General features: G+C 68.3%; 113 protein-coding genes, 4 pseudogenes and 1 riboswitch (2 of these 118 cut by a window edge). Of the genes and pseudogenes, 63 read left to right on the top strand and 54 right to left on the bottom strand.

Translation table 11 applies throughout. The features are described 5' to 3' along the window. Positions 1 to 692, top strand: the 3' portion of a protein-coding gene (locus OCU_RS47435; protein WP_225331949.1) for a hypothetical protein. The gene continues 343 nt to the left of window position 1, outside the view; only the last 692 of its 1035 coding nucleotides appear in the window; its start codon lies off the left edge, out of view; it ends in the stop codon at positions 690 to 692. Here OCU_RS47435 and OCU_RS47430 read toward each other — a convergent pair. The 5 genes from OCU_RS47430 to OCU_RS47410 form a co-directional block, all read right to left on the bottom strand. After that, complete coding sequence (locus OCU_RS47430) at positions 676 to 1896, bottom strand: peptidoglycan DD-metalloendopeptidase family protein (RefSeq protein WP_014381276.1); 1221 nt, start codon at positions 1894 to 1896, stop codon at positions 676 to 678. The genes OCU_RS47435 and OCU_RS47430 overlap by 17 nt on opposite strands. 25 nt (positions 1897 to 1921) lie before the next feature. Next, the gene (locus tag OCU_RS47425; protein WP_029384127.1) at positions 1922 to 2845 is read right to left on the bottom strand and encodes a class I SAM-dependent methyltransferase; all 924 of its coding nucleotides are present in this window, start codon (positions 2843 to 2845) and stop codon (positions 1922 to 1924) included. A 401-nt stretch (positions 2846 to 3246) separates the two neighbouring features. Beyond that, positions 3247 to 4503, bottom strand: coding sequence for an HNH endonuclease signature motif containing protein (locus OCU_RS47420; RefSeq protein ID WP_029384126.1), 1257 nt, complete (start codon positions 4501 to 4503; stop codon positions 3247 to 3249). 62 nt (positions 4504 to 4565) lie between these two features. Continuing rightward, the gene (locus OCU_RS47415; protein ID WP_009952586.1) at positions 4566 to 5465 is read right to left on the bottom strand and encodes a class I SAM-dependent methyltransferase; all 900 of its coding nucleotides are present in this window, start codon (positions 5463 to 5465) and stop codon (positions 4566 to 4568) included. A 64-nt stretch (positions 5466 to 5529) separates the two neighbouring features. Next, positions 5530 to 6960 carry a serine hydrolase domain-containing protein gene (locus OCU_RS47410; RefSeq protein WP_225331950.1) on the bottom strand — a complete coding sequence of 477 codons (1431 nt, stop codon included), beginning with the start codon at positions 6958 to 6960 and terminating at the stop codon, positions 5530 to 5532. 277 nt (positions 6961 to 7237) lie between these two features. Between OCU_RS47410 and OCU_RS47405 the strand changes: the two genes are divergently transcribed. After that, a complete protein-coding gene (locus OCU_RS47405; protein ID WP_009952582.1) occupies positions 7238 to 8686 on the top strand; it encodes a neutral zinc metallopeptidase in 1449 nt (482 codons plus the stop codon). A gap of 16 nt (positions 8687 to 8702) precedes the next feature. Here OCU_RS47405 and OCU_RS47400 read toward each other — a convergent pair whose 3' ends face one another. The 5 genes from OCU_RS47400 to thiC form a co-directional block, all read right to left on the bottom strand. Beyond that, positions 8703 to 9578 carry an LLM class F420-dependent oxidoreductase gene (locus tag OCU_RS47400; RefSeq protein ID WP_009952581.1) on the bottom strand — a complete coding sequence of 292 codons (876 nt, stop codon included), beginning with the start codon at positions 9576 to 9578 and terminating at the stop codon, positions 8703 to 8705. A gap of 18 nt (positions 9579 to 9596) precedes the next feature. Beyond that, on the bottom strand, positions 9597 to 10031 hold the full coding sequence (locus tag OCU_RS47395) for a MarR family winged helix-turn-helix transcriptional regulator (RefSeq protein WP_008261391.1): 435 nt from the start codon (positions 10029 to 10031) through the stop codon (positions 9597 to 9599). 46 nt (positions 10032 to 10077) lie between these two features. Next, positions 10078 to 10713 carry an alpha/beta hydrolase family protein gene (locus tag OCU_RS47390; RefSeq protein ID WP_009952579.1) on the bottom strand — a complete coding sequence of 212 codons (636 nt, stop codon included), beginning with the start codon at positions 10711 to 10713 and terminating at the stop codon, positions 10078 to 10080. Continuing rightward, entirely contained in the window at positions 10713 to 11540 is an 828-nt protein-coding gene (gene thiD, locus OCU_RS47385) for a bifunctional hydroxymethylpyrimidine kinase/phosphomethylpyrimidine kinase (protein ID WP_009952578.1), read from the bottom strand. Before thiD ends, OCU_RS47390 begins: the two co-directional genes overlap by 1 nt. Positions 11541 to 11652: 112 nt before the next feature. After that, positions 11653 to 13293: a phosphomethylpyrimidine synthase ThiC gene (gene thiC, locus OCU_RS47380; protein WP_008261381.1), complete on the bottom strand. Its 1641-nt coding sequence runs from the start codon at positions 13291 to 13293 to the stop codon at positions 11653 to 11655. After that, positions 13285 to 13395, bottom strand: a riboswitch (TPP riboswitch). Its footprint overlaps the gene before it by 9 nt. Before the next feature lie 104 nt (positions 13396 to 13499). On the opposite strand from thiC, the gene OCU_RS47375 reads away from it, so the two are divergent. Then, positions 13500 to 14183 (top strand): PAS and ANTAR domain-containing protein, encoded by a 684-nt coding sequence (locus OCU_RS47375; RefSeq protein ID WP_009952577.1) that lies wholly within the window; start codon positions 13500 to 13502, stop codon positions 14181 to 14183. Positions 14184 to 14237: 54 nt separating this feature from the next. Here OCU_RS47375 and OCU_RS47370 read toward each other — a convergent pair whose 3' ends face one another. Next, positions 14238 to 14513, bottom strand: a complete 276-nt coding sequence (locus OCU_RS47370; RefSeq protein WP_008261377.1) for a hypothetical protein — start codon at positions 14511 to 14513, stop codon at positions 14238 to 14240. A gap of 63 nt (positions 14514 to 14576) precedes the next feature. Between OCU_RS47370 and OCU_RS51925 the strand changes: the two are divergent. After that, positions 14577 to 14654, top strand: a pseudogene (locus OCU_RS51925) (hypothetical protein); the annotation flags it as partial. Here the strand turns inward: OCU_RS51925 and OCU_RS47365 are convergent. The 5 genes from OCU_RS47365 to OCU_RS47345 all read right to left on the bottom strand — a co-directional run bounded on the left by OCU_RS47365 (position 14635) and on the right by OCU_RS47345 (position 21991). Then, on the bottom strand, positions 14635 to 19074 hold the full coding sequence (locus tag OCU_RS47365) for a cation-translocating P-type ATPase (RefSeq protein WP_014381267.1): 4440 nt from the start codon (positions 19072 to 19074) through the stop codon (positions 14635 to 14637). The pseudogene OCU_RS51925 and the gene OCU_RS47365 overlap by 20 nt on opposite strands. 21 nt (positions 19075 to 19095) lie before the next feature. Continuing rightward, positions 19096 to 19569 (bottom strand): hypothetical protein, encoded by a 474-nt coding sequence (locus tag OCU_RS47360; RefSeq protein WP_008261371.1) that lies wholly within the window; start codon positions 19567 to 19569, stop codon positions 19096 to 19098. Positions 19570 to 19696: 127 nt separating this feature from the next. Further along, positions 19697 to 20503, bottom strand: coding sequence for an exodeoxyribonuclease III (locus OCU_RS47355; RefSeq protein WP_009952573.1), 807 nt, complete (start codon positions 20501 to 20503; stop codon positions 19697 to 19699). A 1-nt stretch (position 20504) separates the two neighbouring features. Then, positions 20505 to 21398, bottom strand: a complete 894-nt coding sequence (locus OCU_RS47350; protein ID WP_014381266.1) for an N-acetylglutamate synthase, CG3035 family — start codon at positions 21396 to 21398, stop codon at positions 20505 to 20507. After that, a complete protein-coding gene (locus OCU_RS47345) occupies positions 21398 to 21991 on the bottom strand; it encodes a peptide deformylase (protein WP_008261364.1) in 594 nt (197 codons plus the stop codon). Before OCU_RS47345 ends, OCU_RS47350 begins: the two co-directional genes overlap by 1 nt. 202 nt (positions 21992 to 22193) lie before the next feature. Between OCU_RS47345 and OCU_RS47340 the strand changes: the two genes are divergently transcribed. The 7 genes from OCU_RS47340 (at position 22194) to OCU_RS47310 (ending at position 27430) form a co-directional block, all read left to right on the top strand. Continuing rightward, complete coding sequence (locus OCU_RS47340) at positions 22194 to 22502, top strand: DUF3263 domain-containing protein (protein ID WP_008261362.1); 309 nt, start codon at positions 22194 to 22196, stop codon at positions 22500 to 22502. 19 nt (positions 22503 to 22521) lie between these two features. Then, positions 22522 to 22995, top strand: coding sequence for a LytR C-terminal domain-containing protein (locus OCU_RS47335; RefSeq protein ID WP_026071166.1), 474 nt, complete (start codon positions 22522 to 22524; stop codon positions 22993 to 22995). Between the two features lie 133 nt (positions 22996 to 23128). Next, positions 23129 to 23812, top strand: coding sequence for a superoxide dismutase[Cu-Zn] (gene sodC, locus OCU_RS47330; RefSeq protein ID WP_009952568.1), 684 nt, complete (start codon positions 23129 to 23131; stop codon positions 23810 to 23812). After that, positions 23802 to 24932 (top strand): glutamate--cysteine ligase, encoded by a 1131-nt coding sequence (locus tag OCU_RS47325; protein WP_008261359.1) that lies wholly within the window; start codon positions 23802 to 23804, stop codon positions 24930 to 24932. Before sodC ends, OCU_RS47325 begins: the two co-directional genes overlap by 11 nt. After that, entirely contained in the window at positions 24932 to 25570 is a 639-nt protein-coding gene (locus OCU_RS47320; protein WP_009952566.1) for an LON peptidase substrate-binding domain-containing protein, read from the top strand. Before OCU_RS47325 ends, OCU_RS47320 begins: the two co-directional genes overlap by 1 nt. Before the next feature lie 22 nt (positions 25571 to 25592). After that, positions 25593 to 26615 carry a TIGR03617 family F420-dependent LLM class oxidoreductase gene (locus OCU_RS47315; protein ID WP_014381265.1) on the top strand — a complete coding sequence of 341 codons (1023 nt, stop codon included), beginning with the start codon at positions 25593 to 25595 and terminating at the stop codon, positions 26613 to 26615. Next, entirely contained in the window at positions 26612 to 27430 is an 819-nt protein-coding gene (locus OCU_RS47310; RefSeq protein WP_014381264.1) for an enoyl-CoA hydratase-related protein, read from the top strand. The genes OCU_RS47315 and OCU_RS47310 overlap by 4 nt, the downstream gene beginning before the upstream one ends. Positions 27431 to 27435: 5 nt before the next feature. On the opposite strand, the gene OCU_RS47305 is transcribed toward OCU_RS47310, so the two are convergent. Then, positions 27436 to 28356: an SDR family NAD(P)-dependent oxidoreductase gene (locus OCU_RS47305; protein ID WP_014943007.1), complete on the bottom strand. Its 921-nt coding sequence runs from the start codon at positions 28354 to 28356 to the stop codon at positions 27436 to 27438. A gap of 109 nt (positions 28357 to 28465) precedes the next feature. Here OCU_RS47305 and OCU_RS47300 point away from each other — a divergent pair, with 109 nt between their 5' ends. Further along, positions 28466 to 29842 (top strand): tetratricopeptide repeat protein, encoded by a 1377-nt coding sequence (locus OCU_RS47300; protein WP_225337356.1) that lies wholly within the window; start codon positions 28466 to 28468, stop codon positions 29840 to 29842. Here OCU_RS47300 and OCU_RS47295 read toward each other — a convergent pair. Beyond that, a complete protein-coding gene (locus OCU_RS47295) occupies positions 29784 to 30347 on the bottom strand; it encodes a hypothetical protein (protein WP_036454036.1) in 564 nt (187 codons plus the stop codon). The two genes, OCU_RS47300 and OCU_RS47295, sit on opposite strands and share 59 nt — an antisense overlap. After that, the gene (locus OCU_RS47290; RefSeq protein ID WP_014381261.1) at positions 30344 to 30739 is read right to left on the bottom strand and encodes a hypothetical protein; all 396 of its coding nucleotides are present in this window, start codon (positions 30737 to 30739) and stop codon (positions 30344 to 30346) included. Before OCU_RS47290 ends, OCU_RS47295 begins: the two co-directional genes overlap by 4 nt. 21 nt (positions 30740 to 30760) lie before the next feature. On the opposite strand from OCU_RS47290, the gene OCU_RS47285 reads away from it, so the two are divergent. Then, positions 30761 to 31357, top strand: coding sequence for a TetR/AcrR family transcriptional regulator (locus OCU_RS47285; protein WP_009952557.1), 597 nt, complete (start codon positions 30761 to 30763; stop codon positions 31355 to 31357). Here OCU_RS47285 and OCU_RS47280 read toward each other — a convergent pair. From OCU_RS47280 to OCU_RS47270, 3 genes are read right to left on the bottom strand one after another with little or no spacing between them, the layout of a single operon-like run. Further along, complete coding sequence (locus OCU_RS47280; RefSeq protein ID WP_026071168.1) at positions 31331 to 33502, bottom strand: AAA family ATPase; 2172 nt, start codon at positions 33500 to 33502, stop codon at positions 31331 to 31333. The two genes, OCU_RS47285 and OCU_RS47280, sit on opposite strands and share 27 nt — an antisense overlap. Before the next feature lie 56 nt (positions 33503 to 33558). Further along, positions 33559 to 34419 carry a CDP-diacylglycerol--serine O-phosphatidyltransferase gene (gene pssA / locus OCU_RS47275; RefSeq protein WP_008261338.1) on the bottom strand — a complete coding sequence of 287 codons (861 nt, stop codon included), beginning with the start codon at positions 34417 to 34419 and terminating at the stop codon, positions 33559 to 33561. Continuing rightward, positions 34416 to 35138 carry a phosphatidylserine decarboxylase gene (locus OCU_RS47270; RefSeq protein ID WP_179293530.1) on the bottom strand — a complete coding sequence of 241 codons (723 nt, stop codon included), beginning with the start codon at positions 35136 to 35138 and terminating at the stop codon, positions 34416 to 34418. Before OCU_RS47270 ends, pssA begins: the two co-directional genes overlap by 4 nt. 65 nt (positions 35139 to 35203) lie before the next feature. Here OCU_RS47270 and OCU_RS47265 point away from each other — a divergent pair, with 65 nt between their 5' ends. Next, complete coding sequence (locus OCU_RS47265; RefSeq protein ID WP_044059249.1) at positions 35204 to 36421, top strand: MFS transporter; 1218 nt, start codon at positions 35204 to 35206, stop codon at positions 36419 to 36421. Between the two features lie 26 nt (positions 36422 to 36447). On the opposite strand, the gene moeA is transcribed toward OCU_RS47265, so the two are convergent. From moeA to OCU_RS47250, 3 genes are read right to left on the bottom strand one after another with little or no spacing between them, the layout of a single operon-like run. Then, complete coding sequence (moeA, locus tag OCU_RS47260) at positions 36448 to 37653, bottom strand: molybdopterin molybdotransferase MoeA (RefSeq protein WP_014381256.1); 1206 nt, start codon at positions 37651 to 37653, stop codon at positions 36448 to 36450. 19 nt (positions 37654 to 37672) lie between these two features. Then, entirely contained in the window at positions 37673 to 38623 is a 951-nt protein-coding gene (locus OCU_RS47255) for an SDR family NAD(P)-dependent oxidoreductase (RefSeq protein ID WP_008261325.1), read from the bottom strand. Positions 38624 to 38665: 42 nt separating this feature from the next. Continuing rightward, positions 38666 to 39724 carry an alpha/beta fold hydrolase gene (locus OCU_RS47250; RefSeq protein WP_014381254.1) on the bottom strand — a complete coding sequence of 353 codons (1059 nt, stop codon included), beginning with the start codon at positions 39722 to 39724 and terminating at the stop codon, positions 38666 to 38668. A 91-nt stretch (positions 39725 to 39815) separates the two neighbouring features. On the opposite strand from OCU_RS47250, the gene OCU_RS47245 reads away from it, so the two are divergent. Next, positions 39816 to 40436, top strand: a complete 621-nt coding sequence (locus OCU_RS47245; protein WP_044059223.1) for a TetR/AcrR family transcriptional regulator — start codon at positions 39816 to 39818, stop codon at positions 40434 to 40436. Here OCU_RS47245 and OCU_RS47240 read toward each other — a convergent pair. Further along, positions 40424 to 40915, bottom strand: a complete 492-nt coding sequence (locus OCU_RS47240) for a cupin domain-containing protein (protein ID WP_008261318.1) — start codon at positions 40913 to 40915, stop codon at positions 40424 to 40426. The genes OCU_RS47245 and OCU_RS47240 overlap by 13 nt on opposite strands. Positions 40916 to 40944: 29 nt before the next feature. On the opposite strand from OCU_RS47240, the gene OCU_RS47235 reads away from it, so the two are divergent. The 3 genes from OCU_RS47235 to OCU_RS47225 all read left to right on the top strand — a co-directional run bounded on the left by OCU_RS47235 (position 40945) and on the right by OCU_RS47225 (position 44555). Then, complete coding sequence (locus tag OCU_RS47235; protein WP_014381253.1) at positions 40945 to 41637, top strand: M24 family metallopeptidase; 693 nt, start codon at positions 40945 to 40947, stop codon at positions 41635 to 41637. Between the two features lie 175 nt (positions 41638 to 41812). Then, complete coding sequence (gene groL / locus OCU_RS47230) at positions 41813 to 43438, top strand: chaperonin GroEL (protein ID WP_008261313.1); 1626 nt, start codon at positions 41813 to 41815, stop codon at positions 43436 to 43438. 292 nt (positions 43439 to 43730) lie between these two features. Then, positions 43731 to 44555 carry an SDR family NAD(P)-dependent oxidoreductase gene (locus OCU_RS47225; protein ID WP_014381252.1) on the top strand — a complete coding sequence of 275 codons (825 nt, stop codon included), beginning with the start codon at positions 43731 to 43733 and terminating at the stop codon, positions 44553 to 44555. Here OCU_RS47225 and OCU_RS47220 read toward each other — a convergent pair. The 4 genes and pseudogenes from OCU_RS47220 to OCU_RS47205 form a co-directional block, all read right to left on the bottom strand. Next, positions 44544 to 45107, bottom strand: a complete 564-nt coding sequence (locus OCU_RS47220; protein ID WP_009953506.1) for a carboxymuconolactone decarboxylase family protein — start codon at positions 45105 to 45107, stop codon at positions 44544 to 44546. The genes OCU_RS47225 and OCU_RS47220 overlap by 12 nt on opposite strands. Positions 45108 to 45213: 106 nt before the next feature. Beyond that, positions 45214 to 45615, bottom strand: coding sequence for a hypothetical protein (locus tag OCU_RS47215; RefSeq protein WP_008261307.1), 402 nt, complete (start codon positions 45613 to 45615; stop codon positions 45214 to 45216). A 170-nt stretch (positions 45616 to 45785) separates the two neighbouring features. Beyond that, positions 45786 to 46298 (bottom strand): annotated as a pseudogene (locus OCU_RS47210) (PPE family protein); the annotation flags it as partial. Between the two features lie 39 nt (positions 46299 to 46337). Further along, positions 46338 to 48068 (bottom strand): N-acyl-D-amino-acid deacylase family protein, encoded by a 1731-nt coding sequence (locus tag OCU_RS47205; RefSeq protein WP_014381250.1) that lies wholly within the window; start codon positions 48066 to 48068, stop codon positions 46338 to 46340. A 47-nt stretch (positions 48069 to 48115) separates the two neighbouring features. Between OCU_RS47205 and OCU_RS47200 the strand changes: the two genes are divergently transcribed. From OCU_RS47200 to OCU_RS47190, 3 genes are read left to right on the top strand one after another with little or no spacing between them, the layout of a single operon-like run. Further along, complete coding sequence (locus OCU_RS47200) at positions 48116 to 48487, top strand: VOC family protein (RefSeq protein ID WP_008261301.1); 372 nt, start codon at positions 48116 to 48118, stop codon at positions 48485 to 48487. Positions 48488 to 48497: 10 nt separating this feature from the next. Then, a complete protein-coding gene (locus OCU_RS47195) occupies positions 48498 to 49016 on the top strand; it encodes a mycothiol transferase (protein ID WP_009953511.1) in 519 nt (172 codons plus the stop codon). Positions 49017 to 49026: 10 nt separating this feature from the next. Then, on the top strand, positions 49027 to 49881 hold the full coding sequence (locus OCU_RS47190; RefSeq protein WP_014381249.1) for a hypothetical protein: 855 nt from the start codon (positions 49027 to 49029) through the stop codon (positions 49879 to 49881). A 9-nt stretch (positions 49882 to 49890) separates the two neighbouring features. Here the strand turns inward: OCU_RS47190 and OCU_RS47185 are convergent, their stop codons facing one another. After that, a complete protein-coding gene (locus OCU_RS47185) occupies positions 49891 to 51633 on the bottom strand; it encodes a cytochrome c biogenesis protein DipZ (protein WP_014381248.1) in 1743 nt (580 codons plus the stop codon). Positions 51634 to 51745: 112 nt separating this feature from the next. Here OCU_RS47185 and OCU_RS47180 point away from each other — a divergent pair, with 112 nt between their 5' ends. From OCU_RS47180 to OCU_RS47170, 3 genes are all read left to right on the top strand, one after another. Continuing rightward, positions 51746 to 52432, top strand: coding sequence for a TetR family transcriptional regulator (locus OCU_RS47180; RefSeq protein WP_085976859.1), 687 nt, complete (start codon positions 51746 to 51748; stop codon positions 52430 to 52432). Positions 52433 to 52509: 77 nt separating this feature from the next. Further along, positions 52510 to 53058 (top strand): MmpS family transport accessory protein, encoded by a 549-nt coding sequence (locus tag OCU_RS47175; RefSeq protein WP_008261293.1) that lies wholly within the window; start codon positions 52510 to 52512, stop codon positions 53056 to 53058. Beyond that, positions 53055 to 55985 carry an MMPL/RND family transporter gene (locus tag OCU_RS47170; RefSeq protein ID WP_009953516.1) on the top strand — a complete coding sequence of 977 codons (2931 nt, stop codon included), beginning with the start codon at positions 53055 to 53057 and terminating at the stop codon, positions 55983 to 55985. Before OCU_RS47175 ends, OCU_RS47170 begins: the two co-directional genes overlap by 4 nt. A 33-nt stretch (positions 55986 to 56018) precedes the next feature. Here OCU_RS47170 and nrdF read toward each other — a convergent pair whose 3' ends face one another. From nrdF to OCU_RS47140, 6 genes are all read right to left on the bottom strand, one after another. Then, entirely contained in the window at positions 56019 to 56987 is a 969-nt protein-coding gene (gene nrdF, locus OCU_RS47165) for a class 1b ribonucleoside-diphosphate reductase subunit beta (RefSeq protein ID WP_009953517.1), read from the bottom strand. Beyond that, complete coding sequence (locus OCU_RS47160) at positions 56984 to 57631, bottom strand: superoxide dismutase (protein ID WP_009953519.1); 648 nt, start codon at positions 57629 to 57631, stop codon at positions 56984 to 56986. Before OCU_RS47160 ends, nrdF begins: the two co-directional genes overlap by 4 nt. Positions 57632 to 57879: 248 nt before the next feature. Then, the gene (locus tag OCU_RS47155) at positions 57880 to 58332 is read right to left on the bottom strand and encodes a DUF5078 domain-containing protein (RefSeq protein WP_008261284.1); all 453 of its coding nucleotides are present in this window, start codon (positions 58330 to 58332) and stop codon (positions 57880 to 57882) included. A 79-nt stretch (positions 58333 to 58411) separates the two neighbouring features. Then, on the bottom strand, positions 58412 to 59323 hold the full coding sequence (locus OCU_RS47150; RefSeq protein WP_008261283.1) for a crotonase/enoyl-CoA hydratase family protein: 912 nt from the start codon (positions 59321 to 59323) through the stop codon (positions 58412 to 58414). Positions 59324 to 59330: 7 nt separating this feature from the next. Further along, complete coding sequence (locus OCU_RS47145) at positions 59331 to 59642, bottom strand: hypothetical protein (RefSeq protein WP_009953520.1); 312 nt, start codon at positions 59640 to 59642, stop codon at positions 59331 to 59333. 10 nt (positions 59643 to 59652) lie between these two features. Next, on the bottom strand, positions 59653 to 61833 hold the full coding sequence (locus tag OCU_RS47140) for a prolyl oligopeptidase family serine peptidase (RefSeq protein ID WP_036459815.1): 2181 nt from the start codon (positions 61831 to 61833) through the stop codon (positions 59653 to 59655). 65 nt (positions 61834 to 61898) lie between these two features. On the opposite strand from OCU_RS47140, the gene exaC reads away from it, so the two are divergent. The 6 genes from exaC (at position 61899) to OCU_RS47110 (ending at position 66657) form a co-directional block, all read left to right on the top strand. Then, positions 61899 to 63422: an acetaldehyde dehydrogenase ExaC gene (gene exaC, locus OCU_RS47135; protein WP_008261276.1), complete on the top strand. Its 1524-nt coding sequence runs from the start codon at positions 61899 to 61901 to the stop codon at positions 63420 to 63422. 28 nt (positions 63423 to 63450) lie between these two features. Then, positions 63451 to 63957 (top strand): DUF779 domain-containing protein, encoded by a 507-nt coding sequence (locus tag OCU_RS47130; RefSeq protein WP_044059248.1) that lies wholly within the window; start codon positions 63451 to 63453, stop codon positions 63955 to 63957. A gap of 19 nt (positions 63958 to 63976) precedes the next feature. Beyond that, positions 63977 to 64255 carry a putative holin gene (locus OCU_RS47125; protein WP_026071173.1) on the top strand — a complete coding sequence of 93 codons (279 nt, stop codon included), beginning with the start codon at positions 63977 to 63979 and terminating at the stop codon, positions 64253 to 64255. Next, a complete protein-coding gene (locus OCU_RS47120) occupies positions 64248 to 64826 on the top strand; it encodes a hypothetical protein (protein ID WP_009953523.1) in 579 nt (192 codons plus the stop codon). Before OCU_RS47125 ends, OCU_RS47120 begins: the two co-directional genes overlap by 8 nt. A 144-nt stretch (positions 64827 to 64970) precedes the next feature. Beyond that, the gene (gene lpdA, locus OCU_RS47115; protein WP_009953525.1) at positions 64971 to 66368 is read left to right on the top strand and encodes a dihydrolipoyl dehydrogenase; all 1398 of its coding nucleotides are present in this window, start codon (positions 64971 to 64973) and stop codon (positions 66366 to 66368) included. Between the two features lie 7 nt (positions 66369 to 66375). Beyond that, positions 66376 to 66657 carry a hypothetical protein gene (locus OCU_RS47110; protein ID WP_014381243.1) on the top strand — a complete coding sequence of 94 codons (282 nt, stop codon included), beginning with the start codon at positions 66376 to 66378 and terminating at the stop codon, positions 66655 to 66657. On the opposite strand, the gene OCU_RS47105 is transcribed toward OCU_RS47110, so the two are convergent. Beyond that, positions 66652 to 67212: a carboxymuconolactone decarboxylase family protein gene (locus OCU_RS47105; protein ID WP_014381242.1), complete on the bottom strand. Its 561-nt coding sequence runs from the start codon at positions 67210 to 67212 to the stop codon at positions 66652 to 66654. The genes OCU_RS47110 and OCU_RS47105 overlap by 6 nt on opposite strands. Beyond that, positions 67209 to 68624, bottom strand: coding sequence for an acetate metabolism transcriptional regulator RamB (ramB, locus tag OCU_RS47100; RefSeq protein WP_014381241.1), 1416 nt, complete (start codon positions 68622 to 68624; stop codon positions 67209 to 67211). The genes OCU_RS47105 and ramB overlap by 4 nt, the downstream gene beginning before the upstream one ends. Before the next feature lie 158 nt (positions 68625 to 68782). On the opposite strand from ramB, the gene OCU_RS47095 reads away from it, so the two are divergent. From OCU_RS47095 to OCU_RS47080, 4 genes are all read left to right on the top strand, one after another. Further along, on the top strand, positions 68783 to 69580 hold the full coding sequence (locus OCU_RS47095; protein ID WP_014381240.1) for an acyl-[acyl-carrier-protein] thioesterase: 798 nt from the start codon (positions 68783 to 68785) through the stop codon (positions 69578 to 69580). 268 nt (positions 69581 to 69848) lie between these two features. Beyond that, complete coding sequence (gene aceA / locus OCU_RS47090; protein WP_014381239.1) at positions 69849 to 71135, top strand: isocitrate lyase; 1287 nt, start codon at positions 69849 to 69851, stop codon at positions 71133 to 71135. Between the two features lie 305 nt (positions 71136 to 71440). Beyond that, positions 71441 to 72304, top strand: a complete 864-nt coding sequence (locus OCU_RS47085; protein WP_014381237.1) for a 3-hydroxybutyryl-CoA dehydrogenase — start codon at positions 71441 to 71443, stop codon at positions 72302 to 72304. A gap of 99 nt (positions 72305 to 72403) precedes the next feature. Beyond that, on the top strand, positions 72404 to 73264 hold the full coding sequence (locus tag OCU_RS47080; RefSeq protein WP_009953526.1) for a cyclopropane mycolic acid synthase family methyltransferase: 861 nt from the start codon (positions 72404 to 72406) through the stop codon (positions 73262 to 73264). Between the two features lie 60 nt (positions 73265 to 73324). On the opposite strand, the gene pcaA is transcribed toward OCU_RS47080, so the two are convergent. Beyond that, positions 73325 to 74191 (bottom strand): cyclopropane mycolic acid synthase PcaA, encoded by an 867-nt coding sequence (pcaA, locus tag OCU_RS47075; RefSeq protein ID WP_036459758.1) that lies wholly within the window; start codon positions 74189 to 74191, stop codon positions 73325 to 73327. A gap of 181 nt (positions 74192 to 74372) precedes the next feature. Beyond that, on the bottom strand, positions 74373 to 75059 hold the full coding sequence (locus OCU_RS47070; protein ID WP_026071174.1) for a TetR/AcrR family transcriptional regulator: 687 nt from the start codon (positions 75057 to 75059) through the stop codon (positions 74373 to 74375). A gap of 177 nt (positions 75060 to 75236) precedes the next feature. Here OCU_RS47070 and OCU_RS47065 point away from each other — a divergent pair, with 177 nt between their 5' ends. The 6 genes and pseudogenes from OCU_RS47065 to deoC all read left to right on the top strand — a co-directional run bounded on the left by OCU_RS47065 (position 75237) and on the right by deoC (position 79416). Then, positions 75237 to 76619 (top strand): DUF445 domain-containing protein, encoded by a 1383-nt coding sequence (locus OCU_RS47065; protein ID WP_085976460.1) that lies wholly within the window; start codon positions 75237 to 75239, stop codon positions 76617 to 76619. Positions 76620 to 76701: 82 nt separating this feature from the next. Next, positions 76702 to 77140 (top strand): annotated as a pseudogene (locus OCU_RS47060) (helix-turn-helix domain-containing protein). A 189-nt stretch (positions 77141 to 77329) separates the two neighbouring features. Next, positions 77330 to 77947, top strand: a complete 618-nt coding sequence (gene hbhA / locus OCU_RS47055) for a heparin-binding hemagglutinin HbhA (RefSeq protein WP_008261246.1) — start codon at positions 77330 to 77332, stop codon at positions 77945 to 77947. A gap of 98 nt (positions 77948 to 78045) precedes the next feature. Next, positions 78046 to 78333 carry a DUF2516 family protein gene (locus OCU_RS47050; RefSeq protein WP_008261234.1) on the top strand — a complete coding sequence of 96 codons (288 nt, stop codon included), beginning with the start codon at positions 78046 to 78048 and terminating at the stop codon, positions 78331 to 78333. A 4-nt stretch (positions 78334 to 78337) separates the two neighbouring features. Further along, entirely contained in the window at positions 78338 to 78742 is a 405-nt protein-coding gene (locus OCU_RS47045) for a DUF2599 domain-containing protein (protein WP_009953534.1), read from the top strand. Beyond that, positions 78739 to 79416 carry a deoxyribose-phosphate aldolase gene (gene deoC / locus OCU_RS47040; RefSeq protein WP_009953535.1) on the top strand — a complete coding sequence of 226 codons (678 nt, stop codon included), beginning with the start codon at positions 78739 to 78741 and terminating at the stop codon, positions 79414 to 79416. Before OCU_RS47045 ends, deoC begins: the two co-directional genes overlap by 4 nt. A gap of 19 nt (positions 79417 to 79435) precedes the next feature. Here the strand turns inward: deoC and OCU_RS47035 are convergent, their stop codons facing one another. The 3 genes from OCU_RS47035 to OCU_RS47025 are packed head-to-tail and all read right to left on the bottom strand — an operon-like array spanning position 79436 to position 81874. Next, positions 79436 to 80491, bottom strand: a complete 1056-nt coding sequence (locus OCU_RS47035) for an LmeA family phospholipid-binding protein (RefSeq protein WP_026071176.1) — start codon at positions 80489 to 80491, stop codon at positions 79436 to 79438. Next, complete coding sequence (locus tag OCU_RS47030; RefSeq protein WP_009953538.1) at positions 80488 to 81315, bottom strand: carbon-nitrogen hydrolase family protein; 828 nt, start codon at positions 81313 to 81315, stop codon at positions 80488 to 80490. Before OCU_RS47030 ends, OCU_RS47035 begins: the two co-directional genes overlap by 4 nt. 34 nt (positions 81316 to 81349) lie before the next feature. After that, positions 81350 to 81874, bottom strand: a complete 525-nt coding sequence (locus OCU_RS47025) for a DUF2505 domain-containing protein (RefSeq protein WP_009953539.1) — start codon at positions 81872 to 81874, stop codon at positions 81350 to 81352. A 26-nt stretch (positions 81875 to 81900) separates the two neighbouring features. Between OCU_RS47025 and OCU_RS47020 the strand changes: the two genes are divergently transcribed. Then, positions 81901 to 83019 carry a UDP-N-acetylmuramate dehydrogenase gene (locus OCU_RS47020; RefSeq protein ID WP_009953541.1) on the top strand — a complete coding sequence of 373 codons (1119 nt, stop codon included), beginning with the start codon at positions 81901 to 81903 and terminating at the stop codon, positions 83017 to 83019. Between the two features lie 32 nt (positions 83020 to 83051). Beyond that, positions 83052 to 84425, top strand: coding sequence for a L,D-transpeptidase (locus tag OCU_RS47015; RefSeq protein ID WP_170320630.1), 1374 nt, complete (start codon positions 83052 to 83054; stop codon positions 84423 to 84425). Here OCU_RS47015 and OCU_RS47010 read toward each other — a convergent pair. Beyond that, positions 84409 to 85158 carry an SDR family oxidoreductase gene (locus OCU_RS47010; protein ID WP_014381231.1) on the bottom strand — a complete coding sequence of 250 codons (750 nt, stop codon included), beginning with the start codon at positions 85156 to 85158 and terminating at the stop codon, positions 84409 to 84411. The genes OCU_RS47015 and OCU_RS47010 overlap by 17 nt on opposite strands. Before the next feature lie 260 nt (positions 85159 to 85418). On the opposite strand from OCU_RS47010, the gene OCU_RS47005 reads away from it, so the two are divergent. The 6 genes and pseudogenes from OCU_RS47005 to regX all read left to right on the top strand — a co-directional run bounded on the left by OCU_RS47005 (position 85419) and on the right by regX (position 91487). Then, entirely contained in the window at positions 85419 to 86669 is a 1251-nt protein-coding gene (locus OCU_RS47005; RefSeq protein ID WP_196771132.1) for an ROK family transcriptional regulator, read from the top strand. 22 nt (positions 86670 to 86691) lie between these two features. Beyond that, positions 86692 to 87966, top strand: a complete 1275-nt coding sequence (mshA, locus tag OCU_RS47000) for a D-inositol-3-phosphate glycosyltransferase (RefSeq protein WP_014381229.1) — start codon at positions 86692 to 86694, stop codon at positions 87964 to 87966. Beyond that, positions 87963 to 88503: pseudogene (locus OCU_RS46995) on the top strand (YbjN domain-containing protein); the annotation flags it as partial. The gene mshA and the pseudogene OCU_RS46995, both read left to right, overlap by 4 nt. A gap of 130 nt (positions 88504 to 88633) precedes the next feature. After that, positions 88634 to 89383, top strand: coding sequence for a phosphoglyceromutase (locus OCU_RS46990; protein WP_009955051.1), 750 nt, complete (start codon positions 88634 to 88636; stop codon positions 89381 to 89383). A gap of 153 nt (positions 89384 to 89536) precedes the next feature. After that, positions 89537 to 90766 carry a sensor histidine kinase gene (locus OCU_RS46985; protein WP_008261206.1) on the top strand — a complete coding sequence of 410 codons (1230 nt, stop codon included), beginning with the start codon at positions 89537 to 89539 and terminating at the stop codon, positions 90764 to 90766. A 37-nt stretch (positions 90767 to 90803) separates the two neighbouring features. Then, a complete protein-coding gene (regX, locus tag OCU_RS46980; RefSeq protein WP_008261205.1) occupies positions 90804 to 91487 on the top strand; it encodes a two-component sensory transduction protein RegX in 684 nt (227 codons plus the stop codon). A gap of 3 nt (positions 91488 to 91490) precedes the next feature. Here regX and OCU_RS46975 read toward each other — a convergent pair whose 3' ends face one another. Then, the gene (locus OCU_RS46975; protein ID WP_008261204.1) at positions 91491 to 92294 is read right to left on the bottom strand and encodes a hypothetical protein; all 804 of its coding nucleotides are present in this window, start codon (positions 92292 to 92294) and stop codon (positions 91491 to 91493) included. A gap of 119 nt (positions 92295 to 92413) precedes the next feature. Between OCU_RS46975 and OCU_RS46970 the strand changes: the two genes are divergently transcribed. The 9 genes from OCU_RS46970 (at position 92414) to OCU_RS46935 (ending at position 100013) form a co-directional block, all read left to right on the top strand. After that, positions 92414 to 93430 carry a Ppx/GppA family phosphatase gene (locus OCU_RS46970; protein WP_008261202.1) on the top strand — a complete coding sequence of 339 codons (1017 nt, stop codon included), beginning with the start codon at positions 92414 to 92416 and terminating at the stop codon, positions 93428 to 93430. Beyond that, positions 93427 to 94383 carry a hypothetical protein gene (locus OCU_RS46965; RefSeq protein WP_014381228.1) on the top strand — a complete coding sequence of 319 codons (957 nt, stop codon included), beginning with the start codon at positions 93427 to 93429 and terminating at the stop codon, positions 94381 to 94383. Before OCU_RS46970 ends, OCU_RS46965 begins: the two co-directional genes overlap by 4 nt. A gap of 15 nt (positions 94384 to 94398) precedes the next feature. Next, the gene (locus OCU_RS46960) at positions 94399 to 95241 is read left to right on the top strand and encodes a sugar phosphate isomerase/epimerase family protein (RefSeq protein ID WP_020188428.1); all 843 of its coding nucleotides are present in this window, start codon (positions 94399 to 94401) and stop codon (positions 95239 to 95241) included. Positions 95242 to 95266: 25 nt separating this feature from the next. After that, positions 95267 to 96160, top strand: coding sequence for a thioesterase family protein (locus tag OCU_RS46955; protein WP_014381226.1), 894 nt, complete (start codon positions 95267 to 95269; stop codon positions 96158 to 96160). Positions 96161 to 96187: 27 nt separating this feature from the next. Further along, positions 96188 to 97063: a pyrroline-5-carboxylate reductase gene (gene proC, locus OCU_RS46950; RefSeq protein WP_176476855.1), complete on the top strand. Its 876-nt coding sequence runs from the start codon at positions 96188 to 96190 to the stop codon at positions 97061 to 97063. A gap of 139 nt (positions 97064 to 97202) precedes the next feature. Continuing rightward, positions 97203 to 97460, top strand: a complete 258-nt coding sequence (locus OCU_RS46945; protein ID WP_026071177.1) for a cell division/environmental response transcriptional regulator — start codon at positions 97203 to 97205, stop codon at positions 97458 to 97460. Between the two features lie 146 nt (positions 97461 to 97606). Next, entirely contained in the window at positions 97607 to 97708 is a 102-nt protein-coding gene (locus OCU_RS50740; protein ID WP_003402602.1) for a 30S ribosomal protein bS22, read from the top strand. Positions 97709 to 97815: 107 nt separating this feature from the next. Continuing rightward, positions 97816 to 98943, top strand: a complete 1128-nt coding sequence (locus tag OCU_RS46940; RefSeq protein WP_014381225.1) for an SDR family oxidoreductase — start codon at positions 97816 to 97818, stop codon at positions 98941 to 98943. Further along, the gene (locus OCU_RS46935) at positions 98925 to 100013 is read left to right on the top strand and encodes a lysophospholipid acyltransferase family protein (RefSeq protein WP_193375126.1); all 1089 of its coding nucleotides are present in this window, start codon (positions 98925 to 98927) and stop codon (positions 100011 to 100013) included. The genes OCU_RS46940 and OCU_RS46935 overlap by 19 nt, the downstream gene beginning before the upstream one ends. Before the next feature lie 79 nt (positions 100014 to 100092). Here the strand turns inward: OCU_RS46935 and OCU_RS46930 are convergent, their stop codons facing one another. The 8 genes from OCU_RS46930 to OCU_RS46900 form a co-directional block, all read right to left on the bottom strand. Further along, positions 100093 to 101019, bottom strand: coding sequence for a cyclopropane mycolic acid synthase family methyltransferase (locus tag OCU_RS46930; RefSeq protein ID WP_008261174.1), 927 nt, complete (start codon positions 101017 to 101019; stop codon positions 100093 to 100095). Then, a complete protein-coding gene (locus tag OCU_RS46925) occupies positions 101020 to 101541 on the bottom strand; it encodes an FAS1-like dehydratase domain-containing protein (protein ID WP_009955042.1) in 522 nt (173 codons plus the stop codon). A gap of 44 nt (positions 101542 to 101585) precedes the next feature. Next, positions 101586 to 102497, bottom strand: a complete 912-nt coding sequence (locus OCU_RS46920) for an HAD family hydrolase (RefSeq protein WP_008261172.1) — start codon at positions 102495 to 102497, stop codon at positions 101586 to 101588. A 323-nt stretch (positions 102498 to 102820) separates the two neighbouring features. Beyond that, the gene (locus OCU_RS50735; RefSeq protein WP_014381224.1) at positions 102821 to 103036 is read right to left on the bottom strand and encodes a hypothetical protein; all 216 of its coding nucleotides are present in this window, start codon (positions 103034 to 103036) and stop codon (positions 102821 to 102823) included. 169 nt (positions 103037 to 103205) lie between these two features. After that, positions 103206 to 103994, bottom strand: coding sequence for a hypothetical protein (locus OCU_RS51190; protein ID WP_014381223.1), 789 nt, complete (start codon positions 103992 to 103994; stop codon positions 103206 to 103208). Next, on the bottom strand, positions 103991 to 106441 hold the full coding sequence (locus OCU_RS46910; RefSeq protein WP_014381222.1) for a putative adhesin: 2451 nt from the start codon (positions 106439 to 106441) through the stop codon (positions 103991 to 103993). Before OCU_RS46910 ends, OCU_RS51190 begins: the two co-directional genes overlap by 4 nt. Positions 106442 to 106445: 4 nt before the next feature. Next, complete coding sequence (locus OCU_RS46905; protein WP_014381221.1) at positions 106446 to 106736, bottom strand: WXG100 family type VII secretion target; 291 nt, start codon at positions 106734 to 106736, stop codon at positions 106446 to 106448. Beyond that, complete coding sequence (locus OCU_RS46900; protein WP_014381220.1) at positions 106729 to 107037, bottom strand: WXG100 family type VII secretion target; 309 nt, start codon at positions 107035 to 107037, stop codon at positions 106729 to 106731. The genes OCU_RS46905 and OCU_RS46900 overlap by 8 nt, the downstream gene beginning before the upstream one ends. Positions 107038 to 107096: 59 nt before the next feature. On the opposite strand from OCU_RS46900, the gene OCU_RS46895 reads away from it, so the two are divergent. The 6 genes from OCU_RS46895 to OCU_RS46870 form a co-directional block, all read left to right on the top strand. Then, positions 107097 to 107366: a glutaredoxin family protein gene (locus OCU_RS46895; protein ID WP_008261160.1), complete on the top strand. Its 270-nt coding sequence runs from the start codon at positions 107097 to 107099 to the stop codon at positions 107364 to 107366. A 115-nt stretch (positions 107367 to 107481) separates the two neighbouring features. Beyond that, positions 107482 to 108861, top strand: a complete 1380-nt coding sequence (locus OCU_RS46890; RefSeq protein WP_008261158.1) for a glutamyl-tRNA reductase — start codon at positions 107482 to 107484, stop codon at positions 108859 to 108861. Between the two features lie 13 nt (positions 108862 to 108874). Continuing rightward, positions 108875 to 109822 carry a hydroxymethylbilane synthase gene (gene hemC, locus OCU_RS46885; protein WP_008261156.1) on the top strand — a complete coding sequence of 316 codons (948 nt, stop codon included), beginning with the start codon at positions 108875 to 108877 and terminating at the stop codon, positions 109820 to 109822. Positions 109823 to 109845: 23 nt separating this feature from the next. Next, complete coding sequence (locus tag OCU_RS46880; RefSeq protein WP_014381218.1) at positions 109846 to 111501, top strand: bifunctional uroporphyrinogen-III C-methyltransferase/uroporphyrinogen-III synthase; 1656 nt, start codon at positions 109846 to 109848, stop codon at positions 111499 to 111501. Positions 111502 to 111546: 45 nt separating this feature from the next. After that, the gene (gene hemB, locus OCU_RS46875; RefSeq protein ID WP_080587949.1) at positions 111547 to 112536 is read left to right on the top strand and encodes a porphobilinogen synthase; all 990 of its coding nucleotides are present in this window, start codon (positions 111547 to 111549) and stop codon (positions 112534 to 112536) included. A gap of 55 nt (positions 112537 to 112591) precedes the next feature. Further along, positions 112592 to 112782 carry the 5' end (the start) of a DUF3093 family protein gene (locus tag OCU_RS46870; protein ID WP_014381216.1) on the top strand. 340 nt of this gene lie beyond the right edge of the window, so only the first 191 of its 531 coding nucleotides appear in the window; the start codon lies at positions 112592 to 112594; the stop codon falls past the right edge of the window.

The following is a 112782-nucleotide window of genomic DNA, read 5'->3' as shown; positions in this document are numbered from 1 at the left end:
CTGACGCAACGTTCGACTACATGCTGGTGATCGGCACCGGACGCTACTCGAACATGCTTCGGGCCCGGTGGGCGCGGAATCTGGCCGCCGAGAATCGCGTCGGTCATATCGTGCTGGTCGCCGCTTCTCGGCAGCTATTGCCGTCCGAACACGACGCGGCCGCGTCCTGCGCGCCGGGCGCGCGTACCGAATTCGAGTTGTTGGCGGCCGCTGCGACCGACGCGTTCGGGGTGGATACCCGCGAAGCGGTACGGCATGGGCGGCAGCGAGTCGGCGACCCGCATCGGGGCCAGATGGTCTGGCGCTTCAGTGAAGACAGCAACGACGTCGGGCTACCCATCACACTGCTCGAGGCGCCGTCGCCGGACCCCAACAACCGCCGCGCCACCTCCGCGGATACCTTCACCTTTACCGCGCGGAGCCTGGATATGCAGCGATCGAGTTGCCTACTGGTGACCGGTCAGCCGTTCGTCCCCTATCAGAACTTTGACGCGCTGCGAACTCTGACCCTGCCGTTCGGAATTGGCATCGAGACGGTGGGCTTCGGCATCGACCGCTACGAAGGACTGCACGACATGGACCTGCAGCATCCCGCCAAACTGCTGCAGGAGGTCCGCTCGACGATCCGGGCCGGCCGCAGCCTGCTGGAACGCGTCGAGGCCGCCCAACTCACCGCTACCCGTCGGCGGTGATTGTGCACGGTGTGGCGGGCGGGTAGTTGCCCGATACCGCGCGCAGCCGCCCCGGCGGCGGCCAGGGCCGCAGGCCCATGTTGCCCAGAAAGCGCAGCGGATTGACGTGTGCGCCCCGAACCCGCGTCTCGAAATGCAGGTAGCCGTCGGCTGATTGACCTTCCGCGCCGATGCTGCCGATTTGGGTTCCCGCATTGATTCGATCACCGACCGCGATGTGCGTGGCGCCACCTGGCCGAAACACGTAGCGGATTTCGGAGTCGCCGTCCGAGATGGTCACCGAGCAAAGGTGATCGACTTCGCCTGTGCGGCAAACAGTTCCGGCTATGACTGCGTAGATCGGGCTGCCGGGGTCAGCGGCGAAGTCGACCCCGGGATGGAAACCGTCCGCGCGGGGTCCGTATCCGCGCCCGATCGCGCGTGGCTCCGCCTCGATCGGCAGGCGCGCCCCCGGTTCGGTCCGGTCGAAGTCGCCACGCACCCGCCGCCGGTAGTCCGCTTTGAGGAGGTCGACCTCGTCGAGTGCGTAGCCGAACAGCAGGGATCGGTCATAGGCCACACCGAAGTTGTGCCGAAAATCGGGATCCAGCCGCATGTAGTGCCTGACGCGTGCGATCCGTTCCTCCAGCGTCGACCAGCCGTTGTGCGTCAAGCGGATTCCGTCCAGCCGCCCTATCCGGCCGTGGTCGGTGATGTTGGCCGGCCAGTGCGAATTGTGCATCAACTTGGAGCCCGCATACAGGCCCGGGTACCAACGCCAAAACGGCCCGCGCAGCGCCTCGGCGGTGCCCATCACCGGCACCATGTCCGGGTAGTCGGGGTCATCCCAGCGGGAAACCATCGGACACATCAGCGCCGCCACGTCCTGCGGTGTCCGGGCAAGCACTTCACGGATGTCGACGTCGATCTGGAAAACCCAGTCGGCGTCGACCATCACCATCCAGTCCGGGCGACAGAAATCGGCCATCCGGTAGAGCAGATCCAGGCCGGTGGACTCGGGGATCAACCATGGCGTGGACGGTAGATCCGCCCGGGCGCGAACAACATTGGTGACCGCGGGATGGTTCGCGAGAATCGCGGCGGTCTCGTCGGTGCTGCGGTCGTCGATCGCGTAGATCTCGTCGCTGAAGGCGGCCAGCGAGTCCAAGGTATCGGCCAAGGTTTCCCCGGCATTGTGGGCGCGCGTTACCGCCAGAATCCGCATCCTGCTGTCCTCTACGTCGCGTCTATCACGCGAGAACCGAAATGTAGTAGCTGGGCTTGTCGGAAGGCGGGCGGTGATTGCCGGGCATCGCGGGCAGGCCGTGATCGGCCAGCAGCTGCGCGGCCGTGGTCCCCACCGAGCGCCAACCGTGGTTGTCGAGGTAGTCGGAAACGTCGCTGCGGGCCCCGGAATAGTTCAGCGACCAGATGTCGAGATGGAATCCATGGTCGCGCCAGCTGCGAGTCGCACCGCGGATGATCTCTTCGACCCGCTGGGAGTCCAGATCCGACGATCCCACGAACGTCTCCATGGCCATCTGGCTTCCCGGCGCGCTGAGATGGGTGACATTGTCCAGCAGGCGATCCTGGGCTTCCGGGGGCAGATAACCGAACAGTCCTTCGGCGATCCAGGCGGTCGGTTGCGCCGGGTCGAATCCGCTACGCAGCAGCGCGGCCGGCCAGTCGTGGCGCAGGTCGGCCTGCACCATCCGCAGATGTGCCGTCGGCTCGGCGCCCAGCTGTGCCAGGGTTTCGGCCTTGAATTGCAGCACATCCGGTTGATCGATCTCGTACACCGTCATCCCGGGCGGCCACGACAGTCGGTAGCCGCGCGCGTCCAGGCCGGACGCCAGGATCACCGCCTGTCGGATTCCGGTGGCAGTGGCGTCCGCCAGGAACTGATCGAAGTAGCGGGTGCGGGCCACCAACTCGGTTGTCATTCGCTGTAGACCCCACGCCGCCTCGGGATCGTCGACGTCGGACGCGCGGAGCTCTCCGGTGGCCCATCTGATGAGGAATTCGATACCCACCGCGCGGACCAACGGTTCGGCGAACGGGTCCTCGATCAACGGCTCGGCCGAATTGGTGGCTCTGGCACGGCCTGCGGCCACCAGCGTTGCGGTTGCGCCGACATGGCTGGTCAGATCCCAGCTATCGTCGTCTCTCCGCACCGCCAATCCTCCCTTTTCGCTCGCGCCGCCACCCCCGGGAATTCGTCGACCAATCCGAACCTTTTCCTCCGCCGTTCCGCACCACTCTGGCCAAAGAATCGCATACAAACGGGGTGTTGGGTGGCGCTATTCGCCCGAAACTCAATGAGCCGAGGGCGACTGGACCGATTGGCAAGGGGCGCCGCCCTGCTCGCGAACCTCCGGGGTATGTGGGATCCCGGATATCGGGAGTCTGCAATCGCGCCAACGCGAACCGGCGCCAACAAACGCAGGTCGACAACCACCACACGGCGCGCACGCAGACCGTGGATGCTGATGAGGTGCACGACGAGCTAGGCGGCCGAGTGGTGTGAACGAATCCGGTTATGCCCCAGCGTGTTTGATCGCCAGCACTGACCGGGCTAGTTGTTTGTCGGTGGTGGTTGGGGTTGGAAGGGGTCATACCACCACCACTGGGCGCGTTCCCCGGTAGGACCGGGGCAGGGCGGCACCGCGGGCGGGGGTCGGGTGGGTGGGTGTGCCAGTGATCCCGGGCTCAGGATTCGGCCGTCGTCGCCGGTGACCACGAGAGCGTCTGCGGGTCCGGTGATGGTGATCAGGCCGCGGTGGTGCAATCGGTGGTGATAGGGGCAGACCAGCACCAGGTTGGCCAACTCGGTGGGGCCGCCGTCTTCCCAGTGCCGGATGTGGTGGGCGTGCAAACCACGGGTGGCCCCACAACCGGGCACCGCGCACATGGTGTCACGGTGCTCGAGCGCGCGGCGCAGCCGCCGATTGATCACCCGCGTGGTCCGGCCGGCACCGATGACCTCGCCGTGGCGCTCGAACCAGACCTCACAGGTGGCATCACAGGTCAGGTAGCGGCGTTCGGCATCGGGCAGCAGCGGACCCAGATGCAGCGCGGCGACGCTCTGCTCGATGTCGAGGTGTGCCACGACGGTGGTGTGCTGGCCATGCGGGCGGCGGGTGGCCTCGGCGTCCCAGCCCGCCTCGACCAGGCGCATAAACGCGTCGGCGGTGGTAGGCAACGGCGGCACCTGAGCACCGGCGTGCTCGCCATTGTCGTGGTCGCGCTTCCACTCGGCGATCAGCGCATCACGATGAGACGCCAAAGCGGCGTCGAACTTCGCCGCGTCGTGGTGCGGAAGTTTGATCCGGTAACAGCTGCCCGCCTCGTCGGTGGTCGTGGTGATCGAACGCTCGGGCCCAGGATCGGGGCGAGGTTCGGGTTGCGGTCGCGGTTCCAGCTTGACCGCGGTACGCAGCTGATTGACCGTGGCGACCGCGGCCAGCTGCGCGTAATGCTCATCAGATCCCTCGCCTGCGTGTGCGGCGATCACCCCGACCTGATCGGCCGACAGGCGGCCCTCTCGCAGGCCGGCGGCGCAGCGGGGAAACTCCGTCAGCCGGCCCGCGATGGCGGCCAGCGTGTGCGCGTTTGCCGACGAACAGCCCAACTTCCAGGCCACCAACGCCGGCACCGAGCGCGCCCCGGTCACACCGCACAATTGGTCGCGGTCGATCTCGGCGACGATCTCCACGATGCGCCCATCGATCGCATTGCGCTGACCCGCCAACTCCGCCAACTCCCCGAACAGCACCTCAAGGCGGTCGCTCGCAGTGACCACCACGGCCTCAGCAGATGCGATCGACGACATGACCACATCATCACAGCGACCACCGACAAAACCGGGCCGCCAATCCCGATACGTGAGCCAAGTCAGGCCAGAGCGCCGCTGATGAAGAGGGTGTCGTCGTCGTCTGGAGCGGGCGCATCGAGGCCGCTGCGCCGGAACAGTTCTGCCAGCGGCACACCTTCGAGCTGCCAGCCCTTGGCGCCGAGGTAGTCGAGGGCGTGGTTGCGCTGGCCGGTGTAGACCAAGGAAGCCAGGTCGATGTCGACGCCATGGTCGCGGAACGGGTTGGAGATCGTCCGCGCTCGCTCGGCGTCGAAATCCACGATGCTGGTGACGAATTCGGTGGCTACCCTGCTTCCTGACGCGCTGAGTGCCGTGATGTTGTCGAACAGCCGGTCCTGGTCTTCTGGCCTCAGATACATCAGTAACCCCTCGGCCAGCCACGCCGTCGGTGCCGCCGAGTCAAGGCCGGCGGCGCGCACCGCCGTCGGCCAATCCGCGCGCAAGTCGACGGACACGGCGCGCAGCGTCGTCAACGATCGGGCGCCGAGGCCGGCCAAGGTCGTCGCCTTGAACTCCATCACTTGTGGTTGGTCGATCTCGTACACCACCGTCCCGGTCGGCCACGGCAGACGGTGGGCCCGGGTGTCCAACCCGGACGCGAGGATCACCACCTGTCGAATCCCGCGGCCGGTGGCGTTGAGGGCGTAGTCGTCAAAGTACTTCGTGCGGACCGCGTTTCCGTCGACCATCGCCCGGGCCACGGCCGGTGAGACGTCGGCGATCGCCGACATGTCGAGCTCGCCGTCCATCATCTTGGTGAACAGATCCAATCCCACCGCACGGACCAGAGGTTCGGCGAACGGATCGTTGATCAAACCGCGCGGATCCTTGGTGGCCATCGCGCGCCCGGCCGCGACAATCGTCGCGGTGACGCCGACGCTCGACGCCAGATCCCAGCTGTCGTCGTCGGTGCGCGGCATCAGGCCACCTTAGCCGCGGCCTCGTCGTCGGCTGTCCGCGTTGGGTGGATTCATCGGTGCGGTGCTATTGGCGTCGGAACAGGCGCCCATGCAGGGTGCAGAACCAGGCGATGTTGCCGTCCGGTCCGCGGACGAAGTTGGACCGACTGCCGGTGGGTTTGCCGTCGGGTCCGATGTCGATCCCGTAATCGGGCCGGTAAAAGGCGAGCCCCAATTCGGCGGTATCCGGGCCGTCCGGGTTGGCATCAGTCAGGGTTCCGGCGAGCTGGCCGTCCCTCGCCCGGAATTCGATGACCGTTTGCTCGAAACTGCCATTTTGCGAGACTTGCCCGGCGAGGTACCGGCCCTCGTAGGGCGCCAGGTCGGCGGGGCCGAGGCGTTGCGGTGCGGCGGGCAGGTTGCTGATTCCGGCGAATCTTCGCAACGCCCAGTCGCGGGCGAAAAGGTCGTTGATCAGATGAAATCCGCCGTCAGAGTTGGTGAGTACGGTCATGGCGAAGTCGCGATCGGGCACCATGAAAAAACCGGAACGTTGCCCCTTCCAGGTACCGCCGTGCTCGACGATGGTCACATTCTCCGCGGAAGGCCGCAGCATCCAGGTCACCCCCATCCCGGTCAGCTCGACCCAAAGCGTTCCGCCCGCGCCGGGGTTCGAGCGCATCGCCTCCAGCGACCGTCGGCTCAGAATCTGCTCGCCGTTCGGCGCCCTGCCGTCGCCGAGGTGGAACCGCGCGTAGCGCAGCTGATCTCGCGCCGTGGACATCAACCCACCGGTGGGATTGCAGCTGCGTGGAAAAGCCCAAAACTCGCTTTCGACAATGGGTCTTCCGCCGACCACGGCGTGCGGCGCCGCCACATTCAGACCGATGATCTGGTCGGAGAAGTAGTGGGTGTGGGCCAGCTGCAGCGGATCAAGTACCAACTTCTGCACGGCGGACTCGTAGGTTGTCCCCGTGACAAGCTCGATGATGCGCCCCGCCACCACGAGACCCGAATTGTTGTACGCGAACGCGGTTCCCGGAGCCGTCAGCTGCGGTAAGTGTGTCATCGCGTCGACGTAGCGCGCCACCGCGTCATCGCCACGCCCAAAGTCCTGGCCGTTGCGGCCATCCCAGCCCCCGGTGTGATTGAGCAGCTGACGGACGGTCACCGTGGCGCCGACCGACTCGTCGGCCACCGCGAAGTCGTGGATGTAGCGGCGCACGGGTGAATCCAGGCCTACCTTGCCCTGCTCGACCAGGCGCATCATCGCGGTTCCTGTGAAAGTCTTTGTGGTGGAACCGATTCGGAAGACCGTGTCGCCGTCGACAGGCAACGGATGGTCGACATTGGTGACCCCGTAGCCCTTGACGAATTCTTGGCCGTCGACCCAGATAGCAACCGCGACGCCCGGAATCGCGTAGGCGTCCATGCCGGCGTTGATCTTGGCCTCGAGTTCGTCGAACGCCACGCCAAGGTCCGCGCGCTGAGCGGTTTCAGCCACTGCAGCGGCGATTTCGCGCGGCGGTCGATCCGAATGGCTTTGTGGTGTCTTCGGCCTTCAGTGGCACCGTCCACATGACCGTCAATATAGCCGGGCTTACGTAACCATCGCGAGGCCTTCGACACGCCGAGCCGTCAGCCGAAGGCGACGGCGAGCCACCGCCTTTCTAGCGCAGCCGCGTCCGGCCGGGGTTTGCTGGGTCTCTCGATTTCGCCCGCCGCGGACGGTCGGCACCTCTAGAATGAGTCCCCTTGGTGCTGCCGTGTCGCCGGTCGGGATGAGGTTGGTCATGAATAGCCATGCGCTCAGGTCGGCACTGGTCTGGGCGGCGGCGGTGCTGGTGGTGGCCGGCTGCACGACATTCGTCGACGGGCGCGCGCTGTCGATGCTCAACGACCCGTTCCTGGTGGGCGGGCTGCCCGCGACCAACGGGCCCAGCGGGATCCGCTCGAACGCACCCAGCCCCACCGGCAAGGTGCTCAACACCGACAACGGACCCATCGACAGGTTGGCGTTGCTCTCGGTCAACGACATCGAGGACTACTGGCAGTCGGCGTACAGCCGATCGCTCAAGGGCACCTTCGCTCCCGTCAGCAAGATGGTGTCCTACGACTCCAACGACCCGGGCAGTCCGATCGTGTGCCACAACGACACCTACAAGCTCGTCAACGCCTTCTACACGTCGCGCTGCAACCTGATCGCCTGGGACCGCGGCGTGTTCATGCCCGTCGCGCAAAAGTACTTCGGCGACATGTCCGTCACCGGCGTGCTCGCCCACGAATTCGGGCACGCGTTGCAGCAGATGGCGAAGCTCGTGACCAGACGGGACCCGACCATCGTCCACGAACAGCAGGCCGACTGCTTCGCCGGCGTCTATCTGTTCTGGGTCGCCGACGGCAAGTCGCCGCGCTTCACGCTGAGCACCGCCGACGGCCTCGACCACGTGCTGGCCGGAATCATCACCACGCGTGACCCTATGATGGACAGTGAGACCGAGAACGACGACGCACACGGCTCGGCCCTGGACCGGATCAGCGCCTTCCAAATGGGTTTCCTCACCGGCGCCTCGGCGTGCGCGGCGATCGACCGCAGGGAGATCGAGCAGCGCCGCGGCGATCTGCCGAACGCCCTGCGGGTCGACTTCAGCACCGGAGCGCCGGAGACCGGCGAGGTCCCGATCAACCAGGACACCCTGTCGACCCTGATGGAACTGCTGGGCAAGATCTTCGCCCCGGCCAATCCGCCGGTGGTGTCCTACCAGCCCGCCAATTGCCCGGACGCCAAACCCACCCCGCCGGCGTCCTACTGTCCGGGCACCAACACCATCGCGGTCGACCTGCCCAAGCTCGCCGTCATGGGCAGGGTCGCCGACGAGAGCGAACAGTCCCTGCCGCAAGGCGACGACACGGCCCTGTCCCTCGTGATGTCGAGATACGCACTGGCGGTGCAGCATGAGCGCGGCCTGCCGATGCAGAGCCCGTGGACCGCTCTGCGCACCGCATGCCTGACCGGCGTGGCGCACCGCAAGATGGCCGAACCCATCGAGCTGCCCTCGCACAACCAATTGCAGCTCACCGCCGGCGATCTCGACGAAGCGGTCGCCGGGCTACTCACCAATCACCTGGTGGCCAGCGACGCGGACGGCACCAGCGTCCCCGCCGGCTTCACCCGCATCGCCGCGTTCCGTGGTGGCGTGACCGGCAACGCGGACGCGTGTTACTCCCGTTATCCGGGATAACGAAAGACCCCGCGCATCAGCCTATTTCGGCCAGCCGGGGAATCACCTCGTCACCCAGGCGGCGGACGAACCCGACCGGGTCCGGATTGCCCGGCAGCGGGCCGACATTGATCATGTCCACACCGAGTCTGGCGTAGCGTTCCACGGTCTTCAGGTACTCGTCGATGTTCTCGAACGGGTCCGTCGTCGCGAGACCGCCGGACGTCTTACGAATGTCGGCGGGGTTCCTGCCCACCGCGTCGCAGTGCCGGTGCAGCACGTCGATCTTGTGCTCGAGCTCCTCGACGTCATTCGACATGCTGTTCCAGATGTCGGCATACTGCGCGACCAGGCGCAGCGTCTTCTTCTCGCCATCCCCGCCGATCAGGATCGGGGGACGCCGAATCGGTTGCGGCACACAGATCGTCTCGGCCAGCCGATAGTGCGCGCCTTCATACGGGCCGTCGTCGTGACTCCACATCTGCCGGCAGATCTGCAACGTCTCCTCGAGCATTTCGAAGCGCGCGCTCAGCGGCGGATACGGAATGCCCAGCGCGGTGTGCTCACGCTCGTACCAGGCCGCACCCAGCCCCAGCATCGATCGGCCTTGCGACAACACGTCCAGGGTGATGACCGTTTTGGCCAACACGCCCGGGTGGCGGTAGGTCACCCCGGTGACCAGCAGGGTCAGGTCGATCGTGGCGGTCTGGGCGGCCAAGAACCCCAGCGACGTGTAGCCCTCGAGGAACGGGTCCTGGGCCGGGCCAAGCTCTTCCATTTGGAAGAAGTGATCGGCCAGGGTGAACAACGTGGCGCCGCCCTGCTCGGCGGCCTTGGCCGCGTCGGCCAGCGTCGGGCCCAGTCGCGCCGGGTCTCCGGGTAGAAAGTCGATGAAGTGCAATCCCAATTCCATTGCGATGACGCCCCTTTCTCAGTGTTCGGTCAAGCGCTCGAGTAGCGACAGCGCGTCGACGATGACGCGCCGCTCCGCCTCGGTGTAGCGCTCCTGGATGGTCCGGGCCAGCCATTCCTCCCGGGCCCGACGGTCGCTCTCGGCGCGCTTTCTCCCCGCCGGGGTCAGCGAGACCACCTGTCGCCGACCATCGTTCGGGTCCGGGGAGCGTTCGATGAGCCCCCGCTGCCCCAATCCGGCCAGGATGGTGGCCATCGACTGGGGACGCACCTGTTCCGCGCCGGCCAATGCGCTGGCCGACGACGGCCCCTCCTTCCAAAGCCGCGTGAGCACCGCCGTCTGCGACGGTGTCAAACCGTCGACCGCGATGTCCTTCAATCGGCGCCGCAGCCGGCTGAACACCACCCGGATATCGCGTGCCGCCGCTGCCGCGGAGTCGCTGATGCCATCCACGGCACCACCCTAAATTAGACAGCCAAAACTGTCCAGTTCGGACTGTCTATTCCCGTCCGAGCAGCTGTAGCGCGGCATCCACGGCCAGGGCCGGGACGTTCAGCGTCTTGGACCGCAGATCGTGTCGGGCGCTGGCGATCTCGACGACGGCGGTCGTTCCGCCGATCAGCGCGGCCGCGGTGCGCAGCTCGTCGGGCGTGCCGAAGGGATCCGAGGTTCCGTGGGTGAACACCGTCGGCACCGTGATGTCGGGCAGATGCTCGGTGCGCAGGCGCTCCGGCTTGCCCGGCGGGTGCAGCGGGTAGGAGAACAGCGTCAGCACGTCCACCGGGGCCTCGCCGGCGGCAACCACCATGGATGTCTGCCGGCCGCCGTAGGAATGCCCGCCGGCGATCAGCGGCCCGGGGGCGAGGTCGCGGCACACCGTGATCGCCTCGACGATGCCGGCGCGATCGGTGGCGGCCGACCCGGATGGCGGGCCGGTGGGGCGCCGGCGGCGGTAGGGCAGGTTATAGCGCACCGCCAGCCAGCCCCGTTGGGCCCATTCGTCGCAAACCTGTTGCAGCAGTGGAGAATCCCGGTTGCCACCGGCGCCGTGGGTCAGAACCACGACCCCTTCTGGGCGACTTGCATCGTCCGGTTCGTGCGCGATGCCCGCGATCTGATCGAGGGGGCGAGCCATCATGACAGCCTAAACAGCGGCGAGACGGGGCCGTGGCCGTGGCCCAGGGGATAGGAGGCACGCAGAGATTCGGTGACCCACCGCTTCCCGAAACCGACCGCTTCCGGCACGGTGAGGCCGTGCGCGAGTGCGCAAGCCGCCGCGCTGGCCAGGGTGTCCCCGCCGCCGTGGTCGTTGCCGGTCGCGATCCGCTCCGCGTCGAACTCGTGGTAGGAGGTGCCGTCATAGAGCAGGTCACAGCTGCGGTCCGACGAGCGCAGGTGGCCGCCCTTGACCAACACCCACCGCGGGCCGAGCGCATGCAGGGCCTTGGCCGCCGCCCGCTGCGACGCCGGGTCCACGACGTCGATGTCCACCAGCAGCCTTACCTCGTCGAGGTTCGGCGTCACCAGCGTCGCCAACGGAAACAATTGATTCCGAAGCGAATCCAGGGCGGCCGGCGCCATGAGCGCGTCGCCGTGCATGGAGGCCGCCACCGGGTCGACGACGAGCGGGACGGTCAGTCCGAGCCGGCGCCAGGTGGTGGCGACGGTGTCGATGATGCGTGGCGACGCGAGCATCCCGGTCTTGGCGGCCTGGATGCCGATGTCGCCGACCACCGCCTCGATCTGGCCGGCGACGACGTCATCGGGAATCTCGTGAAAGCTCTTGACTCCCACGGTGTTCTGCACGGTCACCGCGGTCACGGCGACGCAAGCATGCACACCCAACAACGCCATGGTGCGCATATCGGCTTGGATGCCCGCGCCGCCCCCGGAGTCCGACCCGGCGATCGACAACACCCGCAGGGGCGTCGTGCCCGGCGCGGGCAGCGGCAAGAAACTCACTGTTGTGGATGGCGGCGACCCGCTGCGCCCGGCTGTGCCGCGCTTGCGATCGCCACAGTCGCGCTTGCGATCGCCACAGCCGCGCTTGCGGTCACCGCAGCCGCGCTTGCGGTCACTGCTGTGCCAGCGGCAGATACACCCGATTGCCGTGCTCGGCGAACTCGCGAGACTTCTCCGCCATGCCCTCGGACATGACCGCCTCGATCGCTTCCTCGCTGTCCAGGCCGTGTTCCGCCGCGTACGCCCGCACATCTGCGGTGATGCGCATCGAGCAGAACTTCGGCCCGCACATCGAGCAGAAGTGCGCGGTCTTGGCGGGTTCGGCGGGCAGCGTCTCGTCGTGGTACTCCCGCGCGGTGTCGGGATCCAGCGACAGGGCGAACTGGTCGTTCCAGCGAAACTCGAAGCGCGCCTGGCTCAATGCGTTGTCGCGCTCCTGGGCGTGCGGATGCCCCTTGGCCAGGTCGCCGGCGTGCGCGGCGATCTTGTAGGCGATCACCCCGTCCTTGACGTCCTTGCGGTCCGGCAGCCCCAGGTGCTCCTTGGGCGTCACGTAGCACAACATCGCGGTGCCGGCCTGGGCGATGATCGCCGCGCCGATCGCCGAGGTGATGTGGTCATACGCCGGGGCGATATCGGTGGCCAGCGGGCCCAGCGTGTAGAACGGGGCCTCCTCGCACCACTCCTCTTCCAGCCGCACGTTCTCGACGATCTTGTGCATCGGGACGTGGCCCGGGCCCTCGATCATGACCTGCACGCCATGGGATTTCGCGATCTTGGTCAGCTCACCGAGAGTGCGCAGCTCGGCGAACTGCGCGGCGTCGTTGGCGTCGGCGATCGAGCCCGGCCGCAGCCCGTCACCGAGGGAGAAGGTGACGTCGTAGCGGGCGAAGATCTCGCACAATTCCTCGAAGTTGGTGTACAGGAACGACTCCCGGTGATGCGCCAGGCACCAGGCGGCCATGATCGAGCCGCCGCGCGACACGATGCCGGTGACGCGCTTGGCGGTCAGCGGCACGTAGCGCAGCAGCACACCGGCGTGCACCGTCATGTAGTCCACGCCCTGCTCGCACTGCTCGATCACGGTGTCGCGGTAGATCTCCCACGTCAGCTCGGTCGGATCCCCCTTGACCTTTTCCAGCGCCTGGTAGATCGGCACGGTCCCCACCGGCACCGGCGAGTTGCGCATGATCCACTCGCGGGTTTCGTGGATGTTCTTGCCGGTGGACAGGTCCATGATGGTGTCCGCACCCCACCGGGTGGCCCACACCATCTTGTCGACCTCCTCCGCGATCGAGGACGTCACCGCCGAGTTGCCGATGTTCGCGTTGACCTTGGTCGCAAACGCCTTGCCGATGATCATCGGCTCGATCTCGGGGTGGTTGTGATTGGCCGGGATCACCGCGCGCCCGCGGGCGACCTCGTCGCGCACCAGCTCGGCGGGCATGCCCTCGCGCGCGGCGATGAACGCCATCTCCGCGGTGATCTCGCCCGCGCGGGCGCGCTGCAACTGAGTGCCGCGGTCGCGAACCACACCCGGCCGCGCCGGCAGCCCGGCCGCCAGGTCGATCGTCGCGTCCGGATCGGTGTAGGGGCCCGAAGTGTCGTAAAGATCGAAGTGATCGCCATTGGACAGGTCGACCCGGCGGAACGGAACCCGTCCGCCGGCAACATCGCGATAGATCTTGTGGCTGCCCGCAATCGGGCCGGTGGTCACGGAGGGTGCAGCGGTTCCCGAGAGGGTCTCGGTCATTTTTCATCTCCCTACGCCGGCATTACCCGGTCAGGTTCGTACGGTCGACGGCCCCGAGCCGTCCTCTCAGCGCACTCGGCATGCGCTCCCGCGTTGATGGATGGGTCCGCACGCGACGTTACCCCCACGCCGGAACACATGGCAGGGCGACGGCCCATCTTCCGGGGCGGTAGCCGAGGACGTCCCCCGAGTGGAAAGATGCAAACGTGCAAGCTGGCGACCCGTCCACGAACGGCGATGGCGCGCGGTCCCGCGGGCCGTCCGAATACCTGAACATCGGCACCTTCCGCTTCTGGTTCGGGGGACAACGCTGGGAATGGTCCGACGAGGTCGCCAGGATGCACGGCTACGAACCCGACGACGTGGAGCCGACGACCCAACTGCTGTTGTCGCACAAGCATCCCGACGACCGCGCGCACGTCCAGGAGTTGCTGGACTACGCGCTGCAGTCGGAGGGATCGTTCTCGAGCCGGCACCGATTCCTCGACACCGCGGGCACGGTGCACGACGCGATCGTCGTCGCCGACCGCATGCTGGACGAGTCGGGCGCCGTGCTGGGCACCGAGGGCTATTACATCGACCTCACCGACACCCTCGACGAGACCCGCCAGGAGGTGCTCGACGAGGCGCTGCCGGATCTGGTCGAGAGCCGCGCGGCCATCGAACAGGCCAAGGGTGTGCTGATGTCCGTCTACCGGGTCAGCGCACAACAGGCCTTCCGCGTGCTGCAGTGGCGCTCGCAGGAGACCAACGTGAAACTGCGTGCGCTGGCCAAGCAGCTGCTCGACGAAATGGCCAACCTGCCGGCGCCGTCGACGGCCGTGCAAAGCCAGTTCGACCATTTGCTGCTGACCGTGCACGAACGGATTTCGTCCGAGCCCGCCGACTAGGATCTCGACGTCGGCTGCGGCGACAGGCCCGACGCTGCCGGTGGCGCTACGAGGTCAGACCTCCTCCATCGCCTCGCCGAGTTCCTCGAGAAGCTTGTTGTGGTGGTTGCTCGCCAGCAGGTGTCCGGCGGCGATCACGACGGCCACCGGCCAGTCGATGAGTTCGAACGCCGCCAGTGCGGCCAACCCCCCGAAGTAGGCCAGCTGCTCGGGCCGGGGAATCTGCACCTGGCCGATCGCCGGCAGGTTCACCACAAACGTTTCGCCCTCGCGGATCTTCTCCACCGCATCGCGCTGGGACGTCTGGCGCCGCGACTTCTTTTCCGCCATCATTTGCCTTTCGGTAACGAAGGGTTTCCCGCCTCGCTGGGTCACGCGTACAACGTCGGACCTATGTCGACGATGACAGGCACCGGGGGCGATCCGCTAGTTTCGTCGATTGCTTCGGTGCTCAGGGTGCCGTTACTGGAACTCTATGCGCTGTTGTGGCGCGCCGGGGTGGTCGAGATTCGGAACTCGGAGCGGGAGGCTCGGCGGGATCCGGCGGCGGCTCCGGGTTTGATTTGTCCCGACCCGTCAGCGCACGTGACAGCACGCCGGTCGCGACCGTCGCCGCCGCGGCGGCGCCCAGGCCCTGGGCCCAGCCGAACGGTCCGAGTGGCGTACAGCCGAGCAGCTGGCTGACGCCCGGCGTGCTGATCAGGACCCCCACCAGGCCGAGTGAACCCAGCGCGGTGAGCACCACCAGCGGGGCCTGAGACTCCACCAGCGTCTGGCCCAGTTCGGTCCCCACCAGCGCGACCAGTGCGACGGTCGAGGCGCGTTGCGGACTACTGAGCGGGCCGGACAGGCCCGCCATCGCCCACGCCGCCGTCGTCGCCGCCGCCGTGGTGACGCCGCGGATGGTGACCGCCTGCCACAGCGCGGCCTGATCCGCGCCGCGCAGCCGCGGGTCGATCGGACCGCTGGGCTTGCTGACCGCGAGCGCGGCGGCCGGCAGCGCGTCGGTCATCGTGTTGACCAGCAGCAGCTGGCGCGTGTTCAGGGGCGACGTGCCGGTGATCGCGCTGCCGATGATCGCGAAGATCACCTCGCCGGCGTTGCCGCCGAGCAGCACCGACACCGCCGACTGCACCCGCCGCCACAGCTGGTGTCCTTCCCGGATGGCCTCCATGAGCGCGTCGATCCTGCCGTCGACCAGCACCACGTCGGCCACCAGGTGCGCGGGGTCGCTGCCATGGGCGACCACGCCGATGCCGACCGTGGCGGACCGGATGGCGGCGGCGTCGTTGGCGCCATCGCCGACCATCGCCGTCCGCACGTCCGCGTTCTCCAGCGCCTGGACAACCTGGACCTTGTTCTCCGGTGTCATGCGGGCGAAGATCACCCGCTCCGCCGCGACGCGCTCCTGGTCCTTGCGCGACAAGGCCTCCCATTCGGCGCCGCTGATGACCTGATCGGCGGTCACGTTGAGCCCCAGCTCGGCGGCGATGGCCTTGGCGGTGATCGGATGGTCGCCGGTGATCAGCTTCACGCCCACCCCGAGGCCGCCGAGGTCGGCGAGCAATTTCGCGGCCTCGGCGCGCGGGGTGTCGGACAGGCCGAGGAAGCCGGTCAACGTCAGCCCGCCGGTGCAGTACTCGGCGATGTCATCGGGGTTTTCCGCGATCGCCCGGGCCTGTTGGGCGGTCAGCTCGCGGCGCGCCACCGCGATGACGCGCAGGCCGCCGGCGGCGAGTTCGGCGACCGTGCCTTCCATCGCGCCGGTGTCCCCGCTGGCGGCCAGGACCACTTCGGGCGCGCCCTTGACGGTCAGCTCGGTGCCGGTCACCGAGGCGGAGAAGGACCTGCCGGAGCGGAACGGCAGGTGCGCGGTCGGCGGTGCGGACGCCGAGCCGTCAACGGCCGAACCGGCCTCGACGATGGCGACATCGGTGGCGTGCACCTGGGTGCCGCCGTTGGTCACCGGCGCGGCGTGCACGGCGCAGCGCAGCACCTCCTCGCGCGAGTACCCGGGCGCGGGATGGACCTGCGAGACGCGCAGGCGGTTTTCGCTGAGCGTTCCGGTCTTGTCGAAGCACACCACCTCGATGCGGCCGAGCGCCTCGACCGAGCGCGGAACCCGCACCAGCGCACCGAACTTCGTGAGCCGTCGCGCCGACGACGCCTGGGCCAGCGTGGCCACCAGCGGCATTCCCTCGGGGACGGCGGCGACCGCGATGGCGATGGCGCTGCCGACCGCGTGCTGCAGGGGGAGGCGGCGCAGCAGCCCGAGCGCGCCGACCAGCGCGCCGCCGGTGATGCTCACCGGGAGCGCCTTGGTGGTCAGCTGGCCGAGCTGGTGCTGCAGACCGATGTCGGAGGACAGCTCGCCGGAGATGAGGTCGGCGGCGCGGCGCTGCTGGGTGTCGGGCCCGACCGCGGTCACCAGGGCCAGCGCGGTGCCGGCCACCACGGTGGTACCGGCGAACACCATGCAGCGACGCTCGGCGAGCGGCGCGCCGGGCGTCGCCTCGACCTGCTTCTCGACCGACAGCGATTCGCCGGTGAGCGCCGATTCGTCGACCTCGACGTCGACCTCTTCGATGACGCGGGCGTCGGCGGGCACCACCTCGTGCGTGCGTACCTCGATGACGTCGCCCGGCCGCAGTTGCGCGGCGTCGACGAGCGTGTACGTGCGCGCGCCGTCCGGGCCGACGATGACCTTCCGGGCGGGCGGAGTCTGTTGGGCCAGTAGATAACTCAACCGCTTCTCGGCGCGCAGCCGCTGCGCGGCGGCCAGGATCGAGTTGCCGGTGAGCACGGTGCCGACCAACATCGCGTCGACGGGCGAACCGAGCACGGCGCTGGCGGCCGAGCCGAGCGCCATCACCGGGGTCAGCGGGTCGGACAATTCGGCGCGCACCGCCTTGGCGAGCTGCCACACCGCCTGCGCGGGCGTCTCCGCCAGCCGCAGGGCCGCGGGGGTGCCTCGCTCCGTCGGGACGGGCGCCGCGGAATCCTGCTCGGGCAACGCCTTACGGACCTGCTCGACCGACATCGCGTGCCATTCGTGCATGGCCGCCGGGCGCGGGGTGTCCGCGCCCAGGACCCCGCGGGCGAGCAGGTACCCCGAGAGCAGACCGGCCGCCGCGCCGACGTTCACCGTTTCGGATCCGAGGTTGCCCCGCACGCCCGGGATCATGAACAGCGACCCCATCGCGGTGGCGCCGGCCGAAATCCCGATGCCGCGCTGGGTCGCCGCCGCGGCCGCGGGCAGCGCGTGCAGCACCCGCCAGGCGGCCTGAAGATCCGGCAACAGCAGATCGGCGTTCCACAGCGGGGCACCCACGCCGTCCTGCGGCAACACGCCGAGCGCCAAGTGCGCCGACGAAATGGCTTGTGCGGCAGTCGACGACAGCACGGCCACGGTGCGGCCGGCCTCCTGCAGGTCGTCCACCGCGGCGGCCAGCGCGTCGTCGATGGACTTGTCGGTCCCGCTCTTCAGCGGCCGGACCTCGTCGAACGCCGGCCGCAACTCGTCGAGCGACTCGTGGTCGACCGTCACCAGTTGCGCCCCGGCGCGGTTGGCCTCGCCGACGACGGCGGAGGCCAGCGGATCGTGGGCGGGCAGGAACAGCGCCTCGACCTGGGCACCGGACCGGCCGCTCGATATGCCGGACACCTTGCGCCAGCCGGCGCGCAGGCCGCTGTTCTCCAGCATGAGCTGGGCGCGATTCCACGCCGCGGGTAGCTCGCTGTCGTCCGCGCCGCGGATGCGGGACACCCGCAACGTGTCGGTACACAACACGCGGGGGTCGATGACGATGGTGTCGACCTTGTTCAGCCGGCGCAGGCTTTCGGGCCGCAACGGCAACACCGAATGTCGCTCGGCCAGGCCGCGGCCCAGCGTCGCGGCGAACGCCTCGGGGGTGGTCCGGTTGGCCTTGGGGGTGGTCACCTGCACCGCGGTGGCGGCCATGTTCAGGTTGCGGGTGCCGGCGCCGATCGCGCCGGCGCTGAGCGCCTGAAGGAGGGCGAAGCGACCGGGCGCGCGCTCCATGCCCCTCGACGGCTGCGGCCGCGGCGAGCGGTGGGCCAGCGGTTGGTCGGCGTGGCGCGCCAGCTCGGGCTCATGCTGCTCCCAGGCTCGTGCCTCGGCACGGCACTCGGCGACCTTCAGCGACTGCATCGTCAGCCCCAGCGACAGCGACGTCGGCGACTGCGAGAGCGTCTGGCTGGTCGCCTGCACCAGCGTCATCACCGTGTCGGTGGCGGGGCCGCCGATGCGGTCTTCGAGCCGACGGCGCAGCCAGGGCTGGTAGTCGAAGAACGTGATGCCCGCGGCGATGGTGACCGGCAGCCGGGGTAGCCGCGTGGCCCGGCCGAAGAGCGCGACGCCCAGCCCGGCCGCATTGGCGGCCACGGTGACCGCCCTGGTCGCCAGCACCAGGCCGTCGCCCGGCAGGCTCGCCGACACCGGTTGGCCGGCATCTTGCGTTGGCGGGCAACGGTTTTCGGCTTCCTCGACGACGCGGCAGAGGTCGCTCAGCGAGGTGTCCGGGTCGTCGAGGTCCACCACCACCCGGGACAGGGGACGATTCAGCTTTGCTGACGCCACGCCGGGATGGGCCAGGATCGCCTCGAGCACGGTCGGACCGAGTGGGCCGTCGGCCCCGTCCGCCAGCCCGCGCACCTCGATCCACGCGCGGCCGTTGCCACGCCAGCAATGCCGGCGCAACGTGGCGCGGGAGAGTTCGCCGGACAGCGCCTTGGCCCCCTCGCGCAGGGGGATCGTCGCGACGTCGATACCGGTTTCGATCCCGGCTCGCGCCAGCTCGGTTGTCGCCTGCAGGCCCGCAGAAATCAGTCGCGACGGCAGCGACCGTCGCAGAGACGTTGTGATACTCAAGGGTTCAGTAAGGATTCCGTGTCAGTTGGTGCTGCGCAGCGCGGCGCTGCCGGCGCGGCGGCCGGTGGCCTTCTTGGCCGGTTTACTGGCGGCCGCCCGCTTGGTGGGGGCCTTTTGCGGCGGCGATTTGCGCGTCTGGGGCTCGGGTTCGGGCTTGGTCGGCACCGTCGTCAGCTTTGCCCTGGACGGCGGGGCCGACTCCTTCTGCTGGCGGGCGATCCGCTGCAACACCAGCGCCCCGCCGCCGACCGCGAGCAGCACCGGCCACTCGATCAGGCCGATGGCGCCGAGCGCTCCCAGGCCCACCGCGGCGGCCGTCGTCGATTTGCTGCCCTTGCTGATGCCCTGCTGAATGCCGTCCGCGGCGCCCTTGATGCCGCCGACGACACCGTTCACCGCCGCTCCGCCGACCGCGCCGGCAGTGGAGGTGGTGACCGATGCCGCACGATTCAGTGTTCGCCCCACGCTGCGAACCGCTCCGTCGACGACACCCATGTTGACTCCCTGGCCCAATTTCGTATTCATGCAATTCGCGTTCGCTGTTTTCATGTATACCGTGGATCGCACAGTTGAGGGGATCTACGGAATTGCGCTGCCAGTTAGCCTACGCCGGGTCGCGGCGTCAGTCGACGCGCAGATCGACGAGCACGGGCGCGTGATCGCTGGCGGCCTTGCCTTTGCGTTCCTCGCGGTCGATCCGCGCGTCGGTCACGCGACTCGCCAATGCCGGTGAGCCCAGGATGAAGTCGATGCGCATGCCCTGCCGCTTCGGGAACCGCAGCCGGGTGTAGTCCCAGTACGTGTAGACGCCGGGCCCCGGCGCGAAAGGCCGTACCAGGTCGGTGAATTGCGCCTCGACGATCGCGTTGAACGCGCGGCGCTCCGGTGCGGAGACGTGCGTGGCGCCGGCAAAGAACTCCATGCTCCACACGTCGTCGTCCTGTGGAGCGATATTCCAGTCGCCGGCCAGCGCGATCGCGGCGCCGGGGTCGTCGCGCAACCATCCTTCCGCCGAATCACGCAGCGCGGCAAGCCAATCGAGCTTGTAGGCGTAGTGCGGGTCGCCCAGCGCACGGCCGTTGGGAACGTAGAGGCTCCACAACCGCACGCCGCCGCAGGTGGCGGCCAGCGCGCGGGCCTCCGCGACTGCGGCGACCTCCGGCTTGCCGCTCCAGGTCGGCTGGCCGTCGAATCCGATCTGCACGTCGTCGAGGCCGACGCGGGACGCGATCGCCACGCCGTTCCACTGGTTGAAACCGACATGGGCGACCTCGTAGCCGAGTTCAAAGAACGGCAGGGTCGGGAATTGGCTGTCGGAACACTTGGTCTCCTGCATGGCCAGCACGTCGACGTCCGTGCGGGCCAGCCAGTCGAGGACGCGCGGCAGCCGGGAGCGGATCGAATTGACGTTCCAGGTGGCGATCCGCATTTCAGGCGCCCTGCCGGACCGGGAAGTAGCGGCGGTGGTGGTGCAGGCGGAAGCCCAGCCACCCGGTGTCGGCCTCGGCGTCGGGGACGGCGACGTAGCCGCGCGTGGCGCCGCGACCGGCGCCCCACGCCAACAACGCTTCGCACAAGGCCATCGCGGCCCGGTCGTCGCCGCGGATCGCCGACAGCCCGATCCAGCGCGCGCCGTCGGGGGCGTCGGTCACCGCGGCACGCGCGACCGCCGCGCCGCCCAGTGTCCCGAACATGAGCTCGCCGTTGCCCACCGCGGTGAGCACGTCGACGTCGACCTCGGGCCCGAAAATCGACAGCCAGGCATCGTCGGGGCGCGCCGAGAGGCCGGCGGACGGGTCGGGTTCGCGCGCGGCCGTTTCCGACACGTCGCGCACCAGCACGCTTTCGGGCTGTTCACCCGTCGAACCGGTCGGCACCGACAACAACCGATCGGGTATCGCCAGCCGCGGTGTCAGGCCGCGGCGCTCGTACCAGTCCACGATCGCCGGTACGGTACCCAGGCGAGCCGAAAGATCCAGCGGCACCGCTGAATTCGCGGGCAGCTCGGTGCCCTTTCCGGTTGGGGAGCCGGCCCGCAGCAGCCAGCCCTCAAGCCAGGCGTGTTCGACGCCGGGCCAGGCCATGGCCGCCGCGTGCTCGAGCGCGCGGATGTCGGAGGTGCGCACCGGCGCGAAGGTCAGCACCCGCAGCATCACCACATCGGCGGGCGAACACTCGACGACCGCGCCCGTTTTCGTCTGCAGCCGCACCACCGGGTCGACCGCAAGCAGGTGCCCCACCGCGTCGGTCAACGGCGGTACCGATCCTTCGGCGAGCCGGTAACGAACCATCACCCGCGTTCCCAGGGCCGGCCACGAGATCATCAGTGACCGAACGGGTCCGGTCCCTCGCCGGGCATCCACGAGAGGCCGGGGACGCCCCAGTTGTGGGATTTGACGGCGCGTTTCGCGCTACGGGCATGCCGGCCGACGAGGCGATCCAGATACAGGAAGCCGTCGAGGTGTCCGGTCTCGTGCTGCAGCATGCGGGCGAACAGGTCGTTGCCCTCGAGGGTGACCGGGTTGCCGTCGGCGTCCAGCCCGGTGACCCGGGCCCACTTCGCCCGGCCGGTGGGGAACGACTCGCCGGGGACGGACAGGCAGCCCTCGTCGTCGTTGTCCGGGTCGGGCATGGTCTCGGGTACTTCGGAGGTCTCCAGCACCGGATTGACCACGACGCCGCGCCGGCGCTCGGTGCGCCCGCGTTCGTCGGCGCAGTCGTAGACGAAGACCCGCAAGCCGACCCCGATCTGGTTGGCCGCCAGCCCGACCCCGTGCGCGGCGTCCATGGTGTCGTACAGGTCGGCGATCAACGCCGGCAGCTCCGCGGGCAGCGAACCGTCGGCAGCGACGGGCACCGGCTTCGTCGGGGTATGCAGGACGGGATCTCCCACAATGCGGATCGGAACGACTGCCATGGTCGGCTAAGCTACCGCACGCCCGTGGGCTGCTCAGCCGCCGATCTTCGGGGTGGGCAATTAGGCCAATCGGCCGACTCGCGGGTCTGGATGACGGCTTGAGGGTTTGGGGCGTGTTTCAATATTCGCCGAAACACGCCCTTAGCTAAGTCAAGTCATTCGAGCAGTTCGGAATTCGCCGAAAGGGTCCAGGGGAAGCAATATGGACAGCGCCATGGCGCGGGCAAATCGATCGGGGGACGATTCTGAGGTCGCCGATGGCCTTACCCGCCGCGAACACGACATCCTGGCCTTCGAACGCCAGTGGTGGAAGTTCGCCGGTGTGAAGGAAGACGCAATCAAGGAGTTGTTCTCGATGTCGGCGACGCGGTACTACCAGGTGCTCAACGCGCTCGTTGACCGGCCTGAGGCGCTGGCGGCCGATCCGATGCTGGTGAAACGGTTACGCCGGCTGCGCGCCAGCAGGCAGAAGGCACGGGCGGCGCGGCGTCTCGGCTTCGAGGTGACCTGACTCGTTACAGTAGGGCTCGATGAAAGAACGAGTTCCCGACTCCACTGGGCTGCCCTTGCGGGCCATGGTGATGGTGCTGCTGTTCCTCGGCGTCATCTTCCTGCTGCTCGGCTGGCAGGCGCTGGGCACCTCCGGGAGCTCTGACGACGATTCGGCGTCGCCGGTACCGAGCGCGACCGCTACCGCGTCGGCCACGTCGACGAGCAACAAGCCGGCCGCCACCCAGGCCGAGGTGCAGGTGTACAACATCTCCACCAAAGAGGGCGTCGCCGCGCGCACCGGAGACCAGCTGACGTCCGCCGGCTTCAAGGTCACCAAGGTCGACAACATGACCGTGCCCGACGTCTCGTCCACCACGGTCTACTACACCGACGCCGACGACGAACACGCCACCGCCGATGCGATCGGCAAGAAGCTGGGCGCCCCCGTCGAACCGCGCATTCCCGCGCTGAGCGGGGAGCCGCCGGGTGTCATCGTCCTCGTCGCGGGCTAGATAAGCGCCGGGTTTGATTGCCCGGCTCCTCAGCGAGCCGTTCCGGCTCGCATCGTCACCGGGCGCGGTTCGATTGCCCGCCTCCTCAGCGAGCCGTTCCGGCTCGCATCGTCACCGGGCTAGGCTGCTGGCTATGGCTAAGCTGCCCCCCTCCCTGGTTCTGGCCGGTTGCGCCGCGCTGCTGGGCGCCTGCTCGACGCCGCAGTACGCGTCGTCCGTCCCGGGCACCACGCCCGCGATCTGGACGGGATCGCCGTCGCCGTCGGGCGCCAAGGCCGCGGAGGCGGGGCCGGCGGAGGTGCCTACCGTCACCACGCACCTGAAGGCACCGGACGGCACCCAGGTCGCGATCGCGAAGTTCGAATTCAACAACGGCTACGCGACGGTCACCATCGAGACGACCGCCAACGGCGTACTCGCGCCCGGCTTTCACGGCGTCCACATCCACAAGGTGGGCAAGTGCGAGCCCAACTCGGTCGCCCCGAATGGCGGTGCGCCCGGCGACTTCCTGTCCGCCGGTGGGCACTTCCAGGTGCCCGGACACGCCACCGAACCCGCCAGCGGGGACCTGACCTCCCTGCAGGTGCGCAAGGACGGTTCCGGGACGTTGGTGACCACCACCGACGCGTTCGCCATGGAGGACCTGCTCACCGGTCAGAAGACCGCGATCATCATTCACGCCGACGCGGACAACTTCGCCAACATCCCCGCCGAGCGCTACAACCAGACCAACGGCACGCCGGGCCCCGACGAGACGACGAAGAGCACCGGTGACGCCGGCAAGCGGGTGGCATGCGGTGTCATCGGTGCCGGCTAAAAGGCGTGACGCGCGCATCGATTTCGCCCGTTCGTCACGGCCGACCATCGGGGTGGAGTGGGAGTTCGCGCTCGTCGACGCGCAGACCCGCGACCTGAGCAACGAAGCCACCGCGGTGATCGCCGAGATCGGCGAAAACCCGCGTGTGCACAAGGAATTGCTGCGCAACACCGTCGAGGTCGTCACCGGCATCTGCCAAACCGCGGGCGAAGCGATGGAGGACCTGCGGCAGACCCTGGGCCCGGCGCGGCGCATCGTGCGGGATCGGGGCATGGAGCTCTTCTGCGCCGGCGCACATCCGTTCGCGCAGTGGACCACCCAGAAGCTCACCGCCGGAGCGCGCTACGCTGAGCTGATCAAGCGCACCCAGTGGTGGGGACGGCAAATGCTGATCTGGGGTGTGCACGTGCACGTCGGGATCTCCTCGCCGAACAAGGTGATGCCGATCATGACGTCGCTGCTGAACTACTACCCGCACCTGTTGGCGCTGTCGGCGTCCTCACCGTGGTGGACCGGCGTGGACACCGGGTACGCCAGCAACCGGGCGATGATGTTTCAGCAGCTGCCCACCGCCGGGCTGCCGTTTCAGTTCCAGACCTGGTCGGAGTTCGAGGGGTTCGTCTACGACCAGAAGAAGACCGGCATCATCGACCACGTCGACGAAGTCCGTTGGGACATCAGGCCTTCCCCGCACCTGGGCACGCTCGAGATGCGGATCTGCGACGGCGTGTCCAACCTGCGGGAGCTGGGCGCGCTGGTCGCGCTCACGCATTGCCTGGTGGTCGATTTGGACCGCAGGCTCGAAGCCGACGAGTCGTTGCCCAGCATGCCGCCGTGGCACAACCAGGAGAACAAATGGCGCGCGGCGCGCTACGGCCTGGACGCGGTGATCATCCTGGACGCCGACAGCAACGAGCGATTGGTCACCGAGGATCTCGACGACGTGCTGAACCGGCTGGAGCCGGTCGCGAAGAAGTTGAACTGCGTCGACGAGCTCGCCGCGGTGGCCGAGATACCCCGGCAGGGCGCGTCCTACCAGCGCCAGCGCCGGGTGGCCGAGGAACATGACGGCGACCTGCGCGCGGTCGTCGACGCCCTGGTGTCCGAGCTGGAAATCTGATGATGGAATCCCTTGAGCTGGCGATGTTTCCGCTCGAGTCGGCGCTGCTGCCCGACCAGGACCTGCCGCTGCGGATCTTCGAGCCCCGTTACGGGGCGCTGGTGCGGCACTGCGTGGACACGGGCGACCCATTCGGGGTGGTGCTGATCTCGCGGGGGCGCGAGGTGGGCGGCGGTGAGGAGCGTTGCGACGTCGGCGTGCTGTCGCGGATCACCGAATGCGTCGACCAGGGCGCCGGCCGCTACGCGCTGCGCTGCCGGACCGGGGAACGGATCCGGGTGCGCGAATGGCTGCCCGACGATCCCTATCCGCGCGCGCGGATCACGTTATGGCCCGACGAGCCGGGACCCGAGGTCTCGCCGGCCCAGTTGCTCGACGTCGAAGACCGCGCGGTGGCCCTGTTCGAGCGGATCGCGCAGGCGCGCGGGATCACCCTGCCCGGCCGCGAGGTGCTGTTGGGTCACGACCCCCAGGCCCCGGCGGGGGAGCGCCTGTTCGCGTTGGCCTCGCGCATCCCGATCGGCACGGCCGACCGCTACACGGTGCTGGCGGCCCCGACGGCCGCCGAGCGCCTCGCCGCGCTGAGCGAAGCCGTGAACGCGGTCGCCGAGGTAGTCGAGTTTCAGCTCTCCGAATAGAACTGCGCGACAGGAGCTTACGATGAAGGTTCACCTGCAGGTGGACGGTTCACCGGCGGGTGCGGCGGCCAGCGCCGCCGACATCGCCGCCACGGGCGCGGATGGCCTGTTCACGTTCGAAGGCCAGCACGACGTCTTCTTCCCGCTGCTCCTCGCCGCCGGCACGACCGGCCTGGACCTCATGACGAACGTGGCGATCGCGCCGCCGCGCAGCCCGTTGCACCTGGCGCACTCGGCCTACGACCTGCAGTGCTACAGCGGCGGGCGGTTCCGCCTCGGCCTCGGCTCCCAGATCAAGGTGCACATCGAAAAGCGTTATGGCAGTAAATGGGACAAGCCCGCGGCCCGCATGGCCGAGGCCATCGCCGCGATCAAGGCGATCTTCGCCGCGTGGGAGGACCAGGGCCGCTTGGACTTTCGCGGCGAGTTCTACACGCACACCGTGATGGCGCCCAACTTCAACCCCGGGCCCAACCCGTTCGGGCCGCCGCCGGTGCTACTGGGCGCGCTGGGCCCGGTGATGACCCGTACCGCCGCCGAGGTCGCCGACGGATTGTTGGTGATGCCGTTCAACAGCGCCCGCCATTTCGCCGAACGCACCGTGCCCGCGATCGCCGACGGGCTGCGCCGTTCGGGCCGGGCGTTCGGTGAGTTCACCGTCATCGCCCAGGCCATGGTTGCCGTCGGCCGCGACGAGGCGGATCTGGCGGCCGCGGTCAACGGCGTGGCGTCCCTCATCGCGTTTTACGGCTCGACGCCGGCCTACCTGCCGGTGCTGCAGGTCGAGGGCTGGGACGATGTCCAGCCCGAGCTCAACGCCCTGTCCAAGCAGGGCCGCTTCGCCGAGATGCGCCGCCTGGTCAGCGACGAGATGGTGGCCCGGATCGGGATCGTCGGAACGCCCGAGGAATGCGCGCGGCAGATCGCCGGCCGGTTCGGCGAGCACGCCGGGGAGGTGTGCTGTTACTTCCCCGGCTACACGCCGCGCGACGCCGACATCGCCGACCTGATCGGCGCCCTGCACCGGGCGCCGGCCCTGCCATGAGCGATGACCTGACGGTCGAAATCGACTCCGGCGTCGCGATACTCACGCTCAACCGCCCCGAACAGCTCAACGCCTACACCGCCGAGATGGGCGCCCTGCTGAGCCGCGCGTACCGGGAGTGCGACGAGGACGACGACGTGCGGGCCATCGTGGTGACCGGGGCGGGACGCGCCTTTTGCGCCGGCGCCGACTTCTCCTGTGGCGCAAGCCTGTTCGATGCGCCCGCCGCCGACGGCACGTTCTCGGCGTCGCCGATCACCCCGGCGGCCTTCGAATTGCGCAAACCGGTGATCGCCGCGGTCAACGGCCACGCCATCGGAATCGGCCTCACGATCGCGTTACAGGCGGACATCCGGATCCTGGCCGAGGACGCCAAATACGGTGTGGTGCAGGTACGGCGGGGCGTGATCCCCGACTGCATGGCGCACTGGACGCTGACCCAGTTGACCACCCTGGGGGTGGCCGCCGACATCCTGCTCACCGGCCGGACGTTCGGCGGGGCCGAGGCCGTGACGCTCGGGATCGCCAATCGGGCCCTGCCCGGCGAGCGGGTCCTCGACGACGCGCTGACGGCGGCCCGCGACATCGCGGTCAACGTGGCCCCGATGTCGGTCGCGCTGTGTAAACGCCTGCTGTGGGACAGCGCGATCCATCACTACACACCGCGGCAGGTCGCCGCGCTGGAGACCCGGTTGCACGAGCGGGTGATGGGCGGCGCCGACGCCGCTGAGGGCGTCGCCGCCTTCCTGGACCGCCGCCCGCCGAATTTCACCGCGCGGCTGTCGCAAGATTGGACACCGCTTCCCGAACCGTGACCGAATCAGTGCGCGGCGCAAAGCCTTTCGGAGAGCTCCCACAGTTGCGCCGCGCGCCGCTCGTCGCGAGCGTGCGGCGCTGCCTCACCGATCCCGCAGTCCTGCAGGTAGAGGCCGCCGCGGCCGGCGAGGTCGGGGCTTACCGCGGCCCATACCTGCGTTGCCGCACCGTGTTCGGGCATGACGAAATCGAGGAAGCCGTCGGAGGGCTCGCGGCTGTTTTCGGCGACGAGGCTGCGCAGCGCGGAGAAGTCCGAGCGCGACATGTACCGCGCGAGCGCGGTCGCCACGGTGCCCGGATGCACGGCGTAGGCGCGAATTCCCGCGTCGCGCAGGCGCCGGTCGGCTTCGATCGCATGCAGGACGTTCGCCGTCTTGGAGGCGCCGTAGGCGGCGAACTTGTCGTATTCGCGACGCTCCCAGTTGGGGTCGTCGACGTCGACGTCACCCATCACGTGGCCACCGGACGACAGGATCACCACCCGGGCGGCGCCGGCGGCGGTGAGCTGGGGGATCAGCAGCCGGGTGAGCTCGAAATGCCCGAAATGGTTTGTCCCGATTTGCAGTTCGAAGCCGTCCCGGGTCCGGCCAAAGGGTGTGAACATCACGCCGGCGTTGTTCATCAACACGTCGACGACCGGCGTGATGCCGGCGACCGCGCTCGCCGCCGCGCGCACGCTGGACAGGTCGGTGAGGTCGAGCGATACCGTCGACGTCCGGGCAGCCGGAACCTCGGACGCGATCCACCGGGCCGTCTCCGCCAGCGCTTCGGGGTTGCGTGCGGCCAGGATGACGTGCGCGCCCCCGGCGGCCAGCGCCCGGGCCGACTCGCGGCCCAGTCCCGACGACGCGCCGGTGATCACACATGTCTTGCCGGACAAATCGATTCCCTCGACGATCTGAAGTGCCGTTGGATGCTCGGTCATGCGGTCCAACCTATCGACGCGGCTGGTTCGCGGCTGCGAAGTCCTTACCGCCGGTGACTGGCGGCGCGGGCTCGGGAGCCGGAGACTGGCATGACGAAAAGGAGTGCACATGTCTGACGGCCCAGATCAACCCGCCGACGCGGCCGATCCGGTTGCGCGCGCCGACACGGAATGGCGCTCGGCGCTTGCCACATTCGGGCCCCATCACGAGTCAACCTTGACCGCGCTGCTCGCGCTGGCGTCCGCGCGCTGGACCGCCGGGGACAGCCTCGGTGCCGTCCACGATGCCGGCCAGGTGCTGGCCGTCAGGCGCGAAACACTCGGAGACGAACATCCCTCCACCCTTGGCGTGGCGGGGCTGGTCGCGATTTGGCGCTACCACCGCGGCGACGAGGGCAGCGTCGATGAGCTGCGCGAGCTCGTCCCGGTGATGACCCGGGTACTCGGCGCCGAGCAAGCGGACACGTTGTGGGTCACCCACACTTTGGCCGCCGCCGAGGATGCCGGCGGTGATCCCGCCGCCCGGCTGCTGCGCTGGGTGCAGTTGTGCGGCGCCGAGACTCGGGTCTTCGGCCCCCGTAACGAATTGACCTTGGCGGCCGCCTTCGGGGTGGCACAAGCACGCCACGACCTCGGAGACCCCTTCGGCGCCAGCACCGACGCGTTGATCGTCGTCGGCTACCGCCGGCGTCTGCTCGGCGAGCATCATCCCCACACGCTGGCCGCGCAACTGTCGCGGCTGACGTGGCTGGGGGAGGCCGAGGGTATCAATGATCACACCCTCAACGAGTTCGACGAGCTGATCGTGGCCCTGCAGAACACGCTCGGCCACGACCACGAGCACACGCTGATCGCGCGCTACAACCGCGCTGTCTGGACACCGGAGACTGCCGACGAGGTCGAGCGAGTTTCCGAATGGGAGGTCCTGGCCGAGGATCTCGCGCGCGTTCTCGGCGAGCAGCATCCCGTGACGGTCGAGGCTGCCCAGAGACTCGGCGCCGCCCGCGCCGAATGGGAGGACAGCGTCAACGAGACCCGCAACATTGCTTTCGATCTCTTCGTCGACGCCGAATCCGAAGACCGCGAGATCGATGTCATGCCCGGGCGGGACTGGATGGACCCGGGCAATCTCGACGACGACGCCGTGGCCAAAGTCGCCGAAGACGCCGACGAACAACGCTCCGAGCGCGTGGATCTCATGGAACACGCGGTGGAGGTGAAAAGGGCGCTCGCCCGCTGCGCCCGCACGCTGGGCAACGATCACATCGAAACGTTGCAATGGAGGTACTACCTCGCCTGGTGGCTATGGAACGGCCACGAATTCGACCCGGCCGCGGCGCGCACCCGAAAGCTCATCGATGACGGTGGTCGTGTGCTCGGTGAAGATCACCCACTCATCGATGCGACGCGGACCCTCGACCACCACATCACCAACCGGGTCTGGGGTGGGTTGAGCCCGTTCTGGGATGGGAGCGCGCTGGTGTGAGAGCTGGAATCCGACGGTGGCCGGCTTCGGTCTCGGCCAATGACTTCAGCGTGAGCAACTGCTTGCGCATCATCAGCAGGTCCCCCAGCGCCAGGGCCTGAGCGAGGAGCCGGGGCCCGGCGAACAACACGCGCGCATGCAGCCGCGAGCCCTCCCCTTCGGGGCGGATCGCATACGTGACGGCCACACCCTTGGACCGCAACGTGATCTGCCGACCGTCGAGAAACGACCGCAAGACGAAGATGGTCATGAATCGCTGCCCGACCGCAAGTCGCGTCAGCTCGGGGTCGCGCCGGCGGGGGCTGCGGCGCCCGAGGTTATCGAGGCTGTCGTAGCTGTAAGGCGCCACGCGCAACTGGCACAGCCAACCGAACACGATCGACGGGGGCGCGGCGATGCTGATCGCGCGGTCGGCCCGGACGCCGGCCGAGGGCAGGACGCCGTCGCAGGGCAGCGGTGTCGTTCGCTCCCAGGGCCTGACCCCCCACGTCAGGCCCGGCGTCACGGAACCGGCGTACTACGTGAATGAACCCTTGCCGCAACGCGTTTCAGCGTCCACCTTACGGCGACGCGGTGCGCGCCGGTGCCGATGACGAGCGCCCGATACGCCTTCCCGTGGATGCCCGGGAACGCGGCCCAGGTCGCCGCGCGCAGCCGGGTGCGGGCGGTGCCGTCGAGTTCGTCGAGCTCGAACACCCACCGGTAGATCGCGAACCAGTGGCGGCCCTTCAGCGCGAACCGCGCCGGTGCGCGCGCTTCGTCCAGGACGAAGCCGACCGGCACCGTCGTCGCGTCATGCGGGTCGCGGCACATCACCCGCAGCAGCGCCGACCACGTGTCTGCGCGGTTCGCGTCGAGGGTTATGGCATGCTCGTCGATATAGGGTAATCGTTCCATATAGAAGGACTGTACTAGATCATGGCGCCTCCGCGGAAGCATGAAACCGATGTGATCCTCGACGCCGCCCGGGCGCTGGTGCTCGACGGCGGACCGCGCGCGGCCAGCGTCGCCGCCATCGCGAAAACCAGTGGAGCGCCGGCGGGCACGCTGTATCACCGCTTCGGCAACCGCGACGGCGTCCTGACGGCGGCGTGGCTGCGGGCGCTGGAACGCTTCCAGGCGCGGGCGCTGGCCGCCGACGGGGACACGCCGGCGGACACGGCCGTGGCGATGGCGGTGGCGGCCGTCGGCTTCGCGCGCGCCCTGCCCGAGGACGCCCGGCTGTTATTGACGATCCGCCCGGGCGACCTGCTCGACGAGGAGCCCGACGCGGCATTCCGGCAGACGCTCACCGCGATGAACGCCCCGCTGACCGAGCGGATCGCGGTGTTGGCCCGGCAGCTGTACGGGAACGCCAGGCCGCGCTCCGTCGACGCCGTCGCGCGCGCGGTCGCCGACCTGCCCTACGCGGTGGTGCGCCGCCACGCCCACGACGACCCGATGCCGTCCTGGCTCGAAAAGGACGTCGCCGCCTCGGCGCTGGCCGTGCTAAACAGCTTTGGCGAACGCCCGTAGGGACTCGACCTGCGCGGGATCCAATGAGGGGCGGACGGTTTCGCGCGCCGCCGCGAGATCGGCGGCCGTCACGTCGGTGGCATCGAGGGATCGGCGCATGGCCGTGAGGGCGGCCTCCCGCAGCAGCGCCACGCAGTCGGCGGCGCTGTAGCCGTCGAGCCTGGCGGCCACCTCGTCGAGGTCGACGTCGGCACTCAGCGGAACCGATTTGCCTGCGGTGCGCAGGATGTCGCGGCGGGCGGCGGCATCGGGGGGTTCGACGAAGACCAGCCGCTCCAGCCGGCCGGGACGCAGCAGCGCCGGGTCGATGAGATCCGGGCGGTTGGTGGCGCCCAGGACGACGACGTCGCGCAGCGGATCGACGCCGTCGAGCTCGGTCAGCAGCGCGGCCACCACCCGGTCGGTGACGCCCGAGTCGAAGCTCTGCCCGCGCCGCGGCGCGAGCGCGTCGACCTCGTCGAGGAAGACCAGCGAGGGCGCCGAATCCCGGGCGCGCCGAAACAGTTCGCGCACCGCCTTTTCCGAACTGCCCACCCACTTGTCCATCAGCTCGGAGCCCTTGACCGCGTGCACGGACAGCTGCCCGGTGCTGGCCAGCGCGCGCACGACGAATGTCTTGCCGCAGCCGGGCGGGCCGTACAGCAACACGCCGCGCGGCGGGTCGACGCCCAGCCGGGCGAAGGTGTCGGGATGCTGCAGCGGCCACAACACGGCCTCGGTCAGCGCTTGGCGGGCCTCGGCCATGTCGCCGACGTCCTCGAGGGTGATGTCGCCGACGCTGACTTCTTCACTGGCCGAACGGGACAGCGGCCTGATGACGCTCAGCGCGCCGACCAGGTCCTCCTGGTTCAGCTCGGGGGGCCGGCCGTCGGCGCTGGCCCGCGACGCCGCCCGCAGCGCAGCCTCGCGCACCAGCGCGGCCAGGTCGGCGACGACGAAACCCGGTGTGCGTGAGGCGATCTCGTCGAGATCCAGCCCGCCGGCGGGGACGTTCTTGAGCAGCGACTCCAGTAGCGCTTTGCGGGTGGCGGCGTCGGGCAGCGGCAGGCCCAGCTCGCGGTCACACAGGTCGGGCGCCCGCAGGCGGGCGTCGAGCTGGTCGGGTCGCGCGGAGGTGGCGATCAGCGCGACGCCGTCGCTGGCCACCGCGGTGCGCAGCTCGCCCAGAATCAGCGAGGCCACCGGGTCGGCGGCGGCCGGCAGCAGGGCGTCGACGTCGGTGATCAGCAGCACGCCACCGCCGTCGCGCACCGTCTGCACCGCCGAGGCCACCGCCTTGAGGCGGTCTTCGGCGGCCAGCGCGCCGACCTCCGGGCCGTCCAGCGTGACCAGCCGGCGATCGCCGCAGACCGCGCGGACCAGCGTCACCTTGCCCACCCCGGCCGGGCCGGACACCAGCACCCCGAGGTTGGTGCCGGCGCCCAGGGTCTTGAGCAGGTGCGGTTCGTCGAGCGCGAGCTTGAGCCATTCGACGAGCTTGGCGGCCTGCGGCTGGGTGCCCTTGAGCTCCTCGACGACCATCTCCGGCCGGGCGACCTCGACCGAGATCCGCGACGGCGTCGCGGCGCCGGACGCGACATCGCCGGTGCCCCAGGTGACCAGCGAGTTGGGCTGCACGCTGACCGGCCCCATGGGGTCGACACCGGTGACGGTCAACAGCTCCGAGGTCCAGCTGATGCCCACCGCCGTGGCCAGCGCCCGGGTGGCGGCCGAGCTGGACGTGCCGGGTCCCAGGTCGCGGGGCAGCAGCGACACGGCGTCGCCCACCATGAGCACCTTGCCGAGCAGGGCCTGGCGCAGCGTGTCCGGCGTGATCGACTGGCTGGCCAGCGTCGAGCCGGACAGCGTCACCGACCGCGCGCCGTAGACCGTGACCGCGCCGACGACCACCGCGGACCCCTCCCGCAGCCCCGCGTTCGACAGCGTCACGTCGTCGAGCAACACGGTGCCGACCGGCGTGCCCGGGCCGGCCAGGCCCGCGACCGCCGCCGTGGTCCGCGACCCGATCAGCGACACCGCGTCCCACTCCCGAATCCCCAGGGCGGCAACGGCGCTCGGATGCAATCTGATGACGCCGCGGCGGGAGTCGACGGCCGAGGTGTTCAGCCGAGCCGTCAAGGTGAGCTGACGGGACGCGGGATTGATGGCTCCGCTCCTCAGCGGCCCGGAGCGGCCCGCATCGTCGCCGGAGCCGCCGGCCGTCACGGCACGCGCCTGCCCGGCTTTCGCAGGCCCAGCCGCGCGACCGATCGACGGTTGGGCTGCGCCCGGCGGATCGCGCGGCGGGTGGCGCGACGCTGCTTGGGTTCGTCGTCCCACGCCTCGGGGTGGGCGGCCAGCCAGCGCTGGTTGCGGATGGCGAACGGCACGTGGCACAGGTAGGCGATGATGATCACCCAGATCAAAACGTAGGGCGCCAGCACCGCCGCGGCCGCGCAGATCGCCAGGATCGCCAGCAGCGGGGCGGCCCAACTCGGCGGCACCGCGACCGCGTGCATCTTGCGCATCGGGATCTTGCTGACCATCAGGATCGAGGTCCCGGTGATCCAGATGCACAGGAACAGCGGCGAGGTCCACCAGCCGTCACCGAACTGCAGCTTGAGCCCGATCAGGCCGATCATCGAGATCGCCCCGGCCGGCGCGGGCATGCCGACGAAGAATTCGTGCGTGTAGGCGGGCTGGCTGCCGTCGTCCTGCAACGCGTTGAACCGCGCCAGCCGCAACACGACGCAGACGGCGTAGAGCAGGATCACGACCCAGCCCGCCGGCGAGTTGGTCAGCAGCGTCACGTAGAGCACGATCGCCGGGGTCACGCCGAAGTTCACCGCGTCGGCCAGCGAGTCGATCTCCTCGCCCATCCGCGACTGGGCGTCCAGGATGCGCGCCACCCGCCCGTCCAGACCGTCGAGGATGGCCGCCGCCGCGATCAACGCCATCGCGGCCTTGGGCTGGTGTTCGAGGGCGAACCGGATCGAGGTCAAGCCCGCGCACACCGAGAGCACCGTCATCGCGCTGGGCAGGATCTGCAGGTTGACCGCCCGGCCGCGCGGCTTGCTGATCATGGCAGCTCGGCCAGCACGGTCTCGCCGGCGATCGCGCGCTGGCCGACTTTCACCAGCGGTTCGCAGCCGGCCGGCAGGTAGGTATCGAGCCGGGAGCCGAACCGGATCAGCCCATAGGTGTCGCCGATCGACAGCTTGTCCCCGACGTGCGCGTCGCAGATGATCCGCCGCGCCAGCAGCCCCGCGACCTGCACCGCGACGACGTCGGCCCCGCCCGGGGTGCGGATGACCAGGCTGGTCCGTTCGTTCTCGGTGCTGGCGGCGGCCAGGTCGGCCGACCCGAAGCGGCCCGGCCGGTGCTGCACGGCGATCACCTCGCCGCTGACCGGTGCGCGCTGCACATGGGCGTCCAGCAGCGACAGGAAGATGCTGACCCGCGGCAGCGCCGCGTCGCCCATGCTCAATTCGGCGGGCGGGGTGGCGAAGTCGATCACGCAGATCTCGCCGTCGGCGGGGGCGACGACGGCCCCGGGCCGGGTGGGCGGCACGCGTGGGGGATGCCGGAAGAACCCCGCGCAGGCCCCCGCCGCCAGCAGGCCCGCCCGTCGCACCCAGCGGTGACGGCGGCCGGCCAGGGCCAGCGCCAGCCCGGCGCCGATGAACGGGCGCCCGGCCGGGTGCACCGGCGGGACGGCGGAGCGCACCAGCTCCAGCGCGTGTTGGGGGCTGAAGCCCGGGTCCGAAGCCGTGGGGCCGATAGTGCGGGGGCGTCGTGCCACGCGGCCATCTTACGGAGCCCGCGGTTGATTCGTGGACGCCCGCAGAGGGAACGTTGACCTTCGACATGCAACCGCACAGTGCTGATCGGCGGGCGACACCGGTGCGTCGGGCGAAACGCGGTGTCACGGCCGCATTCATCGCCCACGGTCTGGTGTTTTCGTCGTGGGCCGCCCACATTCCGCGGGTCAAGGACGAGCTGGGCCTCTCCGACGCGGCGTTGGGAACGGCGCTGTTCGGCGCCCCGCTGGGATCGGTGGTGGCCACGCTGGCAAGCCACTGGGCGCTGCGCCGCTGGGGCAGCCACCGCCTGATCCCGGTCATGGCCGCCGGCTATGCGGTCGCGGGGACGACGGTGGGGCTGGCCAAATCCGGGGCCGCCCTCTTCGGCGCGCTGGCGTTGTGGGGGACGTTCCAGGGCGCGCTGGACGTCGCGATGAACACCCAGGCCGCGACCGTCGAGCGGGCCGCCCGGGCGCCGATCATGGCGCGGTTCCACGGCATGTGGAGCGTCGGGACGCTGGTGGGGGCCGTCATCGGCGCGGCGTGCGTCGGCGCGGGCATCGGGCTGACCGCCCAGCTGACGGTCCTCGGGGCGGTCGTGCTGATCGTGGTGGGAATGCTCACCCGTCGCCTGATCCCCGATGCGGCAGATGACTCCGACGCGTCTTCGGGCCCCACCCCCCAAGGCCGGCGGGCCTGGATGACGCCGACGGTGGCGATCCTGGCCGCGGTCTCGTTCGCGTCGTTTCTGTGCGAGGGCGCGGCCACCGACTGGTCGGCCAACTACCTGCGCAACGTCGTGGGCGCCGGCCCGAGCGTCTCGGCGTTGAGCTACGCGGCCTACACGCTGACGATGGTGATCACCCGGTTCGGAGCGCCCCGGCTGCACGCGCGGGTTCCCAGTCGCCGGCTGCTGCCGGCCCTGGCGGTGGTGGCCGTGGCGGGCATGAGCGTGACGCTGGCGACCGCCAACGCGGCCGTCGGCGTGCTCGGTTTCGCCGCACTGGGCGTCGGCGTGGCGCTGCTGGTGCCCACCGCGTTCAGCGCGGCCTACGGCGCGAGCGAAGCGGGATCGGCGATCGCCATCGTGGCGGCGACGGGCTGGCTGGGCTACCTGCTCGGCCCGCCGCTGATCGGTCACCTGTCCGGCTGGGTGGGGCTGTCGGCGGCGCTGGCCACCATCCCGGTGATGATGTCGATCGTCGGCATCGCGATCCGCTACAACCCGGCCTTCGACAAGGCCGACGAATTCCACCGGGACGTGGCCACGCCCGCGGGCTAAGTCACCCACGTCCCCGGTCAGTACAGCTAGCGCAGATCCCAGACCTGCAGCCGCGTTCCCTCGGGCACCTCGACGACGTCTTCGGGGATGTCGAGCAGCCCGTTCGCCGACGCCAGCCAGCGCAGGTGGTGCGAGGCCGGCGGCCCGTAGCTGGTGACCGAGCTCGCGTCGTCGCTGAGCACCGCGCGCCGGAACTGCCGCTTGCCCCGCGGCGAGGTCAGCGACTCGGCGAGCACGGCGGATCGGTGCGGGCGTTCGGGGTCGGGCAGGCCCATCGCCGTGCGCAGCGCCGGCCGGATGAACACCTCGAAGGACACCAGCGCGCTGACCGGGTTGCCGGGCAGCGTGACGATCGTCGCGCCCGCCACCCGGCCCACGCCCTGCGGCATCCCGGGCTGCATCGCCACCTTGACGAATTCCACGCCCTGATCGCCCTCGCGCCCGAAGGCGTCCTTGACCACCTCGTAGGCGCCGGCGCTGACACCGCCGCTGGTGATGATCAAATCGGAGTCGGCCGCGTACCGGTCGATGATCGAACTGAATTGAGCCACATCGTCTTCCGCGGTCGCGACGGCGACCAGATCGGCGCCCGCATCCCGAACCGCCCCGGCCAGCATGATCGAGTTGGACTCGTAGATCTGCCCCGGCCGCAGCGGGACGCCCGGGGTCACCAGCTCCGATCCGGTCGAGATCACCAGCACCCGCTGGCGCGGAATCACCGGCAGCTCGGCGATCCCCAGCGCGGCGGCCAAGCCGAGCACCGCCGGCGTCACGACCTGGCCGCGGCGCAACACTGTGGTGCCGGGGGCGACGTCCTCACCCGCGCACCGGATGTGCTTGCCGGCCTCGCGGGGCTCGCGGATCGACACGACGTCCACCCCGCCGTCGGTGGCCTCGACCGGAACGATCGCCGTCGCCCCCGCCGGCAGCGGGGCGCCCGTCATGATCCGGTGCGCCGTACCGGGTTGCAGCGTCAGCTCGTCGGTGCGCCCGGCCGGAATGTCCTCGGCGACCGGCAACACCACCGGGTTTTCCGGCGTCGCGGACGCCGTGTCCTCGGCGCGCACCGCGTAGCCGTCCATCGCGGAGTTGTCGAAGACCGGCAGGGCCAGCTGGGCGATGACGTCCTCGGCCAGCACCAGGCCCTGGGCGTCGGTCAGCGCGACCGAAACCGGCGGCCGCGGACGAATCAAATCGGTGACGACGCGCTGATGTTCCGCGACTGATCGCATCGGGGCCATTATCCGCGCGTCAGACCGGGAAGCGGACGCCGGTGAGCTCTTCGGAGACGGCCCACAGCCGGCGTTGCAGTTCCGCGTCGTGGGACTGGGCGCTGGACTTGACGAGCTTCGGGTGCCCACGCTGCTCGAGGAATCCGTCCGGGCCGAAGTACTGCCCGCCCTGGACGTCCGGATCGGTGGCGGCCCGCAACGTCGGCAGCGCACCCATGGCCGCGCTCTGGAACAGCACCGGGCCCAGCGCCGCGGCGGCGGGCCGGAAGATCGCCGGCAGGTTGCGGGTCAGCTCGGTGTTGGAGCCGCCGGGGTGCGCGGCCACGGCGATGGTCTTCGCGTCGGGCGTGGCCGCCAGCCGGCGCTGCAGCTCGTAGGTGAACAGGAGGTTGGCCAGCTTGGATTGCCCGTAGGCGGCGATCCGGTCGTACCGGTGTTCCCATTGCAGGTCGTCGAAGTGGATCGCGGCGCGCAGCCGGTGGCCGAGGCTGCTGATGGTCACCACCCGCGAATCCCGCACGGGGAGCAGGTGGTCGAGCAGCAACCCGGTCAGCGCGAAGTGGCCCAGATGGTTGGTGCCGAACTGCAATTCGAATCCGTCCGCGGTGACCTGCTTGGGCGTCCACATCACCCCGGCGTTGTTGATCAGCAGGTCGATGCGCGGGTAGGCCGCGCGCAGCGCGTCGGCGGCCGACCGGACCGCGTCCAGCGAGGTCAGATCCAGCTGCTGCAGCGTGACGTCTACTTCTCGGGACCCTTGCCCCCCGGCGGCGACGATGCGCGACAGCGCCGCGTTGCCCTTCTCGAGGTTGCGCACCGCGAGGACGACGTGGGCGCCGCGGTGGGCCAGCACGGCGGCCGCCTCATACCCGATGCCGGTGTTCGCGCCGGTGATGACGACGACGCGCCCGCTCTGATCCGGGACGTCACTCTCCGACCAGGCGCGGGTTTCTTTGTCGTTGGAAGCCATGGCCCAAAACATACTCACCCCGGCCGGATGTTGCCGGGCGCGTCATCGCTCGGTTGTCATCTGCGCGCGCAGCCAGGCGATGACCCGCGGCACCACCTCGGGCGCCTTGCTCATGGCGACATGGCCGGTGCCCTCGATGAGGTGCACCTCGGTGTCGGGGCGGCCCTGGAAGACGAGCGTGTCGGACTGCGGGACGAAGTAGTCGTCGGCGCCATTGATCACCAACATTTCCGAATTGCCTTGCCGGGCAAGCAGATCCCGTCGGTTGAGTCGGCTGAGGCCGGCGCTGAGCTCCTCGAGGGTGGGGGAGTGATCCCAGTGCATGGCGTTGCCCACGATGTCGCGCATGCCGTAGGGCAGCTTTGCGATGTTCTCGACGGCGAACGCGTCGACCACCGGGCCGCCGAGTTCGATTGCGGCGTCGACGATTCCGGTGAGCCCGGACATCGCGGCGAAGTTCCCGCCGAATGACGCGCCGAAGTGGGCGACCCGGCCGTCGCCCAGCGTCCGGGCGTAGCCGATGAGGCCGCGGATCACCTCGTCGGCGTGTTCATCGAGCGGGATGTCCGTCTCGCCGGTGCCGGGATGGTCGAAGGCCAGCGTGGTCACGCCCGCGCCCTGGGTGAATCCGACCCACCACGGGTGGATGTCCATCTTCCAGGTGTCCACACCGCCGCTGGCGATCAGCACCGCCCGGTCCGCGTATCGGCCGTCGGCCGAATACAGGTGCACCGGCACCTCGACCGATCCGCCGCGGTACCCGACGGCGACGATGCGGCGCTCGAAGTGCACCGGAAAGCCGTTGGCCGCCAACTGAAATTGCTCGAGCTGGTGCTGCAACGCCTTGACCCGGGCGGCGTCCGTCAGGCAGGGGAACTTGGCGCACCCGTACACCAGGGACGCCATCCGGTGGTCCCCGCGCTCGGCGTAATCCCTTGCCACCCGCGACCATTCGTACACCCAGCCGCCCGGCGCGTCGTCCCACATGTCGTCGACGGCGGAGCGGACCCGCTCGATGTCCTCGAGCGGAACGCCGAACTTCGCGAACTGGTCGGTGCGGTCGTCGAACATGGCCGCGGCATCGATGTCGTAGGTGTACATGGGACCGCTCCTCAAGATTTTCACGGACCGTTGAGACTAGTCTCACGCTACGATGAAATTAGTTTCAACGCAAGGAGAAATTCACGCTACGATGAAACTCGTGGCGAAGACGGCGACGACGCCTGGACCCCGGGACGAACGGGGGGTGCTGGCCGCGCGGATCGCCGCGGCGGCGCGCGACGAATTCGCCGTGCACGGCTGGGCCGGCACCACGATCCGGGCGGTCGCGCGGCGGGCCGACGTCGACCCGGCGCTGGTCTACCACTACTTCGGGTCGAAGGAAGGGCTGCTCGACGCCGCGACCAACCCGCCCCAGCAGTGGCTGGACCGCGTGGCCGAGGTGTGGGCCACCCCGGTCGAGCGGCTCGGCGCCGCGCTGCTGCAGCTGCTGCTGGCCAGCTGGGCCGACGACGAGATCGGGCCGACGCTGCGGGCCATCCTGCAGACCGCGGCGCACGACCCCGCCACCCGCGACAAACTTCGTCGAGTGGTCGAGGGCAGCCTGATGGGGGTCTCGGGGCTCGGCAGCGACGACCGGGACCGCTTGATCCGCAGCGGCCTCATCTCGTCACAGATGATGGGGTTCGCGCTGATGCGCTACGTGTGGAAGATCGAGCCCGTCGCCTCGATGACCGACGACGAGGCCATCGCCGCGATCGCCCCCAACCTGCAGCGCTACGTCGACGGCGACCTGGGCGGTCAGACCCAGTAGTTGTCGTGGCGGACGAACCACTCCCGGCGTTCCTCGTCGGTCATGTCGGCCAGCGCCGCGAAGCCTTCGAAGTAGGCCTCGCGGGGGGCGCCCGGCGCGAACAGCATCAGGATCGACGCCGGCTCGTCGGCCTCGTTGCGGAAGCCGTGGACGCCGCCCGGCGGGACATAGAGGAAATCGCCCTGGTGCCCGTCGGCCCACTCGGTGCCGTCGTAGAGCTTCATCGTCCCGGAGAGCACGAAGAAGGCCTCCGACATGGCCCGGTGGAAGTGGGCCGGGGGACCGCCGCCGGCCGGGGCGATGTCGACGCGATAGAGGCCGTAGTCGCCGGCGGTGTCCTGTTGGTTGGCCAGGTAGTGGTATTTGACGCCGGAGGTCTCGTAGTCCGGGGGCTGGTCGGCCCGCTTGAGCCAGGCGCTGATCTCCGGCTCTTCTGCGGTGTAGCGGGCCGGCGGGTAGGGCGGCACGACGAGGGACATGGCTCCAGTGTGCGCATAACATCGCGTGGATGGAGGCCGCGGAGGAACTGCGCGTGGAACGGCTCCTGGACGCCGAACGCAAAGCGGCGCAACTGTTCGACGAGATCGAGCGGCGGGCCATGATTCGGTCCGGGGTCGGGGAGAAGGAGCTCTCCGATGAGATCCACGATCTGGCCGGCGAAATGTTCGGCGTGACCCGGCACTGGCATCGGCGGATCGTGCGCGCCGGGGAGAACACGCTGCAACCGTTCCACGAGCGCCCGCCGGACCGGCTGATCGTCGACGACGACATCGTCTTCCTGGATCTGGGGCCGATCTTCGAGGAGTGGGAGGCCGACTTCGGCCGGACCTTCCTGTTGGGCGACGACCCACACAAGAGGGCCGTCCGCGACGCGCTGCCCCGCGTGTGGCAGGCCGGCCGCGACTACTTCGCCGGCAATCCCGACGTCACCGGCGCCGAGCTGTTCGACTTCGTCGTCGGGGCGGCCCACGCGGAGGGCTTCGAGTGGGCCAGCCGGATCGCCGGGCACCTGGTGGGGGAGTTCCCGCACAAGAAGATCGCCGGCCCCGGCATCGAGTGGTACATCATGCCCGGCTCGGACAAGCCGATGCGCCGCACCGACCCGCGCGGGCGCATCTGCCACTGGATCCTCGAGATCCATCTGGTCGACCGCCCGCGCGGCTTCGGCGGCTTCTACGAGCAGCTGCTCGACCTGCCCTGAGTCCCACTACTTCTTGCACTCGGCATAGGCGAGTGCTAAGAATGACTTGGCACTCGCGACCAGTGAGTGCTAGGTCGGGACGGTGAGACCAGGTCCAACGACAGCCCGGTCGTCCGTCGCGGGCACTGCACCCGGCCAGAACGTGTCATCCCCAATCCGGAGGAATCACTTCGCAATGGCCAAGACAATTGCGTATGACGAAGAGGCCCGCCGTGGCCTCGAGCGGGGGCTCAACGCCCTCGCCGACGCGGTAAAGGTGACGTTGGGCCCCAAGGGTCGCAACGTCGTCCTGGAGAAGAAGTGGGGTGCCCCCACGATCACCAACGATGGTGTGTCCATCGCCAAGGAGATCGAGCTGGAGGACCCGTACGAGAAGATCGGCGCCGAGCTGGTCAAGGAAGTCGCCAAGAAGACCGACGACGTCGCCGGTGACGGCACGACGACGGCCACGGTGCTGGCTCAGGCGTTGGTCCGCGAGGGCCTGCGTAACGTCGCCGCCGGCGCCAACCCGCTGGGTCTCAAGCGCGGCATCGAGAAGGCCGTCGAGAAGGTCACCGAGACCCTGCTCAAGTCGGCCAAGGAGGTCGAGACCAAGGACCAGATCGCTGCCACCGCGGCGATTTCGGCGGGCGACCAGTCGATCGGTGACCTCATCGCCGAGGCGATGGACAAGGTCGGCAACGAGGGCGTCATCACCGTCGAGGAGTCCAACACCTTCGGCCTGCAGCTCGAGCTCACCGAGGGCATGCGGTTCGACAAGGGCTACATCTCGGGCTACTTCGTCACCGACGCCGAGCGTCAGGAAGCGGTCCTCGAGGACCCCTTCATCCTGCTGGTCAGCTCCAAGGTGTCGACGGTCAAGGACCTGCTGCCGCTGCTGGAGAAGGTCATCCAGGCCGGCAAGCCGCTGCTGATCATCGCCGAGGACGTCGAGGGTGAGGCTCTGAGCACCCTGGTCGTCAACAAGATCCGCGGCACCTTCAAGTCGGTGGCCGTCAAGGCCCCCGGCTTCGGTGACCGCCGCAAGGCGATGCTGCAGGACATGGCCATCCTCACCGGTGGTCAGGTCATCAGCGAAGAGGTCGGCCTGTCGCTCGAGAGCGCCGATGTCGCCCTGCTGGGTAAGGCCCGCAAGGTCGTCGTCACCAAGGACGAGACCACCATCGTCGAGGGCGCCGGTGACTCGGACGCCATCGCCGGCCGGGTGGCCCAGATCCGCAGCGAGATCGAGAACAGCGACTCCGACTACGACCGCGAGAAGCTGCAGGAGCGCCTGGCCAAGCTGGCCGGCGGTGTTGCGGTGATCAAGGCCGGGGCCGCGACCGAGGTCGAGCTCAAGGAGCGCAAGCACCGCATCGAGGACGCGGTGCGCAACGCCAAGGCGGCCGTGGAGGAGGGCATCGTCGCCGGTGGTGGCGTGGCCCTGCTGCACGCCACCCCGTCGCTGGACGAGCTGAAGCTCACCGGTGACGAGGCGACCGGCGCCAACATCGTCCGCGTCGCGCTCGAGGCTCCGCTGAAGCAGATCGCCTTCAACGGTGGTCTGGAGCCCGGCGTGGTGGCCGAGAAGGTCCGCAACTCGCCCGCCGGTACCGGCCTGAACGCCGCCACCGGTGAGTACGAGGACCTGCTCAAGGCCGGTGTCGCCGACCCGGTGAAGGTGACCCGTTCGGCGCTGCAGAACGCCGCGTCGATCGCGGGCCTGTTCCTGACGACCGAGGCCGTCGTCGCTGACAAGCCGGAGAAGGCCGCCGCTCCCGTCGGCGACCCGACCGGTGGCATGGGCGGCATGGACTTCTAAAAAGTCGCCAACGAAAAAACCCGGCCCTCACAAGGGGCCGGGTTTTTTCGTGGCGATGGCGCCGAGCGTGAACTCACGGCGGGCTTTTCGCGATTTTCCCGCCCTGGTTTCACCTTCGGCGGGTAGGCCGCCGCGCCGCGGCATCGAGTGTGAGCTCAGGGCTTTGGGTGTGAGCTCACGGCGAGCTTTTCGCGATTTTCCCGCCCTGGTTTCACCCGCGAAGCCCTGGCCTCACACTCGACGCCCAGAGTGCACACTCGAGGCGCCTGGCCGGCCTTGTACGTTTGAACGCGTGGCGCTTCCCGCTCCCTCACCCACCAGCACCGCCGTCGTGACGGGCGCGTCGTCGGGCATCGGCGCCGACATCGCCCGCGAGTTGGCCGACCGCGGCCACGGCTTGACGCTCGTCGCCCGCCGCGAAGACCGGCTGCGCGATCTGGCCGACGAACTCGCCGGCCGGGTGCGCGTCGAGGTGATCGCCTGCGACGTCGCCGATTCCGCCGCCCGCGCCGGCCTGTTCGACGAGGTCGAGCGCCGCGGCCTGACGGCCGACATCCTGGTCAACAACGCCGGCATCGGCACCATGGGCTCGGTGACGAAAATTCCCGTGGCCGACGAGATCGCGCAGGTGCGGGTCAACGTCGAGGCCGTCATCGACCTGAGCACCCGCGCGGTGCAGCGGATGGTGCCGCGCGGCCGCGGCGCGATCCTCAACGTCGGCTCGACCGCCGGCTACCAACCCTTCCCCGGGCAGGCCGGGTACGCGGCCACCAAGGCGTTCGTCAACAACTACACCCATGGGCTGCGCGGTGAACTCGCCGGCACCGGCGTCACCGTCGCGCTGCTGTGTCCCGGCCCGGTGCGCACCGAGTTCGTGAAGAGCGCCGGCATGGACGAGCGCGAATTCGCCGACGCGTTCCCGAAGTTCATGTGGAAGCCGTCGCGTGAGGTGGCGCGCGCCGGGGTCGACGCGCTCGAGAGCGACCGCCCAACCGTGATCCCCGGCCTGCCCAGCCAGATCAGCACCCGCCTGTTCCAGTTCATGCCGCGACGAGTGCTGCTGCCGCTGTTGAAGAACCAGCATCCGAGCCTGCGCAGGGACCGGTCAGCCGGCTGACCCCGGCCAGGGCCGCATCCAGCCCTCCACCGGAAGCGCGAGCGCGTTGCACAGCGTGCAGATCGTGCGGTACCAGCCGACGGCCGTGAGCAATTCGATCCGCTGCTCGTCGTCCAGAAAGTCGCCGAGCGCTTCCCATGTCGCCTCCGACCACGAGCCGGTGCGCTCGCACTCGTCGACCGCCGCGATCAGCGTCCGCTCGGCCGGGCCCCACCGCGGGTCGTCGGCCCCGGCCAACACCAGCGCGTCGCACTCGTCGTCGCTGACGCCGGCGATCGGACCCCAGAAGGCGGCCTGCCCGCCCCACTCGTAGGCGCAGCGCAGCAGCGCGCAGATGCGAAGGATGGCGATGGTCCGCGTCCGGGGCGGCAAAAGCGCTGCGGTGTAAAGGGATTCGCCGAGCTTGCGCAGCCGGGAGGCCAGCACCGGATGGCGCTGCAGGCAACGCACCAACAGCAGCGGCTCGTAGGTGCGGTCCGGGTGGCCCCAGCTGTTGATGCCGGCGGCATCCTCTTCGCTCCACGGCGGGGCGAGGGGCGCGATGCGGCTCACGGATGAGACTGTACGGCCCTAGGCCGATGGCGGCGACCCGCTGCGCCCGGCTAGGCCGATGGCGGCGACCCGCTGCGCCCGGCTAGGCCGATGGCGGCAATCGCCGCTAGGCCGGCAGCGAGAACACCACACAGTCGTGCAGGCAGCCCCGGGCCGCATCGGGGGAGTCGGCGTCGCGGTGCAGCAGCGCGCGGGTGGGGGTCACCGTGAGCCGCACCGCGTCACCGGCTCCGCCTTCGGGCGACACCTCGGCCGCGCCGTCGACGATCAGCGAGTAGCCGCCCGGTTCGGCCGGGGGCCACAGCAGGGTGACGTCGCGGCGCCGGGCCAGGTTCTGCTGCGTGCGGCCGCCGATGAGACCGACCTCGAGGGTCTGTCCGCGCAACTCGGGTTCGACCGTCACGGTGTGCGAGCGGTATTCGTCGTCGACGGTGATCAGGTACGCGTACGGGTAATCGACGAGCGCGTCGGCGAGCGCCGCGAAATCGACTTTCTTCTTGCTGCGCATGATGTCCCAGGATAGGCGCGAACCGATGCGGCCCCGCGCTACTGCGGCGCCGGGGGCGTGAGGAACCCGGCGATGCGCGACGTGTAGCCGCGGGCGACGGCGCCGGAACTGGCGGGCCGCGTGACCGCGGTGGTGGTGTTGGAGAACCCGAGGTTTTGCAGTACCTCGTTCCAGGGCGGCAACTTCGCCACGGCCGCCGACGCGTCGGCGTGATACCCGAACATCGCCGCCACGTCCGAGGCCCACATCTGGTCGTAGGCCGCCTCGATGTCGGCGATCGCCGGGGTGTTCTGGCCCAGATGATTGTTGGCCGCCAACGCCCGCACCAGGGCCCGGTTGGCCGCCACCACCGCGGGCTGCACCGTGGCCGCCAGCGCCACCTCGAACGCGGTGGCGATGGCCGAGGCCTGGTGGGACACCTCTTCCGCCTGCGCGGCCGCCGCGGAAAGCCAACTCACGTATTGGCTGGCGACCGTCATCATGGCCGCCGACGACGCGCCCTGCCACGACCCGCTGGCCAGATCCGACGTCACCGAAGAAAAGGACGACGCCGACGACGCCAACTCCCCGGCGAGCCCGTCCCACGCCGCCGCGGCAGCAAGCAGCGGCCCGGGACCAGGACCGGAGAAAATTAGTGCCGAGTTGACTTCCGGCGGCAACCACGCAAAATGCGGGTTCGTCACGGGACCCAACTTAGCTGGTATATGCCACTTTTGGTGGCGTTATTGCAAGGGCGCCGGAGCGGGCTGACGGCCCCGCACCAACTTGCCCGGACGGGCGGCGGTGGGGACGCCGTGTTCAGCGATGATTTCCCCGGACACGATCGTGGCGACATACCCGTCCGCCGTCTGGTCCAGGCGTCGCCCGCCGGCGGGCAGGTCGTAGGTGATGACCGGCTTGTGCAGGCGCAGGGCGGCGTGGTCGATGACGTTGAGATCGGCCTTGTAGCCCACGGCGATACGGCCGCGATCGCTCAGCCCGGCGATGCGCGCCGGCACCGAGGTGAGCTCGCGAACCGCCTCGGGCACCGTGAACCGTCCGGCCTTGCGGTCCCGCGCCCAGTGGGTCAGGAAGTACGTCGAGTAGCTGGCGTCGCAGATCATGCCGTAGTGCGCGCCGCCGTCGCCGAGGCCGAGCACCACGTCGTCGCGGTGCAACAGCTCCCCGACGGTGTCCAGCGAGTTGCCCTGCAGGTTGCTGGTCGCGACCAGCAGCATGGCTTTGCCGTCGTCGTCGAGCAGCCTGTCGTAGGCCTCCTCCATCGGCTCCACGCCCTTGGCGCGGGCGCGGGCACCGATGCTGGTCGACGGGTCGGGCTCGTAGTCGGGGTCCTCGCCCAGCGGGTAGATCCAGTCCCACATCTGGGCGACGTACAGGATCGGGTGGCCCTGCCCCGGCTTGTCGGCCAGGATGCGGGCGCGGACCTCGGGCTTGCGCATCTCGGCGACCCGCTCGGCCAGCGGCAGGTGCGCGATTTCGCGGTAGCTGGGGTAGAGCACGAAGGGGTTCGCCGACAGCTGCAGCCCGATGATCAACCCGATGGGCCGCGGCAACAGCTGCGCGGTGATGTCCCCGCCCGCGGCGTTGGCCTTCTCGATCATGGTGATGGCGTCCGGCCACGACGGGTCACCCGAATTGGCGACGACGAGGGTGAAGGTCAGCGGCAGCCCGACGTCCTCGGCAACGTCGAACACCGTCTGCAGCACGGGCTGGTAGCCGCCGGCCGGGATGTCGGGGACGAACTGCAGCAGGCCGCCGCCGCCGTCCACGACGCCGCGGGCGATCTGCTCGATCTCCTCGCGGGCGGCGTCGTAACTCGGTATGGGCGAACCACTTTCGGTCTTGTGGATGGTCAACCGCGACGAGGCGAAGCCCAGCGCGCCGGCCTCGATCGCCTCCTTGGCCAACGCCCGCATCTTCGCCAGGTCGTCCTCGGTGGCCGGCTCGCGGTCGGCGCCGCGCTGCCCCATCACGTACACGCGCAGCGGCGAGTGCGGCAGGTACGCGGCCACATCGATGTCACGCTTGCCGGCATCGAGGGCGTCCATGTATTCGGGGAAGGTTTCCCACGTCCACGGCAGGCCGTCGGTCATCACGACGCCCGGGATGTCTTCGACGCCGGCCATCACGTCGACCAGGACGTCGTGGTCGGACTGGCGGCACGGCGCGAAGCCGACCCCGCAGTTGCCCATCACCACCGTCGTCACCCCGTGCGCCGACGACGGCGTCAGGCGCTCCGACCAGATGGACTGGCCGTCGTAGTGGGTGTGCAGGTCGACGAAGCCGGGCGTGACCAACAGCCCGGTGGCGTCGATCTCGCGGTTCGCCGCGGCGCCGTTCACGTCGCCGACCGCCTTGATGACGTTGTCGGTCACCGCCACGTCACCGACGTACGGCTCACCCCCCAGCCCGTCGACGATGGTGCCGTTGCGGATGATGAGGTCGCAAGTCATCCAAACAATCTACGACCGTGGCGGCGGCTCGTGCCAGGATCTTTTCCGTGATCGACCACGTGGGCATCAACTGCGCCGACTACGCAAAGTCCCAGCGGTTCTACGACGCGGTGCTGGAGACGCTGGGCTTCTCCCGGCAGCTGGATGTGGGCCCCGCCATCGGGTATGGCCGCGGGGGCAAGCCGACCTTCTGGATCTCCGGGGCGCTGGCCGGACCCAATCGCGAGGTTCACCTGGCGTTCGAGGCGCCCGACGAGGACGCCGTGCGCGCCTTCTACCGGGTGGCCGTGGAGTTGGGCGCCGAACCGCTGCACGAGCCGAGGCTCTGGCCGGAATACCACCCCGGCTACTTTGGCGCGTTCGTGCGCGACCCCGACGGCAACAACGTCGAGGCTGTCTTCCACGGCGCGCTCCCGTAGTGTCGCGAGTATGGCCCGCACCGACGATGCCGCCGTAATCCAAGACCTCCTGCGCGACGCCTTCACCCGGTTGATCGAACACGTCGACGAGATCACCGAGGGATTGACCGAGGAGGTGTCGTCCTATCGGCCGACCCCGGACGCCAACAGCATCGCGTGGCTGCTCTGGCACAGCGCGCGGGTGCAGGACCTCCAGCTGGCCGACGTGGCCGGGGTCGAGCAGGTCTGGCTGCGCGACGGGTGGGTGGACCGGTTCGGACTGGACCTGCCACAGGGCGACATGGGCTACGGGCATTCGCCCGACGACGTCGCCAAGGTGAAGGCGCCCGCGGACCTGCTGTCCGGCTACTACCACGCGGTGCACGAGCTCACCCTCGAATACCTCGGCGGGATCACCGCCGAGGAGCTGGCCCGCGTCGTGGACACCAACTGGGATCCGCCGGTGACGGCCAGCGCCCGGTTGGTCAGCATCATCGACGACTGCGCCCAGCACCTCGGGCAGGCCGCGTACGTGCGGGGGATTGCGTAGATTCGCAGGCGTGCGATTCGCGGCGAGCGTGCTGTTGTGGCTCATCACCACGCTGGCGCTGGCGGTGGCCATCCCCGCGGCGTGGACGCAGCTGCACGTCGTCGACGCCGACGGCTACGCCGCGCTGGCGCGCGGGGCGGCGGCCGACCCGGACCTGCAGTCCGCCATGGCGGCCGAACTGACCACGCGGGCAATGGCTCTCATCGCCGAACACGGCGGGGGCCGTTATCCCGTCGACAGCTCCGACGTGCACGATGCCGCCAGCGCTTTCACCGCCGGGCCGGCCTTCCCGCCTCTGTTCGCCCAAGCCAACCGCGCGGCGCACGGCTGGCTGTTCGGTGACCCGGGGGGCGGCGAGAACGGCGATCAGTGGGCGGTCGACGTCGCCCCGATGCTGGGCGACGACTCGATCCGGCCGCTGCTCAGCCGTTACAACGTGACCGTTCCCGCGAAACTGGCTGTCCCGCTGACGGTTTCGATGCCACAAGCGATGCGTCAGGGGCGGCTGAGCCGGCTGTCCACCTGGGGGCCGTGGGTAAGCGTGGGGGCGGCGGCGTTGTGCGGGGTCTGCGCGCTGCTCACGCTGGCCGCCGCGCGCCGGCGCGGCAAGGCGCTCAGCAGCCTGGGGGTGTCCGCCCTGCTCGTCGGCGCGGCCGGGTGGGCCGGCCTCGAGGTCGCCGGCCGCTACGTCGACAAGGCGCTCAACCGCACCACCGGCGACATCCGGCGCGTCGCCGAGGCGATGGTCGGACACGCCGAAGCCGGTGTGCACCAATGGCTCAACGTCACGCTGCTGGCCGGCGCCGCCCTGGTGGGACTCGGCGTGGTCGTCGCGATGGTCGGCAGTCTGTGGAAGAAGTCGTGAGCCGCCCCGCTACCCGAACGTGAACGAGAAGACCTGCAGGCCCTTGCTGACCCGCATGTCCAGCTGGTCGCGGTGCGCGGAGTCGTCGGCGACGATCCGGTGCAACGTGGGCGCCCCGCCGATCGGTGTGGTGGTGGTCGTGCCGTCCCGGGTCACGGTGAGCGTGCCGGTGCCGCCGACCACGGCGTAGACGTCCTTCGCGGTGTAGTTCAGCCGGACGGTGGCGTCGTCGCCCTCGGCGGTGGCGCCCTGATCGTCCAGGGTCCAGCGCCCGCGCAGGGCGAACGTGTCGTCGGCCAGGGTCGGCGGAAAGCTCAGCGTGACGGTGCCCGACGTGTAATCGCCGGTGCCGCCGTAGTTTCCGGACCTTTCGACACCGAGGTAGGTTTCGGGCGTGAGCCGGGTCTGCGGGGTGGTGTCGGCCGAACTCGTCGGCGCGGGCAGCGGCGCGCCGGGGTGGGCGTCCGCGAGCAGTTGGCGGATCAGTTTTTCGGTGCCGTCGTAGTCGCCCTCCCCGAACTTCGTGTGCCGCACTTGCCCGTTCGCGTCGATCAGGTATTCGGCCGGCCAGTACACGTTGTGGAAGTTGTTCCACGTCGCGTAGTCGTTGTCCAGGGCGATGGGGTAGGGGATGTGCAGGTCGGCGGCGCCGCTGGCCACGTTCTCGGGGACCCGCTCGAACGCGTACTCCGGCGTGTGCACCCCGATGACGACGAATCCCGCGTCGTGATACCTGTTGTACCAATCGATTACGTGTGGGATCGCGCGCTGGCAGTTGATACACGAGTAGGCCCAGAAGTCGATCAACACGACCTTGCCGCGCACCTCGGCGGGGTCCAGCGGCTTGCCGTCCGGGGTGTTGAGCCACCCGGTGACGCCGGTCAGGGCGGGCGCGGGCCCGCACTGTTGCAGCTCGTCCGAACCGCTGGAGCAGTCGCTGAGCGCCCCCTCGACGGTGACGCTGGGCGGGCTCAGCGCCAGCCCGGTGCCGCGGTTCGGCTGCTGCGCGGGGGTGGGGTTCAGGCTGTGCCCGATGTCGTTGGCGCCCAGCTTGTTCTGCATCGCCGTCGTGTAGTCGGGGACGGCTCGCTGCAGCATCGCCGGCAGGTTGAACACCAGCGCCGCGGCCAGCACGATCATCGCGATCCCGCCGGCGATCTGAATCGCACGCTGCCGTCGGCGGAACGCGGCGACGCGCTCGGCGACGCGCCGCCCGGCCAGCGCGAAGGCCAACAGCGGCACGGCATTTCCGAGGGCGAAGGTCGCGGTCAACACCAGCGCGCCCGGACCGATCGACGAGGTTCCGCCGGCGACCACGATCGCCGCGAGCACCGGACCGGCGCACGGCACGTAGAGGGCGCCCAACGTCAGACCGAGGCCGAAACCGTCTGCGTTGGCGCCGATTTGGCGCTGCGGGAGGTAGGCGAACGGCCGTTCGATCAGGTGCTGCACCGGCGGGAAGATCAGCCCCAGGCCGATGAGGGTCAACACCACCAGGGCGGCCCACCGGATCGCGTCCTGCGGCAGGTGCAGCGCCGTCAACAGCGCGGAGCCGAGCAGGGTGGCCAGGCTGAAGCTGCACACCAGCCCCGCGATCACCAGATACGGGCGGGACACCGAACTCACGCGGCGGGAGTCGGCTCGGGTACCGCCCGCACCGGACAGCAGGATCACCGGGAGCACCGGCAGGATGCACGGCGAGATGCCGGTGATCAGCCCGCCGAGAAACCCGATCAGGGCGATGGTCTGCACGCGCTATTTCCAAGGACGCGACGGGAGCATGGTTCCACCTTTACCCGTTCGCGCCGCCGACGAGAGTGACCTCGCACAAATCACGCAACGTGCGTTATACAAATCACACGACGTGCGTTACGCTCTTCCGGTGGCGCAACTGACATTCCAGCGTGCCCGCACCGAGGAAAAGAAGCGCCAACGTGCGGAGGCCCTCGTGGAAGCCGCACGCTCGCTGGCGATGGAGACGGGCGTCGCGTCGGTCACCCTGACCGCGGTGGCGAGCCGCGCCGGAATTCACTACTCGGCGGTGCGCCGCTACTTCACCTCGCACAAGGAAGTGCTGCTGCGCCTGTCCGCCGAGGGGTGGGTGCGGTGGTCGAACACCGTGTCGGACAAGCTGGCCGAGCCCGGCGCCAAATCGCCGTCGCGCATCGCCGGGACGCTGGCCGAGGCGCTGGCCGACGATCCGCTGTTCTGCGACCTGCTGGCCAACCTGCACCTGCACCTGGAGCACGAGGTGGACGCGGAGCGGGTCATCGAGGTCAGGCGCATCAGCACCGCCGCCACGCGCTCGCTCGCCGATGCCATCGAGAGGGCGCTGCCCGAGCTCGGGCGGTCGGGGTCGCTCGACATCCTGCTGGCCGCGTACTCGCTGGCGGCCACCCTGTGGCAGGTCGCGAACCCGCCGGCGGATCTCACCGACGTCTACGCCGAGGAGCCGGAAGTGGCTCCGCCGGAGTGGAATCTGGACTTCGCGACCGCGCTGACGCGCCTGCTGACTGCCACGTGCATCGGGCTCATCGCGGAAGCCGCATGAACTCAGGGAGGGAGGCCGGTAACGCTGTGGCTTGGCGATCTTCAACCGGTGAACACGGGAAGGGACTTGGAGCGCCCATGACGACGACTGAGCCAAGGACCGAGCCGCTGCAGCAGCAGGGCTCCGCCGGCGGGGAGGGCGAAAAGGCCGCTCCGCAGCGCGCCAAGAAAAAGGGGGTTTTGGGGCGTTTCTGGCTGGTGCTCACGATCGCGGCTGTCGTCGCGCTGTCGGGTTTCGTCGTGTACCGGTTGCACGGCGTCTTCGGCGTTCACCGCGGTTCGTTCGGTGGTGGCACCTCGGGAGAGGTCCTCGACGAGTTCAACGCCAAGACGATCACGCTCCAGGTCTGGGGCCCGCCGGGCAGCACGGCGACCATCAACTACCTCGACGAAAACTCCCATCCGCAGCAGGCCCTCAACGTGCCCTTGCCCTGGAGCAAAGTATTGAGTTCAACGAAGCCCGGCATCCCGGCAAACCTGGTGGCGCAAGGCGACGGCAGTTGGATCGCCTGCCAGTTCGTGGTGAACAAGCACGACGGAAGCGGTGACGTCATCAAGACGCCGAATCGCTCGGATCCCAACCAAACCGTGAACGCCTTCGTCTATTGCCTGGACAAGTCCGCATGAGCGAGCCGGGCGAGGTTCCGCCGCGCGTCGATCAGCCGCTGATCCCGCCGTTCCTGCCGCGGATGATCCACAAGCTGGCCCTGCCGATCGTCCTGGTGTGGTTGGGCATCGTGTTCGTCACCAACACCGTGGCCCCGCAGCTGGAGGTCGTCGCCAAAACCCACTCGGTGTCGATGAGTCCGACCGACGCGGCGTCATTCCAGTCGATGATGAAGGTCGGGTCGACGTTCAAAGAGTTCAACTCCGACAACTCGGCCATGATCCTGCTGGAGGGCGACAAGCCACTCGGGGCCGAAGCGCACCGCTACTACGACGAGATCGTCAGGCGCGTCGAGCAAGACAAGAAACACGTCCAGCACGTCCAGGATTTCTGGAGCGATCCGCTCACGGCGGCGGGTTCCCAGAGCCACGACCAAAAGGCCGCGTACGTCCAGGTTTACCTCGCCGGCAACATGGGCGGCGGCCTGGCGAACGAGTCCGCCGCGGCCGTCCGCAAGATCGTGGACTCGGTACCCGCGCCGCCGGGAATCAAGGCATACGTCACCGGCGCGGGTCCGCTGTTCGCCGATCAATCCCACGCGGGTGAGAAGGGCGTAGCGAAGGTCACGCTCGTCACGTTCTTGGTGATCATCTTGATGCTGCTATTCGTCTATCGGTCGGCGATCACCATGCTGATCATGCTCGTCATGGTGTTCATCGAACTGGCGGCGGCCCGTGGCGTCGTCGCGGTCCTGGGAAACTACGGGATCATCGGGCTTTCCACCTTCGCCAACAACATGCTGGTGCTGATGGCGATCGCCGCCGGGACCGACTACGCGATCTTCGTGGTCGGCCGCTACCACGAGGCCCGTGGTCTGGGCGAGTCGCGCGAAAAAGCGTTCTACACCATGTTCCACAGCACCGCGCATGTCGTGCTCGGGTCGGGATTGACCATCGCCGGCGCGATGTACTGCCTGAGCTTCTGCCGGCTGCCGTACTTCCAGACGCTGGGCGTGCCGTGCGCGGTCGGCATGCTGGTGGCGGTTCTCGCGGCGTTGACGCTGGGCCCGGCGGTGTTGACGGTGGCGTCGTTCTTCAAGCTCATGGACCCGAAGCGCAAGCTGCAGACCCGGGGCTGGCGTCGCATGGGCACCGCGGTGGTCCGCTGGCCCGCACCCGTTCTCGCGGTGACCATCGCGGTCGCGTTGGTCGGTCTGCTCGCCCTGCCCGGTTACAAGACGGACTACGACAACCGCCACTTCCTGCCGGCGGACACCCCGGCCAATGTCGGTTATGCCGCCGCGGATCGGCACTTCGACCAGGCTCGGCTCAATCCCGAGCTGTTGATGATCGAGACCGATCACGACCTGCGTAACCCGGCCGACTTCCTGGTCCTGGACAAGGTCGCCAAGGCGGTCTTCCACATCCCGGGTATCGGCCGCGTGCAGACCATCACCCGGCCGTTGGGCACGCCGCTCGACCACAGCACCCTCGGGTTTCAGATGGGCGCGCAAGCCGCGGGGCGGATCCAGACCCAGCACTACCAAGAGGAGCAGGCGAACAATCTGCTCAAGCAGGCCGACGAGCTGCACAAGACGATGGCAACGCTGCACGAGCAGATGCAGGTGACCCAGGATCTGAGCAACACCACGCACGAAACCACCAGGCTCACCAAGGAAACCGTGCAGATCACCGAGAGGTTGCGCGACGACATCGCCAACTTCGACGACTTCCTCCGGCCGATCCGCAGCTACTTCTACTGGGAGAAGCACTGCTACGACATCCCGGCCTGCTGGGCACTCCGGTCGGTCTTCAACGCGCTCGACGGCATCGACCAGGTGGCCGAGAACATCGTGAACCTGAGCGCGAACCTGGACAAGCTGGATCGGATCCAGCCCAAGCTGGTGGCGCTGATCCCCCCGCAGATCGAGAGCCAGCAGCGCAACCTCGACACCATCATGTCGAATTACGCGATCACACAGGGACTTAACGAACAGGCGAAAGCGCAGGCCGACAACGCCACCGCGCAGGGCGATGCCTTCGACAAGGCGAAGAACGACGACACGTTCTACCTTCCGCCGGAGGCGTTCAAGAGCCCGGATTTCGCGCGGGGTCTCAAGCAGTTCATATCGCCGAACGGGCACGCCGTCCGGCTGATCATTTCCCACGAAGGCGACCCGGCGACCCCCGAAGGCATCAACCACATCGAGCCGATCAAGCAGGCCGTGCACGAGGCGATCAAGGGCACCCCCTGGGAGGGCGCCAAGGTCTACCTCGGCGGCACCGCGGCGACGTACAAGGACATGCACGACGGCTCCGACATCGACCTGATCATCGCCGGAATCGCCGCGGCCACTTTGATTTTCGTCATCATGCTGGTGATCACCCGAAGCGTCGTGGCGGCCGTCGTGATCGTCGGCACGGTGTTGCTGTCGCTGGGCGCCTCGTTCGGACTCTCCGTGCTCTTATGGCAGTACATCCTGGGTTTGAAGTTGCACTGGATGGTGCTGGCGATGGCGGTCATCCTGCTGCTGGCGGTCGGCTCGGACTACAACCTGCTGCTGATATCGCGGTTCAAAGAGGAAATCCACGCCGGGCTCAAGACCGGGACGATCCGCGCGATGGCCGGTTCGGGCTCGGTGGTCACCTCCGCCGGTCTGGTGTTCGCCGCGACGATGGCCACGTTCATGTTCAGCCCGCTGCTGGTGATGGCCCAGGTGGGTACGACGATCGCGCTGGGTCTGCTGTTCGACACCTTGATCGTGCGGTCGTTCATGACACCGTCGCTGGCCACCTTGCTCGGGCGTTGGTTCTGGTGGCCGCAGCACGTGCGGCCACGGCCGGCCAGCACCATGCTGCGACCGTACGGACCGCGTCCCGCGGTGCGCGAGCTGATCCTCAACGACGTCGAGGAGCACCCGCCGGGCGGATTGGTACAGCCGCGCTGATCCTACGAAGCGTGAGCAGCCCGCTGCGGGTGGTCAGAAGTCCCAGTCCGCGTCCTCGGTGGCCTGGTGGGAGCCGATGACATAGGAGCTGCCCGACCCGGAGAAGAAGTCATGGTTCTCGCCGGCGCCGGGATCGAGCGCCGAGAGCACCGCCGGATTCACCCGGCAGTCCGACGGCCCGAACATCGGTTCGTACCCGAGGTTGGCCAGGGCCCTGTTGGCGTTGAACCGCATGTAGGGCAGCACGTCATCGGTCCAGCCCAGGCCGTCGTACAGATCGTGGGCATAATCAATCTCGTTGGTGTACAACGCATTCAACAGCTCGTAGGTGTACTCGCGGTGGCCGGACCGCTCTGGTTCCGAAAGCTCGGCGAGTCCGCGCTGACACTTGTAGCCGATGTAGAAGCCGTGCACGGCTTCGTCGCGGATGATCAGCCGGATGATGTCGGCGGTGTTGGTGAGCTTGCCGCGCGAGGACCAGTACATCGGCAGGTAGAAACCGGAGTAGAACAGAAACGATTCCAGCATGACCGACGCCGCCTTGCGTTTGAGGGCGTCGTCCCCGCGGTAATAGTCGACGACGATCTGTGCCTTGCGCTGCAGGTGCGGATTGCGCTCGGACCAGTCGAAGGCGTCGTCGATCTGGCGGGTGGAGCACAGCGTCGAAAAGATCGAACTGTAGCTCTTGGCGTGGACCGATTCCATGAACGCGATGTTGGTCAGCACCGCCTCCTCGTGGGGCGTGACCGCATCGGCGATCATCGACACCGCGCCGACGGTGGCCTGCGTCGTATCGAGCAACGTGAGCCCGGTGAACACTCGCACGGTCGTCTGCTGCTCCTGCGCGGTCAGCGTCTGCCATGACGCCGAGTCGTTGGACAGCGGCACCTTCTCCGGCAGCCAGAAGTTGCCCGTCAGCCGATCCCATACCTGCGCGTCCTTGGGGTCGGGCAGGCGATTCCAGTTGACCGCCCGCATTCGATCCACCGATCGGATGCTCATCGCGCGCCGCCGATCTCGTCGCTGCTGCGTAGCCCGGACAGGTCGCCGCGGCGAGCGGCCTCGAAGCGGACGGCGACGTCGGCCCAATTCACGATGGACCACAGCCTGTCGACGTAGTCGGCCTTGACGTTGCGGTACTGCAGGTAGAACGCGTGCTCCCAGGCGTCGAACACCAGCAGCGGAGTGCTGGTGATCGCCACGCTGATGTGGTGATCGTGAATCTGGTGCACGACCAGACGACGCCCGATCGGGTCCCACGCCAGCGCGCCCCACCCCGAGCCCTGCACGCTGGAGGTGGCCCCGGTCATCTCGGCGCGGAACGCCTCGAATCCGCCGAAGAACTCGTCGATGGCGGCGGCCAGTTCCCCCTCGGGCCTTTCGGCGGCCTCCGGCGAGAGATTCGTCCAAAAGATCGAGTGCAAGGCATGGCCGGCGAGGTGAAACGCCAGCGTCCGCTCCAGGCCCGGCAAGTGGGCGAGGTTGCGCTCGGCACGCGCCTCGGCGAGCTGGTCGACGGTCGAGTTGGCGCCCTTGACGTAGGCGGCGTGATGCGCGTCGTGGTGCAGCTGCATGATCTCGCCGCTGATCGCGGGCTCGAGCGCACCGTAGTCATAGGTCAGGTCGGGCAGGACGTAGTGGGGCATGGCTCTCCCTCGTCGGTGTGGGCTGTCGTCCGAACATACCGCGAGATTTCGGGTAGCCAAATAATTTGTTCCGAGGTACCGTAATTCGTGTCGGTGGGTGTACCGACAGCCACGCGGCCCGCACCGGTTCTCCGGTGCGGGCCGTACCTTTCAGTGGTGAAAACGGCAGCAGGGCACACCAAAAGACTCAGCGCCCAGGAGGAGATTCCTGGGCGCTGGGTGGGTGAATACCGCTTATGCCGTGAGGATTACGACCAGTTCCACACCGACATGTCGCCGGGCGGGTAGGTGTTGCAGATGTCGGTGGCCTTGGCGACCACGCCCTTGTTGTTCCAGAAGATCTTCATGTGGTTGGGCCAGGCCAACCACAGCGGATCGGCCTGTGGCGCATAGAAGTTCTCGGAGTAGTTCCGGCGGTCGGCCGGCGACAACGCATAGAACCAGTGGGCCTTGTCGATGGCGGCCTGGTTCACGTTGGGGTGGTTGTTGAAGTCGATCATGTAGCGCTGGTAGTACACCGGGCTGGTGTCCCGGGTTGCCGCCAGGATCTGCTCGGCATCACATGTGGTGTTGATCATCCGGCGGGGGATCGGGAAGTCCTCCGTGGAGTCGGCTACCGCGGTCGACGGGAAGATCGCAGCGGTAACACCCAGAGCAAGGAACACAGCGCCTGCACGCAGGCCGGTACTCAGCCGAGACATAGCAGTTACGGTAGCACTTTTTGGCCGGACGCGGATATTTCCCAGCTGACTGCCAGGGGATCTCTAGCCTGTCTCAGTATCAGTCCCGATCAGGGACGATGACGTGTGACGGGTCCGGCCGCAGCTCCGGCGGGGCCTGGCTGTAGTCCCCGAACGGGCCGTCGCGACGCTCGACGGCGGCGCGCACGCCCTCGTCCTCCGCGATCTTGATGAAGCCCAGGGCGTCGGGCGTATTGCGCATCAGGCCGTCGAGGATGCCGCCCAGCGTCTGGGTGGAGGCCAGGCCCATGTTCTCGTAGGCCTGGTTGACGATCAGCTTTTGCGCCTGCAACTGCGACAAGGGGATCTGCGCCAGTTCGGCCGCGATCTCGGCCACCCGCGCTTCGAGGCGCTCGAAGGGCACCGCCTCGTTGATCAGCTCGATCTCCGCGGCCTGCACGCCGGTCAGGGGACGCCCGGTCAGCGAGTGCCACTTCACCTTGGCCAGGCTCAGCCGGTAGAGCCACATCCCGGTCAGGTACGCGCCCCACATCCTGCTGTAGGGGGTGCCGATCACGGCGTCCTCGCTGGCGATGACGAGATCGGCGCACAGCGCGTAGTCGCTGGCACCGCCCACGCACCAGCCGTGCACCTGGGCGATCACCGGTTTGGACGCCCGCCAGATGGCCATGAACTTTTGCGTCGGCCCGGTCTCGCGGGCGCTGACCATCGCGAAGTCCTTGCCGGGATCCCACTTCCCGTCGCTCATCATGGACTCGCCCCAGTGCTGGAAACCGCCGCCGAAGTCGTAGCCGCCGGAGAACGCCCGGCCCGCCCCGCGCAGCACGATGACCTTGACGGCCGGGTCGCGCTCGGCCAGGCCGACCGCGGCCTCGATCTCGTCGGGCATGGGCGGCACGATCGTGTTCAGCTGTTCGGGCCGGTTCAGCGTGATGGTGGCCACGGGGCCGGCCGTGCGGTAGAGCAGGGTCTGGAAGTCGCTGCTTGGCATGGCGTCCTTAGGGGTCGGGCTGCCGGTTTTCCGGTGACGAGGCGTAGATCCGCCCGGCGATCTTCAGATACGGCGTGGTGAGGTAGGCCGAGAAGGCGACGATGGCCGAAAAGATCGCCGCCACGACGACTCCGTTGGGCCACGGCTGGCCGGTCCCGACCGCGAAGCAGGCGATGCCGATGATCGCGGTCGCCCAGTAGAACCGCCGGCCCGCGCGACGGTCGTTGATGAAGCGGTACCGTGCCTGGGCCGCCGACGCCAGGATGAAGATCAGCCCGGTCGCCAACAGGGTGAGTTCGATGCGCTGCGCCGCTGACACGTCGTCGATCCTATGACTGCGTGCGCCCGCCCAGCATCTGCCATAGGAACGAGTAGGTCAGCGCCGACTTGAAGGCGACCTGCTCGTTGTCGGCCGCACCGGCGTGGCCGCCCTCGATGTTCTCGTAGTAGAACACCGGGTGGCCGGCGGCCTCGAGGGCCGCGGTCATCTTGCGGGCGTGCCCCGGATGCACCCGGTCGTCGCGGGTGGACGTGGTCATCAGCACCGGCGGGTACCGGCGCGTCGCCGAAATGTTTTGGTAGGGCGAGTATTCGGCGATGAATTTCCAATCGTCGGGGTTGTCCGGGTCACCGTACTCGGCCACCCACGACGCGCCGGCCAGCAGCAGGTGGTAGCGCTTCATGTCCAGCAGCGGGACGCTGCACACCAGCGCGCCGAATTTTTCCGGGTACTGGGTCAGCATGATGCCCATCAGCAGGCCGCCGTTGCTGCCGCCCTGCGCGCCGAGCTGCTCGACGCGTGTGATGCCGCGGTCCACCAAATCGGTTGCCACGGCGGCGAAGTCCTCGGCGACCTTGTGCCGGCCCTCACGTATCGCCTGGGTGTGCCACTCGGGACCGTATTCGCCGCCGCCGCGGATGTTGGCCAACACGTACGTGCCGCCGCGGGCCAGCCACAGCCGCCCCAGCACGCCGCTGTAACCGGGCGTGTTCGACGATTCGAATCCGCCGTAGCCGTAGAGCAGGGTGGGCGCCGGTCCGTCGGACGCCGGGCCGGCGGGCCGGACCACGAAGTAGGGGATCGGCGTGCCGTCCTTCGACTTCACGAAGTTCTGTGTCACGGAGATGTTTTCGGCATCGAAGAACGCCGGGGCGGACTTGAGCTGTTCGAGGGCCCCGTCGTCGGTGCCCCGCATCAGCCGGGACGGTGTGTCGAATCCACTGGAATCCAGGAAGAACTCGTCGCCGGTGTCGTCGGCGGAGACGACGACGGTGTTGGTGGCGGCCGGGATCCCGGCCACGGGTTCGCGGCGCCAGGATGCCCGTGACGATCGCAAGCGCGGCGGAGCCGGGCGCAGCGGGTCGTCACCCGATGCCCGTGACGATCGCAAGCGCGGCGGAGCCGGGCGCAGCGGGTCGTCACCCGATGGCCGTGACGGCGTGACGATCTCGACGCGACTGGCCACGTCCACCAGCGAGACGATCACCAGCCGGTCGCGGGTCCACGCGTAGTGGTTGAGCGCCGTGTGTTCGTCGGGTTCGAAGACCACCTGCAATTGCGCTGTGCCGGCGAGGAATTCCTCGTAGTCGGCGGCCAGCAGCGACCCGGCGCCATAGGTGGTGCCGCCGAAGAACCAATCGCTGCGCAGCTCGACCAGCAGCCATTCGCGGTGCAGGCTCACGCTGGCGTCGGTGGGGGTATCGATGCGGATGAGCTCCGGGCCGCGCAGCTCGTAGAGTTCTTCGTTCCAGAAGTCCAGCGCCCGCCCGATCAGGGTGCGCTCGTACCCGGGGATCCGGCTGGCGCTGGCCGCCACGTTCACGTCGGAACGGGCGCCCTCGAAGACGGTCTCGGCCTCGGCCAGGGGTGTGCCCCGGCGCCACCGCTTGACCACCCGCGGGTAGCCCGAATCGGTGAGCGTGTCGGGCCCGAAGTCGGTGCCGACCAGGACGGTGTCGGGGTCTTCCCAGCTGACCTGCGACTTGGCTTCCGGAAGTTCGAATCCGTCGGTGACGAATTCCCTTGTCAGCATGTCGAATTCGCGCACGATCGAGGCGTCCGAGCCGCCGCGGGAGAGGCTGACCAGCGCGCGGGTGTACTCGGGGTAGATGACGGCGGCGCCGGCCCACACCCATTTCTCGCCGTCGGCCCGGCCCAGTTCGTCGACGTCGATCAGCACGTCCCACTCGGGGGTATCGGTGCGGTAGCTGTCCAGCGTGGTGCGCCGCCACAGCCCGCGGGGGTTGGCCGCGTCACGCCAGAAGTTGTAGAGGTACTCGCCGCGGCGCACCACGTAGGGGATGCGGGCGTCGGTGTCGAGCACCTCGAGCGCCTCGGTGCGCATCCGCTCGAAATCGGTGTCGCGGAAGCGCGCCAGCGTCGGCTCGTTGCGCGCCCGCACCCAATCCAGCGCCTCGTCGCCGGTGACGTCCTCGAGCCAGAGGTAGGGGTCTTCGCTGTCCTGAGGGTCGGTGCGCGCGTGCGGCGTCGTGGAAGCGTTGGAAGCCATGGAAGCCATTGTGGCCACGGCGGTACTGTGAGGTGTATTACACAGCCGAACGAGGAGTGAGAGCAGTGACCGTTTTCGCACGTCCAGGTGCCGCCGGGGCGTTGATGTCGTATGAGTCTCGCTACGAGAACTTCATCGGGGGGCAGTGGGTTCCGCCGGCGCGGGGGCGCTACTTCGAGAACCCGACACCGGTCACCGGCCAGACGTTCTGCGAGGTGGCCCGTTCGGATGAGGCCGACGTCGACAAGGCGCTCGACGCCGCCCACGCGGCCGCGCCGGCGTGGGGTAAGACGGCGCCGGCCGAGCGCGCCGCGATCCTGAACAAGATCGCCGACCGCATCGACGAACACACCGCCGCGCTGGCGGTGGCCGAGGTCTGGGACAACGGCAAGCCGATCCGCGAGGCGCTGGCCGCCGACATCCCCTTGGCGGCCGACCACTTCCGGTACTTCGCCGCGGCGCTGCGCGCCCAGGAGGGCTCGCTGAGCCAGATCGACGACGACACCGTCGCCTACCACTTCCACGAGCCGCTCGGCGTGGTCGGGCAGATCATCCCGTGGAACTTCCCCATCCTGATGGGCGCCTGGAAGCTGGCGCCCGCGTTGGCCGCCGGCAACGCGGTGGTGCTCAAACCCGCTGAGCAGACGCCGGTTTCGGTGCTCTACCTGATGTCGCTGATCGGCGACCTGCTGCCGCCCGGGGTGATCAACGTCGTCAGCGGGTTCGGCGCCGAGGCCGGTAAGCCGCTGGCATCGAGCAACCGGATCGCCAAGATCGCGTTCACCGGCGAGACCACCACGGGGCGACTGATCATGCAGTACGCGTCGCAGAACCTGATCCCGGTCACCCTCGAACTCGGGGGCAAGAGCCCCAACATCTTCTTCTCCGATGTGATGGCCAAGGCCGACGACTATCAGGACAAGGCGCTGGAGGGCTTCACGATGTTCGCCCTCAACCAGGGCGAGGTGTGCACCTGCCCGTCGCGCAGCCTGGTCCAGGCCGACATCTACGACGAGTTCCTGGAGCTGGCCGCGATCCGCACCAAGGCGGTCCGGCAGGGCGACCCGCTGGACTCCGAGACCATGCTGGGGTCGCAGGCGTCCAACGACCAGCTGGAAAAGGTGTTGTCCTACATCGAAATCGGCAAGGACGAGGGCGCCAAGGTGATCACCGGAGGCGAACGCGCCGAGCTCGGCGGCGACCTGTCCGGCGGCTTCTACATGCAGCCCACCATCCTGGGCGGCGACAACTCGATGCGGGTCTTCCAGGAGGAGATCTTCGGGCCGGTGGTGGCGGTGACGTCGTTCTCCGATTACGACGACGCGATGTCGATCGCCAACGACACCCTCTACGGCCTGGGGGCGGGGGTGTGGAGCCGCGACGGCAACACCGCCTACCGGGCCGGGCGCGACATCCAGGCCGGCCGGGTGTGGGTGAACTGCTACCACGTCTATCCCGCCCACGCGGCGTTCGGCGGCTACAAGCAGTCCGGCATCGGCCGGGAGAACCACAAGATGATGCTGGACCACTATCAGCAGACCAAGAACATGCTGGTGTCCTACTCCGAGAAGGCGCAAGGGTTCTTCTGACGCGCCGGCGACGATGCAGAGCGAAGCGATGAGGGGGAGCGGCGCCAAGGGTCTCGCGCCCGCCGGAGTGGCCATCACCGCCCCGGCCGCCGAGGTGCTGACGCGGCTGCAGGCGGCGCACGGCCCGGTGATGTTCCACCAGTCCGGCGGCTGCTGCGACGGCTCGTCGCCGATGTGCTACCCGCTCGGCGACTTCCTGGTCGGCGATCGCGACGTCCTGCTCGGCGTGCTCGACGTCGGACCCGACGGGGTGCCGGTGTGGATTTCGGGCCCGCAGTACGCGGCCCACTATCGCGACAAGCACACCCAGTTGGTGATCGACGTGGTGCCCGGCCGCGGCGGCGGGTTCAGCCTGGAGGCACCCGACGGCGTCCGGTTCCTGTCCCGCGGCCGCGTCTTCACCGCCGAAGAACAGGCGTCTTTGGCCGGCGCGCCGGTCATCACGGGCGCCGGTTACGAGCGGGGTGAACGGCCCGCGACACGCGGTCCGGTGGTGGCCGGCGCGGGCGCGCAGACATGCCCTGCGCCTCGGTGACCGCAGTACAGTCGAGAAAGTGATTCCCCTGCCCCGTCCCTGGTTACTGGCCGGCGCCATGCTGATCGGAAGCGCGGTCGGGGCCCTGGCGTGCGTGGCGTACACCGTCGTGGTCCACGCCAGCGTCCGCCCGGACATCGCGATCGCGTCGGTGGTCGGCATCCCCAGCGTCGTCGGACTGACGATGATCCTGTTCTCCGGGCGCCGCTGGGTCACCGCGCTGGGCGCGTTCATCCTGGCGGCGGCGCCGGGCTGGTTCGGTGTGCTCGTCGCGTTGCGGGTGACCGCCGGTGCCTGACGACAAGGACGCCGCGAGCCCCGGGACCGAGGCCTTCGTGCCGGACTTCTCCGACGATGAACGCGAGACCGAGGACACCGGGACGCAGTCCTGGGTCCCCGATTTCGACGACGACTCCGACTCCGACTCCGAGATCGCGGACACCGGCGAGCGGCCGGCGGCCACCGAGCCCGAACCCGGCGAGCCCGAACCGGAGGTCGCCGCCGGATCCGCCGTCCCGGTGCAGTCGGTCACCGTCCCCGGTCGCTACTTCTACGTCAAGTGGTGGAAGTTGGCCCTGATGCTGCTGGGCGTGTGGGCCGCCGCGGCCGTGGTCGGGCTGGGTTTGTTCTCGTGGTGGTACGGCTCGATCGACAAGACCCCGGCGCTGTTCGCGGTGCTGGTCTACGTGGCGGTGTGCGTGGTCGGCGGCGTGATGCTCGCGATGGTGCACGGCAGGCCGCTGGTTTCCGCGCTGTCGGTGGCGCTGATGTCGGGGCCGTTCGCCGCCGTGGCCGGCGCGGCACCCCTGTACGGCTACTACTACTGCGAGCGAGTGGGCCACTGCCTGGTCGGCGTCATTCCGTATTGACATGATTCCGAGGCGCCCCGCGAGTGTGGAGGTGAGGGACGAATTTCCGGCGTTTCCGGTACGTAGCGCCCACGCTCGGCGCGTTGGAAGCGGCGCGACTCACGGCGTTGTCCGCTGCGAGCCGGCGCCCACTAGGGTGGGCACGTGACTTCTCACTATGACGTAGTCGTCCTCGGGGCCGGCCCCGGCGGATATGTCGCGGCCATTCGCGCCGCACAACTCGGCCTTTCCACCGCGGTCGTCGAGCCGAAGTACTGGGGCGGGGTTTGCCTCAACGTCGGATGCATTCCGTCCAAGGCGCTGCTGCGCAACGCCGAACTCGCGCACATCTTCACCAAAGAGGCCAAGACCTTTGGCATCAGCGGAGAGGCGACCTTCGACTACGGCGTCGCCTTCGACCGCAGCCGCAAGGTGGCAGACGGCCGCGTCGCGGGCGTGCACTTCCTGATGAAGAAGAACAAGATCACCGAGATCCACGGCTACGGCCGGTTCACCGACGCGAACACCATCTCGGTCGAACTCAACGACGGCGGGACCGAGACGGTCACGTTCGACAACGCCATCATCGCCACCGGCAGCAGCACCCGGCTGGTTCCGGGCACCTCGCTGTCGGCCAACGTGGTCACCTACGAGGAACTGATCCTGTCCCGCGAGCTGCCTGAGTCGATCATCATCGCCGGTTGCGGAGCGATCGGCATGGAGTTCGGCTACGTGCTGCGCAACTACGGGGTCGACGTGACCGTCGTGGAGTTCTTGGCGCGCGCGCTGCCCAACGAGGACGCCGAGGTGTCCAAGGAGGTTGAGAGGCAGTTCAAGAAGCTGGGCGTCAAAATCCTCACCGGCACCAAGGTCGAGTCGATCTCCGACAACGGTGCCGAGGTGACGGTGGCCGTCAGCAAGGACGGCAACACCCAGGAGCTCAAGGCCGCGAAAGTGTTGCAGGCCATCGGTTTTGCGCCCAACGTCGAGGGCTACGGCCTCGAGGCCGCCGGGGTCGCGCTGACCGACCGCAAGGCCATCGGCATCACCGACTACATGCGCACCAACATCGAGCACATCTACGCCATTGGCGATGTCACCGGGAAGCTGCAGCTCGCCCACGTCGCCGAGGCCCAGGGCGTCGTGGCGGCCGAAACTATCGCCGGCGCAGAGACTTTGGCGCTCGGTGACTACCGGATGATGCCGCGCGCGACCTTCTGCCAGCCTCAGGTGGCCAGCTTCGGCCTCACCGAGGAGCAGGCCCGCGAGGAAGGCCACGACGTGGTGGTGGCGAAGTTCCCGTTCACCGCGAACGGCAAGGCCCACGGTGTCGGCGACCCGAGCGGGTTCGTCAAGTTGATCGCCGACTCGAAATACGGTGAGCTGCTGGGCGGTCACCTGGTGGGGCACGATGTCTCGGAGCTGCTCCCGGAGCTGACGCTGGCGCAGAAGTGGGATCTGACCGCCACCGAGCTGGCCCGCAACGTGCACACCCACCCGACCATGTCGGAGGCGCTGCAGGAATGCTTCCACGGCCTGACCGGACACATGATCAATTTCTGAGCCGCGCATGATTCGCACCGTCACGCCCCAGACGATCGCGGGCTCCGTCGCCGGCCTGGCGACCGGTTATGTCGTGTGGCTGCTCGGCATTTCGACCGGGGACAACGCGACGGCGGGCCAGTGGGGTCCGCTGGTCTTGCTGGCCTCGGTGGTGCTGGGAATCGGCGCCGCGATCTGGGGTGCCTGGCAGCGACGACGCGGGAAGCTGGGCTGGGCGGCGTTCGCCTTCGGCCTGCCGGTACTTCCCGTGGTCCTGACGCTGGCCATTTTGGCCGACGTCTACCTATAGCTGCTGCGGGTTGTCCAGCGGAATCTCGAGCGTGGCCATCGTCGCGGCCAGCCCGTCGTATTGGCTTGCCAGCAAGCAGAATTCGATCAGCTGCCGCCGGTCCAGGTGAGTCGCCAGCTCGCGCCAGGTGGCGTCGGTGACGGTGCGGTCGTTGACGAACTCGTCGGTCGCCGCCAGCAGCGCCTGCTGACGCACGGTCAGGCGCCCCTCGACCGGGTCCAGCCGTTCCGGCCACGCGAAGATCGCGGCCTGCATGCCGGCGTCGAGCCCGGCCTTGCGCGCCATCCGGCGATGGTGCTGCAGTTCGTATTCGCACGCCCGTAGGTGTCCGACCCGCAGGATCACCAGCTCGGTGTCGATGGTCGGCAGCTTCCCGCGCAGCAGCCGGCCCCCGTAGGCCAGCCAGGTCCAAAACAGCAACTGGCGCTGGCCCAGGGTGGTGAACAGGTGCATCTCCGGTGCGCGCACGGTGCGCGCGCCCAGCTTCGCGATCACCCAATTGATCGGTCCCAGTTGGCGGAATCGCCCCGGCGGGATGCGGCCGTCGGGACTCACGGTTGCGTCACCAGGTACGGGGACACCGTGCTGCGATGCTCGTCGAGATCGAGCGCGCGCCCGAGCGCCGGGAAGGCGCGCTGCGGACAGTTGTCGCGCTCACAGACCCGGCATCCCGCGCCGATCGGTGTGGAGATTTCCCCCGACAAGTCGAGTCCTTCCGAGTAGACGAGCCGGTGCGCGTGGCGAAGCTCGCACCCCAGGCCGATCGCGAAGGTCTTACCGGGCTGACCATACCGGGCCGCGCGTCGTTCCACGGTGCGGGCCACCCACATGTAGTTGCGGCCGTCGGGCATCTGCGCGATCTGGACCAGGATCTTGCCCGGGTTGGCGAAGGTTTCGTAGACGTTCCACAGCGGGCAGGTGCCGCCGCTGGAGGAGAAATGAAAACCGGTGGCGGACTGGCGTTTTGACATGTTGCCGGCGCGGTCGACCCGGACGAAGGAGAACGGCACCCCGCGCATCGACGGGCGCTGCATCGTCGAGAGCCGGTGCGCGATGGTCTCGTAGCTGATCGAGTAGAAGGAAGACAACCGTTCGACGTCGTAGCGGAAATTCTCTGCGACGTCGTGGAATTGGCGGTAGGGGAGCACGGCGGCCGCGGCGAAGTAGTTGGCCAGACCGAGCCGGGCCAGCGTATGCGACTCGTCGCTGGTGAACTTGCCCTGCGCGACCAGGTCATCGATCAGATCCCCGAACTCGAGGTAGGCCAGTTCGGCGGCCATCTTGAACACCTGCTGCCCCAGCGAGAGGTGATTGCTGATCTCCAGTGTCTTGGTGGCGGGGTCGTAGCGGTGCAGCACGGTGTCGCCGAGATCGATGCGGCGGTTGATGTGCACCCCGTGCACCTCGGTGAGCCGGCGCGTCAACTCCCGGGCCAGATCGCCGTGGTGCAACCGCATCTTGATGGTGAGCTCCTCGGCGGCGGTGTCCAGCTCGTGCAGGTAGTTCTGCCGTCGGTAGAAGTAGTCGCGCACCTCCTCGTGCGGCATGGTGATCGATCCGCTGCCGCTGCCGTCGGAGAACCGCTCCTCGGTGGCGGCCGCCAGCTGCGCGGTGGTGATCCGGTAACGGCGGTGCAGGTTGACCACCGCCCGCGCCAACCCGGGATGAGCGCTGACCATTTCGGCGACCTCGGTCGGGTCGACGTCGATGTCGAGGTCGCGGTCCAGGGTGACCTCGCGCAGCTCGGCGACCAGCCGGGTGTCGTCCTGTGAGGAGAAGAACGTGGCGTCCACCCCGAACACCTCGGTGATGCGCAGCAGCACGGCCACCGTCAGGGGGCGAACGTCGTGCTCGATCTGGTTGAGGTAGCTCGGGGAGATTTCCAGCATCTGAGCCAGCGCGGCCTGGGAAAACCCGCGCTCGTTGCGCAGCTGGCGGACCCGCGAGCCGACGAACGTCTTGGACACCTCACCGAGGTTACCGGCCTTGCGAAGCTTTGGTTCGCAGAGTTGGCAGCGGGTCTCGCGCGTCGCGATTGGTGTTCGATGGCCCTCGTTGGCATTATTCGACCGGGGCCTCGGGCCTTAATTTGGGGTAACCGCGAGGAGGAAACGGGGAGCGCACCGTGAGCCTGGATAAACAACTGATGCCGGTGCCCGACGGTCACCCGGACGTTTTCGACCGCCAGTGGCCGTTGCGGGTCGGGGATATCGATTGCACGGGCCGGCTGCGACTGGACGCCGCGTGCCGGCACATCCAGGACATCGGCCAGGACCAGCTACGCGAGATGGGTTTCGAGGAGACCCATCCGCTGTGGATCGTCCGGCGCACCATGATCGACCTGATCCGACCGGTCGAATTCAGCGACATGCTGCGGATGCGCAGATGGTGCTCGGGCACCTCCAATCGCTGGTGCGAGATGCGGGTCCGCATCGACGGCAAGCGCAAGGGCGGGCTCATCGAGTCCGAGGCCTTCTGGATAAACATCAACCGGGAGACCCAGATGCCCTCGCGCATCGCCGACGACTTCCTGGCGGGCCTGCACAAGACCACGTCGGTCGACCGGCTGCGATGGAAGTCCTATCTGAAGCCGGGCAGCCGGGACGACGCGGTCGAGATCCACGAGTTTCCCGTCCGGGTCACCGACATCGACCTGTTCGACCACATGAACAACTCGGTGTACTGGAGCGTGGTCGAGGACTACCTGGCCTCGCACACCGAGCTGATGCAGGCGCCGTTGCGCATCACGATCGAGCACGAGGCGCCGGTGGCGCTGGGGGACAAGCTGGAGATCATCTCGCACATCCACCCCGCCGGATCGACCGAGCAATTCGGTCCCGACCTGGCCGATCGCACTGTTACAACGCTCACATACGCCGTCGGCGACGAGACGAAAGCCGTCGCGTCGATCTTTGCTAGGTAACAGGACAAGCGTCCCGGTTAAATTGCCCTCTGACCTGCGGCTTTGGGGTTACTGACGGGTAGCTTCTGAAACGGTCAAGCAAGTTAGCAACTTAACAAGATTCGCAAATTCGCCCGTTCCCGTTGCTGAAATTGGCAATTGAAACGGGTGGACCGGCCCCCCTGAGCTGTGCCATCTTCGAGTTAGCACACCAGTGAAGTTGAGCCGCTAGCTACCGCCGGTGAGGCGTTCAGCAACCCAGTAGTGAAGATCGTGAAGGAGCATGCCCATGTCTGTCGTTGGCACCCCCAAGAGCGCCGAACAGATTCAGAAGGACTGGGACACCAACCCGCGGTGGAAGGACGTCACCCGCACCTACAGCGCCAAGGACGTCGCCGCCCTGCAGGGCACCGTCGTTGAGGAGGCCACCCTGGCCCGCCGCGGCGCCGAGGTGCTGTGGGAGCAGCTCCACGACCTCGAGTACATCAACGCGCTCGGCGCGCTGACCGGGAACATGGCCGTCCAGCAGGTGCGCGCCGGCCTCAAGGCCATCTACCTGTCCGGGTGGCAGGTCGCCGGGGACGCGAACCTGTCCGGGCACACCTACCCCGACCAGAGCCTCTACCCGGCCAACTCGGTGCCCCAGGTGGTCCGCCGGATCAACAACGCGCTGCTGCGCGCCGACGAGATCGCCAAGGTCGAGGGCGACACCTCGGTGAAGAACTGGCTGGCCCCCATCGTCGCCGACGGTGAGGCCGGTTTCGGTGGCGCGCTCAACGTCTACGAGCTGCAGAAGGCCATGATCGCGGCCGGTGTGGCGGGCTCGCACTGGGAGGACCAGCTGGCTTCGGAGAAGAAGTGTGGTCACCTGGGCGGCAAGGTGCTGATCCCGACACAGCAGCACATCCGCACCCTGACCTCGGCCCGGCTGGCGGCCGACGTGTGCGACGTGCCGACCGTCGTCATCGCCCGGACCGACGCCGAGGCGGCCACGCTGATCACCTCCGACGTCGACGAGCGCGACCAGCCGTTCATCACCGGTGAGCGCACCAAGGAGGGCTTCTACCGGGTCCGCAACGGCCTGGAGCCCTGCATCGCCCGGGCCAAGGCGTACGCGCCGTACTCCGACCTGATCTGGATGGAGACCGGCACTCCGGACCTCGAGCTCGCCGCGAAGTTCGCCGAGGGCGTCAAGTCCGAGTTCCCCGACCAGATGCTGGCCTACAACTGCTCGCCGTCGTTCAACTGGAAGAAGCACCTTGACGACTCCACCATCGCGAAGTTCCAAAAGGAGCTCGGCGCAATGGGATTCAAGTTCCAGTTCATCACCCTGGCCGGCTTCCACGCCCTGAACTACTCGATGTTCGACCTGGCCTACGGCTACGCCCGCAACCAGATGAGCGCCTACGTCGAGCTGCAGGAGCGCGAGTTCGCCGCCGAGGAGCGTGGCTACACCGCCACCAAGCACCAGCGTGAGGTGGGTGCCGGTTACTTCGACCGCATCGCCACCACGGTCGACCCGAGCTCGTCGACCACCGCGCTGACCGGCTCCACCGAAGAGGGGCAGTTTCACTGAGCCCGAGCGGCGCAGGCCGCGAGGACGAAGTGAAACCGACGGCTTGAGTCACTGAGCCCGAGCGGCGCAGGCCGCGAGGACGAAGTGAAACCGACGGCTTGAGTCACTGAGCCCGAGCGGCGCATGCCGTAAGCGCGCCGAGCGTGCATCGGTGGCGAGAATTCGGCCGAACTTTCGCCCTGAGTACACGCTCGTCGCACCGAAAATGAGATGAAGTAGCGTAGGCCCCGCCCAGGCCAACCCTGGGCGGGGCCTATTGCGGTGCAAGACGATACGGTCACCGCAGAGAACCGGAGAGAATTGAAGTGAGTGACGCAGCGATTCAGCGAGTAGGCGTGGTCGGGGCCGGCCAGATGGGATCCGGCATCGCCGAGGTCTCGGTCCGCGCCGACGTCGACGTGACGGTGTTCGAGACCACCGAGGCCCTCATCGCGGCGGGACGCAACCGCATCGTCAAGTCGCTGGAGCGCGGCGTCAGCGCGGGCAAGGTCACCGAGCGCGAACGTGACCGCGCGCTGAGCAAGCTCACCTTCACCACGGACCTGAACGACCTCGCCGACCGCCAACTGGTCATCGAGGCGATCATCGAGGACGACGCCGTCAAGGCGCAGGTCTTCGCCGAACTCGACCGGGTGATCACCGATCCCGACGCGGTGCTGGCGTCCAACACCTCCAGCATCCCGATCATGAAGATCGCCGCGGCCACCAAGAACCCGCAACGCGTGCTGGGTCTGCACTTCTTCAACCCGGTGCCGGTGTTGCCGCTGGTCGAGTTGGTCAGCACGCTGGTCACCGACGAGGCCGCCGCCGCGCGCACCGAGGAGTTCGCGAGCGCGGTCCTGGGCAAGCAGGTAGTGCGCTGCTCGGACCGGTCCGGCTTCGTGGTGAACGCGTTGCTGGTGCCCTACCTGCTCTCGGCGATCCGCATGGTGGAGGCCGGATTTGCCACGGTCGAGGATGTGGACAAGGCTGTGGTGGCCGGGCTGTCGCACCCGATGGGCCCGCTGCGCCTGTCCGACCTGGTCGGCCTGGACACCTTGAAGTTGATCGCGGACAAGATGTTCGAGGAGTTCAAGGAGCCGCAGTACGGGCCACCGCCGCTGCTGCTGCGCATGGTGGAGGCCGGCCGGCTCGGCAAGAAGACCGGCCAGGGCTTCTACAAGTACTGACCACTCGCGGGTGACATACCGCGGGGCGCATGACACGCTGGCCGCTATGCCGTCGGCTAGTATGCGTGCGTTTAATACGACGAAAGGTATGTACCGCGGATGACGAGGCTTGAGCCGTATTACGAGGAGTCGCAGTCCATCTACGACGTCTCGGACGAATTCTTCGCATTGTTTCTCGACCCGACGATGGCCTACACGTGCGCCTATTTCGAGCGCGACGACATGACCCTCGAAGAGGCCCAGATTGCGAAATTCGACCTGGCGCTGGGAAAGCTGAACCTCGAGCCGGGGATGACCCTGCTGGACATCGGCTGCGGCTGGGGCGGCGCGCTCAAACGGGCCGTCGAGCGCTACGACGTCAACGTCATCGGAATCACGCTGAGCCGCAACCAATTCGAGTACAGCAAGAAGATGCTGGCCGGATTGCCGACGGACCGTAACATCGAAGTGCGCCTGCAGGGCTGGGAAGAGTTCGAGGACAAGGTCGACCGGATCGTGACGATCGGCGCCTTCGAGGCCTTCAAGATGGAGCGCTATCCCGCATTTTTCGATCTCGCCTATGACATCCTTCCCGACGACGGCCGGATGCTTTTGCACACCATTCTGATGTATCAGTGGCAGGAATATCCCGCTCTCGGCGTCACATTGACGATGAGCGATATCCGGTTCGCGCGATTCATCGGCCAGGAGATTTTCCCGGGTGGCCAACTGCCGGCGCAGGAGGACATTTTCAAGTTCGGCGAGGCCGCCGGATTCTCGGTCGAGCGGGTGCAGTTGCTGCAGGAGCATTACGCGCGGACCCTCAACATCTGGGCGGCGAATCTGGAAGCCAATAAGGAAAAGGCGATCGCCGTCCAATCCCAAGAGGTCTACGACAAGTACATGCACTATCTGACCGGGTGCGAGAATTTCTTCCGCAAGGGCATCAGCAACGTGGGGCAATTCACGTTGGTCAAATAGCCCAGTCGAGTCAGCCCCGAACGGTGATCCGTTCGGGGCTGATTGTTTCCGTGGAGCGGGTTACTTCTTCTCCATCGTGAACTGGTTGACGTCGGTGTATCCATCCCGGAACAGCTCGGCGCAGCCGGTCAGGTACTTCATGTACCGGTCGTAGACCTCTTGGGACTGGATGGCGAGGGCCTCCTCGCGGTTGGCTTCGAGCGCCTCCGCCCACAGGTCCAGCGTCCTCGCGTAGTGCAGCCGCAGCGACTGGACGCGGGTGAGCTCGAAGCCCACCGTGACCCCGTACTCGCCGACGGTCTGGGGCGTCGGAAGCCAGCCACCCGGGAAGATCTCGGCCAGGATGAATTTCGAGAACTCGACGATCTCGTGGGTCAGGCTCAGGCCCTTGGCCCGGGCGTCCTTGAACGACGGCCGAACGATGGTGTGCAACAACATGATTCCGCCGGGCGGAAGCGCGTTGTAGGCCATCTTGAAGAAGCGCCCGTAGCGCTGGCGGCCGAAGTGCTCGAACGCGCCGATCGAGACGATGCGGTCCACCGGTTCGTGGAACTTCTCCCAGCCCTCCAGCAGCACCCGGCGGGTGCGGATGGTGTCCATCTGGTCGAAGGATTTCTGCACGTGCTCGGCCTGATTCTCCGACAGCGTCAGGCCCACGACGTTGACGTCGTAGCGCTCGATGGCTCGCCGCATGGTGGCGCCCCAGCCGCAGCCGATGTCCAGCAGCGTCATTCCCGGCTCGAGCTTGAGTTTCCCCAGCGCCAAATCGATCTTGGCGAGCTGCGCCTGTTCCAGGGTCATGTCGTCGCGCTCGAAGTAGGCGCAGCTGTAGGTCTGGGTGGGGTCCAGGAACAGCCGGAAGAAGTCGTCAGACAAGTCGTAATGGGCTTGCACGTTTCCGAAATGCGGCGTGAGCTGCACAGACATGTCGACACGAGCCTTTCTTTTCGCGGAGGGGCAGGGGCGCACAGCCGAACAAGAACCCCGCTATGTCCCCCGACGCTTCCTGCATGCTAATCCCTGAGGCAGGTGAAGTCGTCCTACCCAGGGGTTGCGTCCCAGCCTCACATGAGACCGACAGGATTCCAAAAGCGCCGGCCGGGCCGTCTCAGCCGGCGGCCGCGTCGTCGTCGTCCCGGGGCGGGACGATCGGCGACGGGTGCGGCTCCTCGCGGAATTTCTCCAGCGACCCGCCGACCTCGACGATCCCCTTCAGCGCGTTCCAGCTCAGCATCGTCAGGTAGTCGATCAACTCGTCGCGAGTCATCCGCGGATAGGACATCCAGGAGTGGGTGGCCAGCTGCACGCCGCCGACGATCAGGTACGCCCACGGCTCCGCGCCCCCGGTGTCCATGCCCGCCTGTTGCATGCGCCGGCGCATCAGCACCGCGAGCATGCGGGCGATGATCCGCTCGGAGTCGGCGATGACCTTGCTCTTGCTGGCGGAACTGTTGGCCATCACGAAGCGATAGGGCTCGGGTTCGTTCGCGACCGTTTCGACGTATACCCGGATGACCTCGCGGGTCAGGTCGAAGCCGTCGAGGTTAGACGTCAGCGCCGCAGCCATATTCGGGATCAGCGTGGTCTGGGTGAACCGCATCATCACGGCGGTGGTGAGGTCGTTCTTGTCGACGAAATAGCGGTAGAGCACCGTCTTCGAAACGCCGATCTCGGCGGCGATCTCGTCCATGCTCAGGGCGCCGCCGAGGCGGCGAATCGCGTCGATCGTGCCGTCAACGAGTTCGTTACGACGCTCCACCTTGTGCTGATGCCAGCGCCGCTTGCGCCCATCCATTTTGACGCGCACAACCGTGATTTGTTCTGTCACTGTCGCCGAGTTCCCATTCCCTAGACGCCCTCGATACTACGGCGTGGACAGGTCGGTTTGTGGCGCTGGCCGGGCATGTAGCGGCGTTTGAGGGGCTCGGCAACCAGTGTCGTCACACCAATCGCCGGGAACATAGATGATGAAGTGGTGGCACACAGAGCCTCGGTGCGAGGCGACGCATCCGGCCCGCCGACGGCGAGGCCGAGTTCGGCGACGCCGTTGACGGCCGCGGGCCGGGGACGCACCTCGTTGGCCGAGTCCTTCGCGGGCGCCGATCGTGAGGCTGACGCGCAGCGACGGGTGGCGCTGCGCCGGATGAAGATGGTCGCGCTGAGCTTTTTGATCGGTGCCACCGGCGTGTTCCTCGCCTGCCGGTGGGCCCAGGCGCATGCCGGCGCGGGCGTCTGGGTGGGTTATGTCGGTGCCGCCGCGGAGGCCGGGATGGTGGGCGCCCTGGCGGACTGGTTCGCCGTGACCGCGCTGTTCAGGCACCCGCTGGGCATACCGATCCCGCACACCGCGATCATCAAACGCAAGAAAGACCAGCTGGGCGAGGGCCTGGGCGCGTTCGTGCGGGAGAACTTCCTGTCGCCGGAGGTCGTGGAAACCAAGCTGCGCGACGCCGAGGTGTCCGGCCGGCTCGGGAAATGGCTGTCGGAGGCCGCGCACGCCGAGCGGGTGGCGAGCGAGACGGCCACGGTGCTGCGGGTGCTCGTCGAGCTGCTGCGCGACGAGGACGTCCAGCAGGTGATCGACCGGATGATCGTGCGCCGCATCGCCGAGCCGCAATGGGGACCGCCCGTCGGCCGGGTGCTGGCGACGCTGCTGGCCGAGAACCGACAGGAGGCGCTGATCCAGTTGCTGGCCGACCGGGCCTTCCAGTGGTCGCTGAACGCCGGCGAGGTCATCCAGCGGGTGGTCGAGCGCGACTCGCCGACCTGGTCGCCGCGGTTCGTCGACCATCTGGTCGGCGATCGCATCCACCGCGAGCTGATGGACTTCACCGACAAGGTGCGCCGCAACCCCGACCACGAGCTGCGCCGGTCGGCGACCCGCTTCCTGTTCGAATTCGCCGACGACCTGCAGCACGACCCGGACACCATCGCGCGGGCCGACGCCATCAAAGAGCAGCTCATGGCGCGCGACGAGATCGCCAACGCCGCCGCGACCGCGTGGACGACGCTCAAACGCCTGGTGCTCGAGGGCGTGGACGACCCGTCCAGCACGCTGCGCACGCGGATCGCCGACACGGTCGTGCGCATCGGGGAGTCGCTGCGCGACGACGTCGACCTGCGGGACAAGGTCGACAACTGGCTCGTGCGGGCGGCCCAGCACCTGGTCTCGCAATATGGGGTGGAGATCACAGCGATCATCACCGACACCATCGAACGCTGGGATGCCGAGGAGGCCAGCCGGCGCATCGAACTCCACGTGGGCCGTGACCTGCAATTCATCAGGATCAACGGAACGGTGGTCGGCTCGTTGGCCGGCTTGGTGATCTACGCCGTCGCGCAGCTGCTTTTCTAGTAGTGCTAACAAGTGCTTGCAATAGCAAGCACTTGTTGTACCCTGGTGGCGTCAAGATCAACCGCCCGACCCAGGAGCACGCATGGCACCCGAGGAGAAGCTCTCCGCCAAGGTGTCCAACGCTGCCTCCGACATGGCCTCCGACATCGGCAGCTTCATCCGCAGCCAGCGTGAACTCGCGCAGGTTTCGGTGCGGCAACTCGCCGAGAAGTCCGGGGTCAGCAATCCATATTTGAGCCAGGTGGAGCGTGGATTGCGCAAACCCTCCGCCGACGTCCTGAACCAGATCGCGAAGGCCCTGCGGGTTTCCGCCGAGGTTCTCTATGTGCGCGCCGGGATTCTCGAGCCCACCGACAAGAGTCAGGTGCGGGACGCGATCGTCACCGACACTGCGATCACCGAGCGCCAAAAGCAGATCTTGCTCGACATCTACGCATCGTTCACCCAACAAAACGAATCCACCGATGAGGAGTGTTCGACCCAATCCGACACCGAGTGAACAGTCGCTCTCGGGTCGGTGATGTATAGACGACCGGCCGCCGGGGTTACCCCACAGGGAGGGATTTATTGATTCCAGCTCACGTGCTGGGCGAACTACCCCGGGTTCTGGCGGTCCCAGTTGCGAAGGAGACGTTTGCACCTAACTTCCCGACCAGACACCTGACAACGGAAAACACCAAATGCCAAACCACACCATGAAAGGAAAAACCATGGCGGAAAACTCGAACATCGAAGACTTGCGGGCTCCTTTGCTCGCGGCCCTGGGCGCGGCCGACCTGGCCCTGGCCACGGTTAACGACCTGATCGCCAGCCTGCGCGAGCGCGCCGAAGAGACCCGCGTCGAAACCCGCACCCGGGTGGAAGAGCGCCGCGCGCGCCTGACCAAGCTGCAGGAGGACCTGCCCGAGCAGTTCACCGAGCTGCGCGACCGGTTCACCGCCGACGAGCTGCGCAAGGCCGCCGAGGGCTACCTGGAGGCGGCGACCAGCCGGTACAACGAGCTCGTCGAGCGCGGCGAGGCGGCCCTGCAGCGGCTGCGCAGCCAGACGGCGTTCGAGGACGCCTCCGCGCGTGCGGAGGGCTACGTCGACCAGGCCGTCGAGCTGACCCAGGAGGCGTTGGGCACCGTCGCGTCGCAGACCCGCGCGGTCGGCGAGCGCGCCGCGAAGCTGGTCGGCATCGAGCTGCCCGGCAAGACCGAAGCGACCGCCAAGAAGGCCCAGAAGGCCGTCGGCAAGGCGCCCGCGAAGAAGGCGCCCGCCAAGAAGGCTCCGGCCAAGAAGGCTCCCGCCAAGAAGGCGGCGGCCAAGAAGGTCACCCAGAAGTAGTACGACGCTCACACGACGCTCACACGACGTTCGGCTCCGAGTCGCCCCCGGGTGACTCGGAGTCGACGTTTTGGAGGGTGCCCGCCTACGCTTGAGGCGTGAACCACCTCGTGGGTACCGTCATGCTGGTTTTGCAGATCGCCGTCTTGGTCACGGCGATCTACGCATTCGTGCATGCCGCGCTGCAGCGACCCGACGCCTACACCGCCGCCGACAAGCTGACCAAGCCCGTGTGGTTGCTGATTCTGGCCGGGGCCGTGGCCCTGACATCCATCCTGGGCTTCGTCTTCGGGGTGCTGGGCATGGCGATCGCGGCCTGCGCGGCCGGCGTGTACCTGGTCGACGTGCGGCCCAAACTCCTGGAAATTCAGGGCAAGTCGCGCTAGCGGGATGAGGCTGCTGCTGACGGCGCCGGCCGCCGCGCTCGTCGCGCTGTGCTGCCCGCCCCCGCATGCGATCGCCGCGCCCGAACCCTTGGTCGACCACACCGAATGGGCGCAGTGGCAGGGCCGTAGCAGCCTGCGGGTCTTCCCGACGCCGGCCGGCCGGACCGCCTCCCGCACGCCCACGAGCATGGCCTGGGCCGACGAGGCCTGGTCCGAGGTGCTCGCCCTGGCACCCGACGCCGACACCCCCGGGATGCGTGCGCAGTTCCTGTGCCACTGGCAGTTCGCCGAACTGGCGCGGCCCGGCAAGACCAGCTGGAACCTCGAGCCCTGGCGGCCGGTCGTCGACGACGCCGAAATGGTTGCCTCCGACTGCAATCCGGGCGGTGGGGAAGAATCGTTCGGATGACCGGCCACCCCACCCGGGCGGAGTTGGCGGCGTTCGTCGACCACACCCTGCTCAAACCCGAAGCCACCGCCGCCGACGTGACCGCCCTGGTCGCCGAAGCGGCCGAACTGGGCGTGTACGCGGTCTGCGTCTCGCCCTCGATGGTTCCCGTCGCCGTGCACGCCGGCGCCGGGGTGCGGGTGGCCAGCGTCGCGGGATTCCCGTCGGGCAAGCATGTTTCGGCGGTCAAGGCGCACGAGGCCGCGCTGGCCGTGGCGTCCGGCGCCTGCGAGGTCGACATGGTCATCGACGTCGGCGCGGCGCTGGCGGGCGACGTCGATGCGGTGCGCTCCGACATTCAGGCCGTGCGCGACGCCGTCGGCGGCGCGGTGCTCAAGGTGATCGTGGAATCCTCAGCACTGCTGGCGCTGGCCGACGAGCGCACGCTGGCGCGGGTGTGCCGCGCGGCCGAAGACGCCGGCGCCGACTTCGTCAAGACCTCGACCGGGTTTCATCCGACCGGCGGCGCGTCCGCGCGGGCCGTCGCGCTGATGGCCGAGACGGTCGGTGGCCGGCTGGGCGTGAAGGCCAGCGGCGGCATCCGCACCGCCGCGGACGCGCTCGCGATGCTGGATGCCGGCGCGACCCGGCTGGGCCTCTCGGGAACCCGGGGAGTGCTCGACGGGCTCGGCTGAAACCGCCCGAGCCCGGCCATCAGAGGTTGGCGAAGCAGGGGTTGTTGTTGTCGCCGGCGGGGATGCTGGCGTTGCGTGTCGAGAAGTGGCTGGTCACACCCTTGTCGGTGACCTGCACGCTGTCGGCGTGAATGCCCAGCGGGTAGTTCTTGGTCAGGTTCGAGGTGAAGTCGTCCAGGGTCGACTGCACGGATTCCTTGGGCATCGTGAAGCCGAGCGCGTTGAAGCTGACGATCTGCAGCTTCAGCCCGGTGCCCTCCACCACCGGCTTGGCGGTGATGTTGTCCAACATGCCCTTGAGCTCGATCGTGCCGTCGGCGGGATGCGTGGTCACGGTGTTGGTGACGAAGGGCCCCAGCACCGGGATCGCGTTCTGCACCGATTCCTTGATGCCGTCACTCGTCCAGCTGATGGTCGCGTCCAGCGAGCCGATGGTGCCCTTCGAGTTGGCCGTGTCCTTGATCCGGACGTCGTTGATGTTGAGCGAGAGCTTCATGCCCTTGGCGTCGCGGATGTTGTTGCCGGCAGTCTGCACCGAGATGTTGGTGTAGTGCTTGGTCGCCTGCTGCCACAGCATCAGGGGCGTCACCCCGAAGGACGCGGTGGCCTGGTCCTTGACCTCGCAGGCCACTGCCTCGGCGACCTTGGTGTCCGCGACGTGGCGCACGTACAGCTCGGCCCCGATGAGCCCGGCGATGATCAGCGCGAAAACGATGATGAAGATCAGCAGGACCGAGACCGGATCACGACCGAAGCGGCGCTTCTTCTTCCCCGGCGTCGCGTCATCGCCGGGCGCAGTGGCCAGCCGCTCGGTCGGACCGGCGGGCGGGGTGGGCGGCGGCGGGTAGCCGCGCTGCTGCATGTTGGGCTGGGGCGTCCCGAACCGCTCCGTCTGGCCCGGCGGGGGACCCTGAGCGGGCGGCGGTGGCGGTGCCGGCGGGGGCACGTGACCTGGGCCGCCTGTGCTGATCCGCTCGGTTGGCCGTTCCGTGGGAGGCTGCCCGAACGGTCCCTGGTTGGAGGGACGGGCCCACTTCGACGGGTCCTGGTTCGGGGGTCCTTGTGGGTTCGTCACCGTACCGATTCTGCCCTATCCACCTGAGCAAAGGCCGAGCGGTTGCTGAGGACTGCGATGGCTTTGCGCGCCTCGGCGACCCTGTCGACGTCGACGTCGGCGACCACGAGCTGCGGCTCCGCACCGGCCGACGCGACGACGTCGCCCAGCGGCGAAACGACCAGACTGCCGCCGACCCCGGTGGGTGCGCCCGATCCGGATTCCGCCTGCGCGGCACCGGGGTCCGCCTGACCGGCGGCGGCGACGTAGCTCATCGAGTCGAGCGCGCGGGCGCGGGCCAGCAGCGTCCACTGGTCGAGTTTGCCCGGGCCCGCTCCCCAGGACGCGCACACGGCGATCACCTGGGCGCCGCGGCGGGCCAGCTCGGTGTAGAGCTCCGGGAAACGGATGTCGTAGCAAACGGTCAACCCGACGCCGACGCCGTCGACCGTGATCACCACGGGTTCGTGTCCCGGCGCGACCGTGCGCGATTCGGTGAAGCCGAACGCGTCGTAGAGGTGGATCTTGTCGTAGTGGGCGCCCGGCTGATCGGGTGCCGCCGCGAGCAGCGTGTTTTTCACCCGCCCGTCGCCGGCCGGGGTGAACATGCCCGCGACGACGGTGATCTTCGATTCGGCCGCGACGCTGCGCACCCCGTCGGCCCAGGGGCCGTCGAGCGGCTGCGCGACCGGGCCGAGCGGGACGCCGAACCGGCACATGGTGGCCTCCGGGAACACCACCAGCTTCGCGCCCGCATCGGCGGCCCGGCGGCTGTATTCGCGCACCAGCTGCAAATTTGCTGCGGGATCGGTGCCGCTGAGGATCTGCGCCAGGGCGATTCGCATGAAGGCCAGCTTAGAGCGAAGTCGCGGTGAGGGCTCAGGCCGTTTTGGCGATCCACTCCGTGGTGAAGCGCTGTTCGGCGGCGATCAGCTCGGCCAGGCGCGCGCCGATGATGTTCTCCAACTTGCCGCCGATGATCGGGACGCGCACGTGGACGGTGACCTGGAACGTCAGCCGGGAGCCCCCGGTCCGTCCGATCGGTTCCAGCACCGCGGTGCCCTCCAGGCTCACGGGCGCACCCACGATCGAGCCCACGACCGACCCCGCCGCGGCCCCATCGGTCACCGGCCCCCACGTCTCCTCGCGCCGGATGCGCAGGTCGCCGCTGTGCAACTGCGTGACCATCCCGGGCAGCTTGTCGCTGCTGATCACCTGCAGGGTGACGACCTCGACGGTGTCGTCGTCGCCGGACTGCCCGCCGACCCGCATCGACTCCAGCGTGGCGACGTCGGCCCCGGATTCGGCCAGCCTGGCCCGCCAGTAGTTCGCATCGGTGAAGGCCCGGTGCACCTCGTCAACACTGCCGTCGTAGTCGGCCGACAAGTCGAATGAACGCGGCATAGCAGGTCAGGCTACCGTTACGGGCCATGAAATCCAGCGGTGCCGGTTCGGTGTTCGCCGGTGCGTCGGTGGCCGACTCGGCGCCACTGGCGCCGCTGACGACCCTGCGGATCGGGCCGATCGCACGGCGCCTCGTCACGTGCACCAACAGCGACCAGGTCGTCGCCGCGCTGGGGCACCTGGACGCGGAATCGCGTGCGGGACAAGGCGGCCCGGTGCTGGTGTTCGCCGGCGGCTCCAACCTGGTGATCTCCGACACGTGCGCCGACCTGACCGCCGTGAAGCTGGCCAACGACGGCATCACGGTCGACGGCAACCTGATCCGCGCCCAGGCGGGCGCGGTGTGGGACGACGTCGCGCTCGCCGCCATCGAGCACGGCCTCGGCGGGCTGGAATGCCTGTCCGGCATCCCCGGCTCGGCCGGGGCCACCCCGGTGCAGAACGTGGGTGCCTACGGCGCGGAGGTGTCCGACACCATCACGCGGGTAAAGGTGCTCGACCGCGGCACCGGCGAAGTGCGCTGGGTGCCGGGCGGCGAGCTGGGCTTCGGCTACCGCACCAGCGTGTTCAAACGCGGTGGCGCCGGCGGCTTCGAAATCCCTTCCGTCGTACTGGAAGTGGAGTTCGCGCTGGACGCATCGGGGCGCAGCGCGCCGCTGCGCTACGCGGAGTTGGCGGCGGCGCTGAACGTCGGCGTCGGGGAGCGTGCCGAGCCGCGGGCGGTCCGCGAAGCCGTGCTGGCCCTGCGGGCGCGCAAGGGCATGGTGCTCGACCCGGCCGACCACGACACCTGGAGCGTGGGCTCGTTCTTCACCAACCCGGTCGTCGCCCCCGAGGTCTACGAGCGGCTGGCGGCGACCGTCGACGGGCCCGTCCCGAACTACCCGGCGCCCGACGGCGTGAAGCTGGCCGCCGGCTGGCTGGTGGAACGGGCCGGCTTCGCCAAGGGCTATCCGGAGCCGGGACCGGGCGGACGCGAAGCGCCCTGCCGGCTGTCCACCAAGCACGCGTTGGCGCTGACCAACCGCGGGGGCGCCCGCGCCGACGACGTGATCGCACTGGCCCGCGCCGTCCGCGACGGCGTCGCGGACGTGTTTGGTGTCACACTGATCCCCGAGCCCGTCCTGCTGGGGTGCAGGCTGTAGCCGCAAAATTTGCCGACGCGGGCCAGACCCCGATTTGTCGCGGGCGGGTCGGCGGATTTTCCCCGGTATCTTTGATTTTCGTGACCCCGTCCCGCGCCCCGCGGCCGTTCAACCGGCGCGTTGCTTTGGCGACCCTCGGGCTCGGCGTGCTCGCCCCCAATGCGCTGGCCGCATGCGGTGGCACGTCCGCGAAACAAGCCGAGAAGAAGGAGCAGCCGGCGCTGCAGCTGAAGTACCAGCCCGCCGACGCCACCCAGAACGTGGTGCCGATCGCCCCGGTCAGCGTCCAGGTGAGCGACGGGTGGTTCCAGCACGTCACGCTGTCGAATTCGTCGGGCAAGGCCGTCGCCGGAACGTTCAACCAGGACCGGACCGTCTACACGACCTCCGAACCCCTGGGCTACGACATGACCTACACGTGGAGCGGCTCGGCCGTCGGGCACGACGGCAAGGCGGTCCCGGTTGCGGGGAAGTTCACCACCGTCTCGCCCAGCAAGAAGATCGGCGGGGCGTTCCAGCTGGCCGACGGCCAGACCGTCGGCGTCGCGGCGCCGATCATCCTGCAGTTCGACGCCCCGATCACCGACAAGGCCGCCGTCGAAAAGGCGCTGACCGTCACGACGAACCCGCCCGTCGAGGGCAGCTGGGCCTGGCTGCCCGACGAGGCGCAGGGCGCCCGCGCGCACTGGCGCACCCGCGAGTACTACCCGGCGGGCACCACCGTCAGCGTCGAGGCCAAGCTGTACGGCCTGCCCTTCGGCGACAGCGCGTACGGCGCCGAGGACATCTCGCTGAACATCCAGATCGGCCGCCGGCAGGTGGTCAAGGCCGAAGTCTCGTCGCACCGCATCCAGGTGGTCCGCGACGAGGGCGTCGTCATGGACTTCCCGTGCAGCTACGGCGAGGCCGACAAGGCGCGCAACGTCACCCGCAACGGCATCCACGTGGTCAGCGAGAAGTACGCCGACTTCTACATGTCCAACCCGGCGGCCGGCTACAACCACATCCACGAACGCTGGGCGGTGCGGATCTCCAACAACGGCGAGTTCATCCACGCCAACCCGGCGAGCGCCGGCGCGCAGGGAAACACCAACGTCACCAACGGCTGCATCAACCTGTCCACGGGCGACGCCGAGCAGTACTACCAGTCGGCGATGTACGGCGACCCGGTCGAAGTGACCGGGAGCTCGATCCAGCTGTCCTACTCCGATGGCGACATCTGGGACTGGGCCGTGGACTGGGACACCTGGGTGGCGATGTCGGCGCTGCCGCCGCCCACCGCGCACCCGCCGTCGACGCAGATTCCGGTCACGGCGCCCGTCACGCCGTCCAACGCGCCGACCCTGTCGGGCACCCCGACCACGACGACGCCCGCCACCACCGGTCCGGCTACCCCCGGCGGTTAAAGCGACTGGCCGACGCCTGGTCGCGCGGCTTCATCACGATCAGGTCCAGATCGACGTGGGCCGGGCGCGAGGCGACGAATTCGATCACCTCGGCCACGTCGGCCGCCACCAACGGGGTGATGCCGGTGTAGACGGCATCCGCGCGCTGTTGGTCGCCGTCGAAGCGCACCAGCGAGAATTCCGTTTCGACGGCCCCCGGGGCGATCTCGGTCAGCCGCACCGGTTTGCCCAGTAGCTCGCCCCGCAGCGTGCGGTGCAGCGCGCCCTGGCCGTGTTTGGCCGCCGTATAGCCGGCGCCGCCGTCGTAAACCTCAAGTGCCGCAACGGAAGTGACGGTGACGATCAGCCCGTCACCGGACTCGATCAGCTTGGGCAGCAACGCGCGGGTGACCCGCAGCGTGCCGATCACGTTGGTCTCCCACATCCACCGCCAGTGGTCGAGGTCGGCATCGGCGACGGGTTCCAGTCCGCGGGCGCCGCCGGCGTTGTTGACCAGCACGTCGACGCGGCTCAGTTTGCTCGCCAGCGCGTCGACGGACGCATCGTCTGTGACATCGGCCACAATCGCGGTGCCGCCGATCTCCTCGGCCAGGTCGTGGATCCGGTCGGCGCGGCGCGCCACCGCGACGATGTGAAAGCCCTGCGCAGCCAGGGTTCGAGCGGTCGCCGCGCCGATTCCGGAGCTGGCTCCCGTGATCACCGCGACGCGTTCATTCCTGCCAGTTTCAACCATCGAAACAACCTTAGTGAACGTGCTAAATTTTCCGTGTGCTTCACAGCGCCCTGTCCGACATCACCACCGCCGCGTGTCTGTGCGCGGCGGGTGCGTGTTGTTGCTGCGCACTTTGCCGCTCCTGACCCCATGCCAGGTGTGGCCAAGATGGCCAGCAAAATTCGGACAAAAGGACGCTCGTGCCCACCAATACCCTCACCCATACCCATCTTTCGGCCGGCCGCGTCGTCGGCTATTCCGGCCAGAAGGGCCACCGCTCGGTGCGCCGGCAGATCGTGCCGCCGGCCTTGCACATCCCCGACTCCGCGGCGGCCTCGGTCTTCCGGGCCGTCCGGCTGCGCGGTCCCGTCGGCCGTGACGTCATCGCCGGCGTCACTTCGCTGAGCATCGCGACGGTCAACCGTCAGGTCATCGCCCTGCTGGAGGCGGGACTGCTGCGCGAGCGCGCCGACCTGGCCGTCTCGGGCGCGATCGGCCGCCCGCGCGTGCCGGTCGAGGTCAACCACGAGCCGTTCGTGACGCTGGGCATCCACATCGGTGCGCGCACCACCAGCATCGTGGCCACCGACCTGTTCGGCCGCACCCTCGACACCGTCGAGACCCCGACGCCGCGCAACCCGGCCGGGCCCGCGCTGGCGTCGCTGGCCGACAGCGCCCGGCGATACCTGCGGCGTTGGCATCGGCGGCGGCCGCTGTGGGTCGGCGTGGCCATCGGCGGCACCGTCGACGGCGCCACCGGCCAGGTGGACCACCCGCGACTGGGCTGGCGGCAGGCGCCGGTCGGCCAGGTGCTGGCCGACGCGCTGGGCCTGCCGGTTTCGGTGGCCTCGCACGTCGACGCCATGGCCGGAGCCGAGCTGCTGCTGGGCATGCGCCGGTTCCTGCCCAGCTCGCCGACCAGCCTGTACGTCTACGCCCGCGAGACCGTGGGCTACGCGCTGGTGATCGGCGGGCGGGTGCACTGCCCGTCCAGCGGGCCGGGCACCATCGCGAGCCTGCCGGCCCAGTCCGAGCTGCTCGGCGGCACCGGTCAGCTGGAATCCACCGTCAGTGACGAGGCCGTGGTGGCCGTCGCCCGCCAGCAGCGCATCCTGCCGTTCGCCCCGGCGAACCGCGCCAACGGGCCCGCCACCGGCATCGCCGACCTGTTGCGGGTGGCGCGCGCCGGCAACCAGCAGGCCAAGGATCTGCTCGCCGAGCGGGGCCGGGTGCTCGGCGAGGCGGTGGCGTTGCTGCGCGACATGCTCAACCCCGACGAACTGGTCGTCGGCGGCCAGGCGTTCACCGAATACCCCGAGGCGATGGAGCAGGTGGAGGCGGCGTTCGCCGCACGCTCGGTGCTGGGGCCGCGCGACATCCGCCTCACCGCGTTCGGCAACCGGGTGCAGGAGGCCGGCGCGGGGACCGTGTCGCTGTCCGGGCTGTACGCCGACCCGCTGGGCGCGATGCGGCGGGCGGGGGCGCTCGACGCCCGGCTGCACGAGGTCACCCGGGACGAGTCGTCCGCCTGAGCCGTCCTGTAAAGATGACAGGGTGCGCCACGATGACGTTTTCCGGCTGAACGAACCGCGCCGGGTCGCAGTGTTGGCGGTCCACACCTCCCCGCTGGCCCAGCCCGGCACCGGCGACGCAGGCGGCATGAACGTCTACGTGCTGCAGACCGCGTTGCATCTGGCGCGCCGGGGCATCGAGGTGGAGATCTTCACCCGGGCGACCGCGTCCGCCGACCCGCCGGTCGCGCGGGTGGCGCCGGGAGTGCTGGTCCGCAACGTGGTGGCGGGGCCGTTCGAAGGGCTGGACAAATACGATCTGCCCACCCAGCTGTGCGCGTTCGCGGCCGGCGTATTGCGCGCCGAGGCATCCCACGAGCCCGGTTACTACGACATCGTGCACTCGCATTATTGGCTGTCCGGGCAGGTGGGGTGGCTGGCGCGTGACCGCTGGGCGGTGCCGCTGGTGCACACCGCGCACACCCTCGCCGCGGTCAAGAACGCGGCGCTGGCCGAGGGGGACTCGCCCGAGCCGCCGCTGCGCACGGTGGGGGAGCAGCAGGTGGTCGACGAGGCCGACCGGCTGATCGTCAACACCGACGACGAGGCCAGGCAGCTGATCTCGATTCACCACGCCGACCCGGCGCGGATCGACGTCGTCCATCCCGGCGTGGACCTCGACGTGTTCCGGCCCGGCGATCGTCCGGCCGCCCGGGCCGCGCTGGGCCTGCCACCCGACGAACCCATCGTGGCGTTCGTCGGCCGGATCCAGCCGCTGAAGGCCCCCGACATCGTGTTGCGTGCCGCGGCGAAACTGCCGGGGGTGCGGATCGTCGTGGCCGGCGGACCGTCGGGCAGCGGCCTGGCTTCCCCGGACGGATTGGCCCGCCTGGCCGACGAGCTCGGCATCACCGCGCGGGTGACTTTTTTGCCCCCGCAGTCGCGGTCGAACCTGGCCACCTTGTTCCAGGCCGCCAATGTCGTTGCGGTGCCGAGTTATTCGGAGTCCTTCGGCCTGGTCGCCCTCGAGGCGCAGGCCTGCGGCACCCCGGTGGCGGCGGCCGCGGTCGGCGGGCTGCCGGTGGCCGTGCGCGACGGGGTCACCGGCACGCTGGTCGCCGGGCACGACGTCGATCGATGGGCGGCCGCCCTGGACGGGCTGCTGCGCAGGCCGGCGCCGGCGGCCGGGGAGATGGGCCGCGCGGCCGTCGCCCACGCGGCGACCTTTTCCTGGGATCACACCACCGATGCGCTGCTGGCCAGCTATCGCCGCGCGATCCGCGAGTACACCGCCGAGCGCCGCGAGGTGGGCGCATGAGTTCCTCTACCGATGTGTCACGGGTGATCGAGGATGCCCTGCGGGCAAGCGGGCTGAACTACTCGAAACACGCTGGCGCGCATGGCGGTCCGTCGGGGTTGGTGGTGGAACTGCCCGGTGAGCGCAAGCTCAAGACCAACACCATCCTGAGCGTGGGCGAGCATTCGGTGCGGGTCGAGGCGTTCGTGTGCCGCAAGCCGGACGAGAACCACGAGGGCGTGTACCGGTTCCTGCTCAAGCGCAATCGCCGGCTCTACGGCGTGGCCTACACGCTGGACAACGTCGGCGACATCTACCTGGTGGGCCGCATGTCGCTGCCGTCGGTGGACGCCGACGAGATCGACCGGGTGCTCGGCCAGGTGCTCGAAGCGGTGGACTCGGACTTTAATACGTTGCTGGAGTTGGGTTTTCGCTCGTCGATCCAGAAAGAGTGGGAGTGGCGCGTATCGCGCGGCGAGTCGCTGAAGAACCTGCAGGCGTTCGCCCACCTGATCGACGAAGACGACGATGCAGAGCGCGAAGCGCGATGAGAAGGAGTCGAGCTTCGAGCCGCGAAGACGACGATGCAGAGCGCGAAGCGCGATGAGGAGGAGTCGAGCTTTGAGCCGCGAAGACGACGATGCGGACGACGACGACCGCTGAATGAGCGCGTGAGAGACTAACCGGCATGGGTGACTCCGCCACGCTGATCCTGCTCCGCCACGGTGAAAGCGAATGGAATTCGCTGAACCTGTTCACCGGTTGGGTGGACGTCGGGCTGACCGACAAGGGCCGCACCGAGGCGGTGCGCAGCGGCGAGCTGCTGGCCGAACACAATCTGTTGCCCGACGTCCTCTACACGTCGCTGCTGCGCCGGGCCATCTCCACCGCGCACCTGGCGCTGGACGCCGCCGACCGGCTGTGGATCCCGGTGCGGCGCACCTGGCGGCTCAACGAACGCCATTACGGGGCGCTGCAGGGCCTGGACAAGGCCGAGACCAAGGCGCGCTACGGCGACGACCAGTTCATGGCCTGGCGACGCAGCTACGACACGCCGCCCCCGCCGATCGAGAAGGGCAGCACCTACAGCCAGGACACCGATCCCCGCTACGCTGACATCGGCGGCGGGCCGCTGACCGAGTGCCTCGCCGACGTGGTCGTCCGTTTCCTGCCGTATTTCACCGACGTCATCGTCCCGGACCTGCGCAGCGGCAAGACGGTGCTGATCGTCGCGCACGGCAACTCGCTGCGGGCCCTGGTCAAGCACCTCGATCGGATGTCCGACGACGACATCGTGGGCCTGAACATCCCGACCGGCATCCCGCTGCGCTACGACCTGGACGCCGACCTGCGCCCGGTGGTGCCCGGCGGCACCTATCTGGACCCCGAGGCGGCCGCCGCCGGTGCCGCCGCGGTCGCCGGCCAGGGACGCGGCTGACGTTTGCGCCCGGCGCAATCCGTCGCGCGAACGCCCCGTTAGCCAAACATCACGTGAACGGGAGCGGAACACCTGTGACGCAAGGTGTGACTTGTCCGATTTTGGCCTCGTTCTGCTAGGGCAGCGTTCAGGAAGATTTGTAGGATTTGCTATGTGACTGTGTTCTCGGCGCTGTTGCTGGCCGGGGTGTTGTCCGTGCTGGCGCTGGCCGCAGGAGTGGCGGTCGGGGTCCGACTGTCGCCGCGCGCGATGCAGCGCCGGCAGCGGGTGAGCACCGAATGGACCGGGATCACCGTCGGGCAGATGCTGGAATGCATCGTGGCGCTGATGCCGGTGGGCGCGGCGGTGGTGGACGTCCACCGCGACGTCGTCTACCTCAACGACCGGGCCAAGGAGCTCGGCCTGGTGCGCGATCGTCAGCTCGATGACCAGGCCTGGGAGGCGGCGCAGCAGGCGCTGACCGGTGTCGACGTCGAGTTCGACCTGCAGCCCTCGAAACGGACGGGCGCCCGGTCCGGGCTATCGGTGCACGGGCAGGCCCGGTTGCTCAGCGAAGAGGACCGCCGGTTCGCCGTGGTCTTCGCCCACGACCAGTCCGACTACGCGCGGATGGAAGCGACTCGGCGCGACTTCGTCGCCAACGTCAGCCACGAGCTCAAGACCCCGGTGGGTGCGATGGCCCTGCTCGCCGAGGCCCTGCTGGCCTCGGCCGACGACTCCGAAACCGTGCGGCGGTTCGCCGAGAAGGTGCTCGTCGAAGCCAACCGTCTGGGGGACATGGTCGCCGAACTGATCGAGCTGTCCCGCCTGCAGGGCGCCGAACCGCTGCCGAACGTCGTCGACGTCGACGTCGATAAGGTTGTGAGCGAAGCGATTTCGCGTCACAAGGTGGCCGCCGAGAACACCAAGATTGCGGTCCGTACCGACGCCCCCAGCGGGTTGCGGGTGCTCGGCGACGAAACGCTGTTGACCACCGCGCTGGCCAACCTGGTCTCCAACGCGATCGCCTATTCGCCGCCGGGTTCGCCGGTGTCGATCAGCCGTCGCCGCCGCGGCGAGAACGTCGAGATCGCCGTCACGGATCGCGGGATCGGGATCGCCCTGGAAGACCAGGAGCGGGTCTTCGAGCGCTTCTTCCGGGGCGACAAGGCGCGTTCGCGGGCCACCGGCGGCAGCGGGCTGGGCCTGGCCATCGTCAAACACGTCGCGGCTAACCACAACGGCACCATCGGCGTGTGGAGCAAGCCGGGAACCGGATCGACATTCACGCTGTCCATTCCGGCGGCCAAGCCGTCTCCTCGAGACGAGGGCGAATCCGAGCAAGCGCAGGGTCGCGACGTGCGGCCCGACCGGTCCCAACGAGAGGAAGAACTAAGTCGATGACCCGCGCGTACGACGATGCCGAGGAGGAATCGCGCTGATGACCAGTGTGCTGATCGTGGAGGACGAGGAGTCGCTGGCCGATCCGCTGGCGTTCCTGCTCCGCAAGGAGGGCTTTGAGGCCACCGTGGTGACCGACGGGTCGGCGGCGCTCGCCGAGTTTGACCGCGCCGGCGCCGACATCGTCCTACTTGACCTGATGCTGCCCGGAATGTCTGGCACCGACGTCTGCAAGCAATTGCGGGCGCGTTCCAGCGTGCCGGTGATCATGGTGACCGCCCGCGACAGCGAGATCGACAAGGTCGTGGGTCTCGAGCTGGGCGCGGATGACTATGTGACCAAGCCCTATTCGGCGCGCGAGCTGATCGCGCGGATCCGGGCGGTGTTGCGCCGCGGCGGCGAGGACGACTCCGAGATCAGCGATGGCGTGCTCGAGTCGGGCCCGGTGCGGATGGACGTCGAACGCCACGTCGTGTCGGTCAACGGCGACACGATCACCTTGCCGCTCAAGGAATTCGACCTGCTCGAGTACCTGATGCGCAACAGTGGCCGGGTGCTGACCCGCGGGCAGCTGATCGACCGGGTATGGGGCGCGGACTACGTCGGCGACACCAAGACGCTCGACGTCCACGTCAAGCGCCTGCGGTCCAAGATCGAAGCCGACCCGGCCAACCCGGTGCACCTGGTGACGGTGCGGGGCCTGGGCTACAAGCTGGAGGGCTAGCGGCTACTCGGCGATGCGAGTCGCCGGGTGCACCGCGATGAGTCCTAACTTGCTGCGGCGCTTGCACATTGCGGCCAGCTCCGCGTAGGCCTTGCCGCCCAGCAGTTCGGTGAGTTCGTCGGCCAGGCTTTCCCACACCTGCTTGGCGCCGACGTGGGCGGCTGGGTCGCCGGTGCAGTACCAGTGCAGGTCGGCGCCCCCGGAACCCCAGCCGCGGCGGTCGTATTCGGTGACCCAGGTCTTGAGGATCTCGGTGCCGTCGGGCCGGGTCACCCACTCCTGGCTGCGACGGATCGGCAACTGCCAGCAGACATCCGGCTTCATGGTCAGCGGCGGCACACCGAGCTTGAGGGCCTTGCTGTGCAGCGCGCAGCCGACGCCGCCCGCGAAGCCGGGCCGGTTGAGGAAAATGCACGCGTCCTTGTGTTTGCGGGTGCGGTACTGGGGCTGGCCCTCATGCTCGTCGAGCTCCAGATATCCCTTGCGGCCCAAGCCTTTTTCGCGATACTGCCAGTCGGCGGCGGTCAGCTTTTTCACCGCGTCGTCGAGGCGGGCGCGGTCGTCGTCGTCGGACAAGAACGCGCCATGTGAGCAACATCCGTCGTCGGGGCGGCCCTCCACCGTGCCCTGGCAGGCGGGCGTGCCGAAGACACACGTCCACCGCGAGAGCAGCCAGGTCAGGTCGGCGGCGATCAGGTGCTCGGGGTTGTCGGGGTCGTAGAACTCCACCCATTCGCGGGCGAAATCCAGTTCGACCTCGTGGCCCGGCTGTCCGGGTTCTGGGTGCGAATTCGCCACGGAGTCCACGTTAGACCACATTTCGGCGCGGCCGCGCCGCTGACACTCGCGGCCCGTATGGCCGTGATCACGGTGGGTTAACCGGGTCGCGCAAAAGCCTGCCGGCGACGCCCCGTTAGGTTGTCTACGTGCGATTGGGCGTTCTCGACGTGGGCAGCAACACGGTGCATCTCCTGGTGGTCGATGCCCACCGGGGCGGTCATCCGACGCCGATGAGTTCGACGAAGGCCACCCTGCGGCTGGCCGAGGCCACCGACAGCGCCGGCAAGATCACCAAACGTGGTGCCGAGAAGCTGATCTCCACAATCGACGAATTCGCCAAGATCGCCGACAGTTCGGGCTGCGAGGAGCTGATGGCCTTCGCCACCTCGGCGGTCCGTGATGCCGGCAACTCCGACGACGTGCTGAGCCGGGTCCGCAAGGAGACCGGTGTCGAGTTGCGGGTGCTGACCGGAGTCGACGAGTCGCGGCTGACCTTTTTGGCGGTGCGCCGCTGGTACGGGTGGAGCGCGGGGCGGATCATCAACCTCGACATCGGTGGCGGCTCGCTGGAGATGTCCAGCGGCCTGGACGAGGAGCCCGAAGTCGCGATGTCGCTGCCGCTGGGCGCCGGCCGGTTGACCCGCGAGTGGTTGCCCGACGATCCGCCCGGGCGGCGCCGGGTGGCGATGCTGCGGGATTGGCTGGACGCCGAACTCGCCGAGGCCAGCGCGAAGATCCTCGACGCCGGCAGTCCCGACCTGGCGGTGGCGTCGTCGAAGACGTTCCGCTCGCTGGCGCGGCTCACCGGCGCGGCCCCGTCGGGCGCCGGACCGCGGGTCAAGAGGACGCTGACAGCAAACGGCCTCAGGCAACTCATATCTTTCATCTCTAGGATGACGACCGCCGACCGGGCGGAACTGGAAGGAGTGAGCGCCGAGCGCGCCCCGCAGATCGTGGCGGGTGCGCTGGTGGCGGAGGCGAGCATGCGAGCGCTGTCGATCGAAGTGGTGGATATTTGCCCGTGGGCATTACGGGAAGGTCTCATTCTGCGCAAACTCGACAGTGAAGCCGACGGAACCGCCCTCATGGGCCCGTCGGTGCGTAATGCTGGAGGTCAGGTAGTTGATCGGAATCAGCACCGATCGAGAGGCGACAAACCATGACCGGACCGCACTCCGAGACCGAGAGCCCGGGCACTCGGCCGATCTCGGTGGCCGAATTGCTGGCCAGAAACGGAACCATCGGTGCCCCGGCGGTCACCCGGCGGCGCCGCCGTCGCCGCGGTGACAGCGACGCGGTGACCGTCGCCGAGCTCACCGGCGAAATCCCGGTGGTCCGCGACGACGACGACGCCGAACACGGCGCTACCGACACCATCGAGGCCGTCGAACCCGCCGACTCGCCCACCGAGGACGTCGCCGCCGAGCCGGTGACAGAAGACAAGCCCAAGACCCCCTACTGGTCCGAGCCCGAGCCGCGCTGGCCCAAGTCGCCGCCGCAGCCCAAGCGGGTGCCGGGCCCCGAGCGCAGCGCATACCCGCGGCCCTTGGCCAACGGGACCGCCCGGCCCGAGGAGCCCTCCGGCGCCGAGGACATGAGTCCTGATCCGATGGACCATTACGCCGACATCCCCGTCGACGTGATGGATTCCGACGTGCGTGAAGCCGAACCCGCGCTGGAGGACTCCGCCTACGTGCGCTCCTACCTGCGGTCCTCGGGCTCGCTGGACGAGGATCTGGACGAGGACGGGGACGCCGCGCGCGCGGGGTCGCTCGACACCGGACTGCTCGGCCTCGAGGACGAGGACGCTCATGCGGAGGGCGCCGACGCTCACCCGGCGGAGGGCAGGCTCGACGCGCTGTGGCGCGGCGCCGTGGTAGTGCTGCAGTCGATCCTGGCGGTCGCGTTCGGCGGCGGGCTGTTCGTGGCCTTCGACCAACTGTGGCGCTGGAACAGCATCGTGGCGCTGGTGCTCTCGGTGCTGGTCATCCTCGGCCTGGTGGTCGGGGTTCGGGTGGTCCGCAAAACCGAGGACATCGCCAGCACGTTGATCGCGGTCGCGGTGGGTGCGCTGATCACCCTGGGGCCCCTGGCGCTGTCGTTGCAGTCGGGCTAGCGGCGCCCACATCCAGTGCGCCCAGCCATCAAAGTCGGCCTCTCCACGGCTTCGGTGTACCCGTTGCGGGCCGAGGCCGCCTTCGAGTACGCGGCCCGGCTCGGCTACGACGGCGTCGAGCTGATGGTCTGGGCCGAATCGGCGAGCCAGGACGTCGCGGCGGTCAAGAAGCTGTCCAGGCGCTATCGCGTGCCGGTGCTGTCGGTGCACGCGCCGTGCCTGCTGATCTCGCAACGGGTGTGGGGCCCCAACCCGATCCCCAAGCTGGACCGCAGCGTGCGCGTCGCCGAACAGCTGGGCGCGCAGACCGTCGTCGTGCATCCGCCGTTTCGCTGGCAGCGGCGCTACGCCGAGGGGTTCAGCGAACAGGTGGCGAAGCTGGAAGCCTCGAGCGACGTGATGGTCGCGGTGGAGAACATGTTCCCGTTCCGGGCGGACCGGCTCTTCGGGGCCGGCCAGTCGCTGGAACGGATGCGACGGCGCGGGGGCGGCCCCGGCCCGGCGATTTCGGCGTTCGCGCCCTCCTACGACCCGCTCGACGGCAACCACGCGCACTACACGCTGGACCTGTCCCACACCGCGACGGCGGGCACCGACTCGCTGGACATGGCCCAGCGGATGGGTGCCGGCCTGGTCCACCTGCACCTGTGCGACGGTAACGGTCTGCCCGCCGACGAGCACCTGGTGCCCGGGCGCGGCACCCAACCCACCGCCGAGGTGTGCCAGATGCTGGCCGGCGGCCAGTTCGCCGGGCACGTCATCCTGGAGGTGTCGACGTCCAGCGCGCGCTCAGCCAATGAGCGCGAAGCCATGCTCGCCGAGTCGCTGCAGTTCGCCCGCACGCATCTGCTGCGCTGATGATTCAGGAGACCCGCAAAAGTCCATGAACGCGTTATTCACCACCGCAATGTCGTTGCGGGAGGCCGGTTCCGGCGTTTACGAAGGAGAGCTCGACAAGCGCTGGACCATCGGTCCCAAGGTGCACGGCGGCGCGATGCTGGCCCTGTGCGCCAACGCCGCGCGCACCGCCTGCGGCGGACAGCCGGCCGGACCGGACCTGCAACCGGTCGCCGTGTCCGCGAGCTTCCTGTGGGCGCCCGATCCGGGGCCGGTGCAGTTGGTCACGTCGATCCGCAAGCGCGGCCGCCGGATCAGCGTCGTGGACGTCGAGCTCACCCAGGGTGACCGCACCGCGGTGCACGCCGTGGTCAACCTCGGCGAGCCCGAGCATTACCCGGTCGACGATGCGGGCCGTGAAGCGGCCCGAGGAGGAGCCGGGTCATCGAGCAGGCCGGTCGACGGCGCGGTGAAGCCGTTGCTGTCGGCCAACCCGGTGGCCGAACTGATGACGCCCGAACCACCCGACGACATCGAGCCGATCGGCCCCGGGCATCCGCTGGCCGGCCTGGTGCACCTGGGCGAGGGTTGCGACGTGCGGCCGGTGTTGTCGACGATGCAGGTCCGCGACGACGGGCGCCCGCCGGTGATCCAGATGTGGGCACGCCCCCGCGGCGTGGCCCCGGACGCGCTGTTCGCTCTCATGTGCGGCGACCTGTCGGCGCCGGTGACCTTCGCCGTGGACCGCACCGGTTGGGCGCCCACCATCCAGCTCACCGCCTTCCTGCGGGGGTTGCCCGCCGACGGCTGGCTGCGCATCATCGCGACCTGCACCGAGATCGGGCACGACTGGTTCGACGAGGACCACACGGTCGTCGACAGCCTCGGGCGCCTGGTGGTGCAGGCCCGCCAGCTGGCGTTGGTCCCTGCCGCTCGCTAGCCGGCGGTGTCTGCGATGCTGTCCGGCATGGCAAGAATCGCGATCATCGGTGGCGGCAGCATCGGGGAGGCACTGCTGTCGGGTCTGCTGCGCGCGGGCCGGCAGGTCAAGGACCTGGTGGTGGTCGAGCGGGTGCCCGAGCGCGCCAAGTATCTGGCCGACACCTATTCGGTGCTCATCACCTCGGTGGCCGAGGCGGTGGAAAACGCGTCGTTCGTCGTGGTCGCGGTGAAGCCCGCCGACGTGGAGTCGGTGATGTCGGAGGTCGCGCGGGCGGCCGCCGCGGCGGAGAGCGATACCGCCGAGCAGGTCTTCGTCACGGTCGCGGCCGGCGTCACCATCGCCTACTTCGAAGCCAAACTCCCGGCCGGGACGCCGGTGGTGCGGGCAATGCCCAACACCGCGGCGCTGGTCGGCGCGGGCGTCACGGCCCTGGCCAAGGGCAGGTTCGTCACCCCGCCGCAGCTGGAGGGCGTCTCGGCCCTGTTCGACTCCGTCGGCGGGGTGCTGAGCGTCCCCGAGGGCCAAATGGACGCCGTCACCGCGCTGTCGGGCTCGGGTCCCGCGTATTTCTTCCTGATGGTCGAGGCGCTCATCGACGCCGGCGTTGCGGCGGGGCTGAGCCGCGAGGTGGCGGGCGATCTGACCGCGCAGACCATGGCCGGCGCGGCGGCGATGCTGCTGGAACGGATGGACGCCGATCGCCGGCTTTCCGAGGCCGAGGCGCCCGGGATGCGGGTGGACGCCACCGCGACGCAGCTGCGGGCGACCGTGACGTCCCCCGGCGGCACCACCGCGGCGGCCCTGCGTGAGCTGGAACGGGGAGGCCTGCGAGCGGCCGTGGATGCGGCGGTTCAGGCCGCCAAAATGCGCTCTGAGCAGCTAAGAATTACATCAGAGTAATCCAAGATTTTTGAACTGATTGTCCCCCACCAGTACCAGTAACCCCATCAGTCCCGCTATTCTCCTCTTTGTAAGCACGTGTCGGTGCCAGCGGAGGGGAAGCCGCTGGCATGCGCGTGCCTGACACGATTGGGTAGCGATGACGTCTACGAATGGGCCATCAACGCGAGATTCTGCAGGTAAGCCGCGGGACACCGGTTCCGTCGATGGCCAGCAGGGCAGGACGCAATTTCTCACCGTCGCCGAGGTGGCCGCGTTGATGCGGGTCTCCAAGATGACGGTCTACCGGTTGGTGCACAACGGCGAACTACCCGCGGTCCGGGTGGGTCGGTCCTTCCGGGTGCACGCCAAGGCCGTCCACGACATGCTGGAGACGTCCTACTTCGACGCGGGCTGACCCGAACCGGTGGCCGCTCGCGGGCGGCACCTGGCTTCGCGGCTCCGCGGTGATCACGCGACGCGGTTTGGCGTTGGGTGCGTCCGGCTGGGTAAAGTGTCCGGGTCCAATCTTTGAAGCAGGTCTCGGTCTAGATAGCGGAGTTCATGGGTTCAGTAATCAAGAAGCGGCGCAAGCGTATGTCGAAGAAGAAGCACCGCAAGCTGCTGCGTCGCACCCGGGTGCAGCGCAGAAAACTCGGCAAGTAACTCCCGCGGCGGCCTTCCTAAGGCCGCCATAAGGCCACCGTAAAAAGGCCCTAACTGGTCGCTTCGCGCCATAGTGCCGCCGTCTCGCCGACCGCTAGGCTGACCGGGTGGATGGGTCGAATGGGGAGAACACCGGGCCGGACGACACCGCCGGCAACGCGGCGCATTACCCCAAAATCGTGCTGGTCACCGGTGCCTGCCGGTTTCTGGGCGGCTACCTGACGGCTCGGCTAGCGCAGAACCCGATGATCAAAGGGGTCATCGCGGTGGACGCGATCGCCCCCAGCAAGGACATGCTGCGCCGGATGGGGCGCGCCGAGTTCGTCCGCGCCGACATCCGTAACCCCTTCATTGCCAAGGTGATTCGCAACGGCGACGTCGACACGGTGGTGCACGCGGCCGCCGCGTCGTACGCTCCGCGGTCCGGCGGCACCGCGGCGTTGAAAGAAATCAACGTGATGGGCGCGATGCAGCTGTTCGCGGCCTGTCAAAAGGCGCCCTCGGTGCGCCGCGTGGTGCTCAAGTCGACGTCGGAGGTGTACGGCTCGAGCGCCCACGATCCGGTGATGTTCACCGAGGACAGCACCAGCCGTCGTCCGTTCCGCGACGGTTTCGCCAAGGACAGCCTCGACATCGAGGCCTATGCGCGCGGATTGGGGCGGCGCCGGCCCGACATCGCCGTGACGATCTTGCGGCTGGCCAACATGATCGGCCCGGCGATGGACACCACGCTGTCGCGTTATCTCGCCGGGCCTTTGGTGCCGACGATGTTCGGCCGCGACGCCCGGCTGCAGTTGCTGCACGAGCAGGACGCCCTCGGCGCGCTGGAGCGCGCGGCCATGGCCGGCAAGGCGGGAACCTTCAACATCGGCGCCGACGGCATCATCATGCTGTCGCAGGCGATCCGTCGGGCGGGCCGAATCCCTTTGCCCGTACCGGGTTTCGGCGTCTGGGCCCTGGACTCGTTGCGCCGCGCCAATCGCTACAACGAGATCAGTCGCGATCAGTTCGATTATTTGAGTTACGGCCGCGTCATGGACACCAGCCGGATGCGCTCAGAACTCAACTACCAGCCGAAATGGACGACGGCGGAGGCCTTTGACGACTATGTTCGCGGCCGAGGCCTGACTCCCATAATCGACCCACATCGGGTACGCTCCTTGGAGAGTCGCGCCATATCTCTAGCCCAGCGCTGGGGTAGCCGAAATCCAATTCCGTGGGGTGGGGTCAGGTAGGTATCGTGGCGGGTGAAACCAGAGCGAATGTCATTCCACTGCATACGAATCGGGGCCGTGTCGCAGCGCGTCGGAGAGCCGACCAGAGGGCAGACTCGGCCCGCCAGCACCCCTCGTTACTGACCGATCCGCGCGGCCGCGCCTCGGCGGAGCAGATCGCCGCGGTGGTTCGCGAAATCGACGAGCACCGCCGTGCCACGGGGGCATCGCCCGGCGAGGCGCCGCTGAATGAGCTGGCGCAGCGCGTCGCGTCGGTGGCCGCATTCCTCCGCCAGCGGCTGACGGGTGACTACAGCGTCGACGAGTTCGGTTTCGATCCGCACTTCAACAGCGCGATCGTCCGGCCGTTGTTGCGGGTGTTCTTCCGGTCCTGGTTCCGGGTCGAGGTCAGCGGGATCGAGAACCTGCCCGCCGACGGCGCCGCGCTGGTGGTCGCCAATCACGCCGGGGTGCTGCCGTTCGACGGGCTGATGCTGTCGGTGGCCGTGCACGACGAGCACCCCGCGCACCGCGAGCTGCGACTGCTCGCCGCCGACATGGTGTTCGACCTGCCCGTGGTGGGCGAAGCGGCCCGCAAGGCCGGCCACACCATGGCCTGCACGACGGACGCGCACCGGCTGCTCGCCGCCGGCGAGCTCACCGCCGTGTTCCCCGAGGGCTACAAGGGGCTGGGGAAGCGCTTCGAGGACCGCTACCGGCTGCAGCGGTTCGGCCGCGGCGGATTCGTCACCGCCGCGCTGCGGACCAAGGCGCCGATCATCCCCTGCTCAATCATCGGTTCCGAAGAGATCTACCCGATGCTGACCGACGTCAAGTTGCTGGCACGGCTGTTCGGGCTGCCGTACTTCCCGATCACTCCGCTGTTCCCGTTGGCCGGGCCCATGGGCCTGGTGCCGCTGCCGTCGAAATGGCACATCGCCTTCGGTGAGCCGATCTACACCGACGACTACGCGGCCTCCGACGCCGACGACCCGATGGTCACTTTTGAGCTGACCGATCAGGTGCGCGAGACGATCCAGCAGACGCTCTACCGGTTGCTGGCCGGCCGTCGCAACATCTTCTTCGGCTGACTTCGGCTGAACGGCGGCGCGCCCAAAAGGAAACGCCACCACGGAAACCCGTGGCGGCGTTGACCTTTGAAGTAGTCGACTACTTCACCATGGTGAACTGGCAGACGTTGGTGTAGCCGTCGCGGAACAGATCCGAGCAGCCCCTCAGGTACTTCAGGTAGATGTCGTAGGTCTCCTGCCCCTTGAGGGCGATCGCCTCTTCCTTGTGCGCTTCGAGCGCATCGCCCCAGGCGGTCAGGGTCGGCACGTAGTTCTTGCCGATGAAGTGGTGTCGCTCGATCTTGAAACCCGCGTCCGTCGCGTACTTGTCAACCAGGTCGACCTGGGGCAGCTTTCCGCCGGGGTAGATCTCCTTCAGGATGAAGCTGATGAACCGCAGCAGGGTCATGTTGACCTTCAGGCCCATCGCGTTGCCCTCTTCGCGGGTGGGGACCACGATCGAGTGCAGCAGCATGCGGCCGTCGTCGGGCAGCAGGTCGTAGTACTTCTTGAAGAAGGTGGCGTAGCGCTCGTACCCGGCGTCACCGGCGCCGTCGGCGAAGTGCTCGAACGCGCCCAGCGACACGATCCGGTCGATCGGCACGTCGCCTGGGAATTCCTCCCAGCCCTGGATCCGCACCTCTTTACGGCGGGGGCTGTCCATCTTGTCGAACTCGGCCACGCAGTGGGCGTACTGGTTCTCGCTCAGCGTCAACCCGATGACGTTGACGTCGTACTCCGCCACCGCGTGCCGCATCGTCGAGCCCCAGCCGCTGCCGATGTCGAGCAGCGTCATGCCGGGCTCGAGGTTCAGCTTGTCCAGCGCGAGCTTGCGCTTGGCGTACTGCGCCTCTTCCAGCGTCTTGGTCAGATTCTGTGGGTCCGGGTTTTCGTCGAAGTAACCGCAGCTGTAGGTCATCGACGGGTCAAGCCACAGCTTGAAGAACTCGTTCGACTTGTCGTAGTGCGATCGCACCGCCTCGACCGGCGGGTGCAGCTGCGTTCCGGTTTCCCCCTGTAGTGACATTTACAACGCCCCTAACTTTCCTGCGGATATTGATGCGACCGCCGCGGCGGTTGCCTCGGTCTCGGCTTGGCTTGCGGCTTCCCCCAGCATTGTGACAACGCTGGTGACGATCGGCTTTCCATCGGCATCGGTCACTTCGCTGCGGATTTCCGCCAGCACGGTGCCGTGGGACTCGATCACCGAGTCTAGGTAGGTGTCGAAGAAAAGCCTATCGTGAGCCAGGATCGGGCGGTGGAACTTGAACTTCTGGTCACGGTGAATGACCCTGGCGATGTTGATGGGGATGCTGAACTTCGTGAAGATCTCCAACTGAACGCGGCGCCCGGCGATCGCGAGGAACGTCAACGGCGCCACCATGTCGGTATACCCGGCCCTCCGGGATTCATTCTCGTCGAAATGCGCCGGGTGGTCGTCTTTGATCGCCAGGGCGAACTCACGGATCTTTTCGCGCCCGACCTCGAAGTAGTCCGGTGCGCGGTAATGGCTGCCGATGAGTCCTTCGGCTTCTTTGGGGACTGTCATGCCGCTGTGCTCTCCGCTCGAATATGTCTGCGCGGCGCAGCCTATCAGCGTGATTGCCGTCGAGAGGCCACCGCGGCCAGCGCACCGCCGGCCGCGCCCAGCGCCAATGCCGACGGCACCCCGATCCGGGCCGCTTTGCGGGCGGTGCGGAAGTCGCGAATCTCCCATCCGCGCTCCCGTGCCAGCGCGCGCAGGCGGGCGTCGGGATTGATGGCGACCGCGGTCCCCACCAGCGACAGCATGGGCACGTCGTTGTAGCTATCGGAGTAGGCGGTGCAGCGTTTCAGGTTGAGCCCCTCGCGGATTGCCAGCGACCGCACCGCGTGCGCCTTGCCGGTGCCGTGCAGGATGTCGCCGACCAGCCTGCCGGTGAAGACGCCGTCGACCGATTCCGCGACGGTGCCCAGCGCGCCGGTCAGGCCGAGCCGTCGCGCAATGGTCGCGGCGAGCTCGTAGGGCGTGGCGGTGATCAGCCACACCTGCTGGCCGGCGTCCAGATGCATTTGAGTCAGCTCGCGAGTGCCGGGCCAGATCTTGTCGGCGATGATCTCGTCGTAGATCTCCTCGCCCAGGGCCACCAGCTGCTCGACCGACCGGCCCTCGATGAAGGCGAGCGCCTTGCGCCGGCCAGCGGCGACGTCGTTGCTGTTTTCCTTGCCGAGGACCTGAAACTTGGCCTGGGCGTAGATGAATCCGATCACATCGCGATAGGTGAAGTAGTTGCGCGTGGCCAGCCCACGACCGAAATGCACCGCCGAGGAGCCCTGCACCAAGGTGTTGTCGACGTCGAAGAAGGCGGCGGCGGTGAGGTCGACCGGGGGTTGCGGACGGTCCGGGGCGGCGGCGGCTTCCTCCTGCATGCCCTCGATCGCGCGGGCCGCGCTGGCGTCCGCGCCCAGCGACTCCAAGTCAACGTAACCGGTGTGGTCTGCGTTGACCGGGTCAGAGGAAGTCATCGCCCAACCTCCTAGATCGCTGTGGTGCCTGGTGACCCGGCGGGTGCCCGATATCCAACCCTATCGGGCAGTTGGCGTGGGGGCGGGTATGGCTGCCGGGCTGATGCCCCGGGCTGCCGAGCTGCCGGGCTGCCGGGCTGCCGAGCTGATGCCCCGGCTGCCGAGCTGCCGGGCTGCCGGGCTGATGGCTCGGGCCGCCGAGTGTGACGCTGGCGTCACGTTCGACGCCGAGTGTGACTGCAGCGTCACACTCGTGGCTGGGCAGGCCGGGTTGGTCGGGGCGCGACAAGACTTGTCCGTGGGCGTCAGTGCAGGAAACGGCCCTAAGCTTCCTTGTTGGGATCCCACTCGGTACCGGATGTGTCATCCCAAAATTTCGGCGAGACGTCTGTTTTGCGGTCTTCTGGCGCAACAGTGTCGACTCTGGCCTGAAATTCGTCGAAGGCCTTTCTTGCGCGCGCTAATTCTTCTTCTGTTGGCGCGCTGACACCGGCTTCTTCTGGCGTCGAAAAAGTCTTACCGGCAATCTTTTTGCTCATTGAGGACTCCCATCATGACAAGAAGGTGTGAGCCAACAGTAGTCAGCGCTCCATCATTTCGATAATCGTCCTAGTTGCCCGAACAGCTGGCACCAGGGTTGAGAGTAGAGGAAGCCGAGGGCACCGCGGGCGACCGAATGTTATGTGGATGTGTCTGCTGCAAAGACGTTTATGAATCGTCTGTTCCGCTGGCGGTCAGTGATTCACGATCGAAGATCACCCAGTCATCGGCGTTGTTGACGATCTGGACCCCGTCGAGCTCGGTGGTGGTTCTCAGCATATCCTTGAGCGCCTCCCACTTCATGCCCCCGTATCTGATCCCTGGGCGTGTTCGCGTCGTATACGCGCGTATTACCCGTGGCATGTGCTGAACGGCAAACGTTTTCATAATCGGTTGGCCGTCTTCGCTTTGCTCTTTCGCTAGCTCAATGAATATCTCGCGTCCTCGAAGCACAGATCCGATCGATGGCGAGAGTTTTTCCGGCGGCGTGTGAAGAGCGCGTGTTATCAGGTTTTCGACCACATTCTCGTTATCCGGCGGAAGGTCAGAGAGTTTATTCACGTGAGTTTCTCTAGATCGCAGAACATCGAGGACTTCGGTTATTTGTTGTTTGTTAATCCCCACCCATTGCGACGTACGATTGCAGACGATCACCCAGTCTAGGTCCGGCATGTCGAGCGCTGCGGCAAGCGCGTCTTCGAATGCACCTCCGGCGAAGGTGTTGGGCAGATCTGGGTGGTCTTCCGATGTATACAGCATCATGGCATTTGTGCCGTCGGGCAATCGGAGCAATGGGGTGGCGTTCAGCCGCTTCCCCTCATGTTCAACTGTCGTTCGAGGGAAAAATAATTCGACACCACGAAGTGCCAAAAAAAGACGTCGATCTGCCTCCGGCGACTTTTGTTGGGCAGCGAAATCAATCAGTTCATCGATTCCAGCGTTGTGTGGTGCCGTCAATGTTTATACCTTTCGTACGGCGTGAACTTGTCATTGAATTTATCATATATGCCATGTACGTGATACACCTTGCCAGTCGGCGAAGTTGGGTCAAATGTGCATACAGCCAAATCGACGGGGCCCATGTTTTCGTGGATAAGCTGACTGATGAGGGTAGGACTCGTCACGGTCTGTGGTGATCCCAGAATGCTTAACCCATCCGGCGGATGTATTGTATAGTTTGGTATAAGCTCGCCTGTTTTAAACGTCTTGGAATAAACGCCGGAGGTGTCTCCGCCGGTCTCGATGAGATTGCCCAGTGAGTCAGTGATGGTCGAGCCGTGTTCGGCAAAAGTCGTAATACTTGAGCCTTTCGGCACAGTAAAGAAGCCGCTGTCGGGATCGTAACTTCCATGCCCGCTTATCGTGTGCCTCTCGCCTTGCGGCATCTCGTCTTGCGGAATCCCGTGACCGGGGACTTCCTCCGGTTGATGCTGTCCTTGGTCAGGTGGCTGGTCCCCGTTAAAAGGAGGCTCCTTTGGGGTTTCGTTCGGGCCGGAGTCCGACGGACGCGCCCCGTTACTGGGAAGGTCAGCCCCGTTCCCATCGCCGTGCGGGTGTGAACCGCCGCCATGCGGCTCGGGCGGATGGGCAGGAGGTTCTCCGCCATAAGGCACCTCGCCGAGGCCGGGAGGCGCTTCGGGGAGGCCGCCCGCCGGGACAGAGGGAAGCGACGGCGGCTCCGGCATCGATGGCATCGAAGGAGCCGAGGCCGCCGGCATCGAAGCAGCGGGCGCCGAAGCGGCGGGCGTGACCGCTGCCGGCTCCGCAGGTGGGACCCGCGTAGGCGCAGGCTCGTGCGGCGGCGGGTGGGGTGGTGGTGTGCCTTCTGCGGGGGCCGATACCGGTGGCTTGCCGCCCGATTCTGGTGGGACCGCAATTGGTTTCGGCTCGCCGCTGTGCGGTGTCCCGCCAACCGGCGGCTTGGATTCGGTGGGGCTGTGCGGCAGGGGACCGTCGGCGGGGCCCGGTGCCGGTTTGCCCGAAGGAGCCGGCGCGGGACGACCCGGCTCCGGCGGCTTGACCTCCGGCGCCTTGACCTCCGGCGGCTTGATCGACGGAGGCTGAGGAATCTCAGGCGGCTTCTTCAAACCCTTCAGCACATCGGCCGCCCGGCTTCCCGCTTTGCCCACCTTGGAGAGTGGTCCGCCAGGCAAGGCCAAGGTCAATCCATCAAAAAGGGTCTTGCCGAGCGCTTCGGCCGGGTTGGACCCCCACTCGTCCCAGTGGGTGACGTCCTTACCGAGCGACTTCCACGAGTCGGCGACGCCGGGCCCTCCGTCAGGGCCCAAGCCGACGAGCGGCGCGGCCCCGGAGACCATGCCGTACACGTCTTTGGCGTAGCCGATCGGATCGGTCTGGAGCCGATTCGGGCTGAACTTCGCGAGCTGCTCAAGAAAGCCGTAGCCTTCGACGCCGAAACCTTTGACGGTCTGGCCCACCTGATTCAGTGCCCTGCCGACTGGCGTTCCGTGTAAAAAGTGGTCCCACTCCTTACCCGCCCAGTGGGCCATATCTTCTGCCGCGGTGGCCGCCGCCGACATGGTGGCCTCGATCTGGCCGCCCAGCGTTTCGGCTTCCCGGGAAAAGCTGTCGACCACCGTTTTGATGTCGTCGGCGATCCTTTTGATCTCGTCTTCGTCTTCGTCGGTCAGGAGGTCCCACACTTCTTTGATCCCGGTCATCGGGTCGCAGATGCGGGACAACAAATCGAGGATCGCCGCGTGGACCTTGTCGATCTGGGCCGCGTAACTGTTGAGTTGCGCGGCAATCGTTTGGCATTGCTGCGCAACGCTGGCCGTGGCTCCCGACGCATCGGCCAACGCTTTGTTGATGGCCGCGGCCTCGGGAATCTGCTGCGCGGCAATGGCGGCCATGCTCCCGCCGCCGGCCGCGATCTCGGTCGTCATGAAGTTGACGCCCGCCGTCGTCCACGCCGCCGCGGCGGCACGCAACTTCGCCGAATCGCCAGTGGGCCAGATCATTCCGATATACGGCGCAACCCAGCTCCAGCCCGCCGGGGCAGCGCTGCCGGCGCCCACCGCCGACGGCGGATGCGACGGCGCGGCCAATGGCGCGGTCACTGGCGGCGTCGGCAAGCCTTCGGCGCGGCCCGTCACATACGACATCGCCTCGGCGTGCGCATAGTTGTGTGCCGACATCCGCACGCCGTCGCCGATGCTGCAGAGTCCGTTGCGGGTACTGGTCATCGCCTCGATGACCTTGGCCGCTGCGCCGTTGTACGTGCGGCCCAGCGCCGCACCGACGGGATCGTCACCGGCCATGCCCGCGCTGCCCGCGAGCGCCGTGGTCAGGGCCGAGATCACCGATCCCAGCGACTCGCCGGTGGACAGTACCGTGGCGCCGGCGCGATCTAGGGCAGTCGGGTCACACGCCAGCGGCGCCATGTATTCACGACCACATACCGAGATTCGTCGACATCGCGCCGGTGTAGTTGCCGTGCGCTGTCGTGGCCACCTTCTCCAGTTGCCCCAGCGCCTCGCGCATCATCGCCTCGCCGCGCACCCCGTGCTGATGCGCCTCGGCGTGGGCCGCCGCGGCCTCACCCGTCCACGTCCCATGCAAACGCGTTACGCGAGAATCGATTTCGGCAATCATGTCTTCGGCGTAGCGCTGAAACGCCGCCATCCGCTGCACCGCGTCGGCCAACGCCTGCGGATCAACCCGAAACGCCTCAGGCATCGCGCACTGCCCGCTCGGCCTGGGCGGACGCTGCCTCGTTGCTGTGATACGCGCCGCCGGCCTCGCCGACCAGATGCGCCAGGATCGACAACCCGAGCTCGACCTCCCGGGCGCCCTTGTGCCACAGCTCCCATGCCGAGGCATAGGCACCCCCGGCCGCCCCCTGCCAACCACCCAGCATCTGACCCACCTGATCGTCGAGCTGGGACAGCTGAGCCGAAAGATGCTCGGCCGCACCGCTCAGCGAGACGGCGGCGCCCTGCATCACCACCGGATCGACCCGCACCGTGTTGTCGGCCATAGCCGGAACATAACTCCTGGTAGACGCCCCCACAAGTCGCTGATGACACACTGATTCCCATGACCCGAGCGACCGGCCGCCCGCATGTGGAGTTGTTGACCCGCGACGGGTGCACCATCTGCGAGCGCATCCACGCCCGGCTGGTCGTTTTGGCCGGTGAGCTGGGCTTCGATTTGTCGACGACCGACGTCGACGCCGCGGCCGCGGACGGCAACCCCGCGCTGCGCGCCGAGTTCGGCGACCGGCTGCCGGTGGTCCTGCTCGACGGGCGCGAACACAGCTACTGGGAGCTCGACGAGCCCCGGCTGCGCGCGGATCTCGCCCGCTGACGAGGCGGCCGGGTGGCCGTGGGGCAATTATTTGGTAGCCCAGCTGATAAACGTTTACCGTGGACAGCAGTTCAGTTACTGGAGGATGCAAGGGAGCTGGCCAGGTGATGCTGCCGTGAGCGTCTTGCTCTTCGGGGTTTCGCACCGCAGTGCGCCGGTCTCCGTCCTGGAACAACTCAGCATCGACGAGTCCGATCAAGGCAAGATCGTCGACCGGGTGCTGCAGTCGCCGCTGGTGACCGAGGCGATGGTGCTGTCGACATGCAACCGGGTCGAGGTCTACGCGGTGGTGGACGCGTTCCACGGCGGGCTCGCGGTGATCGGACAGGTGCTCTCGGAGCATTCCGGGATGTCGATGACCGACCTCACCAAATATGCCTACGTCCGGTACAGCGAGGCCGCCGTCGAGCATCTGTTCGCGGTAGCCAGCGGCCTGGATTCGGCGGTGATCGGAGAGCAGCAGGTGCTCGGTCAGGTGCGCCGCGCGTACGCCACCGCCGAGACCAATCGCACCGTCGGCCGCGTCCTGCACGAGCTGGCCCAACGCGCGCTCTCGGTCGGCAAGCGGGTGCATTCCGAGACCGCCATCGACGCCGCCGGCGCCTCCGTGGTGTCGGTTGCCCTGAACATGGCCGAACGCCGGCTGGGCGGGCTGTCGGGCCGGACCGCCGTGCTGGTCGGCGCCGGGGCGATGGGCGCCCTGGCCGCGGCGCATCTGTCTCGCGCCGGCATCGCCCAGGTTCACGTGCTCAACCGGTCGCTGTCCCGGGCGCAGCGCCTGGTCCGCAAGATCCGCGAAACCGGTGTGCGGGCCGACGCGCTGCCATTGGAGCAGCTGACCGACGTCCTGGCGGGTGCCGACGTGGTGGTGAGCTGCACCGGGGCGGTGAGCCCGGTGGTCTCGCTGGCCGACGTGCACCACGCGCTCGCGGCCGCGAACCGCTCGATCGTCGATGAGACCACCGACCCCTTGGTGATCTGCGACCTGGGCATGCCGCGCGACGTGGACCCGGCGGTGGCCGGCCTGCCCGGCGTGTGGGTCGTCGACGTGGACCGCGTGCAGCACGAGCCCTCGGCCCACGCCGCGGCCGCCGACGTCGACGCGGCCCGCACCATCGTGGCCACCGAAGTTGCCGCCTACCTGGCCGGCCAGCGGATGGCCGAGGTCACCCCGACGGTGACGGCGCTGCGCCAGCGCGCCGCCGATGTGGTCGAAGCCGAGCTGCTGCGCCTGGACAACCGGCTCCCCGGGCTCGCCAGCGCGCAGCGCGAAGAGGTCGCCCGCACCGTGCGGCGGGTAGTGGACAAGCTGCTGCACGCCCCTACTGTGCGCATCAAGCAGCTCGCCAGCGCCCCCGGCGGCGACAGCTACGCCGAGGCGTTGCGCGAGCTTTTCGAACTCGACCAGACCGCCGTCGACGCCGTGGCCGCGGGCGAATTGCCAGTCATAGCAAACGGTTTCGACGCGGGCACCCCGCAGCAACCTGCCGAGTAGCCGATTGGCGAACGTGATCCGGATAGGCACGCGGGGCAGCCTGCTGGCCACCACCCAGGCCGGCGTCGTCAGAGACGCCCTCATCGCGCTGGGTCACCCGGCGGAGCTGGTGACCATCACCACGGCCGGGGACCGGTCGTCGGGACCCATCGAATCCTTGGGGGTGGGTGTCTTCACCACCGCGCTGCGCGAGGCCATGGAAGAGGGCCGCGTGGACGCCGCGGTGCACTCCCACAAGGACCTGCCGACGGCCGACGACCCGAGGTTTGCTGTGGCCGCCATACCCGTGCGCAACGACCCGCGTGACGCGGTGGTAGCCCGGGACGGACTGGTGCTGGGGGAGTTGCCACCGGGTTCGCTGGTGGGTACCTCCTCGCCGCGGCGGGCCGCGCAGCTTAGAGCATTGGGTCTCGGTTTGGAAATCCGCCCCCTACGAGGCAACCTAGATACCAGGTTGAACAGGGTAAGCAGTGGTGATCTTGACGCGATCGTGGTGGCCCGGGCGGGCCTGGCCCGACTCGGTCGCCTCGATGACGTCACCGAGACGCTAGAGCCGGTGCAGATGTTGCCAGCACCGGCTCAGGGCGCGCTCGCCGTCGAATGCCGTGCCGGTGACACCCGGTTGGCGGCGGTGCTGGCGGAGCTGGACGACGCGGACACGCGCGCGTCGGTCACCGCGGAGCGAACTCTGTTGGCCGAACTGGAGGCCGGCTGCTCCGCACCGGTGGGCGCGATCGCTGAAGTGGTCGAGTCCATCGATGAGGAAGGCCGGATCTTTGAAGAGCTGTCGCTGCGTGGCTGCGTGGCGGCGCTGGACGGGTCCGACGTGATCCGCGCGTCCGGCATCGGCACTCCCGGTCGAGCACGAGAGCTTGGGCTTTCGGTTGCCGCGGAGCTGTTCGAACTTGGCGCCCGGGAGCTGATGCGCGGAGCGCGGCAAGACCCGACGCGAGGAAATTAAGTGCGAGTTACGTGGGAGCGACAATGACGACGCGAGGGCGTAAGCCGACACCCGGCCGCATCACGTACGTGGGCTCCGGCCCCGGTGACCCGGGACTGTTGACGACCCGGGCCGCGACGGTGCTGACGAACGCCGCTCTGGTGTTCACCGACCCTGACGTGCCCGAGCCGGTGCTGGCGCTGATCGGCAAAGACCTGCCGCCGGTTTCCGGCCCGGCCCCGGCCGACCCGGCCGCCTCCAGCGGCGAGGGCGCCGACCAGGGCCAGACGCAGCCCGCGGTGATCTCCGGTGGCCCCGACATCCGCCCGGCGCTGGGTGACCCCGCCGAGGTGGCCAAGACCCTGACCCACGAGGCGCGGACGGGCGTCGACGTGGTCCGCCTGGTGGCCGGTGACCCGCTGACGGTCGACGCCGTCATCACCGAGGTCAACGCCATCGCGCGGAGCCACCTGCACATCGAGATCGTGCCGGGGCTGGCGCCCACCAACGCCGTCCCGACGTACGCGGGGTTGCCGCTGGGCTCCTCGCACACGGTGGCCGACGTGCGCGGCGACGTGGACTGGGAGGCGTTGGCCGCGGCGCCGGGACCGCTGATCCTGCAGGCCACGTCGTCGCATCTGGCCGACGCGGCGCGCACCCTGATCGAACACGAGCTCGCCGAGAACACGCCGTGCGTGGTGACCGCGCAGGGCACCACCTGCCAGCAGCGTTCCATCGAGACGACGCTGCACGGCCTGACCGACTCGGCCGTGCTGGGCGGCACCGACCCGGCGGGCCCCCTGACGGGTCCGCTGGTGGTGACCATCGGCAAGACGGTGTCGAGCCGGGCGAAGCTGAACTGGTGGGAGAGCCGCGCCCTGTACGGCTGGACCGTGCTGGTGCCCCGCACCAAGGACCAGGCCGGCGAAATGAGCGAGCGGCTGACGTCCTACGGCGCGCTGCCGATCGAGGTGCCGACCATCGCCGTCGAGCCGCCACGCAGCCCCGCGCAGATGGAACGGGCCGTCAAGGGATTGGTCGACGGCCGCTTCCAGTGGGTGGTGTTCACCTCCACCAACGCGGTGCGTGCGGTGTGGGAGAAGTTCGGCGAGTTCGGGCTGGACGCGCGCGCGTTCTCCGGGGTGAAGATCGCCTGCGTGGGCGAGTCGACCGCCGACCGGGTCCGGGCGTTCGGGATCAGCCCCGAGCTGGTGCCGGCCGGTGAGCAGTCCTCGCTGGGTCTGCTCGACGACTTCCCGCCCTACGACAGCGTTTTCGATCCGGTAAACCGGGTCTTGCTGCCGCGGGCCGACATCGCCACCGAGACGCTGGCCGAGGGCCTGCGCGAACGTGGTTGGGAGATCGAGGATGTCACCGCCTACCGGACGGTGCGGGCCGCGCCGCCGCCGGCGGAGACGCGGGAGATGATCAAGACCGGCGGGTTCGACGCGGTGTGCTTCACGTCCAGCTCGACGGTGCGCAACCTGGTCGGTATCGCCGGCAAGCCGCACGCGCGGACGATCATCGCCTGCATCGGCCCCAAGACCGCCGAGACCGCCGCCGAGTTCGGTCTGCGGGTCGATGTCCAGCCCGAGACCGCCGCGGTTGGTCCGCTGGTCGACGCTTTGGCCGAACACGCCGCGCGGTTGCGCGCCGAGGGCGCGCTGCCACCGCCGCGCAAAAAGAGCCGCAGGCGCTAGTGGCGATCGCCAGCGCGGCGGAGCCGGGCGCAGCGGGTCGCCACGATGAGCGGTAGCGCCTACCCGCGGCAGCGTCCGCGTCGGCTCCGCTCAACCCCGGCGTTGCGCCGTTTGGTCGCGCAAACGTCGCTGGAGCCAAGGCATTTGGTGCTGCCGATGTTCGTCGCCGACGGCATCGACGAGCCCCGGCCGATCGCCTCGATGCCGGGGGTGGTCCAACACACCCGCGATTCGTTGCGCGCCGCCGCCGCCAGCGCCGTCGCCGCCGGGGTGGGCGGGCTAATGCTGTTCGGTGTGCCGCGTGATGAGGACAAGGACGCGGTGGGGTCGGCCGGCACCGATCCCGACGGCATCCTCAACGTCGCCCTGCGCGACCTGGCCAAGGACCTCGGCGAGGCCACCGTGCTGATGGCCGACACCTGCCTGGACGAGTTCACCGACCACGGCCACTGCGGCGTCCTCGACGACCGCGGTCGGGTCGACAACGACGCGACCGTAGCCCGATATGTGAAACTCGCTGTGGCGCAAGCGGAATCGGGCGCGCACGTGGTAGGTCCGAGTGGGATGATGGACGGTCAGGTGGGCGCGATTCGCGACGGGCTGGACGCGGCCGGCCATACCGACGTGGCGATCCTCGCCTACGCCGCCAAGTTCGCATCGGCGTTCTACGGTCCGTTCCGCGAAGCGGTCAGTTCCAGCCTCTCCGGCGACCGGCGCACCTATCAGCAGGAGGCGGGCAATTCCCGCGAGGCGCTCCGCGAGATCCAGCTCGATCTGGACGAGGGCGCCGACATTGTGATGGTGAAGCCGGCGATGGGTTATCTGGACGTGGTGTCGGCGGCGGCCTCGATTTCGCCGGTGCCGGTGGCCGCCTATCAGGTGTCGGGGGAGTACGCGATGATTCGCGCTGCGGCCGCGAACAATTGGATCGACAAGCGCGCGGCGGCCCTGGAATCATTGACGAGCATCCGGCGGGCCGGAGCCGATATCGTTCTCACCTATTGGGCCGCGGACGCGGCAGGGTGGCTTTCGTGAGACGGGGCTTGCGTTGACGTCAGAGACGACCAGAAGCGATACCCAACCGAAGCCGTTGTTCTACGAACCCGGCGCCACCTGGTGGTGGGTGGCGTGCGGCCCGGCCTCGGCGGCGGCCATGGTCCTGATCGAAATCTGGAGCGGTGCCAAGGTGTCGTTCGTGGTCCCCGCGATCTTCTTCGTCCTGGTGTCGGCGTTCGTGGGGTTGCAGGTGAAGGCGGCGCGGATCCACGTCTCGGTCGAGCT

The organism is Mycobacterium intracellulare ATCC 13950, assembly GCF_000277125.1.
Lineage (GTDB): Bacteria > Actinomycetota > Actinomycetes > Mycobacteriales > Mycobacteriaceae > Mycobacterium > Mycobacterium intracellulare.
The sequence above is the reverse complement of the archived record's forward strand: the minus strand, read 5'-3'. Positions and strand labels throughout refer to the sequence as shown.

Coding starts and splice junctions, on each gene's coding strand:
- OCU_RS47430 (WP_014381276.1), bottom strand. CDS start 1,896: ATGCGGATTCTGGCGGTAACGCGCGCCCACAATGCCGGGGAAACCTTG.
- OCU_RS47420 (WP_029384126.1), bottom strand. CDS start 4,503: ATGTCGTCGATCGCATCTGCTGAGGCCGTGGTGGTCACTGCGAGCGAC.
- OCU_RS47415 (WP_009952586.1), bottom strand. CDS start 5,465: ATGCCGCGCACCGACGACGACAGCTGGGATCTGGCGTCGAGCGTCGGC.
- OCU_RS47405 (WP_009952582.1), top strand. CDS start 7,238: ATGAATAGCCATGCGCTCAGGTCGGCACTGGTCTGGGCGGCGGCGGTG.
- OCU_RS47400 (WP_009952581.1), bottom strand. CDS start 9,578: ATGGAATTGGGATTGCACTTCATCGACTTTCTACCCGGAGACCCGGCG.
- OCU_RS47390 (WP_009952579.1), bottom strand. CDS start 10,713: ATGGCTCGCCCCCTCGATCAGATCGCGGGCATCGCGCACGAACCGGAC.
- thiC (WP_008261381.1), bottom strand. CDS start 13,293: ATGACCGAGACCCTCTCGGGAACCGCTGCACCCTCCGTGACCACCGGC.
- OCU_RS47370 (WP_008261377.1), bottom strand. CDS start 14,513: ATGGCGGAAAAGAAGTCGCGGCGCCAGACGTCCCAGCGCGATGCGGTG.
- OCU_RS47360 (WP_008261371.1), bottom strand. CDS start 19,569: ATGGGTGTCGTCGACGGAGCGGTTCGCAGCGTGGGGCGAACACTGAAT.
- OCU_RS47355 (WP_009952573.1), bottom strand. CDS start 20,503: ATGCGGATCGCCACCTGGAACGTCAATTCGATCCGCTCCCGGCTGCCG.
- OCU_RS47350 (WP_014381266.1), bottom strand. CDS start 21,398: ATGATCTCGTGGCCGGCCCTGGGAACGCGGGTGATGGTTCGTTACCGG.
- OCU_RS47345 (WP_008261364.1), bottom strand. CDS start 21,991: ATGGCAGTCGTTCCGATCCGCATTGTGGGAGATCCCGTCCTGCATACC.
- OCU_RS47340 (WP_008261362.1), top strand. CDS start 22,194: ATGGACAGCGCCATGGCGCGGGCAAATCGATCGGGGGACGATTCTGAG.
- OCU_RS47335 (WP_026071166.1), top strand. CDS start 22,522: ATGAAAGAACGAGTTCCCGACTCCACTGGGCTGCCCTTGCGGGCCATG.
- sodC (WP_009952568.1), top strand. CDS start 23,129: ATGGCTAAGCTGCCCCCCTCCCTGGTTCTGGCCGGTTGCGCCGCGCTG.
- OCU_RS47320 (WP_009952566.1), top strand. CDS start 24,932: ATGATGGAATCCCTTGAGCTGGCGATGTTTCCGCTCGAGTCGGCGCTG.
- OCU_RS47315 (WP_014381265.1), top strand. CDS start 25,593: ATGAAGGTTCACCTGCAGGTGGACGGTTCACCGGCGGGTGCGGCGGCC.
- OCU_RS47310 (WP_014381264.1), top strand. CDS start 26,612: ATGAGCGATGACCTGACGGTCGAAATCGACTCCGGCGTCGCGATACTC.
- OCU_RS47305 (WP_014943007.1), bottom strand. CDS start 28,356: ATGACCGAGCATCCAACGGCACTTCAGATCGTCGAGGGAATCGATTTG.
- OCU_RS47300 (WP_225337356.1), top strand. CDS start 28,466: ATGTCTGACGGCCCAGATCAACCCGCCGACGCGGCCGATCCGGTTGCG.
- OCU_RS47290 (WP_014381261.1), bottom strand. CDS start 30,739: ATGGAACGATTACCCTATATCGACGAGCATGCCATAACCCTCGACGCG.
- OCU_RS47285 (WP_009952557.1), top strand. CDS start 30,761: ATGGCGCCTCCGCGGAAGCATGAAACCGATGTGATCCTCGACGCCGCC.
- pssA (WP_008261338.1), bottom strand. CDS start 34,419: ATGATCAGCAAGCCGCGCGGCCGGGCGGTCAACCTGCAGATCCTGCCC.
- OCU_RS47265 (WP_044059249.1), top strand. CDS start 35,204: ATGCAACCGCACAGTGCTGATCGGCGGGCGACACCGGTGCGTCGGGCG.
- moeA (WP_014381256.1), bottom strand. CDS start 37,653: ATGCGATCAGTCGCGGAACATCAGCGCGTCGTCACCGATTTGATTCGT.
- OCU_RS47255 (WP_008261325.1), bottom strand. CDS start 38,623: ATGGCTTCCAACGACAAAGAAACCCGCGCCTGGTCGGAGAGTGACGTC.
- OCU_RS47250 (WP_014381254.1), bottom strand. CDS start 39,724: ATGTACACCTACGACATCGATGCCGCGGCCATGTTCGACGACCGCACC.
- OCU_RS47245 (WP_044059223.1), top strand. CDS start 39,816: ATGAAACTCGTGGCGAAGACGGCGACGACGCCTGGACCCCGGGACGAA.
- OCU_RS47240 (WP_008261318.1), bottom strand. CDS start 40,915: ATGTCCCTCGTCGTGCCGCCCTACCCGCCGGCCCGCTACACCGCAGAA.
- OCU_RS47235 (WP_014381253.1), top strand. CDS start 40,945: ATGGAGGCCGCGGAGGAACTGCGCGTGGAACGGCTCCTGGACGCCGAA.
- groL (WP_008261313.1), top strand. CDS start 41,813: ATGGCCAAGACAATTGCGTATGACGAAGAGGCCCGCCGTGGCCTCGAG.
- OCU_RS47215 (WP_008261307.1), bottom strand. CDS start 45,615: ATGCGCAGCAAGAAGAAAGTCGATTTCGCGGCGCTCGCCGACGCGCTC.
- OCU_RS47205 (WP_014381250.1), bottom strand. CDS start 48,068: ATGACTTGCGACCTCATCATCCGCAACGGCACCATCGTCGACGGGCTG.
- OCU_RS47195 (WP_009953511.1), top strand. CDS start 48,498: ATGGCCCGCACCGACGATGCCGCCGTAATCCAAGACCTCCTGCGCGAC.
- OCU_RS47175 (WP_008261293.1), top strand. CDS start 52,510: ATGACGACGACTGAGCCAAGGACCGAGCCGCTGCAGCAGCAGGGCTCC.
- OCU_RS47170 (WP_009953516.1), top strand. CDS start 53,055: ATGAGCGAGCCGGGCGAGGTTCCGCCGCGCGTCGATCAGCCGCTGATC.
- nrdF (WP_009953517.1), bottom strand. CDS start 56,987: ATGAGCATCCGATCGGTGGATCGAATGCGGGCGGTCAACTGGAATCGC.
- OCU_RS47160 (WP_009953519.1), bottom strand. CDS start 57,631: ATGCCCCACTACGTCCTGCCCGACCTGACCTATGACTACGGTGCGCTC.
- OCU_RS47155 (WP_008261284.1), bottom strand. CDS start 58,332: ATGTCTCGGCTGAGTACCGGCCTGCGTGCAGGCGCTGTGTTCCTTGCT.
- OCU_RS47150 (WP_008261283.1), bottom strand. CDS start 59,323: ATGCCAAGCAGCGACTTCCAGACCCTGCTCTACCGCACGGCCGGCCCC.
- OCU_RS47140 (WP_036459815.1), bottom strand. CDS start 61,833: ATGGCTTCCAACGCTTCCACGACGCCGCACGCGCGCACCGACCCTCAG.
- OCU_RS47130 (WP_044059248.1), top strand. CDS start 63,451: ATGAGGGGGAGCGGCGCCAAGGGTCTCGCGCCCGCCGGAGTGGCCATC.
- OCU_RS47110 (WP_014381243.1), top strand. CDS start 66,376: ATGATTCGCACCGTCACGCCCCAGACGATCGCGGGCTCCGTCGCCGGC.
- aceA (WP_014381239.1), top strand. CDS start 69,849: ATGTCTGTCGTTGGCACCCCCAAGAGCGCCGAACAGATTCAGAAGGAC.
- OCU_RS47080 (WP_009953526.1), top strand. CDS start 72,404: ATGACGAGGCTTGAGCCGTATTACGAGGAGTCGCAGTCCATCTACGAC.
- pcaA (WP_036459758.1), bottom strand. CDS start 74,191: ATGTCTGTGCAGCTCACGCCGCATTTCGGAAACGTGCAAGCCCATTAC.
- OCU_RS47070 (WP_026071174.1), bottom strand. CDS start 75,059: ATGGATGGGCGCAAGCGGCGCTGGCATCAGCACAAGGTGGAGCGTCGT.
- hbhA (WP_008261246.1), top strand. CDS start 77,330: ATGGCGGAAAACTCGAACATCGAAGACTTGCGGGCTCCTTTGCTCGCG.
- OCU_RS47045 (WP_009953534.1), top strand. CDS start 78,338: ATGAGGCTGCTGCTGACGGCGCCGGCCGCCGCGCTCGTCGCGCTGTGC.
- deoC (WP_009953535.1), top strand. CDS start 78,739: ATGACCGGCCACCCCACCCGGGCGGAGTTGGCGGCGTTCGTCGACCAC.
- OCU_RS47030 (WP_009953538.1), bottom strand. CDS start 81,315: ATGCGAATCGCCCTGGCGCAGATCCTCAGCGGCACCGATCCCGCAGCA.
- OCU_RS47025 (WP_009953539.1), bottom strand. CDS start 81,874: ATGCCGCGTTCATTCGACTTGTCGGCCGACTACGACGGCAGTGTTGAC.
- OCU_RS47020 (WP_009953541.1), top strand. CDS start 81,901: ATGAAATCCAGCGGTGCCGGTTCGGTGTTCGCCGGTGCGTCGGTGGCC.
- OCU_RS47010 (WP_014381231.1), bottom strand. CDS start 85,158: ATGGTTGAAACTGGCAGGAATGAACGCGTCGCGGTGATCACGGGAGCC.
- OCU_RS46990 (WP_009955051.1), top strand. CDS start 88,634: ATGGGTGACTCCGCCACGCTGATCCTGCTCCGCCACGGTGAAAGCGAA.
- regX (WP_008261205.1), top strand. CDS start 90,804: ATGACCAGTGTGCTGATCGTGGAGGACGAGGAGTCGCTGGCCGATCCG.
- OCU_RS46965 (WP_014381228.1), top strand. CDS start 93,427: ATGACCGGACCGCACTCCGAGACCGAGAGCCCGGGCACTCGGCCGATC.
- OCU_RS46955 (WP_014381226.1), top strand. CDS start 95,267: ATGAACGCGTTATTCACCACCGCAATGTCGTTGCGGGAGGCCGGTTCC.
- proC (WP_176476855.1), top strand. CDS start 96,188: ATGGCAAGAATCGCGATCATCGGTGGCGGCAGCATCGGGGAGGCACTG.
- OCU_RS46945 (WP_026071177.1), top strand. CDS start 97,203: ATGACGTCTACGAATGGGCCATCAACGCGAGATTCTGCAGGTAAGCCG.
- OCU_RS50740 (WP_003402602.1), top strand. CDS start 97,607: ATGGGTTCAGTAATCAAGAAGCGGCGCAAGCGTATGTCGAAGAAGAAG.
- OCU_RS46930 (WP_008261174.1), bottom strand. CDS start 101,019: ATGTCACTACAGGGGGAAACCGGAACGCAGCTGCACCCGCCGGTCGAG.
- OCU_RS46925 (WP_009955042.1), bottom strand. CDS start 101,541: ATGACAGTCCCCAAAGAAGCCGAAGGACTCATCGGCAGCCATTACCGC.
- OCU_RS46920 (WP_008261172.1), bottom strand. CDS start 102,497: ATGACTTCCTCTGACCCGGTCAACGCAGACCACACCGGTTACGTTGAC.
- OCU_RS50735 (WP_014381224.1), bottom strand. CDS start 103,036: ATGAGCAAAAAGATTGCCGGTAAGACTTTTTCGACGCCAGAAGAAGCC.
- OCU_RS46910 (WP_014381222.1), bottom strand. CDS start 106,441: ATGGCGCCGCTGGCGTGTGACCCGACTGCCCTAGATCGCGCCGGCGCC.
- OCU_RS46905 (WP_014381221.1), bottom strand. CDS start 106,736: ATGCCTGAGGCGTTTCGGGTTGATCCGCAGGCGTTGGCCGACGCGGTG.
- OCU_RS46900 (WP_014381220.1), bottom strand. CDS start 107,037: ATGGCCGACAACACGGTGCGGGTCGATCCGGTGGTGATGCAGGGCGCC.
- OCU_RS46895 (WP_008261160.1), top strand. CDS start 107,097: ATGACCCGAGCGACCGGCCGCCCGCATGTGGAGTTGTTGACCCGCGAC.
- OCU_RS46880 (WP_014381218.1), top strand. CDS start 109,846: ATGACGACGCGAGGGCGTAAGCCGACACCCGGCCGCATCACGTACGTG.
- hemB (WP_080587949.1), top strand. CDS start 111,547: ATGAGCGGTAGCGCCTACCCGCGGCAGCGTCCGCGTCGGCTCCGCTCA.